Consider the following 113,207-nt stretch of genomic DNA (forward strand, 5'->3'; position numbering starts at 1 on the left):
GGCGGGCGGGGCGGGCGGGGCGGCCGGAGTGCCCGGCGCGGCCGACGCGGGCGGAATGCCCGGAGCAGCCGGAGTGCCCGGCACGGCCGACGCAGCCCGAGGGCCCGGCGCGGCCGGAGTGCCCGGAACGGCCGACGCAGCCCGAGGGCCCGGAGCCGCCGACACGGCCGGAGCAGCCGACGCGGCCCGAGGGCCCGGAGCCGCCGACACGGCCGGAGCGGCCGGCGCGACCCCGTGGGCCGTGAGCCAGTCCGGGTCGCCGGCCGGCAGGAGGCCCCCGTCGAGCTGGTCCCACGACGCCAGGCAGCCGGAGCCCAGGAAGTGGTGGTTGCCGAGCGCCTCGCGGATGCCGAGGTCGGTCAGGACGGCGGTGGGGATGCCCCGGTGCAGGGACTCCAGGGCGGCGGTGGAGGACACGGTGACCAGCAGGTCGGTGCCGTCCAGTACCTCGCCCATGTTCCCGTACACCAGGCGGCAGTTGGGCGGCAGCCCGCCCGGAAGGCGCTCGGCCAGGCGCTGGTAGGGGTGTTCCTCCAGGTGCGTGGTGTGCTCTCCCGGCCGGCTGCGCAGTTTGACGAGCACCTCCCGGCCCGGGTGCAGCCGGGCGTGCCGGGCGGCGCGCTCCAGGAGGTAGGCGCGGTCGGCGCGGCCCTCCGGGACGGAGGGCTGCACCGCGAAGACCACCCGGTGGGCGCGGTCGCCCGCGCCCTCGTACGCCGCACCCTCCAGGAAGGGCAGGGCGGTCTCGACGACGGCCGCCGGATCGGCGCCCGCCCCCTCGTACACGGCGCGGAAGCGGTCGGCGTCGTGGCGGGAGTTGGCGAGCACCAGGTCGGCGCCGTGCCGCAGCAGGAGCCCGTCGGCGAGCTTCTCGTAGACGACGCCGACGTAGCCGGTGACGAGGACGGGGCGGGCGGCCGGGGCGGGCCACCGGGCGCGCACCCCGTGCAGGACGGCCTGGACGGCGCCGCCGACGAGGGCGAGGACGACCACGTCGTAGTGCCGGCGGCCGAGTTCGGCGAGGAACTCGGCGCAGGTCACCTCCACCGGACCGGCGTCCGCCTCCCCGACGCCCGCCTCGCCGAGCTGGCGCGCGGTGGGGGTGGCCCGGCCGCGCAGTACGTACCCGGTGGGTGCGGGGGCGTCGGGGGCGAGGCGGCGGGCGGTGAGGGCGCCCCATTTCCAGCGCGTGTCGGAATCCGCGAGTACGGCGACGCGTTGATCGGATCGGCTGCTGCTGCGTGGCACTGGCACCCGGCAGAAGCTATTCCGCATTTCCGGTGATCGGCCCAACGAGCGCACAACGGCGGGTTAACAACCCGTCGACGAAATGCGAAAGCGTCCTGGTTAACGCGCCCGCCCCGCGTCGTTCACATGGAATCCGCATCCGGGCCATGGTGAATGCCGGGCCGCGTCCTAATGTCTCGCGGGTGCCCAAGCTCTCTGTTGTCGTGCCGTTCTACAACGTGCAGACGTACGCACCGGATGTCCTGAAGGGACTCGAACTCAACGCGCGTGCGGATTTCGAGTTCCTGCTGGTCGACGACCGCTCCACGGACGGGACGCCCGAGCTCCTGGAGCGCGCGGCGGCGGGCGGACTGCCCGGGGCGGTGCACCTCAGACGGGACCGCAACGGCGGGCTGGCGGCGGCCCGCAACACCGGACTGGACGCGGCGCGCGGCGAGTACATCGCCTTCCTGGACGGCGACGACTGGCCGGCGCCGGGCCACCTGGCCCGTACGCTGGCCGCCATCGAGGCTCTGAACTGCGATTTCGTCCGTACCGACCATGTACAGGTGACGGGTCGGGAGCGGATCGTGCAGCGGGTGCCGTACGGGCCGCAGGGAGTGGTGGGCGATCCGCGCGCGGGGATCCTGCCGACCTCGCGGGCCACGGCGGTGGACTATCCGTACGCCTGGGCGGGGATGTACCACCGGCGGCTGCTGGACCAGGGGCTGCTGCACTTCACGGACGGGCTGCGGACGGCGGAGGACCGGCCGTGGATCTGGCGGCTGCACCGTACGGCGCGGTCCTTCGCGGCGATCGGCGAGGCCGGAATCTTCTACCGGCGCGGCATTTCCACCTCGCTCACCCAGATCGGGGACGAGCGTCAGCTCGATTTCATTCGAGCATTTGATCAAGTACTCGCGGACACCGCCGCGGACCGGGAATCCGAACTCCTGCTCCCCAAGGCCGTCCGAACGTATTGCGCGATTATCGCGCACCATATCGGCAACATCGAAAGGTTCGAACCGGCCGTGGCGAAAAAGCTCCGTGTGATGAGCGCGGAAGCGCTCGGGCGCATGCCGCGGCCCCTGTTGGAACAGGCGCTCGGCTCGATGGACGCCGACCGCTCCGCGCTGCTGCGCAGGCTGCGCCGCCGCACGCCGGCCACCGCTGCTCCCGGGGCCGCCGCGTGAACGGCGAGCACTACGTACACCGCGAGCACCGTGTGAACGGCGAGCACCGCGTGCGCGGCGAGCGCGTCACCCAGGTCTTCCTCGCCTCCACCCTCTACGGGACGGCCACCCTCGCCGCAGCCCTCGACGCGGGCGCCTTCCCGGCTGCCGCCCGCCGGATCCTGCTGACCAGCAACCACTCCCTCACCCCCGAGGTCACCCCCGGCATCGACGCCATGCCGGGCTTCGAGGCGCTGCGGACCCGCTTCGACGAGGTGCGCGACTGGAACGCCTTCCTCGCCCCGCAGCACCCGAGCACCTGGGCCCCGCGCCCGGACGACGTCCCGCTGTGGGAGCGGCAGCTGCGCGCCCTGTGGGGGCTCGGCGGGGACCGGGTCGAGCTGGTGGTGGAGTCCCTCCAGGTGCCGCCCGCGCAGAGCCTGTGCCGGCTGTTCCCGGGCGCGGCGATCGACGTGTACGCGGACGGGCTGATGTCCTACGGCCCCACCCGCTTCCGCCTCGACCCGCAGATCGGCATGCGGGTCCGGCGGGTGCTCCACCTGGACCTGGTCCCCGGCCTGGAGCCGCTGCTGCTGACGGAGTTCGGGGTGCCCCCGGAGCCGGTCCCGGCGCCCGCCTTCCTCAAGGTCATGGCGGAGCTGGCCGGACTGCCCGACGACAGCGGCTACGAGCCCGGCGAGCCCTGCGCCCTCCTGCTGGGCCAGTACCTCTCCGCACTGGACCTGATGTCCCCGGCGCAGGAGGAGGAACTTCACGTCGCGATGGTGCGCGGGGCCTGGGAGCGGGGCCACCGGGAACTGGTCTTCAAACCGCACCCCTCCGCCCCGGCGGCCTACTCCCGGCGGGCGGAGGCGGAGGCCGAACGCCTCGGGGCGCGGCTGACGGTGCTGGACGCGCCCGTACTGGCGGAGACCCTGTACGAGCGGCTGCGCCCCGCGCTGGTGGCGGGCTGCTTCTCCACGGGGCTGCTCACGGCGCGGGCCCTGTACGGGATCCCGGTCGCGCGCACCGGGACCGGCCCGCTGCTGGCCCGCCTGGCCCCGTACCAGAACAGCAACCGGATCCCGCTGACGCTGGTGGACGCGCTGGTCCCGGACCTGGCGGCGGCGCCGGGCGACGGGCCCGGCGCCCCGGAGGACCTGCCCGGTCTGGTCACCGCCGTCGGCTTCGCCATGCAGCCGCGGGTCCTCGCCGACCGGCGGGAGCGGGCCGAGGCCCATCTGGCCCGGTACCTGGGCGGGCGGACCCGGCACTACTTCAACCGGCGCCGGCTCACCACGCTGGGCCTGCCGGGCGGGATCCCCGCGCAGCTGTCCTTCCTGCCCCGCAGCCCCGCCGTGCGCCGGGTCGTGCACCGACTGCGGCGGGGTCTGCGCCGGGTCAGCTGACGGCGAGCTTCGCGGCGAAGCCCAGGAAGATCACGCCGGCCGCCGAGGTGGCCCCGGCAGCGAGCCGCTTGCGGCGGCGGAAGGCTGCGGAGAGGCGGGTGCCGGTGAATATCAGGGTGGACAGGTACAGGAAGCTGACCAGCTGGGAGACGGTCCCCAGCAGCAGGAAGGACAGTGCGGGGTAGGAGTAGTGGGGGTCCACGAACTGCACGAAGAAGGACAGCAGGAAGAGGATCGCCTTCGGGTTGAGCAGGCTCACCACCAGCGCCCGCCGGAACGGCCGCTCGGCGGCGGCGCCGGCGGCCTCCTCCCCGGCCGGGGCCTCCTCGTCGCGCGAGCGGCGGCTGCGCCACATGGCCAGGGCGCCTCGCAGCATGCCCACGGCCAGCCATCCGAGGTACCCGGCGCCGAGCACCTTGACCGCGGTGAACAGCACGGGGCTGGTCTGGAGCAGCGCGCCCGCGCCGACGGCGGCCAGCACCATCAGCACGGTGTCTCCGGTGAACACCCCGGAGGCGGCCTTGTAGCCCTCCTTCACCCCGCGCCGCGAGGCCACGGAGAGCACGTAGAGGGAGTTCGGTCCCGGCAGCAGCACGATCAGCACGACGGCGGCGAGATACGTAGGAAGATCTGTCACACCCAGCATGTGCAGGAGTGTCCCATGGGGACGCACCTGTCGCGCCAGTGAATTCCGTCGCATCCGCCGGCTCGTACGCCGGCCCGTCCGTCGGCCCGTCCGTCAGCTCGGCTCGTACGCCCCCCAGACCTCCCGCAGCACCCCGCACACCTCCCCCACCGTGGCCCGCGCCCGCAGCGCCTCCTTCATCGGGGGGAGCACGTTCTCGGTCCCGGCCGCCGCCCGGCGCAGCGCGGCCAGCGTCCGGTCCACCGCCGCCCCGTCCCGCCCGGCCCGCAGCCGTGCGAGCGCCGCGCACTGGCGGGCCTCGATCGCCGGGTCCACCCGCAGCGGCTCGTAGGGCTCCTCCCGGTCGAGGGCGAACCGGTTGACCCCGACGACCACCCGCTCCCCGGCCTCCTGCTCCCGCACGATCCGGTACGCGTTGGCCTCGATCTCCCCCTTCTGGAAGCCGGCCTCGATCGCCGCGACCGCCCCGCCCAGCTCCTCGATCCTGCGCATCAGGGCGAGCGCGGCCGCCTCCACCTCGTCGGTCATCCGCTCGACCGCGTACGAACCGGCGAAGGGGTCGGCGGTGTGCGGGACGTCGGTCTCGTACGCGAGCACCTGCTGGGTGCGCAGCGCGAGGCGGGCCGACTTCTCCGTGGGCAGGGCGATGGCCTCGTCGAAGGAGTTGGTGTGCAGGGACTGCGTGCCCCCCAGTACGGCGGCCAGCGCCTGCACGGCCACCCGTACGAGGTTCAGCTCCGGCTGCTGCGCCGTCAGCTGGACCCCGGCGGTCTGGGTGTGGAAGCGCAGCATCAGCGACTTGGGGTCGCGCGCGCCGAACTCCTCGCGCATCAGGCGGGCCCAGATCCGCCGGGCCGCCCGGAATTTGGCGACCTCCTCCAGCAGGGTGGTGCGGGCGACGAAGAAGAACGACAGCCGGGGCGCGAACGCGTCGACCTCCATGCCGGCCGCCAGCGCGGCACGGACGTACGCGACGGCGTCGGCGAGGGTGAAGGCGATCTCCTGTACGGGCGAGGCCCCGGCCTCGGCCATGTGGTAGCCGGAGACGGAGATGGTGTTCCACTTCGGGATCTCGGCGCGGCAGTAGCGGAAGGTGTCGGCGGTCAGCCGCAGGGAGGGGCCGGGCGGGAAGATGTACGTCCCGCGCGCGATGTACTCCTTGAGGATGTCGTTCTGTACGGTCCCGGTCAGCAGCGCGGGATCGATGCCCCGCTCCTCGGCGACGAGCTGGTACATGAGCAGCAGCAGGGCGGCCGGGGCGTTGATGGTCATCGAGGTGGAGATCCGGTCCAGGGGGATCCCCTCGAAGAGCGTGCGCATGTCCTCGACGGAGTCCACGGCCACCCCGACCTTGCCGACCTCGCCGCGGGCGAGCGGGGCGTCGGAGTCGTGCCCCATCTGGGTGGGCAGGTCGAAGGCCACGGACAGCCCGGTCCCGCCGCCCTCGATGAGCCGGCGGTAGCGGGCGTTGGACTCGGCGGCCGTGCCGAACCCGGCGTACTGGCGCATCGTCCAGGGGCGCCCGGTGTACATGGTGGGGTGGATCCCCCGGGTGTACGGGTACGCCCCCGGCTCCCCCAGGCTCACCGCCGGGTCCCAGCCCGCCAGGTCCCCGGGCCCGTAGACGGGTTCGATCGGGATGCCACTCTCGCTGCGTGGTGCGGGACGGACCATGACGCGATTCCTCCGTGTCCGTGCTGCCGGCCGGCCGGGGGCTGGTACAACCGTGCCCGCGGCGGCCGCTGGTCACAATGGGGCAACAACGCGTGAACGTCCGCAACTTTCCACGCCAGCGAAGCATCACCCAGATACACGACGTCGAAATCGGGGGACCGCGATGCACCGCCAGAGAGTCATGATCCGTACGCTCGGCCTGGCCGCGGCCGTCGCGCTCGCCGCGACCGGCTGCGGCCCCCAGAAGTCAGGCGCCGGACCGGCGTCGCCCTCCTCGCCGGTGGCGGGTGCTTCGCCCGCGGCCTCCCCCTCCACGCCGGACGACGGCAAGGCGGGGGCGTCCTCGCCCGCGGCGTCCCCGTCGCAGCCGTCCTCCTCCCCGTCGGCCTCCGCGTCGTCCTCCTCCCCCGGGGTGAAGCCGATCATGGCGAACGGGGACGAGAGCGAGCAGATCCGCGAGCTCCAGGCGCGGCTGCGCCAGCTCAAGCTGGTCTCGACGGCGCCCACCGGCTTCTACGGCTCCAAGACGACCGCCGCGGTCAAGAGCTTCCAGTCCCAGCACGGGCTGGGCGCCACCGGTTCGGTGGACGAGGCCACCTGGCAGAAGGTCCAGGGCCTCACCAAGAAGCCGACGGAGGACGAGCTGCGTCCGCCGACGACCAACGAGGTCGACGCCCCGGACCCGCGCTGCATGCAGGGCCGGGTCATGTGCATCAGCAAGGAGAGCCGCACCCTCGCCTGGATGATCGACGGCAAGGTGGTCTCCACCATGGACGTGCGCTTCGGTTCGGAGAACACCCCGACCCGCGAGGGCGAGTTCCAGGTGGGGTGGAAGGCCAAGGAGTGGACGTCGACGATCTACCACACGTCGATGCCGTACTCGATGTTCTTCAGCGAGGGCCAGGCGGTCCACTACTCGTCGGACTTCGCGGCCCGCGGCTACGCCGGCGCCTCGCACGGCTGCGTGAACGTCCGCGACAAGGCCAAGCTGTCGGCGCTGTTCGACCAGGTGAAGGTGGGCGACAAGGTCGTCGTCTACTGGTGAACCCGGTAGCGGATTGAGGGCGCGGGCAGGGCCGGGGGAACGTGCCCCGCCCGCGCCGGTTGCGCAGAGCCCAGGGGTACGGGGGGAACCCCGGCTCATGCGCGGCCGATGACCAGTCGGCTCAATATGTACTGCGCCGGGGGTGCGGAAAGTGTTACTGCCCTCCGTGCGGGGCGTTGCCCTGACGTTTCGGCGGCCGGAGCGGACCCCCGATCCGGGCCGGAAACTACGGCGATTTTCAGCCAGGCGGCAGCACGGAGCCACGCGGCAGCGCGGAGCCGCGGCGGAGCCAGTGGGGAACCGACGGGTCCGGGATCAGCGGGTGCGGAAGCCGAGCGCGCCGCCCGCCTTCGGCGTCTGCGTCGGGAGCAGGGCGCTGCCCGGGTCGACGGTGCCGCTCTGCGGCAGGCCGTCGCGGACCCCGTCCAGCAGGGCCTCGCAGAAGCGCGCGATCTTCGCCGGGGTGCCGGCGAGCCTGGAGAGGCGCTCGCGGCGGTCGTCGTCCATCCGGCCCGAGCGGTAGGCCTGGCACAGGTCGGCGGGCTTGACCTGGGTGTCCGGCTCGCGGTCCTTGCCGCCGGTCTGCTTGTCGGTGACCTTGTCGCGACCGCCGTCCGTACCGGTCCCCGCACCGAATCCCGCACCCGTGCCCGTGGTGCCGGGCGGCAGCGACAGGCTGCCCGAGGGGGCGCCGGGGGGCGTACGGGTCTCCGTACCGGGCATCCGGGAGGCGCCCTGACCGGCGGGCGGCACGCTCTCGCCGCTGCGCGGCGGGGTGGGGCGCGGCTGCGGGACGAGGTCGGGGCCGGCGGTGTCCGCGGCGGGCGCCGGATCGGGACCGGCGCTGATCGAGACGGCGGGAGCGGGGCCCGCGGTGTGATGCGTCACACCGTCCAGCAGGCCACCGGCCGCGGCGGCGGCGATCCCGCCGACGGCGACGCCCGCCAGCGCGGCGGCCAGCCCGAAGCGCACGGGGGCTCCGCCGCGCCGCTGCGCGGGGATCCGTACGCGGGGGAACGGAGCCAGGTCGACCAGCGGTTCGCCGTCGTCGCCCGCGCCCCGCGCGCCGGGCCGGACGGCCTCGGGCGCCGCGGCGCGCGCGGCGCGGAAGGCGGCCACGGCGGCGGCCTCGCCGGGCAGCTCGCCCGCACCGGGACGGGAGGGGGTCAGGGCGTCGAGGGCGGCGCGCAGCCGGGCGGCCTCGGCCCTGGAGCGCGGGTCGGCGCCGGAGGCGACGGGGCCGGTCCCCGGGCACAGCAGCTCGTCCGCCGCGGCCTTGTCCAGCCACGCGTTGTGCTCGTCGGCCATCACATGTCCTTCTGCGTCCGCCAACGTGAATGCGTCACACCGGTTGGTTCCGCCAGGCCCGCATTCCGCGCGCGCTGCGCGGGCACGGCGTCGAGGTCGCGCTCCCGGGCCTGGTCACCGGCATTATGGCCGACCCTGCGGACGGGATCCGCGCCGCGTTCCGCTTCCCCGTCCACGGGACCCGCGGACCCGAACTCGGCGGTCAGCAGTTCGGCGAGCTTCTTGAGCCCCCGGTGCGCGGCCGTGCGGACGGCGCCGGGCCGCTTGCCGAGGGTCTCGGCCGCGCTCTTGGCGTCCAGGCCGACGACCACGCGCAGGACGACGGCCTCCGCCTGGTCCTGCGGGAGCTGCGCGATCAGCGCCATGGTGCGGCCGGTGGACAGGGCCTCCATCGCCTCGCCGGCCGTGTCGCAGTCGGCGGCGCGTCCGCTGAGCTCGGTCTCGTCGCCGCCGATGGCGGGGCGCCGGCCGCGCATGCGGATGTGGTCGAGGGCCCGGTTGCGGGCGATCCGGGCGGCCCAGCCGCGGAAGCGGTCGGCGTCACCGGTGAAGGAGTCGAGGTCGCGGGCGATCTGCAGCCATGCCTCGGAGGTCACGTCCTCGGCGTCGCCGTCACCGACGAGCGTGCGCACGTATCCGAGCAGGCGCGGGTGCACGGCGCGGTACACAGTCCGGAACGCGCTTTCGTCGCCGTCCTGTGCCGCGAGCACCGCGGCGGTCAGCTCCGCGTCGTCCCCCAGCAAAGTCCCCAACCCGTTCGACGTCCTGTACGTGTGGCGCAAATCCGCACGTTACGGCTTTCACGCACCTCTCGTCCACGAGTTGTACAACCAGCAACCAACCCTGCGCGGAGCGGGGTGTGACACAAAACGCACTCCGGACGCTGACAGGGGTACGGGCTTGTCGCACGAGTCCGTGACGGACGGCGACCGGGGCCTCTCCTGTGGGGGGTGGCGGCCTCGGTCGCCCTCCCCTGCTTCCGGCCCGTTCACACCCCTACCGGTGTCATCCTTTCGGCTCACTTACGGGTGAAATCCCCCTATCGGCGGGACACTCCCCCTCAGAGATCGCTAGCGTGGCGGCACACCCACGCCACGCCCCGAGGAGAACTCCGCTGTCCAGCCACCTTCCGGCACAGGTCCGCGGCCCGGTCTCCGCCCCCGGCACCGGGCTGGCGCACTTCAACTCGCTGCCCCCCGACGCCGCCCGGACGGCCCTGACGCACTGCTGCGGCAGCCCGCGGTGGGCGCAGCGGATGGCCGCCCACCGCCCGTACCCGGACACCGCGTCGCTGCTGGCGGCGGCCGACGAGGCCTCGTACGACATGTCCCAGGGCGACCTGACGGAGGCGCTGGCGCGGGAGTCCTCGGCCGAGCTGGGCCGCGGGGCCCCGTACGCGGCGCTCCTCGCGCTCGACGCGGCGCGGGCGCAGTACGAGCGGACCTTCGGCCACGCCTTCGTGATCTGCCTGGACGGGCACCCGCCGGAGGAGCGGGTGGACCAGCTGCTGGCCGCGATCCGCCGCAGGCTCGCCCACGAGGTGGACGAGGAACGCTCCCTCGCGGCGGACGAGCTGCGCATGGTCGCCCGCTCCCGGCTGGCCCGACTGCTGACCCGGCTGGCGGCCCCTGCCGGACAGGACCCCGACGATGGGCTGTCCGAGGCCGATTCCGGGCTATTCGCCCCCGTGGGATAGCCCGTCCGTGCCTGTTTGATCACACCGATGGACCCGGCGCAAGGGAACCGACAAAGCGTCGCTACGATGTCCGGGGCCGGTGGACCGTACCCGGCCGGGCCCGACCGACAAAGAAGCCGGCTGGCCCCCGCCCCGCTTCCGGAGGGTTTTCCGTGCCGGCTGGAACGTTGTACCGCGGCCGGGAAGGAATGTGGTCCTGGGTGGCTCATCGAGTCACCGGCGTCCTCATTTTCTTCTTCCTGTTCGTACACGTCCTCGACACCGCTCTCGTCCGCGTCTCCCCTGAGGCGTACGACGATGTCGTGGCTACCTACAAGACTCCGATCGTCGCGCTGCTGGAGTACGGCCTCGTCGCCGCCATCCTGTTCCACGCGCTCAACGGTCTCCGTGTCATCGCAGTGGACTTCTGGTCCAAGGGACCGCGCTACCAGAAGCAGATGCTCTGGTCCGTCGTCACCGTCTGGATCATCCTGATGATCGGGGCCCTCTACCCCGTCCTCGGCCACGCCTACCGCGTTCTGTTCGGGGAGTGACACGCATGTCTTCTGACACTTCTTCCGCCCGGGCGATCGGTGACGTCGAAGGCGTCTCCCTCTACGACGTCGAGAACCCGGCGCCGTACATCGAGGCCCCGCGCAAGCGCACCGGCAAGACGCCCCGCTCGACCCGCGGCAACTTCGAGATGGCCGCGTGGCTCTTCATGCGCCTCTCGGGCATCGTCCTGGTCGTGCTGGTCATCGGCCACCTGGTCATCCAGCTGGTGCTGGACGGCGGCGTCTCCAAGATCGGCTTCGCCTTCGTCGCCGGCCGCTGGGCATCCCCGTTCTGGCAGGTCTGGGACCTGCTGATGCTGTGGCTGGCCATGCTGCACGGCGCCAACGGTCTGCGTACCGTCATCAACGACTACGCGGAGCGCGCCAACACGCGGCTGTGGCTGAAGGGCCTGCTCTACACCGCCACGGTGTTCACCATCCTTCTGGGCACGCTGGTGATCTTCACCTTCGACCCGAACATCCGCTAGGCAACGGGGCTGAGGCGAATCCCATGAAGATCCACAAGTACGACACCGTCATCGTCGGCGCCGGTGGCGCGGGCATGCGCGCCGCCATCGAGGCGACGAAGCGCAGCCGCACCGCCGTGCTGACGAAGCTGTACCCCACCCGCTCCCACACGGGCGCCGCGCAGGGCGGCATGGCCGCCGCGCTGGCCAACGTGGAGGACGACAACTGGGAGTGGCACACCTTCGACACGGTCAAGGGCGGTGACTACCTGGTCGACCAGGACGCCGCCGAGATCCTGGCGAAGGAGGCCATCGACGCGGTCCTCGACCTCGAGAAGATGGGCCTGCCGTTCAACCGCACCCCGGACGGCACCATCGACCAGCGCCGCTTCGGCGGTCACTCCCGCAACCACGGCGAGGCGCCGGTCCGCCGGTCCTGCTACGCCGCGGACCGCACGGGCCACATGATCCTCCAGACGCTGTACCAGAACTGCGTCAAGGAGGGCGTGGAGTTCTTCAACGAGTTCTACGTCCTGGACCAGCTGCTGGTCGAGGTCGACGGCGTGACGAAGTCCGCCGGTGTGGTCGCGTACGAGCTGGCCACCGGCGAGATCCACATCTTCCAGGCGAAGGCCGTCATCTACGCCTCCGGCGGCACCGGCAAGTTCTTCAAGGTGACCTCCAACGCGCACACCCTCACGGGTGACGGCCAGGCGGCCTGCTACCGCCGCGGCCTGCCCCTGGAGGACATGGAGTTCTTCCAGTTCCACCCGACGGGCATCTGGCGCATGGGCATCCTGCTGACGGAGGGCGCCCGCGGTGAGGGCGGCATCCTCCGCAACAAGGACGGCGAGCGCTTCATGGAGAAGTACGCGCCGGTCATGAAGGACCTCGCGTCCCGTGACGTCGTCTCGCGCTCCATCTACACGGAGATCCGCGAGGGCCGCGGCTGCGGTCCCGCCGGCGACCACGTGTACCTGGACCTGACGCACCTCCCGCCGGAGCAGCTGGACGCGAAGCTCCCGGACATCACGGAGTTCGCGCGCACCTACCTGGGCATCGAGCCGTACACGGACCCGATCCCGATCCAGCCCACCGCGCACTACGCCATGGGCGGCATCCCGACCAACGTCGAGGGTGAGGTCCTGGCGGACAACACCACCGTCGTCCCCGGCCTGTACGCGGCCGGCGAGGTCGCGTGCGTGTCGGTGCACGGCGCCAACCGCCTGGGCACCAACTCGCTGCTGGACATCAACGTCTTCGGCAAGCGGTCCGGCATCGCGGCGGCGAAGTACTCGGCCGAGAACGACTTCGTCGAGCTGCCGGAGAACCCGGCGCAGCAGGTCGCCGACCTGGTCGAGCACCTGCGCAACTCCACGGGCAAGGAGCGGGTCGCCGACCTGCGCCTGGAGCTCCAGGAGACGATGGACGCGTGCGTGATGGTGTTCCGCACGGAGCAGACCATCAAGACCGCGGTCGAGAAGATCGCGGAACTGCGCGAGCGCTACAAGAACGTGTCCGTCCAGGACAAGGGCAAGCGCTTCAACACGGACCTGCTGGAGGCCATCGAGCTGGGCAACCTGCTCGACCTGGCCGAGGTCATGGCCGTGTCCGCGCTGGCGCGCAAGGAGTCCCGCGGCGGTCACTACCGCGAGGACTACCCGAACCGCGACGACGTCAACTTCATGCGCCACACCATGGCGTACCGCGAGGTCGGCGCCGACGGCAAGGACTCCGTCCGGCTGGACTACAAGCCCGTCGTCGTCACCCGCTACCAGCCGATGGAGCGTAAGTACTGATGGCCACCCCCACCCTGGACAAGATGGAGGCGGCGGCCGCCGCCTCGCCGTTCATCACGGTCACGTTCCGGATCCGCCGGTTCAACCCGGAGGTCTCGGACGAGTCGACCTGGCAGGACTTCCAGGTCGAGATCGACCCGAAGGAGCGCGTGCTCGACGGTCTCCACAAGATCAAGTGGGACCTCGACGGCACGCTGACCTTCCGCCGCTCGTGCGCGCACGGCATCTGCGGCTCCGACGCGATGCGGATCAACGGCAAGAACAGGCTCGCCTGCAAGACGCTGATCAAGGACATCAACCCGGAGAAGCCGATCACCGTCGAGGCCATCAAGGGCCTCACGGTGATGAAGGACCTCGTGGTCGACATGGAGCCCTTCTTCCAGGCGTACCGCGACGTCATGCCGTTCCTGGTCACCAAGGGCAACGAGCCGACGCGCGAGCGCCTGCAGTCCGCCGAGGACCGCGAGCGCTTCGACGACACCACCAAGTGCATCCTGTGCGCCGCGTGCACGTCCTCGTGCCCGGTGTTCTGGAACGACGGCCAGTACTTCGGCCCGGCGGCGATCGTCAACGCCCACCGCTTCATCTTCGACTCGCGCGACGAGGCCGGCGAGCAGCGGCTGGAGATCCTGAACGACAAGGACGGCGTGTGGCGCTGCCGCACGACCTTCAACTGCACCGACGCGTGCCCGCGTGGCATCGAGGTCACGAAGGCCATCCAGGAAGTCAAGCGCGCCCTCATCACGCGCCGCTTCTGACCTTCCCGGTCGTAGTCCCACGTACGAGGCCCCGCTCCCCGGAACATGTCCGGGGAGCGGGGCCTCGTCGCGTCCGTTCACTCCGGGGGGGTGAAGGGGCAAGCGGAAGAACCTTTCATCGGACGAGCGGCACCACGTACGGCGGTACGGTCACCGGCGTCGCTTGAACCGGAGCGCCGTCCGCACCCACACTGAGAGAAGGAGGTGCTTTCCATGTCCGCTCTCGCCCACGAGGCGCCGTGCGACCCAGGTCTCGACGAAGTCCTCTGGCAGGCCTGGAAGGCGATGGACCTTCCGGAGGGCTACCGGGCCGAGATCATCGAAGGGGCCATCGAGGTGTCTCCCACCGGCCGTCGCCGTCACGGCGTACTCACCAACCGCCTCCGCTGGCTCTTGGAAGCCCACCTCGGGGATACCGGTCTCAGGGTGTTCCAGGACGTCAACGTCATCCGTGGGCGCAAGGTCTGCGTTCCCGACCTCTTCGTGGGCCCGGAGGACCTGGACGAGATCCCCGACGAGGAGGGGCTCGGAGTGGACGCCACCCGTGTCCCCCTCGTCGCCGAGGTCGTCTCCCCCGGCACGGACGCCCACCGTCGGGACCACATCCGCAAGCAGCGCTGGTACGCCCAGGCCGGGATCCCCGTCTACCTCGTCATCGACGACTTCGACGAGCAGGGCACGGTGACCGTGTTCAGTGGGCCGGACCCGGAGAGGGCCACGTACGCCACGAAGACCTCCGTCGCGTACGGGACCCCCGTCACCGTCCCCGACGGGGGTCCCGTCAAGGGACTGGAGATCACCGAGGCCCTGACGCGCCCCTAGGTGCGGGAGCAGGGGCCGCTCAGGGGTGGTTCAGGGATGGGCCCGGTGGTTCGGGGGGCTGCTGCGGTACAGAGTTGCGGGCATGACGAACCCCGTGAACTCCCGCCCCTGCACAGCCCGTTGGACCGGACTCGCCGCCGCCGGCGCGGTTCTCGTGGCGGTCTGCGCCACCACTCTGCCGGCCTCCGCCGCGACCGCCGGACCGCGGCCGTCCGCGGTGGGTTCCACCCTGCGCGGACCGGCACCGGTCGACCGTCGGGCCCTCGCGCGGCTGATGACGCCGGACGACGTGGCGAACGGCACCATGGTCCGGATCACCGGGCCGGGCGTGCACCTGACCGAGACGACCGGACGGCTCTCGCGGGACCCGGCCGCGTACTTCCGCATCGGCAGCATCACCAAGCTGTTCACCTCCGCGGTGGTCCTCCAGCTCGTGGGCGAAGGCAGGTTCACGATGGACACCCCCGTCCAGGAGATCCTCCCCGGAACCCTCCCCGCCGGGTGGGCGCCGATCACCGTGCGCCAGCTGCTGAGCCACACCAGCGGTCTCGGGAAGCCGTGCGTGGCCCCCGAGAACCCCGGCTCGCCCACCCCGGACGCCGTGGTCGCGGCCCTCACCGACCCCAGGTGCCCCGCCGCCCAGTCCCCCGTCACCGTCCAGCAGTACAACGGCCTGAACTACTTCCTGCTCGGCCTGGTCGTCGAGAAGACCACCGGCCACCCGTACGCCGAAGAGGTGCAGCGCCGCATCGCCCGGCCGCTCGGGCTGCGCCACACCTACCTCCCCCGGCCCGGCGACACCTCGATCCCCGCGCCCTCGCTGGCCGAACCCGTCGCCGACGACCCCTGGGCCTGGGCCGAGGGCGGCATGATCTCCAATGCCCCGGACCTGGAGCGCTTCCTGCGGGCCCTGCTGGGCGGCCGGCTGCTGGCCCCCGCGCAGCAGGCCGAGCTGTTCCGGATGCCGGCCCTCTCGGCGACCGCGGACGTTCCGTTCAGCATGGGCGGCCTGGCGCGGGGCGAACTGGACGACGGCACCCCCGCCTGGGGCAAGACCGGCTCCAAGGCCGGGGGCGTCAACGGCCTGTTCGGCACCCAGGACGGCAAGCGCGTCCTGGTCTACTCGTACACGGCGGTCGGCGACGACGCGGACAAGCAGCGCAAGCGGGCCGAGGACCTCATCGAAGCCGCGTTCTGACCGCCGGCGCGGGCCGCCTGCCCGCCCCGGTCAGGCGCCGACGTAGGCCGCGAGGTGTTCGGCCGTGAGGGTGGAGCGGGCGGCGACCAGGTCGGCGGGGGTGCCCTCGAAGACGATCGTCCCGCCGTCGTGGCCGGCGCCGGGGCCGAGGTCGATGATCCAGTCGGCGTGCGCCATGACCGCCTGGTGGTGCTCCACGACGATGACCGACTTGCCGGAGTCGACCAGCCGGTCGAGCAGGCCGAGCAGTTGCTCGACGTCGGCGAGGTGCAGGCCCGCGGTCGGCTCGTCGAGGACGTAGACCCCGCCCTTCTCCCCCATGTGCGTGGCCAGCTTCAGCCGCTGCCGCTCGCCGCCGGACAGCGTGGTCAGCGGCTGGCCGAGGCTGAGGTAGCCGAGGCCGACGTCGGCGAGCCGGGTGAGGATGCGGTGCGCGGCCGGGGTACGGGCCTCGCCGTCGCCGAAGAACTCCTCGGCCTCGGTGACCGACATCGCCAGCACCTCGCTTATGTCACGTCCCCCGAAGCGGTGTTCCAGCACCGAGGCGTGGAACCGCTTCCCGTCGCACTCCTCGCAGGGGGCCGCCACGCCCGCCATCATCGCCAGGTCGGTGTAGACGACCCCGGCGCCGTTGCAGGTGGGGCAGGCGCCCTCGGAGTTGGCGCTGAACAGCGCCGGCTTCACGCCGTTGGCCTTGGCGAAGGCCTTGCGGATCGGGTCGAGGAGTCCCGTGTACGTCGCCGGGTTGCTCCGGCGGGAACCGCGGATCGGGCCCTGGTCGATCGAGACCACGCCCTCGACGGCGGATCCGGGGGTCAGTGACCCGTGCACGAGCGAGCTCTTGCCGGAGCCGGCGACGCCCGTGACGACGGTGAGCACCCCCAGCGGGACGTCGACGTCGACGTCCCGCAGGTTGTTCGTGCTCGCGCCGCGGATCTCCAGCGCCCCGGTGGGCGTGCGGACCTCCGCCTTGACCTTGGCCCGGTCGTCGAAGTGGCGGCCGGTGACGGTGCCCGCGTCCCGCAGCCCCTCGACGGTGCCCTCGAAGCAGACGGTGCCGCCGCCCGAGCCCGCGCCCGGACCGAGGTCGACGACGTGGTCGGCGATCGCGATGACCTCCGGCTTGTGCTCCACGACGAGGACGGTGTTGCCCTTGTCGCGCAGGCGCAGCAGCAGGCCGTTCATCCGCTGGATGTCGTGGGGGTGCAGGCCCGTGGTGGGCTCGTCGAAGACGTAGGTGGTGTCGGTGAGCGAGGAGCCGAGGTGGCGGATCATCTTGACGCGCTGCGCCTCGCCGCCCGAGAGCGTGCCGGCCGGCCGGGCGAGCGAGAGGTAGCCCAGCCCGATCTCCACGAAGGAGTCGAGGGTCTGGCACAGCGTGGCCAGGAGCGGGGCCACCGAGGGTTCGTCGAGGGCGCCGGCCCACGCGGCGAGGTCGCTGATCTGCATCGCGCAGGCGTCGGCGATGGAGATTCCGCCGATCTTCGAGGACCGGGCGCCCTCGCTGAGCCGGGTGCCGTCGCAGTCGGGGCAGACCGTGAAGGCGACCGCCCGCTCGACGAAGGCCCGGACGTGCGGCTGGAGGGCGTCGACGTCCTTCGCCAGCATCGACTTGCGGAGCTTGGGGATGAGGCCCTCGTAGGTCAGGTTGATCCCGTCGACCTTGATCTTGGTCGGCTCCTTGTGGAGCAGGTCCGCCAGCTCCCGCTTGGTGTACTTGCGGATCGGCTTGTCCGGGTCGAAGAAGCCGCAGCCCGCGAAGATGCGGCCGTACCAGCCGTCCATGCTGTAGCCGGGGATGGTGAGCGCGCCCTCGTTCAGGGACTTGGTGTCGTCGTAGAGCGCGGTGAGGTCGATGTCGCTGACGGAGCCCCGGCCCTCGCAGCGCGGGCACATGCCGCCGGTGATGCTGAAGCTGCGGCGCTCCTTGACGGTCTGCCCGCCGCGCTCCACGGTGACCGCGCCCGCGCCGCTGATCGAGGCGACGTTGAAGGAGAAGGCCTTGGGCGAGCCGATGTGCGGCTGTCCGAGGCGGCTGAAGAGGATGCGGAGCATGGCGTTGGCGTCGGTGGCGGTGCCGACCGTGGAGCGGGGGTCGGCGCCCATCCGCTGCTGGTCGACGATGATCGCGGTCGTCAGCCCTTCGAGCACGTCGACCTCGGGCCGGGCCAGGGTGGGCATGAAGCCCTGGACGAAGGCGCTGTAGGTCTCGTTGATCAGCCGCTGCGACTCGGCGGCGATGGTGCCGAAGACCAGGGAGCTCTTGCCGGAGCCGGAGACACCGGTGAACACCGTCAGGCGGCGCTTGGGGAGCTCGACGCTGACGTCCTTGAGGTTGTTCACGCGTGCGCCGTGCACCCGGATCAGATCGTGGCTGTCCGCCGCGTGCGGCGCCGGCGCCGGCGTGCCCGTCCTCGTGGCCCTGCTCATCGTGTGGTGTCTCCCTCTGGCTCTGGCTCTGGCTCTAGCTCTTGCGGGGCTGGGTGAAGCGGAGCATGTTGCCCGCCGGGTCGCGGAAGGCGCAGTCACGGACCCCGTACGGCTGGTCGATCGGCTCCTGGAGCACGTCCGCGCCGGCCGCCCGGAGGCGTTCGAAGGTGGCGTCGACGTCGTCGGTGGAGAAGATCACGCCGCGCAGCAGGCCCTTGGCCAGCAGTTCCGCCATCGCCTGGCGGTCGGCGGGCGAGGCGCCGGGGTCGGCGAGCGGGGGTTCGAGGACGATCTCCACGTCGGGCTGCTCGGGGGAGCCGACGGTCACCCAGCGCATGCCCTCGAAGCCGACGTCGTTGCGGACCTCCAGGCCGAGGACGTCGCGGTAGAAGGTGAGCGCCTTGTCGTGGTCGTCGACGGCGATGAAGCACTGCGAGAGGTTGATGGTCATGCCTCGACGCTACGAGGGGGCGGCCGATTTCGCTTCTCCGTTCCTGACCGGTCGCGTGGAGACCTTCGCGACGCAGGCCGGAACCGCGGCGCCGTCCTCGTGGGAGCGGGCCCGGTAGGCGCTGGGGCTCTCGCCGACGAGTTCGCTGAAGCGGGAGCTGAAGGAGCCGAGCGAGGTGCAGCCGACCGCGAAGCAGACGTCCGTCACGCTCATGTCGCCGCGGCGCAGCAGGGCCTTGGCCCGCTCGACGCGGCGGGTCATCAGGTAGCTGTAGGGGGTCTCCCCGTAGGCGGCGCGGAAGCTGCGGGAGAAGTGCCCGGGTGACATGAGGGCGACCTTGGCCAGAGCGGGGACGTCGAGCGGCTGCGCGTAGTCGCGGTCCATCGTGTCCCGGGCGCGGCGCAAGCGGACGAGGTCCTCCAGGTTCATGCCTCTCAGCATCGCACGGCGACTGCCGCGGAAGCCGGGCGAACAGAGAGCTTGAACCTGTTCAAAAAGAGGTCTAGAGTCATCGACGTCAGCAGTTGAACATGTTCAAAGGGGGCTGAGGGCAATGGACCTCACCGTGGTCGCGTACGTCATCTACCTGGTCATCAGCATCGGACTCACCATCTGGGTGGCCCGTACGCTCAGCCGCAACGGCCGCGTCTTCATCGGCGACGTGCTGCAAGGCAACGAGAAGCTCGCGGACGCCGTCAACCACCTCCTGGTGGTCGGGTTCTACCTGGTGAACATCGGCTTCGTGACCCTCTACCTGCGCTCGGGGGAGACGGTCCTCGAAGCGCGCGGCCTCTTCGAGGCCCTCTCGGTGAAGATCGGCGTCGTCCTGCTCGTCCTCGGCGTCATGCACCTGGGCAACGTGTGGGTGCTCAACAGGATGCGCCGCCGCGGGATCATGGAGCGCCGGCAGACCCCGCCGGTCACCCCGCAGGCCTGGACCGCTCCGGCCGGGGCCTGACCGGTGACGCGGACCGCACGGGGCGGCATGCGCCACCTGACCGTCCTCTACGACGCGAACTGCCCGGTGTGCGTGCACATCCGGCACTGGCTGCTCGGGCAGCGCCACCTCGTACCGCTCCTGTTCGTGCCCGCCACGTCCGCCGAGGCGTGGCGGCGGTTCCCCCGGCTCGACCACTCCGAGACCCTGCGGGAGATCACCGTGGTCGGGGACCAGGGGCAGGTGTGGACCGGGACGGACGCCTTCATCGTGTGTCTGTGGGCACTGGCCGAACACCGGCCGAAGGCGAACTGGCTGGCCACCCCGGCCGGCCGGCCCTTCGCCAAGGCCGCCATGTACACGGCCGCCGCCGTCCGGCACGCGGTACGTACCGATTCCGGGGCGGAACCCGGAGAACCGGCCTGTGACGACCAGTGCTCCGTCCCCCGATAGGGTCGGACACCGTGACAGATCAGAAGGCTCCCAAGAGCGAGCAGACCCGCACGCTCATCCTCGAAACCGCGCTCCGGCTCTTCCAGGAGCGCGGGTTCGACAAGACGACCATGCGGGGCATCGCCAAGGAGGCGGGGGTCTCGGTCGGCAACGCGTACTACTACTTCGAGTCGAAGGAACACCTGGTCCAGGGCTTCTACGACCGGATCGGCGCGGCGCACCAGAAGGCGGTCCGGCCGATCCTGGACCAGGAGACCGATCTCCAGAAGCGGCTCGCGGGCGTTCTGACGAGCTGGCTGGACATCGCGGCGCCGTACCACGAGTTCGCTTCGCAGTTCTTCAAGAACGCGGCGGACCCGGAGAGTCCGCTCAGCCCCTTCTCCCCCGAATCGGAACCGGCGCGCAACGCCGCGATCGACATGCACCGCGAGGTGCTGGCGGGGGCGAAGACCAAGGTGCCGGCCGAGCTGGCCGACGTCCTGCCCGAGCTGATGTGGCTCTCGCAGATGGGCCTGGTCCTGTACTGGGTCTTCGACCGCTCCCCCGACAGCGAGAAGACGCGGCGGCTGGCCGAGCGCGGCGCGCAGCTGACCACGCGGGGCATCGTCCTGGCCCGGTTCCGGGTGCTGCGGCCGCTGGTGCGGGAGGTGCACGAGCTGTTCGCGGACTTCCTGCCGGGCATGGCCCAGACGGCGGTCTCGCGCGGCAAGCGGGCCTCGGACCCGCACCCCGGGGAGGAGTGAGGATCCGGGACCCGCTCGCCCCCTCCCCGCTCACCCCCTCACCTCAGCCGCCCAGGACCAGCAGGGCGGCGACGGCCGGGCCGAAGGCACCGCCCAGCTGGTAGCAGAGGGTGAACAGGCCGATGGCGGACGGGCGCTGCGCCGGGTCGGGGGCGGCAGCCACCGCGTGGGTGGACAGGACGGCGTTGGCGGCGCTGGCGGTGAAGACCCCCGCCGCGGTGGCGACCAGCAGCAGCGGGCCCCAGGTGGCGAAGATCCCGGCGAGGGCGGCGAGGGCCCCGAGGGAGACCAGCACCGTACGGACGGCCGCGCGGCTCATGCGGGCCGAGGCGGCGGCGAGCAGCCAGGACAGCGCCGACCCGGTGAGCAGGGCGACCAGCTGTCCGGTCCCGGCGGAGGCGGTGTCCCAGCCGGCCCGGTCGGCGAGCAGCCGGGGCACCGAGAAGAGCAGGGTGAAGTAGGAAGCCGACAGGGCGAGCGCCAGCAGGGCCGAGACCACGAAGACGGGCCGGCGCAGCAGGGCGGCGGGCACGAACCCCTCGGGGTGGCGCCGGACGTGCAGGGCGAGCAGCGCGGCGGCGACCAGGGCCCCGCCGAGGGCGGCGAGCGGCGCGGTCGGCAGCAGGACAAGGGCGGTGGCGAGCCCGGTCAGCAGGGCGGCGCCCCGGCCGTCGAAGCGGCCGGGCGCGGGCGGGTTCGCCGCCCCGGCGCGGCGGCCGACGGCGGGCACGGCGAGCAGGGAGAGCGCCGAGACGGTGAGGGCGATCCGCCAGGACGCCCCGTCCGCGAGGGCCTTGCCGAGCAGCGGTCCGGCGGCGCCGAGCATCCCGAACCCGGCGCTGATGACGCCCATCCGGCGGGCGGTGCCGGCGAGGCTGATGGCCGCGGCCACCAGCCCGGCGCCGCCGGCGGCCTGGGCGCAGCGGCCGAACAGCGTGAGCGGGAGCCACGGGGAGGCGGCGACCAGCAGGGTGCCGGCCAGGACGAGCAGGGTGGACAGCCGCAGCACCGCGCGCAGGCCCCGGCGGCGCAGCAGCCCGGCGAGCAGCGGGGTGCCGACGGCCATGGCCCAGCCGAAGGCGGTGAGCAGCCAGGCGGCGGTGCCGGAGGGGACCCCGAGGGAGGCGGCCATCTCCGGGAGGATCAGCACCGGCGCGTTGGCCCCGGCGGCGATGGGGGTGGCCAGCAGGGCGAGCCACAGGACGGGGACGGGCGCCCCGGCGGGTGCGGGCCCGGCCGTCCCGGCGGCCTTCGCGGTGCCCGCCGTGGTGGTGGTGGTGACCGTCATGGATGACCCACTCCCCTTCACATCTCAACCTTGACAATCTCAACGTTGAAATAAAAACAGAGCCACTGCTTCAACGTCAAGTGTCTTAACGTTGAGGTATTCTGTGGGCATGGAGACGGAGAAGGACACGGTGGCCACGTTCATCGGCCAGTGGCAGACGGAGCGTCCCGACCTCGCGGAGGAGCTCTGGCCGATCGAGGTGCTCGCCCGCGTCCAGCGGATGACGCGGATCATCGACAAGCAGCTCAAGGCCTTCATGGCCGGACACGGCCTGGAGGTGGGCGAGTTCGACGTGCTCGCCAGCCTGCGCCGCTCGGGCCCCCCGTACGCGCTGACCGCCGGCGCGCTGGTGCCGGCCGCGATGGTGACCTCGGGCGCGATCACCAACCGGATCGACCGGCTGGAGGCCAAGGGCCTGGTCGAACGGGTCCGCGACGACGCCGACCGCCGCTCGGTGCGGATCCGGCTGACCGAGCCGGGCCGCGCGCTCTGCGAGAGCGTGATGGAGGAGCACCTGCGGCACTACGCGCAGCTGCTGGCCCCCCTGGACCGGGACACCTCACGGACGGTCGCCGAGGCCCTGCGCACCCTGCTGCTGGCGCACGGGGACACCGCCGCCGACCCGGTGGCTACAGCCAGTTGAGCTCCCACAGGCGCCACACGCCCGTGCCGTCGGAGAGGTACTGCGCGCCGGTGACGGCCTCGCGGGACATGACGTAGTCCTTCTTCTGCCAGATCGGCAGCATCGGGACCCGCTGGGAGACCAGCCGCTGGAGCTCCCGGAAGTCGCCGGCGGCCCCGCCGCGGTCCGAGAAGGACTGGGTGCGGGTGATCAGTTCGTCCACGGCCTTGTCGGAGAAGCCGTTGTTCATGCTGGAGCCCGCGCCGACCAGGGGCGCGAGGAAGTTGTCCGCGTCCGGGAAGTCCGCGATCCAGCCGATCGTGTAGGCGTCGAACTGCCCGGCCGCGTAGGCCTTCTGGAAGTCCGCCCAGACCTCGACCGGCTTGATCTTCACCTGGAACAGGTTCGTCGACTCCAGCTGCCGCTTGATCTCCTGCGCCTCGGCGAGGTTCACGCCGCGCGCGTTGACGCCGAGGGTCAGCGGGACGGGGGCGGTGATCAGGGCGTCCTTGAGGAGCTTGCGGGCGGCCAGGCCGTTGGGCGAGGGATAGGTGTCGAAGAAGGGCGTGCTGTGCGCCGCGATGCCCGCCGGGACCAGCGAGTACAGCGGGGTGACCGTGCCCTTGTAGACGTCCCCGGCGACCTTCGAGCGGTCCAGCACCGCGGCCACCGCCTGACGGACGGCGGGCTTCTCGGCCGCCGAGCCGGGGCGCACGTTGAAGACGATGCTCCGGGTCTCGGTACCGCCGGACGCCTGGTAACGGGTGTCCTTCATCCCGGGATTGAGACCGGCGAGGACGGCGGGCGGCATGTCCCGGTGCGCCACCTCGACCTGGTGGTCCCGCCAGGCCGCGTCGAGCTGCGCCGAGTCCTTGTAGTAGCGGACGGCGACGCTCGCCCGGGCCGGCTTGCCCTGGCCCCGGTAAGCCGGGTTGGGCCTGAGCTCGACGCTCGCGCCCGGCTTGTACGCGACCAGGGAGTACGGGCCGCAGCCGTCGGCCTTGCCGTCGACGCGGAGCTCCTTGGCCGGGTACGTGTCCTTGTCGACGATCGAGGCGGCGCCCGTCGCGATCTTGAAGGGGAAGGTGGCGTCGCGGGCGGAGAGGTTGAAGGTGACCGTGCGGCCTTCGGCCTCGACCGACTGCAGGGTGTTGAAGAGCGGGGCCGGCCCCTGGTCCGAGTTGATCTGCTTGATGCGGTCGAACGAGAACTTCACGTCGGCCGCGGTGACCGCGCGGCCGCTCGGGAAGGTCAGGTCGGGGCGCAGCTCGCACTGGTACGTCATCAGCTTCTGACCGATGAACCGGCAGGTGGACGCGGCGTCCGGGACGGGGGTGTCGGAGCCGGGCCCGATGGTCAGGAGCGACTGGTAGACGTTGCTGAACAGGGCCCAGGAACCGGCGTCGTAGGCCCCGGCGGGGTCGAGGGCGGAGACCACGTCGGTGGTCCCGACCCGGATCGCGCCCCGGCCGTCGTCGCCCTCGGGAAGCAGCTGCCAGGCGCCGGCGCCCGCGATTCCGAGGACCAGCCCGACCGCAATGATCTTCGCGCGGACAGACCGCATCCCTGAACCCCGCCATCCGAACTCGGTATCCGACTATCGGACATCCCATCACGGAAAACCGGCCACGGGAAGGTCCACGATGCCCGGTCGGAACGGGTCAGGCCTGGTATGAGGCGAGTTCCACCACCGTGATGTCGGACGGCGCTCCGACCCGGACGGGCGGGCCCCAGGCGCCGGCTCCGCGGGACACGTAGAGCTGGGTGTCGCCGTAGCGCTCCAGGCCCGCGACGGTCGGATTGGCCAGCTCCGCCAGGTAGTTGCCGGGCCACAGCTGGCCGCCGTGGGTGTGCCCCGAGAGCTGGAGGTCCACGCCGTGCCGGACGGCGTCGTGGATGACCACCGGCTGGTGGGCCAGGAGGACCGCGGTCCGGGAGCGGTCGCGGTCCCCGAGGGCCGCGCGGAAGTCGGGGCCGTGGCCCTCGCTCTCCCCCTGCACGTCGTTGACCCCGGCGAGGTCGAAGTGGGGCAGCTCGCGGCGGGCGTTCTCCAGGGGGACCAGGCCGAGCTCGCGGACGTGGTCGACCCACTGCTGGGCGCCGGAGAAGTACTCGTGGTTGCCGGTGACGAAGTACGAGCCGAGGCGCGAGCGGAGCAGGCGCAGCGGTTCGGCGGCGGGGCCGAGGTCGTGGACGTTGCCGTCGACGAGGTCGCCGACGACGGCGATCAGGTCGGGCTGGGTGCGGTTGACGGTGTCGACGATGCGCTGGGTGTGCGCCCGGCCGAGGACCGGTCCGAGGTGGACGTCGCTGACGACGGCGATCCGGAACCCGTGCGCCGCGCGGGGCAGCCGGGCGAGCGGGACCTGCACGCGCTTGACGCGCGGGCCGCGGAGCACCCCGTAGGTGCCCGTCCCGACGGTCGCGAGCGCGGCGGCGGCCGCCACTCCCCCGGTCACGCGCGCGACGAACACCCGCCGGCTGACGCAAACGCCTCCGGCACTCGCGGACTGCGCGACCTCGGGGGTCACCAGGTCCTCCGGGGCCCCGACGCCACCCGCGCCCACGGGCTGCGCGGTCCCGGCGCCGTGCGCGCCCGCGGGCCGCGGAGCCTGCGCCCCGACAGCCGTCGCGCCCTGCACGGTCCCGGCACCCCCCGCACCTGCGGGCTGCGGCTCCTGCACCCCCGCGGCCGTCGCGCCCGCGAGATCCGGACAATTGTCGGACGCCGTCGCGGGGCCTCCCGGGGTATGCGGTGCGCCGGGGCCGGGGGTCGCGGGAGCGGCCTCCGTACGGGCCGGGCGGCGCAGCCACAGGCGGCGGGCCGGTTCGGCCACGAGCATCGCCAGGGTCAGGTACAGCAGCACCGCCAGCCACATGTACCCCGGCCACGCCACCACCTGCTGGAGCCAGAAGGGCGCTCCGGCCCGTCCGGCGGTCAGGGCGGCCAGTGCCAGCAGCGGCAGCGCGAAGGCGAGCACGGTGCCCGTGCGGCGGGCCGCGCCGCCCGCCCGGGTCGTGTCACGGACCAACCGCACCCACAGCCACCGGTGCACCAGCGCCAGCAGGGCCAGTACGGCGGCGACCGCCACGACCACCACGACGACGGTCATCGTGATTCCCGCCGCAGGGCTCGGACGCCACGCAACCCGATCACACCAACGGCCGTCCCCAGGAGAAAGGACGTCACCGCGAGGAGAAGGTGGACCCAGAAGTACGCCGTAGGGTCGCCGGCCGTGTCGAAGGACAGGCCGCTGCCGTTCTTCCACAAGTTCCGGACGAAGGACACCCAGATGAACCAGCTCCACACTCCGAAGGCGAGCAGGAACCAGGAGGCGGCGCGGCTGAGTTTCATGTCCCCAGTATCGGATTCGTCCCCAGGACGGACGCGCCGGGGTGGGCCGTACCGGCGGTGGTTGTCCACGGATGGCCGGTCCGGGAGGGCGGACAGCCCATCGGGATGTACGTTCACCTGCGTGTCTGCCAAAAAGACCGCGTTGACGGTCCTTTCCGCCGCGCTGCTGGTCCCCGCGATGATCGTGTCGCCCGCGCACGCCGCGCCGGCGCCGCCGGCGGCGGGCGCGAAGGGTCGGCCCGCCAAGGCCCCGGCGGCCCCCGCGCCGCCCGCGTCGATGTCCACGGTCGGCGGGGCGCGGCTCGGCCAGCCGGGCACCCAGGTGAACCTGCTGCCCGGGGCGCCGGCCCTGCCGGCGAACCTCACCGGCCGGTCCTGGATCGTGGCCGACGCCGAGACGGGTGAGGTCCTCGCCGCGCACAACGCCCACTGGCGGCTGCCCCCGGCCTCCACCATGAAGATGCTGTTCGCGGACACGGTGCTGCCGAGCCTGCCCAAGGACCAGGTGCACCGGGTCTCCGAGCAGGAGATGTCGGGCGTCGGCTCGGGCAGCAGCCTGGTGGGGGTCAAGGAGGACGAGGAGTACACCGTCCACGACCTGTGGCTGGGCGTGTTCCTGCGGTCGGGCAACGACGCCGTGCACGTGCTCTCGGCCATGAACGGCGGGATCGACAAGACCGTCAAGGACATGCAGGCGCACGCCGAGGAGCTCCAGGCACTGGACACCCACGTGATCTCGCCGGACGGCTACGACGCCCCGGAGCAGGTGTCGAGCGCCTACGACCTCACCCTCATCGCCCGCTCCGGACTGCAGAAGCAGGACTTCCGCGAGTACTGCGGGACGGTGAGCGCACGGTTCCCGGGCAAGCAGGAGGCGGGCCGGGCGCGCGACTCCTTCGAGATCCAGAACACCAACCGGCTGATGACGGGCGCCGGCGGCATCACCCCGTACAAGGGCATCGCGGGCGTGAAGAACGGCAACACCACGATGGCCGGCTCCACCTTCACCGGCGCGGCGCAGCGCGGTGACAAGAAGCTGCTGGTCACGGTGATGAACCCGGACACGGGCGGGGTCAACTCGGTGTACGAGGAGACGGCCGAGCTCTTCGACTGGGGCTTCGCGGCGGCCGGGAAGGTGAAGCCGGTGGGCGAACTGGTGCCGCCGAAGAGCGCGGACACCACATCCCTCGGCTCGCCCGCCAAGTCCCACGAGAACAGTGCGTCGGCGAGCGGGGACGACTCCGGCAGCAGCGGCGTCGGTACGGCGGTCGGCATCGCCGGCGGGGTGCTGGCGGTCCTGGCGGGCGGGGCGTTCGTGGTCAACCGGCGCTGGCCGCGCGGCGGGCGCCGGGGCCAGCGGAGCTAGCTCCGCGCGGGCCGCGGATCTCCCTCGCCGACCGGGCCGCCCCGGCTGCCCTCGCCGTCGTGGCCGCCCTCGCCGTCGTCGCCGTCATCGCGGGCGGCCGTCCAGGCGGAGCAGAAGAGGAGCAGCTTCGCCGAGAAGTTGATCCACAGCAGCAGGGCGATCGGCACGCCGAAGGCCCCGTACATGCTCTTGCCGGCGACCCCCCGCATATAGCCGCTGAGCAGCAGTTTCAGCAGCTCGAAGCCCGCGGCGCCGATCAGGGCGGCCTGGATCAGGCGGCCGCGCGTGGGTTCGACGCCGGGCAGCAGGGTGAGCAGGTAGAGGAGCACCAGGAAGGCGGCCACCACACCGACGAGGAAGGCGCCTGCGCGCAACAGGGCGCCGCCCGCGCCCTCGCGCGGGACTCCGAGGGTCTCGCCGAACTTGCCGACCGCGCTGGCGCCGAGGATCGACGCGGCGGCCGAGGCGAGGCCCACGCCGCCGAGGCCGAACAGGACGAGGGCGTCCTTGCCCTTGCGCACGATGGGGTTGCCCTGGTCCTCGTCGTCCTTGTCCCAGACGGCGCGCAGGCAGTCCCGCATGGAGCCGACCCAGCCGATGCCGGTGAGCAGGAGCAGGGCGCCGGCGACGAGGCCGATGGTGCCCGCGTTGGCGGCGAGCCCGTCGAGGTCGAGCTGGTCGGAGATGCCGGGGACCTGCTCGGCGAGGTTCTTCTGGAGCTTGGCGAGCTGCTCGGGGCTCAGCAGCGCGGCGCCGACGGCGATGCCCACGGTGAACAGCGGGAAGAGCGCGAGGAAGCTGATGAAGGTGATCGCGGCGGCGAGCCGCGCCCAGTGGACGCGTTCGAGGCGCTCGTAGGAGTGCCAGGCGTGGGTCCTCATCGTGGCGGCCACCAGTGGCCCGATCACCGGGAGTTTCTTCAGCCAGTCCATGGGGGTCACCGTAAATGAGCTACCGGAAATAGCCAGGATTGCCGGTTTCTGGGACTACGGTCGTCGATTGTGACTTTTCGCGAAGCGCGCCCGCCGGCCCGCCCGATCCACGCCCTGGTCCTGCGCAGGCTCCGTTTCCGCGCCCTGCTGGCCCTGCGGCCACTGCGGCCCCTGCGTCAGGAGTGGCGCGCGGCCGCGCCGGCGGCGGGCGCCGACTGCGGCGGGACGGGAACCGGGCCGGTGCCGAACGGGTACTCGCGCAGCTTGCGCCAGACCCCGTCGGAGCCCTGCTCGTACAGCGCGAAGCCCTCGCACGGCCAGCCGGCGGCGTAGTCCGCGAGCTCGGCGTACGCCCGGTCCATCGCCTCCTCGGAGATCCCGTGGGCGACCGTGACGTGCGGGTGGTACGGGAACGCCAGCTCCCGGTCGACCGGCCCCCGGGGGTCGCGGACCCGGCCCTGGAGGCGGGTGCAGTCCGGGGCGCCCTCGACGAGCCGGACGTAGACGACCGGCGAGAGGGGACGGAAGGTTCCCGTCCCTTCCAGCCGCATCGGGAAGGACCGGAAGGCCCCGGCGACCTCGGCCAGGTGGGCGCGGATCGCGGGCAGCCGGTCCGCCTCCACCTCGGTGGGCGGTACGAGGGTGACGTGCGTGGGGATGCCGTGCGCGGCGGCGTCCCCGAAGCCGGCGCGCAGCTCCTGGAGCTGGCTGCCGTACGGCTCCGGGACCGCGATCGAAACGCCGAGCGTTACGGTCCCCACGTGTGTCTCCTCCGTCTGTGTGCGGGATGCTGCCGCCTCAGTGTGGCGCCAGCACCCCCCCGACCGCCAGGGGCGCCGGTCCGTCAGTGCTTCGCGGGCAGGAAACCGAGGCGGTCGTAGGTCTGCGCCAGGGTCTCGGCGGCGACCGCCCTGGCCTTCTCCGCGCCCTTGGCCAGCAAGGAGTCCAGGGTCTCCGGGTCGTCCAGGTACTCCTGGGTCCGCTGCTTGAACGGTGTGACGAAATCGACCATCACGCCCGCGAGGTCCGTCTTGAGCGCTCCGTAACCCTTGCCCTCGTACGCGGCTTCCAGGGCGGGGATGCTCTCGCCCGTGAGGGTGGAGTAGATCGTGAGCAGGTTGCTGACGCCGGGCTTGTTCTCCGTGTCGAAACGGATCACGGCCTCGGTGTCGGTGACCGCGCTCTTGATCTTCTTCTCGGTGACCTTCGGCTCGTCGAGGAGGTTGATCAGGCCCTTGGGCGAGGACGCCGACTTCGACATCTTGATCGCCGGGTCCTGGAGGTCGTAGATCTTCGCGACCTCCTTGACGATGTGCGCCGCGGGGAGGGTGAAGGTGTCGCCGAAGCGCTGGTTGAAGCGCTCGGCGAGGTCGCGGGTCAGCTCGATGTGCTGGCGCTGGTCCTCACCGACCGGGACGGAGTCGGCCTGGTAGAGGAGGATGTCGGCGACCTGGAGGATCGGGTACGTGAACAGGCCGACGGTGGCGTTGTTGGCACCCGACTTGGCGGACTTGTCCTTGAACTGGGTCATCCGGCTGGCCTCGCCGAAGCCGGTGATGCAGTTCATGACCCAGCCGAGCTGGGCGTGCTCCGGCACGTGGCTCTGGATGAAGAGCGTGCAGCGGTCCGGGTCCAGGCCGGCCGCGAGGAGCTGTGCCGCGGAGAGGCGGGTGTTCGCCCGCAGGTCCTTGGGATCCTGCGGCATGGTGATCGCGTGCAGGTCGACCACCATGTAGAAGGCGTCGTGCGTCTCCTGCAGGGCGACGTACTGGCGGATGGCTCCGAGGTAGTTCCCGAGGTGGAACGAACCGGAGGTGGGCTGGATGCCGGAGAGCGCGCGAGGACGATCAGAAGCCATGGCCTCATTCTCTCAGGTGCGGGGGCGCACTCCGGCCCCGCGCTGGCCGGAACCCTGCCGCCGTCGTGGCGCGGCGCGACCGGGTCCGGACCCGCTCCCCCGGTCCCGCCCGGCCCCTGCCCACGTACCGGGCGGTAGCGGGGCGGCCGGATCCCGCCCCGGCCGAGCGACCGATTCGCGGGGGTGGCCGGATGCCGCCGCCGGGCCGGGTGCGGGTCCCGGCGGCGGCACGGCGGCTACAGCGGGAGTCCGGGCGCCGGGAATGCGGCCATCAGGTCGCCGACCTCGGAGCGGATCGCGGCGAGGGCCGGCTCGTCGCCCTTGGCCGCCGCGTCCACCGACCGCGAGATCCAGTCGGCGACGACGGGCATGTGCTCCGCGGTCAGGCCCCGGGACGTCAGCGACGGGGTGCCGATCCGGATGCCCGACGGGTCGAACGGCTTGCGCGGGTCGAACGGCACGGTGTTGTAGTTCACGACGATGCCAGCCCGGTCCAGGGCCTTCGCCGCGACCTTGCCCGCCACCCCGCGCGAGGTGAGGTCCATCAGGATCAGGTGGTTGTCGGTGCCGCCCGAGACGAGGTCGAAGCCCCGCTCCAGCAGCGCGGCGGCCAGCGCCTTCGCGTTGGCCACGACCGCGTGGGCGTACGCCGTGAACGCCGGCTGCGCCGCCTCGTGCAGGGCGACCGCGATGCCCGCGGTCGTCTGGTTGTGGGGACCGCCCTGCAGACCCGGGAAGACCGCCTTGTCGATGGCCTTCGCGTGCTCCTCCTTGCACATCAGCATCGCGCCGCGCGGCCCGCGCAGGGTCTTGTGGGTGGTCGTGGAGACCACGTCCACGTGCCCGACCGGGGACGGGTGGGCGCCGCCCGCGATCAGGCCCGCGATGTGGGCCACGTCCGCGACGAGGACCGAGCCCGCCTCCTCGGCGATCGAGGCGAAGGCCGCGAAGTCGATGGTCCGCGGCAGGGCCGTGCCGCCACAGAAGATGATCTTCGGTCGTTCGGCGAGGGCCAGTTCGCGCACCGCGTCGTAGTCGATCCGGCCGTCCTGCGGGCGCACGCCGTACTGGACCCCGCGGAACCAGGAGCCCGTCGCGGAGACCCCCCAGCCGTGCGTGAGGTGCCCGCCCATCGGCAGGGCCATGCCCATCACCGTGTCGCCGGGCTTGGCGAAGGCCAGGTAGACGGCGAGGTTCGCGGGGGAACCGGAGTACGGCTGGACGTTCGCGTGGTCCACCCCGAACAGGCCCTTGGCCCGCTCGACGGCGAGGGCCTCGACCCGGTCGATGTTCTGCTGGCCCTCGTAGTAGCGGCGGCCCGGGTAACCCTCGCTGTACTTGTTCTGGAGCACCGTGCCGGAGGCCTCCAGCACGGCGGCGGAGACGTAGTTCTCACTGGGGATCAGGCGCAGGGTCTCCGCCTGGAGGCCCTCCTCGGCGGCGACGAAGGCCGCCAGCTCGGGGTCGGTCGCGAGCAGTGCGGGGTGACGGTGGTTCGCGCTCATGGCGGCTCCTCCGGGGTCGATGTCGTCTCTCGTCCCCGCGAGGCCCAGGCGAGCGGCCCTGTGTGCGGTCGTGCGCGCACGACTCCCCCGGAGTCGGTTCTCCGTGCGCCAGTCGCCGTGCGTACCGGACACCTTAGCGGGCGCGCCGGAAAGAAGGTTTCTCCGTCCGCGATCCGAGCGACGATAGAAAGGACGCCACCCACGTCACCGGCCAGACGGACGATCGGAGACCCCGTGTCGAGAACTGCTGATGCCATCCGCTCCGCCGACGAACACAGCGCGCACAACTACCACCCCCTGCCCGTCGTCGTCGCCTCGGCGGAGGGCGCGTGGATGACGGACGTGGAGGGCCGCCGGTACCTCGACATGCTCGCCGGGTACTCGGCGCTCAACTTCGGCCACGGCAACCGCCGTCTGATCGACGCCGCCCGCGACCAGCTGGAGCGGGTCACCCTCACCTCCCGCGCCTTCTTCCACGACCGCTTCGCGGACTTCTGCACGCAGCTCGCCGAGTTGTGCGGCAAGGAGATGGTGCTGCCCATGAACACGGGCGCGGAGGCCGTGGAGACGGCGGTGAAGACGGCCCGCAAGTGGGGGTACGAGGTCAAGGGCGTCCCCGACGGGCAGGCCAAGATCGTGGTGGCCGCCGACAACTTCCACGGCCGCACCACCACCATCGTGTCCTTCTCCACGGACCACGAGGCGCGCGACCACTTCGGTCCCTACACGCCCGGCTTCGAGATCGTCCCGTACGGGGACCTCACCGCGCTCTCCCACGCCGTCACCGCGAACACCGTGGCGGTGCTGCTGGAACCGATCCAGGGCGAGGCCGGGGTGCTCGTGCCGCCCGCCGGGTACCTGGCCGGCGTACGGGAGCTGACGCGCGAGCGGAACGTGCTCTTCATGGCCGACGAGATCCAGTCGGGCCTGGGCCGGACCGGGAAGACCTTCGCCTGCGAGCACGAGGGCGTCGTCCCCGACGTGTACGTCCTCGGCAAGGCGCTGGGCGGCGGGGTGGTCCCCGTCTCCGCCGTGGTCGCCGACCGGGACGTGCTCGGGGTGTTCCGGCCGGGCGAGCACGGGTCCACCTTCGGCGGCAACCCGCTGGCCTGCGCCGTGGCCCTGGAGGTGATCGCGATGCTGCGCTCCGGCGAGTACCAGCAGCGCGCCGCCGAACTCGGCGACCACCTGCACCACGAGCTGAACCTGCTGGTCGGCGGGGGTGCGGTGACCGCCGTCCGTGGCCGCGGACTGTGGGCGGGGGTCGACATCGACCCCTCCCGCGGCACGGGCCGGCAGATCTCCGAGAAGCTGATGGAGCTCGGGGTGCTGGTCAAGGACACCCACGGGTCGACGATCCGCATCGCACCGCCGCTGGTGATCAGCAAGGAGGACCTGGACTGGGGCCTGGACCGGCTGCGCTCGGTCCTGGCCTAGTCCCCGTCCGCGTACCCGTCCGCCGTCAGAGGATGACGTGGGGCAGGAAGCGGGCGTACTCGTCCGTGACCGGCCCCGCCGATTCCCTGATCCCCAGGCCCGCCGCCTCCTCCTCGACCACCCACGCGCCGAGGACGACCCGGTTGCCGTCGAAGTCGGGCAGCGGCGCCAGCGCCTGGAAGACGTACGTCTCCCCCTCGGCCGGGACGAACGGCCCGCCCTCCCCGCCCGGTCCGTGGAGGGTGACCCCGGCGCCCTCGCGGCCCAGCAGGGGCTTGGCCGCGTAGCCGGCCGCGTCGGCCCCGGCGAGTTCGCGCGGGCCGTCGAGGTAGGCGGGCAGCAGGTTGGGGTGCTCCGGGAAGAGCTCCCACAGGACCGCCAGCAGCGCCTTGTTCGCCAGCAGCATCTTCCACAGGGGCTCGATCCAGGCGGTGGTGCCGGAGCCGCCCCCGTGGTCGTAGGTGTCCAGGACCTGCGGGCCGAAGGTGTCCTCGGCCAGCCACTCCCACGGGTAGAGCTTGAAGCAGCCGCGGATGAAGCGGAGCTTCTCGTCGACGAACCGGCCCGAGAGGCTGTCCCAGCCGATCTGTTCGACCGACAGGGCGTGGGTCTCCAGGCCGGCCTGTTCGGCGGTCTCCTGGAGGTAGGCCACCGTCATCAGGTCCTCGCCGAGCTCGTCGGTCTCGGAGTGCGCGAAGTGCAGCGGACCGGGCGGCAGCAGCTCCGCCTGGCGGCGCCAGGCCTCGACGAGCCGCTCGTGGAGGGAGTTCCACTGGTCGGCGCCGGGGAAGCGCTCCTCCATCCAGAACCACTGCGGGCTCGCCGCCTCCACCAGGGAGGTGGGGGTGTCGGCGTTGTACTCCAGCAGCTTGGCCGGCCCGTCGCCGTCGTAGCGCAGGTCGAACCGGCCGTAGAGGGACGGCTGTTCGGCGCGGCGGTGCCAGGACTCGGCGATCAGGCCGGCCAGCTTCGGATCGGTGATGCCGAGGTCCGCGAAGCGGTCGTGCTCGACGATGTGCGCCGCCGCGGCCAGGCACATGGCGTGCAGTTCCTCGACGACCTCCTCCAGCGCCTCGACCTCCGGGAGGGAGAAGGAGTAGTACGCGCTCTCGTCCCAGTAGGGGCGCAGGGAGTCGTCGGGGTAGCGGGTGAGGGGGTAGATCAGGCCCTGCTCCTCGACGGTCTTCTGCCAGTCGGGGCGGGGTTCGATGGTGTGCCGCCGCATGGTGCGCTCAGCCGCCGGAGGAGCCGGTGTGGCTGCCGCCGCCGATGCCGCCGCGGGCGACGGACGGCTTGTCGAAGCTGCCGCCGGAGACCTTGCCCTTGGTGACGGAGCCGCCGTAGTAGTAGGCGCCGCGGCCGCCGCTGCCGCACTCCTTCATGTTCAGGTGGTCCAGGGAGGAACGGGAGGCACAGCGCTTGTCCGGCTCGTCGCTGCTGCCGCACGCCACCAGGGTGGCGGCGAGCAGGCCCATGCCGCCGAGGGCGACCGCGCCGGAGCGCATGCGGCGTCGCGCGACGGTGCGGCCTGTGGTGCCGGTGCTTTCGGTACTGCCGGTACTGCCGGTACTGCGGGTCGGGCTGCTGTCCATGGCCGACAGACTAGATCGGGGCGCGGGGGGATGGAATCCGGCCGTCGTCACGCCCTTGTCACGGGTGGACGCCCAGGTCAGGGCCTAGAGTCGGTTCGTGCTGATTGGGATGCTTTGCGCGCTGGGCGCGGCCGTCTGCTTCGGTACGGCGTCGGTGCTCCAGGCCGTCGCGGCGCGGGCCGCGGAGCCGGGAACGGGCTCGGGGGTGGACACCGCGCTGTTCCTGCGGGCCGTGCGGCAGTGGCGGTACGTGGCCGGGCTCGGCCTGGACGCGGTCGGCTTCGTGCTCCAGATCATCGCGCTGCGGCACATCCCGATCTACGCGGTGGGCGCGGCGCTCGCCTCCAGTCTGGCCGTCACGGCGGTGGTCTCGGCGCGGCTGCTGCGGGTGCGGCTGTCGGGGCTGGAGTGGAGTGCGGTGGGGGTGGTGTGCGCGGGGCTGCTGATGCTGGGGCTGGCGTCCGGCGAGGAGGGCTCCGAGACCGGGTCGTTCGCGCTGAAGCTGGGGCTGTTGGGGGTGGCGGGGCTGGTGCTGCTGGTGGGCGCGGCGGCGGGCCGTCTGCCGGACGGCCCGCGGGCGCTGGTGCTGGGCCTGGCGGCGGGGACGGGCTTCGGGGTGGTGGAGGTGTCCGTCCGGCTCGTCGACACCCTCTCGTGGCAGGAGCTGCGCAACCCGGCCCTGTACGCCCTGCTGCTGGGCGGCGCGGCGGGCTTCCTGCTCCTCACCTCCGCCCTGCAGCGCGGCTCGGTGACGGCGGCGACCGCCGGCCTGGTCCTGGGCGAGACGATCGGCCCGGCGGTGGTCGGCGTGGCCTGGCTCGGCGACACCACCCGCGAGGGCTACACCTGGCTCGCGGTCCTCGGCTTCGCGGTGGCGGTGGCGGGAGCCCTCGCCCTGTCCCGCTTCGGCGAACCGGAGGCCTAGCCGGCCCGGCCCGGACCGAGGGCCGGGGCCGGGGGCCGGGGCCGGGGCCGGGGCCGGGGCCGGGGCCGAAGCTGTCCCGCCGATGCCGCGCCCGCGCCCCCGCCGGAGGCCGGGAGCGACGCCGCCCGGCGGCAGGGCCGCGCCCTCGCCGGGCCGGGCGCGCGGTCTCCGATCGGCGGCGCCGGAGGCCGGGGCAGCGCCGCCGAGGCGGATCCGGGCGCGAAGCCGCCCGGCGGCAGGTTCATGGCGCCGGCCGCCGCCACCTGGGTTGCCGAGACCTCCCGCATCGACGACTTTCTCGCCCGGCGCCCGTGACGGCCGACGCCAGGAGACCCGCCATGACACCAACGATGCCCCGTCGCTGGCGCAGCGTTCTCCTCACCCGGGGCAAGGGGCGTGAGCCGGAGGCCCCCAGGCGATCGTGAAGGTCACCCGCGCTCCAGGCCGAGCCGGGCGCGGGCGTCATCGTGCGGGACGGCCGCGGCGGCGCCGGTGGACTGCCGCTCCCGGTAGAGGGCCGGGGCGAGCGCGTCCTCGAGGTCGGCGAGCTCCTGGGGGTTGATGAGCACGGCGGCGGGCCGGCCGTGGTCGGTGATGGTGATCCGCTCCCGGGCGTGGGACGCGCGGCGGACCAGCGAGCCGAACTTCGCTCGCGCTTCGGCGATCGGCAGAGTGTCACTCATGTACAGAACTGTGCACTTCCCGCGCCCCGGGAGACCGGAGAATGCGGCGGTGGGCCCGGCACGCCCTGGTCGAGCGGATCGAGCAGACCGGCGGTAGCGCCGGGGCACGGGGTGCGGGGCAGCGCCGCACGTGCGGGGCGTGCGCCGGGTCGTGGTGCCGGCCCGGCGGCCGGGGTGGGCCGCCGGGGTGGAGGGCGGCAGCCGGGGTGGAGGGCGGCCGGGACGCACCGGCCGGGCTCGCCCCCGGACCGCGCCGGACGGCGTCACGGCAAGGAGGCGACCAGGGCCGCCAGGGTCGGGGCGAAGGCGCTGTCGGACGGGGTGCCGTAGCCGACGACCAGGGCCTCGCGCGGGGGCATCGCCGAGTCGGGGTGGCGGTAGGTGCCCAGGCCCTCCAGCGCCAGGTCCTGCCAGGCGGCGGACCGCAGCAGGGCCCGCTCCGTGCCGGGCGGGAGGTCCAGTACGGCGTGCAGCCCGGCGGCGACCCCGGAGACGGGGACCCGTCCCGCCACCGCCGCGACCAGCGCGTCCCGGCGGCGCCGGTAGCGCAGCCGCATGCCGCGCACGTGGCGGTCGTAGGCCCCGGAGGTGATGAACTCCGCCAGGGTGAGCTGGTCGATGGCGCTCGAACTCCAGTCGATCCGGCCCTTGGCCTCCAGCACCTCCTCCAGCAGGTCCGGCGGTACCACCATCCACCCCATCCGCAGCCCCGGCGCCAGGGACTTGCTGGCGGTGCCGAGGTAGACCACCCGGTCCGGGTCCAGGCCCTGGAGGGCGCCGACGGACTGGCGGTCGTAGCGGAACTCCCCGTCGTAGTCGTCCTCCAGGATGAACCCGCCGCTGGTCCGCGCCCAGTCCACCGCCGCCGCCCGCCGCTCGGGGGTGAGGGCGGCGCCGGTGGGGAACTGGTGCGCCGGGGTCAGCAGCACCGCGCCGGTGCGGGGGCCGAACCCCGCCAGATCGGGGGTGCGGGCCCCTGCCCCGTCGACCCACAGCGGGCGGGTGCGCAGACCGGCCCCGGCCAGCAGGTCCCGGTGGATGTCGAGGCTGTACCCCTCCACCGCCACCTCCCGCACCCGGCGCGCCCGCAGCACCGCGCCGAGCAGCCGCAGCCCGTGCGAGAACCCGGAGCACAGCACGATCCGGTCCGGGTCGGCGTACACCCCGCGGGCCCTGGCCAGGTACCCGGCGAGGGCCTCGCGCAGCACCGCCCGGCCGCGTACGTCGAGCCCGTAGCCGAGGGCGTCGTTGGGGGCGTCGGTGAGGGCCCGCCGGGCGGCTGCCAGCCAGCCGGCCCGCGGGAAGCCCCCGAGGTCGGGGGAACCGGGGATCAGGCTGTACGAGGGCCCCCCGCGCGCGGGGTGGCGGACCCGCGCGGCACCCGCGGGGCGGCGCGGCCGGGCCCGTTCGGCGACCCGGGTGCCGGAGCCCTGGCGGGCGGTCAGCCAGCCCTCGGCGACGAGGTCCCCGTACGCCTCGGCCACCGTGTTGCGGGCGATCCCGAGGTCGGCGGCGAAGGTCCGGGAGGACGGCAGCCGGGTGCCCGGTGCCAGCCGGCCGCTGCGCGCGGCCTCCCGCAGCTCCTCCGTGAGCGCGGCCCGCAGCCCGCGCCCGCCCCGTACCGCGGCCGACAGGTCCAGATGGAGGTCGGCCCCTAAAGTGGCCCAAGATCCGGTCATGGATATGGACCATATCCGCGGGCCGCCCGCTCCGTACGGTGGTGCCATGACCAACGAGACGAAGACCACCGAACTGGCCGCCGAGCACACCCCCCGCATGCAGCTCTTCAAGCAGGCCCCCGAGTTCTACAAGGCCGTCCTCGGCATGGAGATGGCCGCCGTCAAGGGTCTGGACGAGGCCCTGGTGGAGCTGGTCAAGATCCGTGCCTCGCAGATCAACCACTGCGCGTTCTGCCTGGACATGCACACCAAGGACGCGCTCGCGCAGGGCGAGACCGTCGAGCGGATCGTGCAGCTCTCCGCGTGGGAGGAGTCGCGGCACTTCTACACGGAGAAGGAGCTGGCGGCGATCGAGCTGACCGAGGCCGTCACCGTCCTGACGGACGGTTTCGTCCCCGACGAGGTGTACGCGAAGGCCGCGGCGCACTTCGAGGAGGCGGAACTGGCCCAGCTGATCGCCGTGATCGTGACGATCAACACCTGGAACCGCATCGCCGTCACCACCCGCAGCGTCCCGGGCCACTACACGGTGGGCATGTACAAGTAGCCGCGCCGCACGTGCCCCGGCCGTCCTGCGGCCGGGGCACGCCCGTAACGCGGTCCGTCACTCCGGCCGGAAGGAGTCCAGGGCCGCCGTCAGGTGCGCGCGCACCGTCGGGGAGTCCGTGGCCGGTCCGGCCGCCAGCAGGGCCCACCGCTTTCCGTCGGTGGCGGTGATGATCCGCTCCATGCCCCGGCGACGGCCGTGGGACTCGGCGCTGTCGTACTCGTAGACCAGTTCGCAGGCGTCGCCCGCGACCGGGTCGAGGGAGACCTGGCGGTAGGCGGGGGTGCCGTCGTCCAGGCGCTGCGAGGACATCCGCAGCAGCTCGCACGAGCCGGTGGCGGAGTCCTCGGTGACCCGGAAGATCTGGAGCAGGGCGCTGCGGTCGCCGGGCGGGCGGTAGAAGGAGCCGCTGCCGGTCTCGTCGTGGCTGGGCTGCCAGCCGGTGGGAACGGCGACCGAGAAGCCGCTCTCGTTGCGCACCACGGTGTACCCCGCTCCGGCGCTCGCCGAGGCGGAGGCGGAGGCCGAGGCGCTCGCGCCCGTGCCCGGCGGGGAGCTACGGGGGCCCGTGGGCTCCGTCCGCCCCTGCGAGGGCGCGCTCGTGGCGGGCGGACCGGGGGCCGCGGACGGCTCGCCCTTCCCGCCCAGCAGCATCCACGCCGCGACCGCCGACCCGCCCGCGACGGCCGCCACGAGCCCCACCAGCAACGGGGTCCGCCACTGCCCGGCCCCGCCACCGCCGCCGCTGCCGCCCGGCGGGTTCATCGGGGGCGGCGGTGGCGGCGGTGGCGCGACCGGGGGGAGCGGCGGGAGCGGCGGCGGGGGCTGCAGGGTCGAGGACGGCTGCGCGGGCCAGAACCCGTACCCGGGCGGCGGCGCGGCCGGCAGGGTCGAGGGCTCGGCGGCGGGCGGCCCGTCGGCCTCCGGTCCGGCGGCCGGTCCCGGCTGCGCGCCCCACTCCCACCGCTGCGACTGCGAGTTCCACCAGGGGGCGCCGGAGGCGCCGTCGGGCGAGGACACCGGTCAGCCCCCCAGCGAGACGAGCAGTTCGCCCAGGGCGGTGGCCGCGCTCACCGACTCGACCAGCGGAGCCCAGCGCGTCAGCGCCCCGCGCAGCCGTGCGGCCATGCCGGGCCGGACCTCCCCGGCCTCCTCCAGCTCCCCGGCGACCTCGTCGAGTTCCGCGTCGAGCCCGGTGCGGTCCTCGCCCCGGGGCAGCCGCACGAGGGCGGACCGCAGTTCGAGGACGGCCTCGAGCAGCTCCGCGGCGCCGGGCGCCGCCGCTCCCGTACCGCCGTGGTGCACGGTGTTGGTGTGCCCGCTGCCGCCGATGCTGAAGGCGCTGCCGCTGATCCCGCCGATCCGGACCGAGGGCCCTTCACCGTCATTTGCCACCGCTGCTCCCCTTTCCGCCGGTACCGCCGCCACCGGCGGTGTTGTGGTGTCCGGTGCCGCCGACGCTGAAGGCGCTGCCGTTCACCGACTGGATGAACACGCCGCCCTCGGCGACGTGGACCGCACGCTGGGCGAATTCCGCCGTGTGCCAGCCCGCTTCGTGCAGAGCGACGGTAACCCCGCTCACCACCCGGTCCTGAATCGTTTTCAGATACCGGTCCAGGTCCATGAGGTGGAAGAGGGAGCCGTCCTCCTGCGCCGCGATCTCCCGCACCGACAGCTCCGGCCCCTCGGGGCGGGCCCCGCCGTGGCCGCCGGTCGCGATCCGCCACCAGCTGGCGATGCCCCGGCCGAGGGTGGCGAGGGCGCCGGTGAAGGAACGGGGGGTGGCGGCGAGCGCCGCGACGGCCTTGCCGAACCAGGTGTTGTGCAGGAGCCGGTGGGCCTCCGCGTCGGCCCGCTGGAACCGGGTGCGTACGGGGAGCAGCACGTGCGGGGCCACTTCCAGCATCAGCATGCGGCCCTGGGTGTGGACCCGGACGAAGACGGTCACGACGAGGTTCTCGTCCCAGCCGCCGACCCGGACGCGCAGGAAGTGCCTGCGCCGCTCCCCGCCCTCCTCGATGGCGCCGGAACGGTGTTCGGCGAACTGCTGCGGGCTCAGTGGGGCCGCGTCCCGGTGCGGCAGGCCGCCGGCGGGGAGGAAGACGCACTCGTCGACGACCAGTTCGCGCAGCCGGTCCAGGACGGCGGCCTCGGCCCGGAGGGAGCCGTGCGGGGACGGCACGCGCAGGGCGTGCAGGAGCGGCACGATGCGGCCGACGATCTGGGCGTTGGTGACGGGCCGCGGCGTGTGGTCGGGGCCGAGGTCCTCCCGGGGGCGCAGTTCGACGGACAGCTGCCAGGGCCGGAAGGCGTCCCCGGCTCCGGTGAAGGGGCCGTTGATGTCGTACATGACGAGCGGGGCGTGCTGTTCGGCCCGGATCCGGTCGCGGACGCGGGCGTAGCGCACGCCCGGCGAGGCCTCGGCGGGATCGCCTGCCTGGTCGGCGTAGCGGGCCGGGGACAGCTCGGTGGCGACGATGCGCGCGGCGTGTCCGCGCTGGAGCCCGACGACGGCCACGACGGCGGCGAAGACGACGGGGGCCAGCCACAGCGCGGCGGGCACGCCGTCGTCGTACGGGTGGCCGCCGTCGTAGTAGCCGTGGGAGGTGCCGGGGGTGACGAGGTCGCCGACACCGGGGAAGAGGAAGCCGGCGAAGTCGCCCAGGGAGCCGTACAGGGAGATCCAGACACCGGCCAGCACGGCGGCGAACGACCACCAGGCGTAGATCCGGACCAGTACGGACAGGAAGCGCAGCAGGACGTTGGTCCGGGCGCGGAGCCAGCGGGCGAGGCTCAGCAGCACGAAGGGGAACAGCAGCAGGGCGAGCAGGCCGCCGGTCAGCAGCGAGCCGACGAACCAGGCGCCGAGGACGCCGGCGGCCCAGGCGAGTTCGATGCGGCGGGCGCGGAGCGCGTGGGCCAGGACCCGGGCAGCGTCGAATCCGTAGGACGGAGCGGCGATGCGCTCCTCGTGCACGAAGAGTTCGTCGATCACCCGGTCGCGGTACGCCGCGTCGAGGTAGGTGCCCGCGCACAGCAGGCGGCCGGCCTCGCTGACGGCCGGGTGCACGGGCGGACGGCCGGCCCGCTGGTCCGCGCGGGGGTCACCGCCGGGCTGAGGGGGAATCAGGTGCTCGGTCACCGGCTGACCTTATTTTCCGCCTACACGCACCCGACAGGTGAAAACACGCCAAAGCGCCCCGGTCGGGTTTGACCGGGGCGCAAGGACGTTCGTACAGGTCAGACGATCAGATCAAACGATCGGACCGGCCGTCCCGCCGGGTGTGGCTCAGATGAGGCCGAGCTCGCGGACCGCGTCGCGCTCCTCGACGAGCTCCGCCACGGACGCGTCGATGCGCGCACGGGAGAACTCGTTGATGTCCAGGCCCTGGACGATCTCGTACTTGCCGTCCTTGGTGGTGACGGGGAAGGAGGAGATGATGCCCTCCGGGACGCCGTAGGAGCCGTCCGACGGGATGCCCATCGAGGTCCAGTCGCCCGCGGCGGTGCCGTTGACCCAGGTGTGCACGTGGTCGATGGCGGCGTTGGCGGCCGAGGCGGCCGAGGACGCGCCACGGGCGTCGATGATCGCGGCGCCACGCTTGGCGACGGTCGGGATGAAGGTGTCGGCGAGCCACAGCTCGTCGCTGACGACCTCGGCGGCGTTCTTGCCGGCGATCTCCGCGTGGAAGATGTCGGGGTACTGGGTCGCCGAGTGGTTGCCCCAGATGGTCAGGCGCTTGATGTCGGTGACGTCGGCGCCGGTCTTCTTCGCGAGCTGCGAGATCGCGCGGTTGTGGTCCAGGCGGGTCATCGCGGTGAAGCGCTCGGCCGGGACGTCCGGGGCGGCGGCCTGCGCGATGAGCGCGTTGGTGTTGGCCGGGTTGCCCACGACCAGGACCTTGATGTCGTCCGCGGCGTGCGCGTTGATCGCGGCGCCCTGCGGCTTGAAGATGCCGCCGTTGGCGGCGAGCAGGTCGCCGCGCTCCATGCCCGCGGTGCGCGGACGGGCGCCGACGAGCAGCGCGACGTTGGCGCCCTCGAAGCCCTTGTTCGGGTCGTCGAAGATGTCGATGCCCTTGAGCAGCGGGAAGGCGCAGTCGTCGAGCTCCATGGCGGTGCCCTCGGCGGCCTTCATGCCCTGCGGGATCTCCAGCAGGCGGAGCTTGACCGGCACGTCCGCGCCGAGCAGGTGGCCGGAGGCGATGCGGAAGAGCAGCGCGTAGCCGATCTGGCCGGCGGCGCCGGTCACGGTGACATTCACGGGAGTGCGGGTCATGGCCTTCTCCGTTAGACAGCTGGCGGTGGGGCGTCCCTGCCCCATGTGCTGGGCCCCAAGTTCTGGGAGGACGCCGCTTCCCTGTCCTTACGAATCTTGACGTGAAGAGACATCCGCGGTCAGGCTATCCGACCCGCGGGGCCCCCAACCCCCGGGTCCCTGTGGTCCACGGCACACGGACCCGCCGGATCGAAGGTCCGGCCCGGTCCGGGCCCCGCTCTCCGCCCGCCCGCGGGCACTACTCCACCCGGAAGATCTCCCCCGTCCGGTGCCCCTCTACCGATTTGACGTAGGCGTTCGCCGCGCGGGCGACCGGCACCGGATCGAATCCGGCGAAGGTGTCCCCGTAGACGCCGAGGGACTCGGTGAACACGGTCGGGCTGACGGCGTTGACGCGCTGACGGCCCGGCAGTTCGATCGCGGCGGCCCGTACGAAGGCCTCGACCGCGCCGTTGGCGAGGGAGGCGACCGAACCGGAGAGCAGGGGCTCCCGGGCCAGGATGCCGGTGATCAGGGTGAACGAGGCGTGCGCGGGCAGTCGGGCGGCGCCCTGGCGGACCAGCTCGATCTGGCTGACGGCCTTGCCCTCCAGACCGGCCCGCACGTCGGCGGTGGTGAGCTCGCCCAGCGGGCGCCACGGGACGGAACCGGCCGCACAGGCCACCGCGTCGACGGGCCCGACCTCCTCGTACATCGCCCGGACTGAGTCGGAGTCGGTGATGTCGACGCGGACGTCCGCGCCCTTTCGGGAGGCGGTGACCACCTCGTGGCCGCGCTCGCGCAGGGCCGTGTGGACCGCGCGGCCGAGCGTGCCGCCGGCGCCGATCAGGAGCACCTTCAAGGGATTCATGGCACGAGCATCACCCTCGCCCCAATGTGAAGTCCAGCTACCTTCACTACAGCAATCATTAAGATGAACTCATGCTCGACGTGAAGCGGATGGTCATCCTGCGGGACCTGGCGGAACACGGGAAGGTGACCGCGGTCGCCGACCTGCACCGCGTCACCCCCTCCGCCGTCTCCCAGCAACTGCGGGCCCTGGAGGCCGAGGCCGGGGCCGTCCTCGTCGAACGGGACGGGCGCGGGCTGCGCCTCACCCCCGCGGGCGCCGCCCTGGCCGCCGCCTGCGACCCGGTGCTGGCCGCGCTGGAACGCGCCGAGGGGGCGGTACGGGCCCTCGACGCCGGGCCGGTCGGGGAGCTGCACGTCGGCTGCGCCCCGAGCGCGCTGGCGACGGTCGCCGCCCCGCTGGTCGCCGCCCTCGCCGCACGCCATCCGGGACTGCGGCCGCGGATCGCGCAGGCCGATCCGGAAGACGCCCTGCCGCTGCTGCGCGGGCGCCGCCTGGACCTGGCGGTGACCTACGCCTACCCGCTGCTCGGCGCCCCGCCCGCGAGCGGCACCACCGCCGTCCCGCTGTTCGACGACCCGCTCTGCCTGGCGCTGCCCGAGGCCCTGCTCCCGGCCTACGGGCGGGACGGGCTGGCGGCGCTGCGGGAGGCCGACTGGGTCTCGGCGCCCGCACCGAGCAGCTGCCGGGAGATGCTCGTGCACGCCTGCCGCAACGCCGGGTTCACCCCGCGGATCGCGCACGAGTGCGGGGACCTGCGGGCCGGGCTGTGGCTGGTGGCGACCGGCCGGGCCGCGTCGATCCTGCCGAAACTGCTGTGCGACGCACCGCCGCCCGGCACGGCGGTGGTGGAACTGCCGGGCCGGGGGCGGGTCCTGGAGGCGCTGGTCCGTGCGGGCACCGAGACCCGGCCGGCCATCGCGGCCGCGCTGGCCGCGCTGACCGCGCTCCCGGTCACCGGACGGTGACGCGGACCGCGCTCTCCAGGAAGGGGACGTCCAGCCACGGCTTGGGCTCCATGACCACCGCGAGCAGCGTGATCGCCACGCCGAGCAACCCGTACGTGATCATGTCCGTGAAGCGGGAACGCACCGCGAGCATCCCCACCGAGGGCAGGAACCGGCGCATCGCGGCGGCCGCGATCAGGGCGATGCCGATCATCAGGCAGCCGACCCGCGGATGCCCCGTCGCCGTGGTCAGCAGCCCGGCGGCGGTGGCCGCCAGGACGCTGAGCATCGGCCACTGACGGGCGGGCGTGGACACCGCCCCGGGGACGGCGCGCCCGCTGCCCTCGGGACGTACGGTGCCCTCGGTGACGGAGGGGAACCGCCGCGACTTCGCGGCCCCCGCCCGCGCCCGCTCCGCCTGCCCGGGGGCCGGCTCCGGCTCGGACTCCGGTCCGCGCTCCGGCCCGGACTCCAGTCCGCGCTGCGGCTCGGAGCCCGGACCGCGCTCCGGCCCCCGCTGTGGCTCGGACCCCGGCCCGCGCTCCGGCTCCCGTACCGACTCCCGTGCCCGCTCGCGCTGCGGTTCCCGCTCCGGCTCCACCGGCCGCCCGGCCGCGCCGGGCTCGTCGTGCTCAGCCCGCACTGGGGGTCCGCTCCGCCGCCTCGACCACGTTCACCAGCAGCTGCGCGCGGGTCATCGGACCGACCCCGCCCGGGTTCGGGGAGATCCAGCCCGCCACCTCGGCCACGCCCGGGTGCACGTCCCCGACGATCTTGCCGTTCTCGTCGCGGCTGACGCCGACGTCGAGCACGGCCGCGCCCGGCTTCACGTCCTCCGGCTTCACCAGGTGCGGGACCCCGGCCGCCGCGACGATGACGTCCGCCTGGCGCAGCAGCCCGGACAGGTCGCGCGTGCCGGTGTGGCAGAGGGTGACCGTCGAGTTCTCGGACTTGCGGGTCAGCAGCAGGCCGATGGACCGGCCCACGGTGATGCCGCGCCCGAGGACGACGACGTGCGCGCCGGCGAGCTCGACGCCGTGGTGGCGCAGCAGCTCGACGATGCCGTACGGCGTGCAGGGCAGCGGGCCGGGCTCGTTGAGGACCAGCCGGCCCAGCGACATGGGGTGCAGGCCGTCGGCGTCCTTGAGCGGATCCATCAGTTCGAGGACGCGGTTGGTGTCGATGCCCTTGGGGAGCGGCAGTTGGACGATGTATCCGGTGCAGGCCGGGTTGGCGTTCAGCTCCCGCACGACCTCCTCGATGTCCTCCTGGGAGGCCGTCGCGGGCAGTTCGCGCTGGATGGAGGCGATGCCGACCTCGGCGCAGTCCTTGTGCTTTCCGTTGACGTACCAGCGGCTGCCCGGGTCGTCGCCGACCAGCAGGGTGCCGAGGCCGGGGGTGATGCCCCGCTCCTTCAGCGCCGCCACTCGGGCGGTCAGTTCGGACTTGATCGCGGCTGCGGTGGCCTTGCCATCGAGAATCTGGGCGGTCATACCGCCATCCTCCCGGATGTGGTGGCCCTGGTTCCAGTCGGCGGCGGCCGGAATGCGCTCTTCATTGCACTTGCACAACAAGTGGGGCCCTCCGTGACAACCGGCTGGACAAGGCCGGTACGGGCCCACCACGATGACGGTCGGCAAGACGATCGAAAGAGTGCCGCGGGCAGTGCCGGGGGGCGTACCGCAGAAGCAGATGTCCTCCGTGCGTGCCGTGCGTCCCCGCACTTCACGGAGGAAAGACCCAGATGAGCTTCGGCGACCCGAACAACCCGTACGGGCAGCAGCAGCCGCCGGCCCCGCAGGGCCAGCCCGGCTACGGCTACCCGCAGCAGGCCCCGCAGGGCGTGCCGCCGCAGGGCGGCTACGGCTACCCGCAGCAGGGCCAGCAGCCGTACGGCGGCATGCCGCCGCAGGCGCCGGGCACGATCCAGGCGAACAACGGCTACATCAACGTCGCGGGTCTTGGCACCGTCCAGGTCGCGACGATGGGCCGCCGCTTCGGCGCCCGCCTGATCGACGGCGTCGCCGTCTCCGTCATCGTGTGGATCCTCATGGCGATCGGCTTCGCCGGAGCACTGGGCCTCGCGGACACGGTCAAGGACTGCGGCACGGACTACGCGTCGGCCACGTACCAGCAGTGCGTCAACGACCAGGCCCAGGCGGCCGGCGGCATGATCGCCGCGCTGTTCGGCATGATCGCCCTCATCGGTATCGCCACCATGCTCTACGAGTGGCTGATGATCGCCTTCGTCGGCGCGACGCTCGGCAAGATGGCGCTGGGCCTGAAGGTCGTCAAGGAGAACACGGGCCAGGCCCCGGGCCTCGGCGGCGGCTTCATCCGCTGGATCATCCCGATCGTCGGCGTCTTCCTCTGCTACATCGGCGCCGTCCTGGTCTACCTGTCCCCGTTCTTCGACAACTCGGGCAAGCTCCAGGGCTGGCACGACCGCGCCGCGGGCACCATCGTCGTCAAGACGAAGTAACCCGCTCGCACACGGCGAAGGCCGCCACCCGCTGGTGCGGGTGGCGGCCTTCGCCGTATCCGTGCCTCAGTGGAAGAAGTGGCGGGTGCCGGTGAAGTACATCGTCACCCCGGCCTTCTTCGCGGCCTCGACGACCTGCTCGTCCCGGACCGAACCGCCCGGCTGGACCACGGCCTTGATGCCCGCGGCGGTGAGGATCTCCAGCCCGTCCGGGAAGGGGAAGAAGGCGTCCGACGCGGCGTACGAGCCCTGCGCGCGCTCGGCGCCCGCCCGCTCGACGGCGAGCTTCGCCGAGTCGACGCGGTTGACCTGGCCCATGCCGACGCCGACCGAGGCACCGTCCTTGGCCAGCAGGATCGCGTTGGACTTGACGGCGCGGCAGGCCTTCCACGCGAAGGCGAGCTCGGCCAGCTCCTCGGCGGACAGCGCGTCGCCGGTGGCCAGCGTCCAGTTCGCCGGGTCGTCGCCCTCGGCCTGGAAGAGGTCGCTCTGCTGGAGCAGCGCGCCGCCCGAGACCGGCTTCAGGTCGCCCGGCTGGTGCGGGGTGCCGTCCACCTTCAGGACGCGGATGTTCTTCTTCTTGGCCAGGATCTCGACCGCGCCGTCCTCGTAGGCCGGGGCGGCGATGACCTCGGTGAAGATCTCGGCGACCTGCTCGGCGAGCTCGACGGTCACCGGGCGGTTGACGGCGATGACACCGCCGAAGGCCGACAGCGGGTCGCAGGCGTGCGCCTTGCGGTGGGCCGCGGCGACGTCCGTGGCGTCCACGGCGATCCCGCACGGGTTGGCGTGCTTGATGATCGCGACGCAGGGACCGTCGTGGTCGTAGGCGGCCCGGCGGGCGGCCTCGGTGTCCACGTAGTTGTTGAAGGACATCTCCTTGCCGTGCAGCTGCTCGGCGTTGGCGATGCCGCCCGGCCGGCCGTCCGTGTAGAGCGCGGCGGCCTGGTGCGGGTTCTCGCCGTAGCGCAGGGTCGACTTGCGCTCCCACGCGCCCGCGAGGAACTCGGGCAGCGCCACCTCGGGGGACTCCGGGGCGTAGACGTCGGTGAACCAGGACGCGACGGCCACGTCGTAGGCGGCGGTGTGCTGGAACGCCTCGGCCGCGAGCCGCTTGCGGGCGGTCAGGTCGAAACCGCCGCCCTGGGCGGCCGCGAGGACGTCGGCGTAGCGGGCGGGGCTGGTGACGACGGCGACCGACGGGTGGTTCTTGGCGGCGGCGCGGACCATCGACGGGCCGCCGATGTCGATCTGCTCGACGCACTCGTCGGGGGTGGCGCCGGAGGCGACGGTCTCCCGGAACGGGTAGAGGTTGACGATCACCAGGTCGAAGGGCTCGACGCCCAGCTCGGCGAGCTGGTTGCGGTGGTCCTCCAGGCGCAGGTCGGCGAGGATGCCGGCGTGCACGCGCGGGTGGAGGGTCTTGACTCGGCCGTCGAGGCACTCGGGGAAGCCGGTCAGCTCCTCGACCTTGGTGACGGGCACCCCGGCGGCGGCGATCTTCGACGCGGTGGAGCCGGTGGAGACGAGCGAGACGCCCGCCTCGTGCAGGCCGCGGGCCAGCTCTTCCAGTCCCGTCTTGTCGTAGACGCTGACGAGCGCACGCCGGATCGGCCGCTGGGTGGTGGTCGGGTCGTTGCTCTGTGCGGAGTCTGCGGCGGTCACTGGATTGTTACCTTTCGTCCCTCAATGCGGTAGCCGTGCCGGGCCAGGCGCCCCACGACGTCGACGAGCAGCTGGCGCTCGACTTCCTTGATGCGCTCATGGAGAGCGGCTTCGTCCTCGCCGTCCCGGATCTCGACGACACCCTGGGCGATGATCGGACCGGTGTCCACGCCGGAGTCCACGAAGTGGACGGTGCAGCCGGTGACCTTCGCCCCGTAGGCGAGGGCGTCCCGTACGCCGTGCGCGCCGGGGAAGGCCGGGAGGAGGGCGGGGTGGGTGTTGACGAACCGGCCGCCGAAGCGGTCGATGAAGTTCTTGCCGACGATCTTCATGAACCCGGCGGAGACCACGAGGTCCGGCGCGTGCGCGTCCGTCGCCTCGGTCAGGGCCGCGTCCCACTCCTCGCGGCTGCCGTAGTCCTTGACCGGGCACACGAAAGTGGGGATCCCGGCCTTCTCGGCCCGTTCGAGGCCTGCGATGTTCGCGCGGTCGGCCCCCACGGCGACGACCTCGGCGCCGAATCCCTCGGCTCCGCCGGGGTGCGCGTCGATGGCATCGAGCAGGGCCTGGAGGTTGGTGCCGGAGCCGGAGACCAGCACGACCAGCCGGGAGGCGGGCATGGGAGGCCCTTTCTTACGGGATTGCCGTCGTTCGTCTTGTGTGGTCATACGAAACTTCGGGGTACCGATATACGGGGAACCATACGAAGCCACCGACCGCCTGCAACGATACCGGCACACGGGACCGCCCCCGAGGGACGGGGGGACGGGCGAGCGGTAGCGTCTGGCGTACACCGCACGCCGGGCGCGCGCCCGGCCCACGACACAGGGGAAGTAACGCACTCGATGCCGGACCGCCGTCAGCCCGACCCCTCGACCGACGACAACCCCTTCGCGGCGCCCCCGGAGGGCCGGCCCGACCAGCCGTGGCAGCCCCGGCAGCCGCAACAGCCCGGCGACGGCGGCGGCTCCGGCGGCGGCCCGTCCGAGCCCGGCGGTCCCGGGGGCCCGGCCCGCTGGGACCCCATGGACCCGCTCCAGCGGCGCGCGCGGTACGCCCTGCTGGCGGGCATGTGGGGGTTCTTCTTCGGGATCTTCGGGATCCCCTCGGTGGGGCTGCTGCTCGGCGCGCTCGCGATGTACTGGGGCATCAGCGCCCTGCGCGGCCGCCCGGAGACCAAGGCCGACCCCACGACGGGCACCCCGGCCAGGCCGGGAGGCCTGGACTCCCTGGGCCCGGCGGCCCGGCCGCAGCGCGCGGCGGCGGTCGGCGGCCTGGTGACGGCGTCCATGGCCCTGATGCTGGCTGCGAGCTCGTACGCGCTGCAGCTGGCATACAAGGACTTCTTCGTCTGCCGCGACGACGCCCTGACCCGCACGGCGGAACTCCAGTGCAACAACCTGCTCCCGGACAACGTCCTGGGCGACGTCCTGAAGGTCCAACGCTGACAGAACCGAGGCTGGCGGGACCGAGCCCGGTCCAAGCCTTGGGGCGCGGGGCGCGGGACGCGGGGCGCGGGGCGCGGGCCCGGGACGCGGGACGCGGGCCCGGAACGCCGGACGCGGGACGCCGGGCGCGGGACGCGAGCCCGGGACGCGGGGCACGGGACACAGGCCCGGAACACAGGGCGCAGGCCCGGGACACGGGACACGGGACACGGGGCGTGGGCCGGAACACGGGACGGGGCACGGGGCGTGAGCCCAGTGCCTCACCCGCATCACCCGCACCGCCCCAAACAAGCCCCCGCCGGCGACGCCTCGGCCCCGGGTCTCGGGCACGGGCCCAGTGCCGCACCCGCACCACCCACACCGGCACGGACAAGCCCCGCCGGCGATTGAGGCGCGGGGTCCGGGGCAGAGACCCGTAGGCGCCCGGGACCGCCGCCGAAGCCTCAGCCCCCGAGTCCGGGACGCGGGCCCCCACCACACCCACACCGGCACAGACAAACCTCGCCAGCGACGCCTCGGCCCCGGGTCTCGGGCACGGGCCCAGTGCCGCACCGGCATCACCCACACCGGCACGGACAAGCCCCGCCGACGATTGAGGCGCGGGGTCCGGGGCGGAGCCCCGTGGGCGCCCGGGACCGGATGCGCGGACCGTCATGGCGGAGGACGTCGCCGGGCCAGCACCCGCACCCCGACCACCGGCGGCAGCAACGGCTCCGCGGGCACCACCACCAGCGGTGCCTCGGGAGCATCCGGAGCCGTCCCGGCCGGCGAGGCCACCGGCTCGGGCGGAGCCACCGGGGCCACCACGACCGGCGGAGCCACCGGCTCGGGCGGAGCGACCACCCCCACCGGAACCGGCGGAGCCAGGGGTCGGGTCGCCTCCCGCAGCGCCGCCCACCGCAGCTCCCGCACCCCGGAGTCGTGCCACGCGCCCTCCCCGCCCCCGCCGGAGGCACCCCGCACCGGCCGGGTCCGCCACACGTGCACCCCCACCGCCAACGGCACCGCCAGCAGCAGCGTCCACCCCGCGGTCGCGCCGCCCACCGCCCACCACACGGGCCCGAAGCCGGCCAGTGCCCGCGACCCGAGCGGCCCGGCCGAAGCCGCCGCCAGGCCCGCCATCGCCAGCCCGCACACCACCGCGCCCAGCGCCGCCGTCAGCGCGGTCTCCCAGGAGGAGACGTCCCGCGCCCGGCGCACCGCGAACCACCCCACGACCAGCCCGGCCGCCACCGGCACCCCGGCCGCCGCCCAGGTGACGGGCGTTCCCGGTCCCTCCGGCGGCAGCGCCGCGAGCAGCGGGAACCTCGGCAGGGCCGGCGCCCCCGTGAAGCCGAGCGGGGTGGCCGTCACCCCGGCCCCCACCACGAACCCGGGCCCCAGCCCGTACGCCGCGCCCCACACCATGGCGTTGGGGATCAGGGCCAGCGCGAGCAGCAGCACCGCGAACCGCCCGGACCACACCCCGGTCAGCGTCAGGAAGGAGGACTGCGTCTCCGCCCCGTGCCACGCCAGCGACGCGCCGACGAGCAGGGCGCCGCCGCCCAGCAGGACGAGGGCCCCGGCCGCGCCCGATCGCAGCGCCAGCGCGTATCGGGGGCGCGCGACGGCCTTCCGTACGCCCCCTGGAATCCAGCCCGGCAGCGGCCCGAGCGGCCTCCCCTTCGCCGACCACACTCCGGCAGCGGCGGCGAGCACCGCCACCAGCGGGACGTGCCAGGCCGCGCTGAGCGGGTCGGCGGGCATCGGCCCCCCGGCGGCGTAGACGGTGGCCAGCGCCCCGACGCACAGGTAGCCGCAGGTGACGGCGGAGAAGACGACACCGGCGGGCAGCACCTCGTCGGCCTCATCGCCCTCGCCGTCCCCTGACGCGCTGCCGAGCCGGGCCGCCCGCCGCATCAGCAGCACCGGCAGCGCCACCAGCATCAGCGGCGTCAGGCCGACGGGTGCGGGCACCCCGGAGAGGGTCTCGTAGCGGACGAGTTCCGTCCCGTGCGCCATCAGCCACAGCCCCGCGGCGAGGTGCAGGGCGCCGCCCGGACCGCTGTCCGGGTAGGGGGAACTGATCCACAGGACGATCACGAGCACGGCCAGGAAGCCGAGCCCCAGTCCGGCGGCCACGGCGCCGCCCAGCACACAGGCCGCGGCGGCCGGCGAACGCCGCCGCACGCCCGCCCTCGGGACCGTCGGCAACGAGGTCCCGTGTTCGGTCACTTGGGTCACCCCGCCATGGTGCCAACGACACGCGCTATGGGCGGGTAACAGGCGAATGCCCGTGGTGTCGCTCAATATACGTTTATGTACTTTTTCGCGCAGGACTGTCGGGTCGCGGGGAGTGTGGCATGACACAAGGCGTCGAGACGACCTCCGACGCGGAGCTGGGCCTGCCGTCCCCCAAGGAACGCCGCAGGCTGCGTGAAGCGGGCCGGCTGACCCACGAGGAGGTCGCGGCGACGGCGGGCGTCACCGCGACGACCGTCCGCTCCTGGGAGACGGGCCGCACCGAACCGCGCGGACGCAAACGCGAGGTCTACGCCGCGCTGCTGACCCGCCTCGCGGAGGCGGAAGCGGAGGAGGCGGAGGCCAATGCCCCGGCGGCGGAGGCGGACCCGCCCGCCGTACGGGCCGCCACCACCACCGCCACCACCCCGCCCGAACCGCCCGGCCCTCCCGAACCGCCCACCCCGGAAGCCGTGGACGCTCCCGCCGGGCCCGCCGCCGGCGCAGCCCCCCGGGCCGGCGCCGCGGGCGTACGGGCGTTCGCGGCGGGCGGTGTCCCCACGCGCGCGGGCGGACCCGGTACGCGCCCCCGCCCGGCCGGCAAGGGCGCCGCCAGGCCACCCGTCTCCCTGGCCCGCCACGACACGAAACACCCCGTCAGAACCGGGGCCGGCGGGGGCGGTCCCTCCCCCGCGCCGGCCGGCCCGACGGATCCGCGCACGGACCCCGCCCGACCCGACCCACGGGCCGGCGCTCCCGCACGCCCCGAACCCACCCAGCCCGACCCACGGGCCGCCGACCCCACCCGTCCCGGCCCCGCACGCCCCGAACCCACACGGCCCGACCCCACCCCGCCCGACCCGCAGGCCACCGACCCCGCCCGGCCCGACCCCGCGCCGCCCGGGGAGTCCGCGCAGCCGCCCCCGACGGAATCCGCACGGGCCTTCGACGCCCTCTACCTCTGCGCCGCCCCCGCGCTCGTCCGCCAGACCTACCTGCTCACCGGCCGTCGCGCCCTCGCCCGGCAGTCCGTCGAGCACGCCTTCCGGCAGGCCTGGGGCCGCTGGCCCGAGGTGGCCACCGACCCGGATCCCGTCGGCTGGGTCCGGGCCATCGCGTACGAGTACGCCCTCTCGCCCTGGCGCCGGTTCCGCCGCGCGTACCGCAACCCCGACCCGGGCCCGGTCGAACCCGTCGACCGGATGCTGCTCGACGCCCTGCTCGACCTGCCGCCCGCGCACCGCAGGACCGTGCTGCTCTACGACGGCATCGGCCTCGACCTGCCCGACACCGCCGCCGAGACCGAGGCCAGCACCCCCGCCGCCGGGAACCGGCTGCTGCGCGCCCACGTCACCCTCGCCGCACGGGTTCCCGGGCTGGCCGACGTACCGCCGGAAAGGCAGTCCGCCGTGCTGCGCGAGCTGCTCGGCGGCCTCCGGCCCGCCGTGCCGCTGGAACCCCGCAGCGCCCCGGCCGGCATCCGCGCCCTCACCGAGCGCACGGCCCGGCGGTGGTCGCGGGCGGCGATCTGCCTCACCGCGGCGATCGCCGTGGCGACCGGGTACACCGCCGTCACCGCGCCGGACCGGTACGTGGCCCCGGTCGCGCCGGGCAGCAGCGTCTCCGGGGTCCCTCCGCACAGCGGCCCGCAGCGGCTCACCGACCAGAGCCGCGAGCTCCGGGAAAAGCTCCGGGGCGACCCGGCCGCCGGCCCCGCCCGGATCTCCCCGGCCCTGGAATGAGGAACGGGCGTGGCCCGCACCCCCTGAGGGGTGCGGGCCACGCCCGTACACGTGCGGAAGACGAGAACGACTACTTGGCGTTCAGGATCTCGCGCGCCAGCTTGGCGGTCTCGGTCGGCGTCTTGCCGACCTTGACGCCGGCGGCCTCGAGGGCTTCCTTCTTGGCCTGTGCGGTGCCGGAAGAACCGGAGACGATGGCGCCGGCGTGGCCCATGGTCTTGCCCTCGGGGGCGGTGAAGCCCGCGACGTAACCGACGACCGGCTTGGTGACGTTCTTCGCGATGAAGTCCGCCGCACGCTCCTCGGCGTCGCCGCCGATCTCGCCGATCATGACGATGAGCTCGGTGTCCGGGTCGGCCTCGAAGGCCTCCAGGGCGTCGATGTGCGTGGTGCCGATGACCGGGTCGCCACCGATGCCGACGGCGGAGGTGAAGCCGATGTCACGGAGCTCGTACATCATCTGGTAGGTCAGCGTGCCGGACTTGGACACGAGACCGATCTTGCCGGGCTTGGTGATGTCGCCCGGGATGATGCCGGCGTTGGACTGGCCGGGGGTGATCAGGCCCGGGCAGTTCGGGCCGATGATCCGGGTCTTGTTGCCCTTGGCGGTCGCGTACGCCCAGAAGGCGGCGGAGTCGTGCACCGCGATGCCCTCGGTGATGACGACGGCCAGCGGGATCTCGGCGTCGATGGCCTCGACGACGGCGGCCTTGGCGAAGGCCGGCGGGACGAAGAGGACGGAGACGTTGGCGCCCGTCTTCTCCATCGCCTCGGCGACGGAACCGAAGACCGGGACCTCGGTGCCGTCGAAGTCGACGGTGGTGCCGGCCTTGCGCGGGTTCACGCCGCCGACGATGTTGGTGCCGTCAGCCAGCATCAGCTTGGTGTGCTTCATGCCCGTGGCACCGGTCATGCCCTGGACGATGACCTTGCTGTCCTTGTTGAGGAAGATAGCCATGTGAGTCTGTGACCTCTGCCCTTACTTCGCAGCCGCGAGCTCGGCGGCCTTGTCGGCCGCGCCGTCCATGGTGTCCACGCGCTGCACCAGCGGGTGGTTGGCGTCCGAGAGGATCTTGCGACCCAGCTCGGCGTTGTTGCCGTCGAGGCGGACGACCAGCGGCTTGGTGACCGCCTCGCCCTTGTCCGCGAGCAGCTGCAGGGCCTGGACGATGCCGTTGGCGACCTCGTCACACGCGGTGATGCCACCGAAGACGTTGACGAACACGGACTTGACGTCCGGGTCGCCGAGGATGATCTCAAGACCGTTGGCCATGACGGCGGCGGAGGCGCCGCCACCGATGTCCAGGAAGTTGGCGGGCTTGACGCCACCGTGGTTCTCACCGGCGTACGCGACGACGTCGAGGGTGCTCATGACGAGACCCGCGCCGTTGCCGATGATGCCGACCTCACCGTCGAGCTTGACGTAGTTGAGGTTCTTCGCCTTGGCGGCGGCCTCCAGCGGGTTCGCGGCAGCGTGGTCCACGAACTCCTCGTGACCCGGCTGGCGGAACTCGGCGTTCTCGTCGAGCGAGACCTTGCCGTCGAGGGCGATGACGTCGCCGTTGGCGACCTTCGCGAGCGGGTTGACCTCGACGAGGAGCGCGTCCTCGGCGATGAAGGTCGCCCACAGGGTCACGAGGACCTCGGCGACCTTCTCGGCGACCTCGGCCGGGAACTTCGCCAGCGCGACGATCTCGCGGGCCTTCTCGATGGTCACGCCCTCGTTGGCGTTCACCGGGACCTTGGCGAGCTTCTCCGGGGTCTCCTCGGCGACCTGCTCGATGTCCATGCCGCCCGCGACCGAGGCCATGGCCAGGAAGGTGCGGTTGGTGCGGTCGAGGAGGTACGAGACGTAGTACTCCTCCAGGATCTCCGGAGCGGTCTCGGCGATCATCACCTTGTGGACCGTGTGGCCCTTGATGTCCATGCCGAGGATGTCCGTCGCGCGGGCGACGGCCTCGTCCGGGGTGGCGGCGAGCTTGACGCCGCCGGCCTTGCCGCGGCCGCCGACCTTCACCTGGGCCTTGACGACCGACTTGCCGCCCAGCTTCTCGGTGGCCTCGCGAGCCGCCTCAGGCGTGTCGATGACTTCACCGGCCAGCACCGGTACACCGTGCTTGGCGAAGAGGTCCCTCGCCTGGTACTCGAACAGGTCCACGCGCGTCCGTCCCTTGTCTTCAAAGATTCGCAGTGATTCGCGGTTGTCTGCTATCTGCGTGGGCGTGCCGCGAAGGGCAACGTGACGGCGCTGTCACAGGGGAGGCGCACACGGTGACCGTGGACGCGGCATGTCCGTCTCGCAGGTTATCCCCGTGGGCCGTAGGTCCCTAAATCGCAGATCACACCTGCGCGGTGATACCTGTCACAGATCGCCTCACGGTTGAACTGCAACTTCGTGTGATCTGCCGATTTGCGTCAGCGTCCTCACGTGCTGGGCAGGGGCCGCTTCTCCAGTGCCGCCGCCATCACCTCCGGGAACAGGTCGGGGGTGCAGGCGAAGGCTGGCGCGCCGAGTGCGGCGAGCGCCGCCGCGTGTTCGTGATCGTAGGCGGGGGCGCCCTCGTCGGACAGTGCCAGGAGGGTCACGAATTCCACTCCGTCGGCCTTCATCGCCGCGACCTGTTTGATCATCTCGTCGCGTATGCCGCCCTCGTGGAGATCGCTGATCAGGACCACGACCGTGTCGGCGGGGCGGGTGATCCGGGACCGGCAGTAGGCGAGGGCGCGGTTGATGTCGGTGCCGCCGCCGAGCTGGGTGCCGAAGAGGACGTCGACGGGGTCGTCGAGCCGGTCGGTCAGGTCGACGACGGCCGTGTCGAAGACGACCAGGCGGGTCGCGATCGAGCGCATCGAGGCCAGGACCGCCCCGAAGACGGAGGCGTAGACGACGGAGGCCGCCATCGAACCCGACTGGTCGACGCAGAGGACGACCTCCTTGCGGACCCCCCGCGCGGACCGGCCGTGGCCGACGAGGCGCTCCGGCACGACCGTCCGGTGCTCGGGCAGGTAGTTCTTCAGGTTCGCCCGGATGGTCCGGTCCCAGTCGATGTCGCGGTGGCGGGGGCGGGCGGTCCGCGCCGACCGGTCGAGCGCGCCCGTCACCGTGGCCCGCGTACGGGAGGCCAGACGCCGCTCCAGTTCCTCCACCACCTTGCGGACCACGGCCCGCGCGGTCTCCCTGGTGGTGTCCGGCATCGCCTTGTTCAGCGACAGCAGGGTGGCGACCAGGTGGACGTCCGGCTCGACGGCCTCCAGCATCTCCGGCTCCAGCAGCAGCGTGGCCAGGCCGAGCCGGTCGATGGCGTCCCGCTGCATGACCTGGACCACCGTGGCGGGGAAGTACGTACGGATGTCCCCGAGCCAGCGCGCCACCCGCGGCGCGGAGCCCCCGAGCCCGGCGGACCGCTCCCCCGCGGGCCGTCCGCTCCCGCCCCCGTACAGCGCTTCGAGGGCGGCGTCCATCGCGGCGTCCCGCCCGGCCGGCGCGTACCCCGTGCCGTCGGCCTCGCCGCCGCCGAGCACCATCCGCCAGCGCCGCAGCCGCTCGTCCCCCGCGACGACGTCCGCCGCCGCCGTCTCGTCCGCCGCGACGGCGTCCGCCGTCATCTCCTCGGCCGCCGTCCGGTCCGCCGCCGTCTCGTCGGCCGCCGTCTCCTCGGCCGCCGTCCGGTCCGCCGCCGTCTCGTCGGCCGTCGTCTCGTAGGCCGCCGTCGGCCGGTCCCGCTCCGTCATCTGTCCGTCCCCCTCCGCTCGTTCCCTTCTCTTGCGGCACCGCCCCGCCGCCCCTCCGTACCGGCGCTCACCCCGCCGCGGCCAGCAGCAGGCGGGCGACGGCCTCCGCCGCGTCCGCGCGGGCCGGGTCGAGGTCGGGGGCGAAGCCCTCGGGGGCGGCGCGGGAGGCGGAGCGTCCCCGCCCGGCGCCGGGGCCCCGGCGCACCAGCTCGCCCAGGCTCCGCTTCACCCCGGGCTCGTACGCCCCGAACGTCCGCCGCAGCAGCGGCAGTACGTCGACGAAGGCGTCCGGCGGCACCGACACCAGCCAGGTGTCGATCAGGCCCAGCAGCCGCTCGTCGTGCACCAGCAGGGTGCCGCCGCCCGCGTTCCCCCCGGCGAAGCCCTCGATCCAGCCCGCCGCGTCGGCCGGGGCCGCCGCCGGGGACAGCGCGAGCCCCATCAGCCGCGCCGTCTCCCCGGCCGGGAGCCCGCCGCCGTCCAGCAGCAGCCGGGCGGCCCGGCCGCGGATCACCCCGGGCACGGCGTCCCGCCCGGCCAGCGTCCGCAGCACCCCCGACCAGCGCTCGCGCAGCCCCGGGTCGGCGTCCGCCAGCAGGGCGACCGCCGCGTGCACCCCGTCCACGTGCCCGCGCAGCGCCGCCGCCCCGTCGGCGTCCGGCCCGGCCGCGCAGGCCGCGGGCAGCGCCACGCAGATCCGCTCCGCCAGCCCCGCCGCGACCGTGCCCAGGGCCGAGGCGTCGGTCCCCCGCACGTCCCCGTAGCGCAGCGAACGGGCCAGCGCGGGGAGCGCCCCGGCGAGCCGGGCCACGTCCGTGTCGAGCGCCGCCCGGTCGGCGAGGGCCCGCAGCACGGCGGGCAGCGCCCCGGACAGTCCGGCCAGCAGGCACCGCTCGGCCAGCGCCGTGATCTCGCCGAGCTCCCCGGCGCGCCGGGCTTCGGCCTCCGCCCTGGCGGTGGCGGCCCCCTGCACGGTGGTGCCCCATATCCCGGCCTCGGCCACCCGCACCGACAACTCGGGCTCCCAGCACAGCCGCCAGGTCTCGCGGAAGGTGCCCGTACCGCCGCGCGAGGCGGTCGGCACGCCCCAGTCGACGCCGAGCAGCCGCAGCCGGTGCAGCAGCAGGGACCTGGCCGTATCGGTGTCCTTGCGCAGGTCGAGCTCCAGGTCACGGCTCTGCGCCTCGGCCTTGAGGCGCAGGCCGCGCATCCGGCGGGTGAGGTCCCGCTGGAGCGGAACGGCGGGCGCGGTCGCGGGGACCTCGCCGAGCACGTCGCCGACGACGAGCCGGTCCTCGATCAGCGCGAGCGGTACGTCGGAGCCGTCGCACATGACCGCCCGGACGGCCTCCAGCGTCTCGGTGAGACCGGGCAGCGGGCGGCCCCGCAGGGCGGCCAGGGTGCCGGCGAGGCGGACCGTCTCGATGACGTGCGCCGGGGAGACCTGCCGGTCCTCCTCGCGCAGCAGGCCCGCGACCTTGGTCAGCCACCGCTCGACGGGCCGGTCCCGGGCCGCGAAGAGGTGGGCGTACCAGCCGGGCGAGGTGATGCCCGCGCCGTATCCGCCGGCCCTGGCGAGCCTGCGGTGGGTCCACGGCACCCAGGTGGTCTCCACCTTGGTCTTCGGGAGTCCGGTGAGCAGGGCCCGGTCGGCCGCCGCCGTGGTCCGGGCGCGGAGCGCCGGTACGTGCCAGGCCCCGCACACCACGGCGTAGTCCGCGCCGAACTCCCGGCGGGCGGCCCGCATCCGCTGGCGCATGTGCGCCTCGCGGACCAGGTCGTGGGGCCGGCCGCCGTCCCCGTAGGTCTCGCGCAGGGCTCCCATCGCCTCGGCGAGCGCCGCGAAGGGGGCCAGCGGATCGCGTGCGGCGCCCGCGTCCCGGTGTTCGACCACGTCCTCCCACCAGCGCTCCGGATCGTCGTACCCGGCGGCCCCGGCGAGCGCCGCGAGCGGGTCCACCGGTACGGAGCCGGCTTCGCCCTCGTCCTCGTCCCGCCCGGGGCCGGCGGCCAGGGTGTGCGCGGCGGGCAGGTCGATGAAGCGCACCGGCAGGTCCCGGGCCTGGGCCCAGCGCAGGGCCACCCACTCCGGGGAGAAGGAGGCGAGCGGCCAGAACGCGGCCCGGCCCGGATCGTCCGCCGCGTGGGCGAGCAGGGCGACGGGCGGGCGCATGCCCGGTTCGGCGGCCAGTGCCAGCAGGGCGTCCCCTTCGGGCGGCCCCTCGATCAGCACGGCCCGCGGCTGCGCCGCGTCGAGCGCGGCCCGTACCGAGCGGGCGGATCCCGGGCCGTGGTGGCGCACCCCGAGCAGCAGTGGCTGCGCGGCCCCCGGGCTCATGCCGTCACCTCCCGGCAGGCGCGGTAGAAGTCCTTCCAGCCGTCCCGCTCGCGGACGACCGCCTCCAGGTACTCCTGCCAGACGAGCCGGTCGGCGGCCGGGTCGCGCACGACGGCGCCGAGGATGCCGGCGGCCACGTCGCTTGGGCGCAGCACGCCGTCGCCGAAGTGGGCGGCCAGCGCCAGCCCGCCGGTGACCACGGAGATGGCCTCGGCGGTGGAGAGGGTGCCGCTGGGCGACTTCACCTTGGTGCGGCCGTCGCCGGTGACGCCCTCGCGCAGCTCCCGGAAGACGGTGACGACCCGGCGGATCTCCTCCAACCCCTCGGGGGCGGCGGGCAGGTCCAGGGAGCGGCCCAGCTGGTCGACGCGGCGGGCGACGATGTCGACCTCGGCGTCGGCGGTGGCGGGCAGCGGGAGCACGACGGTGTTGAAGCGGCGGCGCAGCGCGCTGGAGAGCTCGTTGACCCCCCGGTCCCGGTCGTTGGCGGTGGCGATGAGGTTGAACCCGCGTACGGCCTGCACCTCCTGGCCGAGCTCCGGTATCGGGAGCGTCTTCTCGGACAGGACGGTGATGAGGGTGTCCTGGACGTCGGCGGGGATACGGGTGAGCTCCTCGACGCGGGCGGTCGAGCCCTCGGCCATGGCCCGCATGACGGGGCTGGGGACGAGGGCTTCGCGGCTGGGGCCGTGGGCGAGGAGGCGGGCGTAGTTCCAGCCGTAGCGGATGGCTTCCTCGGGGGTGCCGGCGGTGCCCTGGACCAGGAGGGTGGAATCACCGCTGACGGCGGCCGCGAGGTGTTCGGACACCCAGGTCTTGGCGGTGCCGGGGACGCCGAGGAGGAGCAGGGCGCGGTCGGTGGCGAGGGTGGCGACGGCGACCTCGACGATCCTGCGCGGGCCGACGTACTTGGGTGTGACGACGGTGCCGTCGGCGAGCGTGCCGCCGAGCAGGTAGGTGGCCACGGCCTGCGGGGAGAGTTTCCAGCGGGCCGGGCGGGGCCGGTCGTCGGCCGCTTCCAGGGCTTTCAGTTCGTGCGCGAAGGCGTCTTCGGCGTGCGGTCGCAGTGCTTCGCCGGCGGTGTCGGTCCCGGGCATGGTCATGGTCCCCCTCCAGTGCTCGACAGCCGTTCCCGACTGCTGTGTCCACCGTGCACCATGCCACTGACAACACCCCCTGATCGCAGCGTTGTTGCAGGTCAGAGCGATTGTCAGTGGGGGTCTCTACGGTGGTTCACATGACTGGGCAGCAGGTCCGCCTGACGGCGGAACAGGTACTGGCTCTGGCACCTGACGATGCGTCACGCAAGGCGGGAGGGAAGCTTGGAGGGGAGGGTTCGTGGTCGCAGACCGGAGGTTCCGCTTCCGGTGCCGTGTGGGGGTTGTGCAAGGGCAGCGGAAGTACGCCGTACCGGACGGTCGTGGACCTCACCGGACCGGCGTACAAGTGCTCCTGCCCGAGCCGGAAGTTCCCGTGCAAGCACGCGCTGGGACTGCTGCTGCTCCGGGCGGGCCCGGGGGTGGGGGATCCGGTCGCGGCTCCGGAGTGGGCCGGGGAGTGGCTCGCGGGGCGGGCGGCCCGGGCGGAGCGCCGGACGGCCGGCCCGGTGGACGCCGAGGCGGCCCGCAAGCGGGCCGAGCGCCGGGCCGGGCGCGTCGGGGCGGGGGTCGCCGAGCTGGAGCGGAGGCTGGCGGACGTGGTGGGCGAGGGGCTCGCCGGACAGGAGCGGACGGGCTACGCGGGCTGGGAGGAGACCGCGGCCCGGATGGTCGACGCCCAGGCGCCGGGACTCGCCTCCCGGGTGCGGGAGTTGGGGGCAATACCCGGTTGCGGCGCCGGCTGGCCCGCCCGGATGCTTGAGGAGTTCGCGCTGCTGCACCTGTTGGACCGGGCCTGGCTGGGGGTCTCGGGACTGCCGGAGCCGCTGGCCGCGACCGTCCGCAGCCGGGTGGGGCTGCCGCAGCCGGCGGAGGGGGAGGCCGTCGGAGACCACTGGCTCGTACTGGCCCAGTACGACTCGGTGTCCGCGGACGGCCGGCTCACCACCCGCCGGACATGGCTGTGGGGGCTGGGGAGCGGGCGCCCGGCCCTGGTGCTGGACTTCGGCCCGCCCGGGCGGCCGCCGGAGCTGGCACTGCCCGTCGGACTGGCACTGGAGGCGGAAGTCCGCTTCCGGCCCGGCTCGGCGGGGCTCCGGGGGGACCTGGGGGACCGCACCGTCACGGCGGCGGCTCCCGGGGTGCCCGCGGGGGTGAGCACCGGCGAGGCCCTGGAGGCCTACGGGGCCGCGCTGCGGGAGGACCCGTGGCTGGAGTCCTGGCCGGTGGTGCTGGGCCCGGTGATCCCGATACCGGGGGAAGCGGGTGACGGGACCTGGCAGATCGCGGACGTGGAGGGGACGTCCGCGCTGCCGGTGAACCTCGCCCCGGGCCGCTCGCGGTCCGGACTGTGGCAGCTCGCCGCCCTCTCGGGCGGTGGCCCCGTCACGGTCTTCGGCGAGTGCGGCCACCGCGGCTTCACCCCGCTGACGGCCTGGGATCCACACACCGAGGAGCCGGTCGCCCTGGGGTGACCGGGGCCCGGGGGGGGCCGTGCGGAAGAGGGGAACGGCGGATCGGGGCCGGAAGGGCCGGTACCGGAAGGGACCGGAACGACCGGGATCCGCCCTGCACGTCGAGTACCCGGAACGGGGCGCGGGGGCGCCGCCGTACGGGATGAGAAAGCCGGGGGGCTTTGTGATGAACGACAACCACGCCAGCTGACGCATGCCCCGGTCCCGCACAGGGGGCGGGACCGGGGCCCGGACACACACGCACACACACGGACACGGACACGCGAGAAGACGAGGGAGGGGGGTCCGGTGAACGACATCGACCAGGCCGGCGCCACGACGGCGACGGACGGGGACAGGGACGGGGACGGGGAGCGGGACTGGGAGGACCTGGTCGCGAGCGCGCTGCTGGGCACCGGGCGGCGGGGCGGCTCGCCGCGGGCGCTGCTCGGCGCGGCGGCCGTACGGACGGTGCGCCGCCGCGCCGGGCTGCGGCCCGCCGAGGCGGCGCACCGACCGCGGCCCGCACCGCGGGACCCGCGCCCGGCTCCGCCGCGGGCCGCCCGGCAGCGGCTCGCCCAGCTGCTGGCGGGCCGCACTGCCGCGGCCGGCGGCAGCGGGCGGCGCGGGGCCGCCCCGGATCTGACGGAGCTGCTCCCGCAGTGGCTGGCCGCGGCCGGCCGGCACGGCTACCGCGCTCCGGAGGCACTGCTCCCGGCGCTGCTGGACGCGGCGCGGGCCCGGACCGACCTGCGCCCACAGGCCCTGGCCCTGGCCGGGGTCCGGGGGCTGTGGCTGGCCCGGATGAATCCGGACTGGCGGTTCGCACTGCGCGGGGCGGCGGGCGGCGGCGGGGGCCTGCCCGACCCGGCGGACGGCCCGGCGGTGGAACGGCTCTGGGAGGAGGGACTGTTCGCGGAACGGGTCGCCCTGCTCGGCATCGTCCGGGCGCACGAGGCGGCGGCCGCGACCCGGCTGCTGACCACGACCTGGCCCACCGAACGGGCGGAGGACCGGCTGATGTTCCTCGACTCGCTCAGGACCGGGCTCTCCGGGGCGGACGAGCCGTTCCTGGAAGCGGCACTGGCCGACCGCAGCCGCAACGTCCGGGCGACCGCCGCCGAACTGCTCTCCGCCCTGCCGGGTTCGTCGCTCGCCGCGCGGATGGCCGAACGGGCGCTGGCCTGCGTCGGCCCGGGCGCCGTCGAACCGCCCGCCGCGTGCGATGCGGGGATGCTGCGCGACGGGGTGGTCAAGCGGCCGCCCGCGGGACGCGGGGAACGGGCGTGGTGGCTGGGCCAGCTGGTGGAGGCGGCTCCCCTGTCCTGCTGGCCGGAGCGGTTCGAGGGGCTCGACCCGGCCGGGATCGTGGCGCTGCCGGTGCCGGGGGGCTGGGCGGAGGAGCTGCATGCGGCCTGGTGCCGGGCGGCGGTGCGCCAGCGGGATCCGCAGTGGTCGAAGGCCCTGCTCGGCCCGGCGTCGGCACCACCCGCGGCGGGCCCGGGGACCGCCTCGCTGGCAGAGCGGGCGAAGCTGCTGGAGACCCTGCCCGAGGGGGAACGCGCAGACTGGGTCGCGGAGTTCGTACGGGCGCACGGTCTGTCGGAGGCCTTCCAGCTGCTCGGCGTCTGCCGGGTCCCCTGGGCCGGGGCGCTGGGCCGGGCGGTGGTCGACGCCCTGGACGCGGCCCGCGAGGCGGGCAGCTACCCGTGGAGCTTCAGCGGGGTGATGGGCCTGGCGGAACGCTGCCTCGATCCCGCCGAGGCGCCCCGCCTGGAAGCCCTGACCGCCGTCGGGGAGGATCCGCAGGACGCCTCCCCGGGCGCCGCCGCGTACTGGTCGGAAGCCTTCCAGCGCCTGGTGGCCACCCTCCGCCTGCGCGCGGCGATGCTCGCAGAACTGGCCCCGCCGCCCGCCTGATGTCGCTTCTTCCCGGGGGGAGTTAGGTTGCGCGCATGGTGGCATACGAGGAACTGAGCACGGCCGAACGCCTGGTGTGGGACGCGTTCCCCGAGGGACGACCCGTCGACCTGCGGCTGCCCGGTCCGGGCGGTGATGTTCCGGAGCCGGCCGTGCGGGCTTCCGTACTGAAGACCCTGCTGCTGGGCGAGGCTCCCAGGCCACCGGGGTCGGTACCCGCCGTGCGGCTGTCGGGGGCCCGGATCACCGGCCCGCTCGACCTGAGCGGCGCGGACCTCGTCCACGCCCTGCGGCTGGAGGACTGCCGGCTGGACGGGGAGTTCAGCCTCTACGGGGCCACCACCCGTACGGTCTCCCTGCTCGGGTGCACGCTGGCGGGCGGCATCGACGCCTGTATGGCCCGGGTCGAAGGCCGGCTCGAGCTGAAGCGCTCGCGCCTCGCCGGGGCGCTGCTCCTGCGCAACGCCCGGATATCCGGCGAACTGTTCCTGGAGCGCGCGGAGATCACGGCGGACGGCGGCTGGGCACTCGACGCGGGCGGCCTCGACATGGGCGGCGGCCTCTGGGCCTGCAAGGGGTTCACGGCGCACGGAGGCGTCTGCCTGCCGGGGGCCGTGCTGTCCGGGGGCCTGTTCCTGTCCGGGGCCCGCCTGTACCCCCACCCCTCGGGTACCGCCCTGCGCGCGGAGAACGCCACCGCCTCCACCCTGGTCCTCTCGGACGGGTTCACCGCGCACGGCACCGTGAACCTGCGGGGCGCGCAGGTGAGCGGCTCGGTGACCTTCGAGGGCGCCGTCCTGGAGGATACGGACACCGCTGTGGACGGCTCCCGGATGCGCGCGGCCGTCCTCGACTTCACTCCGGCCGAGCCGCCGTCCGGGGCGGTGGACCTGCGGGACGCCCGGGTCGAGGCGCTGCGCGACCGGCCCGGAAGCTGGCCCGCGACGGTACTGCTCCAGGGGTTCGCCTACGGATCCCTCCCGTCGGGCGGCGGCGACCGGCACGAGGTGGGGCGGCGCGTGGAGTGGATACGCCGCGAACCGGGCTACGCCCCGCAGCCGTACGAGCAGCTGGCCGCCTGGTACCGGAAGGTGGGGCACGACGACGACGCCCGCCGGGTCCTGCTGTTCAAGCAGCGCCACCGGCGGCGGGCGATGAACCCGGCCGCCCGCCTCTGGAGCCACGTCCTGGACGTCACCGTCGGCTTCGGGTACCGCCCGTGGCTGGCCGGGGTCTGGCTGGCAGCCCTCACGGCGCTCGGCACCGCGGTGTTCGGCAGTGCGACGCCGACCCCCGTCCAGAGCGGGCAGGGGCCCCGGTTCAGCGCGCTCGTCTACTCCCTCGACCTGCTCGTGCCCATCGGCAACCTGGGTCAGCGCTCGGCCTGGTACTGGACGGCCCCGGCCGTCCAATGGGTGGCGTACGCGCTGATCGCGGCGGGCTGGCTGCTGACGACGGCGGCCGTCGCGGGAGTGACCCGGACGCTCAGCAAGAACTGAGCGGACGGATTACGCCTGGCGGACGTTCGCGTTGACCCAGTCCACGATGGCGGTGGTCGTGGCACCCGGGGTGAAGATCTCCGCCACGCCCTTGGCCTTGAGCGGGGCGATGTCGTCCTCGGGGATGATCCCGCCGCCGAAGACCTTGATGTCCTCGGCGTCGCGCTCCTTGAGGAGTTCGAGCACGCGCACGAACAGCGTGTTGTGCGCCCCGGAGAGGATCGAGAGGCCGATGGCGTCCGCGTCCTCCTGGATCGCGGTGTCCACGATCTGCTCGGGAGTCTGGTGGAGGCCGGTGTAGATGACCTCCATGCCGGCGTCCCGCAGCGCCCGCGCGATCACCTTGGCGCCGCGGTCGTGGCCGTCGAGACCCGGCTTGGCCACCACCACACGGATCGGACCGGTCACACCCATCGCACTGCCTCCCGAGTGAACGAACGTTAAGTACAGCATTGCGCACGCCGCCGTTTCACGGTCAACCACGAGGGGGAAATCACACGTGGGACGCCGCTGATTCACCACCGCCCGGTCGCCCCGTCACCGTGCCGACAGCCGCGCGGCACGGTGACGGGGCCGTGTCGGCGGCACGGCCCCGCACCCAAGAGGTCCAGGGGAGGCCGTCCATGGGGCTGATGACCGCGCCGCCGCCCGTACCGCGAACGGGTGCCGCACTGCGGGCCGCGCTGCTGGAGGCGGTGGTGCTCGCCGGGCACCTGCTCCTCTACCCCACCGGGGTGCGGTCGGAGGACCCGCCGGCCGAGGGCCCCGCGGCGCTCCCGCCCGTGCTGCTCCTGCACGGCTTCACCGACAACCGCTCCGTGTTCGTCCTGCTGCGCCGCGCCCTCGGCGCGGGCGGCCGGCGCCGCGTGGAGACGTACAACTACTCCCCCTTCACCCGCGATCTGCGCGTCACCGCCCGCCACCTGGCCCGCCGCGTGGAGGAGCTGTGCGAGCGCAGCGGGCAGGAGCGGGTGGACCTCGTCGGCCACAGTCTCGGCGGACTGGTCGGCCGGTACTACGTCCAGCGGCTCGGCGGGGACGCGCGCGTGCGCACCCTGGTCACCCTGGGCACCCCGCACGAGGGGACCCGCGTGGCCCCCTTCATGGACGCGCACCCGCTGGTCCGCCAGATGCGTCCGGATTCCGAGGTGATGGCGGAGCTGCGCGCGCCCGTGCCCGGCTGCCGGACCCGCTGCGTGGCGTTCTGGAGCGAGTTCGACGCGCTGATGGCGCCCACCGGCACGGCTCGGATCGAGCACCCGGACCTGGACGCGACGAACATCCAGGTCACGGGTATCGGGCACCTCGCGCTGCCGGTCCACCCGGCCGTCATCACCGCCGTCCGCCGCGCGCTCGACGGCCCGGTCCGCGCCACCGACGGCGCCGTCCGCCCCACCGAAAACCTCCGCCCCACGGGAACCGACGGGGAGAGCCGGGCCATCTGAGCCTCCGAGGGGTCCGCACACCGGGGAGGACGCATGGGCACCGACAGCGCGCCGCGCCGCGGACTGTGGGCGGCGGGTCTGGCGAACCTGGCGCTCGGCGTGCCCGCGATCGTCCCCTTCCACCTCCTGTGGTGGGTGGTGACCGAGTACCTGCCCATGGACTGCCACAGCACGGACGACCTCGCCGATCCGAACCTGCGCAACTGCGACTACACCACCCTCGACCAGTCCACGGCCGTTCTGTTCCTGCTGGTCGTGACCGGTGTGCTGCTGATCGGCGCGGTCCTCGTCATCGACGCCGTCCTGCCCCCGAAGGAGCGGCGGCGGGTCTGGCTGGGGTCGGCCGCGCTCATACCCGTGCCGTTCGCCCTGCTCCTGGCGCTGGCCTCGTCCGACACCGCCTGACGGACGAACGGAACTCGAACGGATTTCGAACTCAAGGCCAAGGCTCGGCGATCCGGCGACCGAAAGGCCGCCGAATGCCCGGTTCCCCCGAGACCGGAACCCGCTGAAGATTGTCGTGGCGAGTAACCGCCGGGTACAGTCACGCCACTGCTCTCCTCCGGTGAACTTCGAGTTCCCGGCCACCCAGGCCCCCCACTGCCGAGGCGAAAGAGAAGTTGGTGAACGACCGCCCGACGTCGGGCCAGTATCCCGAAATGGGATACGACGGCCTTTCCACCACCACTTTCGCTGGTGACCAGGCATACGTTTCCTACGAAACGCAGGGTCAGGGCTACCAGTACGTCACGGACTACGGCATCGGCGGCGCCTACGACGCGTCCGCGAACACCGGCTCCTACGACACCTCCGCCTGGGCCCCGCAGGAGGACCACCTCGTCGGCGTCCCCTCCCAGGGCGTCCCCGGGGACACGACCGGAACCGGCGGCTGGGCAGCGGACACCGGCGCCTGGAGCGCACCGGCCACCGACTACGCGTCGACGCCCGCGCCCTTCGCCTACGACCCCACCGGCGTGGACCAGAGCGGACATTGGACCCTCCCGGGCTACGGGCAGGACACCGGCACCTACGACGCCACCGCCTGGAACGGCGGCGGCACGGACCCGGCCGCCGCCGACGCCTACGCCGGCTACGACGCCACGACCGTCGTCCCGGCCGTCCCCGCACACGACGCCGGAACCGGAACGGATCCTTACGACGGGACCGACCCCTACGGCGATCACTACGCCGACGACGAGACCTCCGTCTTCGAGCCCCTCGCCTTCACGGTCGAGGAGGAGGAGCCCGAGTTCACGGACGTCGTGCACGACCTGCCCACGCAGGCCATGCCCGTCACCCCCGCCGAACCGCGCGCGGCGCGCCGCGCCACCGGCAGGAACGCCGCCAAGAACAACGCCAAGAGCGCCAAGAACGGCAGGGGCAAGGCCAAGGGCGGTGACGGGGAAGCGCACGCCGGCAACCGCCGCCGCTCGCCCGCCAAGCGGTCCGCGCTGCTGACCGTGGCCGTCCCCTCCGTCTGTGTGATGGGGGTCGCGGGAGTCGCCGCCGCCTCCGTCGGCGGACTCACCGGCGCCGACAAGCCGGCCCAGGAACCGACCACCATGGCCGCCGCCGACCCCGCGTCGGTGAAGCCGGTCGCGGCGAACAACAAGCTCGACACGCAGCTGGTCGCACTCAGCGCCGACGCGGGCGACTTCGCGGACCGCGCGAGCCGCACCCAGGAGCGCATCGACCTCAAGCAGCGCCAGGAAGACGAGAAGAAGAAGCGGGCCGAGGAGGCGGCGGCCAAGGAGGCGGCCCGCCCCAAGTTCGCGATCCCGGTCTCCCAGCACGGCCTGAGCGCCGGGTTCGGACAGGCCGGCGGCATGTGGATGTCGGTGCACACCGGCATCGACTTCCCGGTCTCCTACGGAACCCCGGTCATGGCCGCCACCGACGGCACCGTGCGCACCCAGTGGAACAGCGCCTACGGGAACATGGCCATAGTGACCTCGCCCGACGGCACCGAGACCTGGTACTGCCACCTCAGCAGCACCAAGATCCGGTCCGGCAAGGTGCAGGCCGGTGATGTCATCGCGTACTCCGGCAACTCGGGCAACTCCACCGGCCCGCACCTCCACTTCGAGGTACGGCCCGGCGCAGGCGCCGCGATCGACCCCACGTCGTGGCTGCGCAGCCACGGCCTGGACCCGACGTAACGTCACGCCGGACCCGGCCGGGCCGAACGGCCGCCCCCGCTACAGCTTCTGGACCGGCGCGTAGCGCAGCAGCAGCCGCTTCGGCTTGGCGTCCCCGAAGTCGATGGTGGCCTGCGCGTCCGCGCCGGCTCCCCTGACCTCCATGACGGTGCCCAGCCCGAACTGGTCGTGCGTGACCCGGTCCCCGACGGCCAGCGCGATGACCGGCTTGTCGGCGGCGCGGCGCGTGGCGAATCCGGACGGGCCCGACTTCGTACGCGACGAGGACAGGAACGCCTCGGGCGAGGTCCCGAACGAGGACCTGCCGCCGGACGACGAGGACCCGGACGAGCCGTACCCGGAGCCGCGCACCGGTCCCGCCGGCTTCTGCGAGGCACCCGTCCGCTTCCACTGGAGGTACTCGGCCGGGATCTCCTCCAGGAACCGCGAGGGCGGGTTGTACGAGGGGGTGCCCCAGGCGCTGCGCATGCTGGAGCGGGTCAGGTACAGCCGCTCGCGGGCACGGGTGATGCCGACGTAGGCGAGGCGGCGCTCCTCCTCCAGTTCCTTGGTCTGCCCGAGCGCGCGCATGTGCGGGAAGACCCCGTCCTCCATGCCCGTCAGGAAGACCACCGGGAACTCCAGGCCCTTGGCGGTGTGCAGGGTCATCAGCGTGATGACGCCACTGCCGTCCTCGTCCTCGTCGGGGATCTGGTCGGAGTCGGCGACGAGCGCGACCTGTTCCAGGAACTCGGCGAGGGTCCCCGGGTTGGACTCGTCCCGGGCCTGCTCGAACTCCAGGGCCACGGCGGCGAGTTCCTGGAGGTTCTCGATGCGCGTCTCGTCCTGCGGGTCGGTCGAGGCCTGGAGTTCGGCGAGGTACCCCGTGCGCTCCAGGACCGCCTCCAGCACCACGGCCGGGCCGGCGCCGGAGTCGACGATGGTCCGCAGCTCCTCCATCAGCACGTTGAACCGCTTGACGGCGTTGGTGGAGCGGGCGGCCATGCCGAAGGCCTCGTCCACGCGGCGCAGGGCCTGCGGGAAGGTGATCTTCTCGCGCAGCGCGAGCGCGTCGACCATCGCCTCGGCGCGCTCGCCGATGCCGCGCTTGGGCACGTTCAGGATGCGCCGGAGCGGGACGTTGTCCTCGGGGTTCGCCAGGACGCGCAGGTAGGCCAGGACGTCCCGGACCTCCTTGCGCTCGTAGAAGCGGACGCCGCCGACGACCTTGTAGGGCAGTCCGACCCGGATGAAGATCTCCTCGAACACGCGCGACTGCGCGTTGGTCCGGTAGAAGATCGCCACGTCGCCGGCCTTGGCGTCGCCGGCGTCGGTGAGCCGGTCGATCTCGTCGGCGACGAACTGGGCCTCGTCGTGCTCGGTGTCCGCGACGTAGCCGGTGATCACCGAGCCGGAGCCGGCCTGGGTCCACAGGTTCTTCGCGCGGCGGTTCTCGTTGCGCTCGATGACCGCGTTGGCGGCGGACAGGATCGTCTGCGTGGAGCGGTAGTTCTGCTCCAGCAGGATCGTGGTCGCGTCCTTGTAGTCCTCCTCGAACTGGAGGATGTTGCGGATCGTCGCGCCGCGGAAGGCGTAGATCGACTGGTCGGCGTCGCCCACCACGCACAGTTCGGCGGGCGGCAGGTCCGGGTAGCCGGGGCCGACGAGCTCGCGCACGAGGGTGTACTGGGCGTGGTTGGTGTCCTGGTACTCGTCGACCAGCACGTGGCGGAAGCGGCGCCGGTAGTGCTCGGCGACGTCCGGGAAGGCCTGGAGCAGGTGGACGGTGGTCATGATGATGTCGTCGAAGTCGAGGGCGTTGGCCTCGCGCAGCCGGCCCTGGTACATCGCGTACGCCTGGGCCAGGGTCTTCTCGAAGCCGTCGGCCGCCTGCGCCGCGAAGGCGTCCTCGTCGATCAGCTCGTTCTTGAGGTTCGAGATCTTGGCGTTGAAGGACTTCGGCGGGAACTTCTTCGGGTCCAGGTCCAGGTCGCGGCAGACGAGCGCCATCAGGCGCTTCGAGTCGGCCGCGTCGTAGATCGAGAACGAGGAGGTGAAGCCGAGCCGCTTCGACTCGCGGCGCAGGATCCGCACGCACGCGCTGTGGAAGGTCGAGACCCACATGGCGTTGGCGCGCGGGCCGACGAGGCCCTCGACGCGCTCCTTCATCTCGCCGGCGGCCTTGTTGGTGAAGGTGATCGCCAGGATCTGGCCGGGGTGGACGTTCCGCGCGGACAGCAGGTGGCCGATGCGGTGGGTCAGCACCCGGGTCTTGCCGGAACCGGCGCCGGCCACGATGAGCAGCGGCGAGCCCGCGTGCACCACGGCGGCGGCCTGCTCGGTGTTCAGCCCGTCCAGGAGCGTCGCCGGGTCGATGACGGGCCGGGGGGCGCCGTCCCGGTAGTACGCGTCCCCGCTCATGGGCAGGTCGAACCGGCCCCCGAAGAGATCGTCCGCGCCCGGCTCCGGGGCGGGGTGGTCCTCGGGCGGGGGCGGCACCTCGTCGGAGGGGCTGAGGTCCGCCAGGAAACTGTCGTCAAAGAGGCTGCTCATCGCCTTCCGAGTTTAGAGGCCGGGACCGACAGCCGGTCCCGCCCCCGGAAAATCGGTCGGAATCCGTACGGGAGCGCGACGGCTCCGCCGGGCCGGAGGGCGCCCGTGCGCGCCTTCGGCCACCCGGGTGCACGGGTACTTCCCCGCGCGGCGTGGCGGGTGCGCCGTACGGGCGGGAGGTGATCGGGGGCGTTAGTCCGCCGCGGGTCGCCGGGGACCACTGCGAGGTCCCCGCCCTTCCCGCCTTCCCGAAGGAGATCCACCGTGAACGCAGCACGCCGATCCGCCGGCCGTGTCCCCCTCGCCGCCCGTGCGCTCCTGCCCGCCCTCGGCGCCGCCGCGCTCGTCGGCACGGTCGTCGCCCCCGCCAGCGCCGCCCCGATCCCGGTCGCCTGCAGCGAGGCGGCCCTGAACAGCGCGATCACCACGGCCAACAGCGGCGGGGGCACCCTCGTCCTGTTCCCGGGCTGTACGTACACCCTGACCGCGCCGCTGCCCACGATCAGCGCGAACGTCGTCATCGACGGCCGCGTCGCCACGATCACCCGGTCCGCCACGGCGCCCGACTTCGGGATCCTGCGGGTGAACAACACCGGGAACCTCGACATCCGCAACATCATCATCAGCAACGGCGCCGCCACCGCGAGCGGCGACTTCGGCGGCGGCATCCGCAACGACGGCACCCTCCGGGTGAGCCAGTCGATCATCAAGAACAACCGCGCGCAGTTCTCCGGCGGCATCGGCAACAACAGCGGTGCCACGACGACGGTCGTGGGCAGCCTCATCACGAAGAACACCGCGCTCCACAACGGCGGCGGCCTCGCCAACGACGGGACCATGGTCATCAACCAGAGCACCATCAGCGACAACACCGCCGCGGAGCGGGGTGGCGGGGTGGCCAACGACGGCACGCTCCAGATCACCCAGAGCGTACTGAACGGCAACGCCGCCAACGGCCCGACCGGCATCGGCGGCGGCATCGCGAACTTCGGCTCGGCTGCGGCGTCCACCACCCTCACCCGCACCATCGTCACCGGGAACCGGGCCACCACGACCGCCGGCGGCGTCTACAACAACACCGGCACGGTCACCTCGACCGCGAGCGTCATCGCGCACAACACCCCGAACAACTGCGTCACCAGCTCGCCCGCAGTACCGCAGTGCCTGAACTGACGGCCACCCCGCACGACCGCACGACCGCCCGCCCGGGACCCCGGCACCGGCCGGGGGCCCCGGGAGCGGCTAGCCGGCCCGCAGTACGACGTCCAGCAGGCCGGGGAAGCGCGCGTCGAGGTCCGTGCGGCGCAGGGCGAGCAGGTGCTTGCGCCCGCGCGGGTGCTGGAGGATCACGCCGCTCTCGCGCAGGGTCCTGATGTGGTGGGTGACGCTGGAGCGCGGCAGGTCGGGGACCACGTCCCCGCAGCAGGACTCCTCGCCGGCGGCCAGCCTGCGGACGATCTCCAGCCGGGCGGGGTGGCCCAGCGCCGCGAGGACCGCGGCCAGCTCGATCCGGTCGGCGGCGGGATGGGTCGGCTCGGCGGCGGGGGCGGGCGGCATGGGACCACCCTACGCAGGTCCGCCACGGGACCGGCCCCGCCCGGACACCGCCGCCACGGGCCCCCGGTCGTCGCCCGAACACCGCCGTCGGGGGCTCCGGGGCCGCCCCGTACGCTCGTCGGCATGACTGTCCTCACCAACGCCTTCGTCGGCCTGCACATCATCGGCATCGCCTCCCTCCTCGGTGGTTTCCTCACCCAGATGAAGGCCATGGGCGCCGGCACCGCCCGCTTCGTGCCCGCGATGCTGCACGGCGCGCTGACCATGCTCATAACCGGCGTCCTGTTGGTGGGCTTCCGCGAGATGGGCGACGGCGCCCCCCTGAACCACGTCAAGATCGGCGTGAAGCTCGCGGTCCTCTTCGTGATCCTGGCGATCGTCTACGTCAAGCGCGACGAGGAGCGCGCGGAGAAGGGCCTCTTCGCCGCGGTCGGCGGACTGACCGTCGCCAACATCTTTATCGCCGTCCTCTGGCACTGACCCGCCCCTTCCCGGTCATCCGCGGTCGGAGACGGCCAGTTCGGGGCAACTCGTCATCGCCCCGTGACCTCCGGGTTTAGCGTCCTCCCCCAAGACCGACGGAAGGACGTGAGGCCCCCGTGGCCAGTCATCGAAAGCCCCGGCAGCGCCCGCTCTCCGGCGGCACCGTACGGACCGCCGCCACCCTCGCCCTCGCGGGCGCTGCCACCGCCACCGCCTTCGAAGGCACCTCGCACGCCGACCCCCGGCCCACCCCCGCCCAGGTCAAGGCGGAGGTCGACCGGCTCTACGGGGACGCCGAGGCGGCGACGGAGCGGTACAACGGGGCGAAGGTGAAGGCCGACGAGGCCGAGCGCGCGCTGACCGGCCTGCGCGACGAGGCCGCCCGCAAGGAGGACCGGCTCAACACCGCCCGTCGCTCGCTCGGCGCGGTGGCCGCGACCCAGTACCGCAGCGGCGGCCTCGGCCCGGCCCTCCAGCTGGCGATGGCCACCGACCCGCAGGACTACCTGGAGCGGGCCTCCCTCCTGACCCGCGCCGGCGACCGCACCGCCGCCGACGTGGCCTCCGTACGGCGCGGCCTCGACGAGGCCGGGCGGCTGCGCGACAAGGCCTCCGGGCAGCTCGCGGACCTGCGGGCCCGGCAGGCCGAGCTGGCCGGGCAGAAGGCCCTCATCGAGGACAGGCTCGCCACCGCGCAGCGCCTCCTGGCCCGGCTCACCGCCGAGGAACGGGCCGCCTACGAAGCCCTGTCCGGGGGCGGCGCCGCCCCCGCGCCGGCCGGCGTCCCCGGCGCCCGGACCCCCGCCCCGCCGGCCCCCTCCGACGGCTCGCGCGCCGCACGGGCGGTGGCCTTCGCGTACGCGGCGATCGGCAAGCCGTACGTGTGGGGCGCGACCGGACCCGGCTCCTACGACTGCTCGGGCCTGACCCAGGCGGCCTGGAAGTCGGCCGGGGTCTCCCTGCCCCGGACCACCTACACCCAGATCAACGCCGGACAGCGCGTCACCCGGGACCAGCTCGCCCCCGGTGACCTGGTCTTCTTCTACTCCGGCGTCACCCACGTCGGCATGTACGTCGGCAACGGCCAGATGGTCCACGCCCCGCGCCCCGGCTCGACGGTCCGCCTCGCCCCGGTGGACTCGATGCCGTGGGCGGGCGCCTCCCGCCCGGCGTAGCGGGTACGGCTACGGCTCCGGCTCCGGCTCCGGCTACGGCGCCTTGACCGTCTTGCTCAGCCAGTCGAAGGTCTGCGGGATCTGCTTCGACCAGGACTCCAGGTTGTGGCCGCCGGTCACCTTCTCCGCGTGCACCGTGGTCGGGCTCTTCGCGAGCCCCTTGAGGTCCATGCCGGACAGGTAGCCGTCCTGTTCGGCCCCCGACATCCACAGCGCGACCGCCGGCGGTGCGGGCTGCGCCTTGAGCAGTTCCTTCAGGTTGTGGGTGCGGCGCAGCTCGGGATCCTTCGCGACCAGCGAAGAGGGCTCCTGGCCGGGGTCGTTGTACCCGGAGAGGGACACGGCCGCGCTGTAGCGGTCGGGGTGCAGCACCGCCAGCTTGGCCGCGCAGTACGCGCCGGCCGAGTACCCGGCCACGCCCCACGTGCGGGCCTCGTCGGAGGCGCGGAAGTTGTCGGTGACCATCTTGCGGACGTCGACGCTGAACCAGCTGTCGGCGTTGACCTTGCCGGGGAGGTTGGCGCAGCCGGTGTCGGCGTTGCCCAGCAGCATGGCGCGCGGGGAGACGAGGATGAAGGGCTGCACCTTGCCCTCCTTCATCAGCGGCTCCAGCACCTCGTGCGCCTTGAGCCCCTGGAACCAGGACTTGCCCGTGCCGGGGATGCCGGGGATGAGCTCGACCACCGGGAACTTCTTGTCCTTGTAGGCCGGTTCGTCGTACTGCGGGGGCAGCCACACCATGACGTCGCCCTTGACCCCGGAGATCCCGCCGTCGAGTTCGGTCTTCTGCACGCGCCCGCCGAGGCCCTCGACCGGCTCGAACTTCTGCCGCACCTTCGGCTCGGCCTTGACCTCCTCGGCCTTCTTGCCGCCGAGACCGTCGGGGCCGAGGTCGGGGGCGGCGGTGACGTACTTGCCGGTGCCGAACAGGTCGCCCCAGCTGGCGTAGAAGTTCATGTCGCGGTTGATGGCGACGAACACCAGTGCCACGGCCGTGGTCTGGGCGAAGAGCACCATCGTGCCGCGCGCGGCGAGGCGTGCCACGGCGGGGCCGCGCACCTTGCTCCACACGGCCAGCGGCAGGACGACGGCGATCACGGTCAGGGCGACCACCGCCGCGAAGAGGGGGGTCCCCGTCAGGCTCATCACGCCACCCAAGACCCGCCGGGCGCCCGCACGGTTGCCCCCGGCCCCTGCGGTGTGGATCACATCGCGGGGGCCGGGCGGGCGGGCTCAGACCAGGCGGCGGGCGGTGGCCCAGCGGGTCAGTTCGTGCCGGTTGGAGAGCTGGAGCTTGCGGAGCACCGCGGAGACGTGCGACTCGACGGTCTTGACCGAGATGAACAGCTGCTTGGCGATCTCCTTGTACGCGTACCCGCGCGCGATCAGCCGCAGCACCTCGCGCTCGCGCTGGGTGAGCCGGTCCAGGTCCTCGTCGACCGGCGGCGCGTCCGTGGAGGCGAAGGCGTCCAGCACGAAGCCGGCCAGCCGCGGGGAGAACACGGCGTCGCCGTCCTGGACCCGGTAGACGGAGTGCACCAGGTCGGTGCCGGTGATGGTCTTGGTGACGTAGCCGCGGGCACCGCCGCGGATGACGCCGATGACGTCCTCGGCGGCGTCGGACACCGACAGGGCCAGGAAGCGCACCGGGTTCTCGGCCGCCGCCATCAGCGGGGCGCAGCGCCGCAGCACCTCGACCCCGCCGCCGCCGGGCAGGTGGACGTCGAGGAGCACCACCTCGGGTCGGGTGGCGGTGATGACGGTGACGGCCTGGTCCACGTCGGCCGCCTCGCCGACGACCTCCACCCCGGTCCGCGCGGTCTCCCCGATCTCCGCCTGGACCCCGGCGCGGAACATCCGGTGGTCGTCGACGAGCACGACCCGCACCCGCCTGGTCTCGGTCCCGCTCACAGCGCTGTCCTCGGTGGTCATGCCGCCCTCTCCATCTCCAGCTCGACTTCCGTGCCGCCGTCGGGCGCGGACCGCAGCCGGGCGGTCCCGCCGTTGCGCTGCATCCGGCCGATGATCGATTCTCGTACGCCCATGCGGTCGTCCGGTACCGCGTCGATGTCGAAGCCCGGACCGCGGTCCCGTACGGACACGAACACGGTGCGGCCCTCGACCTCCGCGTACACCTGCACCGGGCCCCCGTCGCCACCGTACTTGGCGGCGTTGACCATCGCCTCGCGCGCGGCCTGGATCTGGGCGGCCAGCTTCTCGTCCAGCGGGCAGTCCCCGACGACGACCACCTCGATGGGGACGCCGTGGTGGTCCTCGACCTCGGCGGCCGCCTTCTTCACGGCCTCCGCGAGGGTGGCCGGTTCCTCGGCCTCGTCCTTGCCGGTGCCCTCGGGCTTGTAGAGCCAGTTGCGCAGCTCGCGTTCCTGGGCGCGGGCGAGGCGGCGGACCTCGCCGACGTCCTCGGCGTTGCGCTGGATCAGGGTGAGGGTGTGCAGCACGGAGTCGTGGACGTGGGCGGCGACCTCGGCGCGCTCCTGGGCGCGGATGCGCATCAGGCGTTCCTCGGAGAGGTCCTGGGTCATCCGGATCAGCCAGGGGCCGGCGAGCAGGGCGACGCCGACGAGGACGGCGAGGGTGGCGGTGAGGACGTTGCCGAGCTGGGCCGCGGAGCCGCGTACGACGATGAACACGGTCAGGCCCATGCCGACGAGGACCACCCCGGCCAGCGCTCGGGCGCCCTGGAGCAGGCGCCCGTGGCGTCCGGCGGCGGCGCTCCAGTGGGCGCGGCGGGCGTTGTCGGCCTGCCGCCAGACGAGGACCACGCCGGCCCCGACGAGCAGCGTCGGCCAGATGTAGCGGCCGTTGGCGCCGCCGACGCTGAGCTGGGAGAAGAAGATGCCCGCGCCGACGGCCAGCGCGACCAGTCCGGACACCGCTCCCTTGTCGGGCTTGCGCAGGCGCCGGGTGCCGTCGGGCAGGACCTCGAAGAAGGAGTGGTGGCCGGTGCTGCCGCCCACGCCGAGCGGGACGAACACCCAGAACGCCGCGTACAGCAGCACTCCCAGCCCGTCCCCGAACATGAACATGCCGAGGAAGGCGAGCCGGACCCAGATCACCGGCAGCCCGAGGTGGCCGGCGAGGCCGCGGGCGACACCGCCGAGCATCCGGCCGTCGGCGCTGCGGTAGAGCCTGCGCTGGGGGACGTCCTCGCTGTCGGGCGCGTGCGGGGGTCTGGGTACGGCGGCTACGGGCATGACATCAAGGGTCACACGCGCGGGCGGGACCCGGCATCAGGGCGGTCCCCCAGTTCTTCCGGGGGGATATCAGGGTTGCGCCAGGGTCGGACCCGGTGCCGCGGCGCCGGGCGGCCCGTCACCATGGACCCATGACCGACGCACACGACGCTCCGCACGGGGGTCCCCCCGGACGCACTCCGGGAGGGGCTCCCGGGGCACCCGCCCCGGCCGACCGCCCTCCCCTGCGCCGCAGCAGGCACGACAAGGTCCTCGCGGGTGTGTGCGGAGGTCTCGGCCGGTACTTCGGGCTGGACCCGGTGGTGTTCCGGATCGTGCTGGGCGTGCTCGCCGTCACCGGCGGCGTCGGCCTGATCTTCTACGGGTTCGCGTGGCTGCTGCTCCCGCAGGAGGGCGAGGACGACAGCGAGGGCAAGAAGCTGCTGACCGGCCGGGTGGAGGGGGCCACCCTGGCGGCGGTGTTCAGCGCCCTGGTCGGCTGCGCCCTGTTCCTGTCGCTGATGGACAACGGGGTGCTGGGGGCCTTCTCGGTCCTGGTCATGCTGGCGCTCGGCGCGGCCTCGTACTGGTCGCAGCGCCACCGGCAGGCCCCCGAGGCGGAGGCGGAGACCCCCGCCCCGCACCGGCCCGCGCCGCACCGGCCCGCGCCGCCGGAGACGCAGGCGCCGCCCGTGCCCGGCAGCCCGTCCTGGTGGCGGGACCCGCTGGTCAAGGACGGCACCACCGGCCCGGTCGGCACGACCGGCTACCTGTGGGGACCGGACGACGAGGACGAGCGGACGCGGCCGGGCGCCGCCCCGGCGAAGCCGCGCGCGAACGGCGCCGCGCGGTGGTCGCGCGGCGGCATCGGGGGACGGGTGTTCGTACTGGCCCTGCTGGCCGGGGGCGGCGCCACCGCCTCGGTGTGGCACGGCAGCACGCTCGGGCACGCCCTCCAGGTGGGGCTCGCCGCGGCGCTGGCCGTCTTCGGGCTGGGGCTGGCCGTCAGCTCCGTCAAGGGGCGCACCGGCTTCGGCACGGTCCTGCTGGGCATGATCACCGCCGGGCTCCTCGCGGTGTCGGTCGCACTGCCGCGCGAGATCGGCACCGACTGGCACAACGCCGACTGGCGCCCGGCCGCGGTGGCCGACGTCCGGCCCGAGTACCGCTCGGGCACGGGGCTGGCCACCTTGGACCTGAGCCGTCTGGACGTGCCGAAGGGCACCACCGTCTCCGTCCGCGCGGCCATCGACGCGGGCCGGCTGAAGGTCGTCGTGCCCCGGGAGGTCACGGCGCGGGCCGACGTGTCGATCCGGCTCGGCGACATCCAGTTCCCCGGGGAGGGCGGCCCCGACGTCCGCATCAAGAGCGGCGGAGAGACCCGGCGGGCGACCCTGCCCCCCGCCGTCGGCACCGAGGCCGGCGGGACGATCGAGCTGCACCTGGACGCGGGTGTGGGACAGGTGGAGGTGGCCCGTGCGGCGTCATGAGTTCCAGCCGGGAAGGCTGCTGGCGGGGCTGGTGCTGACCGCCGTCGGCGGGCTGTACCTGCTCGACGCGGCCGGTGAGACCGACCTGCCGTGGTACCTGGTCGTCCCGATGGCCGCCGGCGGCCTCACGCTCGCCGCGCTGGTCGGGACGGTCACCTACGCGGTGCGCCGGGATCAGCGCGACCGGCGCAGGGAATCCAGCGACAGGTAGGGCGCCCCGGCCATGACCAGCGGGATCCAGGCCATCAGGTAGATCAGGTCGTTGCCGTAGTAGTACGGGGTGACCGCCCAGGACACCGTGAGCCACAGGCTGAGGGAGATCAACGCCCCGCCGGCGGCCGCGATCCGGGTCAGCAGTCCGGCGAGGACGCCGAGGCCGACGAGGATCTCACCGATCGCGATGGCGATGCCGAAGCCGACGGGCGCCTTCAGCGCCAGGTCCACCAGGGCCGGGACGGCGGCGGTGTCGCGGACCCCGCGCATGATCTCGCCGATGGAGCCGGTACCGGTCGCGGAGAGGAAGGCGGGGTCGGTGAGCTTGTCGAGCCCCGCGTACACGAAGGTCACGCCGAGGAAGATCCGCAGGGGCAGGAGCGCGTGGCGGGAGGCCGTCTCCCGGAGGACGGAGATCCGTCTCCCGGAGGTCCACTGCCCGGAAGGCACGTCAGTTCGGGTCACGTCCCATGTCTACCCCGTTCACTCGGCCACGTCGATGGCGTAGCGGTTGGATTCCACTCCTGCGGCGGTCACCACCTGGACCTCGGTGCGCCCCGGTTCCACTTCCGCCGGCACCGGAACGGTCAGCACCGCGTCCGACGGATTGGTGAATCCGCCCGCCACCGGAACCAGCGGCACGTGGACGTGGACGGCCCCGATCCGCACCACCAGCCGGGCGAGCATCTCCGGGGTCTGCGCCCCGGGCGGTACGAAGCCCACGCCCCGGATCTCGATGTCGTCCCCGGGGCGGACGGCGGCGTCCAGGTCCCCGGGCTCCCGTCTGCGCACCACCGACAGCACGAGCGGACGGCTCCCCTCGGCGTACTTGGCCGCCAGGTAGACCACCGCCGACAGCGCCACGAGCATCGCCAGCGACCACGGCAGCCGCGGCAGCCGGTCCGGGAAGCGGGCCAGCGACACCGCCGCGTAGGCCAGCACCACCGTGGAGACCAGCACGTACTGGGCGTCGGTGAAGCTCCCCCGGCCCGCGTCGTCGGTGAGCAGGTCGGCCCCCGAGGGGCGGTTCGCCGGCAGCTTCTGGAGCCGCTGCCCCATGATCCGTACGGAGACCACCCGGCGCACCAGCACCGCCACCCCGGAGGTCAGGCCGAGGACCGCGAGCAGGGGCAGCGCCCGGCCCAGCGAGAGCCCGGCGTAGAGGGCGTCCCGCTCGGGGCCGGGCGAGGAGGCCGCCAGGCGCAGCGCGGGCAGCAGCGCGGCGAAGGAGGTCAGCACCAGCCAGGCCGCCGGGACCGCCTTGGAGGTGGACAGCCGGTTGTCCTCGCCGACCAGCGGGGCCAGCAGCCCGCCGCGCAGCGACTGGGCCCGCGCGGCCAGGGTGAGCAGCCCGGCGAGCACCACGGCGGCGAGGAGCCCGGCGGTGCGGGCGGTGGACCAGCCGGTGCCGAGGGCGGTGCCGACCTGCACCACCAGCAGGATCCCGGCGGCGATCCACAGGACGAGGACGGCCCGCCGGGAGAGCAGGTACAGCCAGGAGTGCCCGGCCTCCCGGCCCCGGTCGGCGACCGTGCGGGCGGACAGGGCCAGTTCGTCGGACACCCACTGGCGGGAGGCTCCGAGGGAGTGGGCCACGGCCGCCGGGACCCCGTGTCCGGCGGCGAACTCGTCGCGCTTCTCCAGGAAGGCGGCCACCGCCCGGCGGTGGCCCTCCCGGGCTCCGTGGGGGCAGTCGTCGCAGGTGCAGCCGCCACCGTGGGTGCTTCGGGGGATCTCTTGGACAGCCACGTGCGTGCCGCCTCTCTGAACTCCGGTGCAATGCCAGCGAATTGTGCACCACTGCGGCAGTGCTCCGGATTGCGCACGATGTCAGAGCAGGTGATTAACCGTTCATGATGTTGACGCCACCCCTCCGGGCGCCTCCCGCAGCGGCTGGTAGCTCACCCACGCGGCCAGGTCCGAGCCGAAGCGCCCGCGCGTGGCCACGGCACTGCGGTGGTCGATGGGCACCGGCTTCCCGGCCGCCCGCGCGATCAGCTGCACCTGCGCGGCCCGCTCCGCCGCGAGGAACCACCACAGCGCCGCCTCCACCGAGTCCCCGACCGTCAGCAGTCCGCGGTTGCGCAGGACCAGCGCCTTGTACGGGCCGAGCGCGCGCCCGATCCGCGCCGGGTCCTCCGCGCCCGCGAACTCGTCGAGCAGCGCGTGGTCCTCGTAGAAGGCACAGGCCTCCTCGGTGATCGGGGCCAGCAGTTCCCCGAGGCAGGCCAGCGCCCTGCCGTACGGGCCCTGCGTGCGCACGACGGCCACCACCTGCGGCCGTTCCCGGTGGACGGCGGCGTGCACGGCGAAGGCCAGCTGGTTCACGCGCCGCTCCCCGCGCAGCACCCGCCCCTCCCCGTCGACCAGCAGCAGGTCGTCGGGGGTGAGGGCGCCGAAAGCCCGCCCGAAGGGGTTCACCCAATAACAATCCTCGAACTCCGGGTCCCGTACGGAAACCTGGCCGGCCACCCCGTCCTCGTACCCGAGCCGCCCCAGCAGCCGCAACCCCTCGGCGAGCCGGGCCTTGCGGTGGGCGCGGGTCTCCCCGGCGGTGGCGAAGACCGGCGGCATCGCGAAGCCGAGCCGCTCGACGGGCACGGGTACGGGCCGCTCGGCCATGTCGGTTCCTCCAGACTCCCACGGTCGCGGCGCAAGGTACCGGCGCCCGCCCGAAGAGGCCATACACGCGGCGAAGCCGCCGCTCCCGGAAGGGGAACGGCGGCTTCGTCACGCGGTCGGGCTACCGGCCACGGGTGGGGACTACTCCCACTCGATGGTGCCCGGGGGCTTGCTCGTGCAGTCCAGGACCACGCGGTTCACGTCCGGCACCTCGTTGGTGATCCGGGTGGAGATCTTGGCGAGGACCTCGTACGGCATGCGCGTCCAGTCGGCCGTCATGGCGTCCTCGGAAGAGACGGGGCGCAGCACGATCGGGTGGCCGTAGGTACGGCCGTCGCCCTGGACGCCCACGCTGCGGACGTCGGCGAGCAGGACGACCGGGCACTGCCAGATCTCCCGGTCCAGGCCGGCCGCGGTCAGCTCGTGGCGGGCGATGGCGTCGGCCTCGCGCAGCAGGTCCAGGCGCTCCTTGGTGACCTCGCCGACGATGCGGATGCCGAGGCCGGGGCCGGGGAAGGGCTGGCGCTGGACGATCTCCTCGGGCAGGCCGAGCTCCTGGCCGACCATCCGGACCTCGTCCTTGAACAGCTGGCGCAGCGGCTCGACGAGCTCGAACTCGATGTCGTCGGGCAGGCCGCCCACGTTGTGGTGGGACTTGATGTTGGCGGTACCGGTGCCGCCGCCGGACTCGACGACGTCCGGGTACAGGGTGCCCTGCACGAGGAAGGCCACCGCCGGGCCGTCCTCCTGGAGGATCTCCAGCTGCGCCTGCTCGAAGACGCGGATGAACTCACGGCCGATGATCTTGCGCTTGGTCTCCGGGTCGGAGACTCCGGCGAGCGCGGTCAGGAAGCGCTCCTGGGCGTCGACGACCTTCAGCTGGACGCCGGTGGCGGCCACGAAGTCCTTCTCGACCTGCTCGGTCTCACCCTTGCGCATCAGACCGTGGTCGACGTAGACGCAGGTCAGCTGCGAGCCGATGGCCTTCTGCACGAGGGCCGCGGCCACGGCCGAGTCCACGCCGCCGGAGAGGCCGCAGATGGCGCGCTTGTCGCCGACCTGCTCGCGGATGGCCGCGATCTGCTCCTCGACGATGTTGCCGGTGGTCCAGGTCGGGGACAGGCCCGCGCCCCGGTAGAGGAAGTGCTCCAGCACCTGCTGGCCGTGCGTGGAGTGCATGACCTCGGGGTGGTACTGGACCCCGTACAGCCGCTTCTCGTCGTTCTCGAAGGCCGCGACCGGCACGACGTCGGTCGACGCGGTGACGGAGAAGCCCTCGGGGGCGGCGGAGCAGGCGTCGCCGTGGGACATCCACACCGACTGGCTCTCGGGGGTGCCCTCGAAGAGGGTCGAGCCGGACTTGGAGACGGCCAGCGGGGTACGGCCGTACTCGCGCGCACCGGAGTTGTCGACGGTGCCGCCGAGGGTGGTCGCCATCAGCTGGAAGCCGTAGCACATGCCGAAGACGGGGACGCCGGCCTCGAAGAGGGCCCGGGCGTCGTCCAGGCGCGGGGCACCCTCCTCGTACACGGAGGACGGACCGCCGGAGAGGATGATCGCCTTGGGGTCCTTGGCGAGCATCTCGGCCACGGGCATCGTGCTGGGCACGATCTCGCTGTAGACCCGTGCCTCGCGGACGCGGCGGGCGATGAGCTGGGCGTACTGGGCGCCGAAGTCGACGACGAGAACCGTGTCCGGGGCGCTGTCGTGGGCGGCGGAGGGTGCTTCTGGCACGGGGCAGGCCTTCCGGCGGAAGAGGGTGGCTGTTTTGTCGATTCTACCGGTGGCGGCACCCGCCGTTTTGTCGCACCATCCGAGTCCCCCCGGCCGGTGACGCCCCGCGACGACCCCCTCACAGCACCCGGCGCGCCCGCCCGATCACTTCCTGCGCCGCGGCGCCGTACACGGCGGACTCGCGGAGCGTGTCCCAGACCCGGAGGTGGGTGGCGACGCTGTCGGCGTCGTCCAGCCACAGCTCGGCGTGCCAGGTCTCCACGACCACCTGCCGGTCGTCGTAGACCCAGAAGCCGCTGCCGGGTGGCAGCTTCAGCGGGGCCTCATACGGAACGCGTGTCGGACTGCAACGTGGAGATCGTGGCGCACCGCGGGCGGGACCGGTGCTGAGGCACGTGCCCGAGGACGGGGTGACCCACGAGGCGTTCTGCCGGGCGTACTGCTGCCCGGCCGGGTCCGGGCCGCGGGACGAGGAGGGCGACGCCGAGGACTGGGCACTGGGGCACGCCCGCCGGACCGGGCACGAGCTGTTCCGGCGGGTCCGCACCGACCACGCGCGGGTCGTCTCACGATGCGGGCCCGGTTGACCGGGGGGCGGTGCGGAGGGTAATAATCCGTTCCATGCGCAAGCAGCTGAGCTTCCTCTTTACCTATGGCACCGGCCGGTCCGGTCGCCATGGGTCATCGTGATGCTCGCTTGAGCCGCTGACTTCCAAGAGCGCCCCGGTCCGACAGGACCGGGGCGCTCTTGCGTTCTCCGGGACTGGCGGACCTCCCCCGATCGTCCGTGCACCGTCCATGAGGAGAGAACGACATGTCCGTCATCACCACCGCCGCCACCCCCGAAGAGCTCATCGCCGACAGCCGTGAGCGGATCGACGCCATCGACGACCGCATCATCGGGCTGATCCAGGAGCGGACGGCCGTCTCCACGGTCATCCAGGAGGCCCGGATCGCCGCCGGGGGCCGCCGCGTGCACCTCTCGCGCGAGATGGAGGTGCTCGCGCACTGGAGCGACGCCCTCGGCAAGCCCGGCACCGCGCTCGCGATGACCCTGCTGGAGCTGTGCCGGGGCCGCGTCTGACGGGTGTTCGTCACCCGTCCGGACCGTGACCGGCCCCACCGGACCTCGTTCTCGGTGTAGTCCGCGCCAGCCAGGCGCGGGTCCGCAGCACCACGCGTGGCTCCACGGGAGCGATGAGACGTGACGCCCGACGGCGCGCGTCGTGGGACCTCGCTCCCTCGCGTGACCGGACGGCAGGGGACAGCAGCCCGGTCACCCCATGAGGACGGCCGGCCCGGGGGACGCCCCGGGTCGGCCGTTCCGCGTGTCCGGCTCCGCTACGCGCGGCCCGCCGCTCGGCGACGAAAGGCCAGGAACAGCGCGCCCCCGGCGGCCACCAGTGCGGCCCCCGCGAGGCCGACCACGCCCGCCGTGCTGCCGGTGGAGGCCAGCGGACCGCCGCCCGAGGAGGTCTTCGGCGACGAGGTCCCGGAGCTCGGGGTGGCCGACGGCGAGGCGGACGCCGACGCCGAGGCGGTCGGCTTCGGGCTCGCCGTCGCGGAGGGGCTGGGCGCCGGGCCGGTGGGGTTCACCGTGATGGTGGCCAGGTTGTTGGCCAGGACCGGGTCGAAGGGGTGCCGCTGGGGTTCGCCCCCGGGGCCGGGCCGGCCGACCGTGATGGCGCCCCGGGCGTCCGGGACGGCCTTGTCGATCCGCAGCTCGAAGGGGAACTCCGCCTTCTCCGACTCCAGCAGCGACGAGCCGGTGGCGCAGAGGTAGCGGGGCACCGCCTCGGTGCCGGCGGAGCGGCAGGCCGCGGGGGCCGTGAGCACCTTCACGCCCGGCGGGACCACCACGTCCACGACGGCCGCCGGGGCGGTGGAGCGGGGCTCGAAGACCCAGGCCGGGCCCTGGTTGCGCACGGCGACCGCGGTCTTGACGGTGGTGCCGGCCTTGCCCTTGACGACGAGGGGCTCGGCCACGAGGTCGGCGGTGTTCGGGACGGCGAACTCGAACTCGCGCCGGTTGTCGGCCGGGTTGAGGTCGGGGCCCCGCAGCGCCGGGGCGAGGGTCGCGGCCCGCTTCTTGGCGGTGAGCTTGCGCCCGCCGGTGCCGCCGGTGCCGCCGGTGCCGCCGGGGGTCTTGCCCGCGGGGTCCTTCGCGGACTGGTCACCGGGCTTGGGCTTCGCGTCCGCGCCCGTCTGCGTCTGCTCCGTCTTCACCGGGGCCGCGGCCGGGTAGATCCCGTAGCCGAGCAGCTCGGCGCGGGCGTGTCCGGTGGCCTTCAGGTGCAGGGGGCTGTCGCCGGCCAGCTCGTAGCTCGCGTCGGCCTCGAACTCCCCGTCGACCGTGCAGATCGCGGTGGTGGAGGTGCGCGTGGTGCGGTACTCGCAGTTGTCGTACCGCTCGGCCAGCTCCATCCCGCGGCTGGCCTCCAGCTCCAGGACCACGCCCCGCGCGGACTGCGTGCCCCGGTTGGAGAAGGCCAGGGGCAGCGGCTGGCTCTCGCCCGGCTTCGGGTCCCGCTTGAGCGCCATCTCCCCCATGACCAGGTCGGGACCGCCGACCGTGACGGCCGTGACGGCGGACCGCACGGTGGCCCCGGACACCGCGCCGGTGACCCGGATCTCGCCGGAGTCCTTGTTCTTGGCGTCCTTCGCGGCGGTGACCTCCAGGCCGACGCCGGGGCGGGAGCCGGGGCGCACCCCCTGCTCGGTGCAGACGAGGGTGCTCGCGACGGTCTTGCACTTGGCGGCCCGGCCGGTCCCGGCGGCCGCCTCCCGGACCGAGGCCACGCCCGCGAGCTTGGTCAGGTCGACGGTGAAGGTGACCTCGGTGCCGAGGCCCTCGGCGGTGCCCGGGTAGTCCAGGCGCACGTCCAGGGCGACCGGCTTCGGGGAGCCCGAGGCCGGGTGGAGCGGGAGGGCGAGTGCGGCCGGGGCCGTCAGCGTGAGGACGGGTTCCGCGGCGTACGCGGGGGTGATGGCGGTGGCCAGCCCCGCGGCGACCAGGCCGCAGGCGGCCGGCAGGGAGATGCGCTGTCTCATGCCCCCTGTGACCGCCGGGGCCCGGCGACAGTTGCACTCCTGGGCATGTGACCGACACCACACCCCCGGCGGAAGGATTCCGGTACAACCTTCTCCGGCAACCGCCTGTCCACTCTTGTACCGCGGTGAGTACCGCGCTCGGAGGGGGAGCGCGGTACTCATCGCGGTCAGTGCTCCGGTTCCGGTTGCCTCGGCGGCACCGCGGGGACCGCGAGGAACGGCAGCCGCAACGCGCCGAAGGCCTCCTTCGGGACGGCCGGCCGGACCGGTTCCACCGCCGCGAGACGCACGTACGCCGCGCCCTGCTCGGGCCGCGGGTCCTCCTCGCCGTTGTTCGGCCAGTACGACATCGCCCGCTCGGCCTGCGCCGTGATCGTCAGGGACGGATTGACCCCGAGGTTCGCGGAGACCGCCGCACCGTCGACCACCGAGATGCCCGGGTACCCGTAGAGCCGGTGGTACGGGTCCACCACGCCCTCCTCGGGCGAGGCGCCGATCGGGCAGCCGCCGAGGAAGTGCGCGGTGAGCGGGGTGCCCATCAGCTCGCCGACGTTGCTGCCCGGGAAGCCGTTGATCTCCTCGGCCAGCAGGGTCGCGGCCCGGGTGGCCTCCTCGATCTGCACCGGGTTGGGGGCGCCGTGCCCCTGGCGGGCCGTCAGCAGGCCCTTGCCGATGCCGCCGGGCTTGCGGTAGGTCGTCAGCGAGTTGTCGAGGGACTGCATCACCAGACCGATGATGGTCCGCTCCGACCAGCGCCGGTTGGACAGCGAACGGGCCAGCTGTACGGGGTGCTTCGCGGTGCGGGCGAACCAGGCCCGGACCCGGTGGCGGCCGTAGGGCACCTGGAGGATGGTCAGGAACCCCATGGCGTTGGAGCCCTTGCCGTAGCGGACGGGCTCGATGTGGGTGTCGGCGTCGGGGTGCACCGAGGAGGTGATGGCCACCCCCCGGGTGAAGTCCGCCGTCCGGTCGGCCCCGTGTCGCCTGCGGTAGCGGCGGTCGTCGGTCTGGGCGCCGACCAGACCCTCGGAGTTGGTACGGGTCAGGTCGCCGAGCCGGTCCGACAGCCGGGGCAGCTCACCCCGGTCCTTCATGGTGTGCAGCAGGGTCTGGGTTCCGTAGGTGCCCGCCGCGACGACGACGCGGCGGGCCCGGAGCACCTTGGCCCGGCCGGTGCGGCGGTGGTCGGTGGGGACGGTGCGGACCCGGTAGCCGCCGTCCGGGTGCTCGGCGAGCGCGGTGACGGTGGTCATGGGGTGGATGACGGCCCCCGCCCGCTCGGCCAGGTGCAGGTAGTTCTCGTTCAGGGTGTTCTTGGCCCCGTGCCGGCAGCCCGTCATGCACTCCCCGCACTCGGTGCAGGAGGTGCGGGAGGGGCCGGCGCCGCCGAAGTAGGGGTCGGGCACCCGCTCCCCGGGCCGCACCCGCGCCGCGCCGTCGGCGTCCCGGCCGTCGCCGAAGAACACCCCGACCGGCGCCATGTGGAAGGAGTCCCCCACGCCCATCTTCTCGGCGGCGGCCTTGAGGTGGACGTCGGAGGGGGTGAGCGTCGGGTTGAGGCGCACGCCGAGCATCCGCTTGGCCTGCTCGTAGTACGGGGCGAGTTCCTCGCGCCAGTCGGTGATGGACGCCCACTGCCGGTCCTCGAAGAAGGCCGTGGGCGGCACGTACAGGGTGTTGGCGTAGTTGAGCGAGCCGCCGCCCACCCCGGCGCCGGCGAGCACCATCACGTTGCCGAGGAGGTGGATGCGCTGGATCCCGTACAGCCCGAGGGCCGGCGCCCACAGGTAGTTGCGCAGGTCCCAGCTGTTGCGGGGCAGGCTCTCGCGGGTGAAGCGGCGCCCGGCCTCCAGGATGCCGACCCGGTAGCCCTTCTCGGTGAGCCGCAGCGCCGAGACCGACCCTCCGAAGCCCGATCCGATGACGATGACGTCGTAGTCGTACGACACTGCGTGTGCCTCCCGGGTGCTCGGGTCTGGATCGGAGGGTCGGGCGCGTCAGCGGGCCGGGTCTAGCGGAAGCGGAGGGCCTTCATCACCTTGAGGCTGCGGGTCATGAACTCCGCGTACTTCGCGTCGTCCATGCCCAGCGAGGGCGCCATCGGCAGCAGCCGCTGGTGGGCCACGGTCTGGGCCTCGGTGTACTTGAGGATCCCCTCGGAGCCGTGGCGGCGGCCGAGGCCGGACTCCTTCATGCCGCCCATGGGGGACTGGGCGCTGCCGTAGGCGGGGGCGTAGCCGTCGTTGATGTTGACGGTGCCGGTGCGCAGGCGGGCGGCGACGGCGTGGCCGCGCCGGGCGTCCTTGGTCCAGACGCTGGAGTTGAGGCCGTAGGGGGTGGCGTTGGCCTGGGCGACGACCTCGTCCTCGTCGGTGAACCGGTAGATCGAGACGACCGGGCCGAAGGTCTCCTCGGCGCAGACCGCCATCGGGGCCTCGACCCCGTCGAGGATGGTGGGTTCGTAGAAGAGGGGGCCGATGTCGGGGCGGGCGGTGCCGCCGGCCACGAGGGTGGCGCCCTTGGCGACGGCCTCGTCCACGTGCCGCTGCACGGTCTCCAGCTGACGCGTCCCGACGAGGGATCCCATGTCGGCCCCGTACGCGAGGGCGTGCCCGAGCCGCATGGCCTTGGTGCGGGCGGCGAAGCGCTCGACGAACGCGTCGGCGATCGAGGCGTGGACGTAGAGCCGCTCGATGGAGATGCAGAGCTGGCCGGCGGAGGAGAAGCAGGCGCGGACGGCGCCCGCGGCGGCCTTCTCCACGTCGGCGTCGGCCAGGACGAGCATGGCGTTCTTGCCGCCGAGCTCCAGGGAGACCCCGACCAGGCGGGCGGCCGCGCCCTGGGCGACCTCGCGGCCGGTACGGGTGGAGCCGGTGAAGGAGACGTAGTCGGCGTGCCGGACCACCTCGGGGCCGACGACCGGGCCCTCGCCGAGGACGACCTGGAAGACCTCGGCGGGCAGTCCGGCCTCGATCAGCAGGTCACGGGCCCACAGGGCGGTCAGCGCGGTCTCGGTGTCGGGCTTCATGACGACGGCGTTGCCCGAGACGAAGGCGGGCAGGGCGTCGCCGACGGACAGTTCGAGGGGGTAGTTCCAGGGGGCTATCTGCCCGACGACCCCGCGCGGCTGGCGCAGCTCGGTGACCTTGGTGAGGGTCGGCATGGCGCCCGTGTGGCCCTTGGGGCGCAGGTAGGCGGGCGCCTTGCGGCCGTAGTGGCGGGCGGCGACGGCGACGGCCTGGACCTCCTCGTGGGCGTGCAGGCGCGCCTTGCCGGTCTCCAGCTGGATGAGGTCGAGGACCTCGCTCTGGCGGGCGAGGACCAGGTCGTGGAAGCGCAGCAGCACGGCCGCCCGCCGGCGGACGGGCACCGCCGCCCAGGCGCTCTGGGCGGCGCGGGCCTTCGCGAAGGCGGTGGCCACGTCCTCGGGGGTGGCTTCGGGAAGGTCCGCCAGCTTGTCCCCGGTGAAAGGGGTGTGGTTGGCGGTCCGCCCGGAGCCGATCACTCCGCGGGTCAGCCGGGTGACCAGTTCGGGGGTCACCACGTCGGCGGCGGTACGCGCGCCGGCCGGGACCGGGGCGACCGGGTTCGTGGGCTGCGGTGCGGGGCGGAGGGGGGCGGCGGGGGCCTGCGAGTCCGTCATGGCGGTGAGCGTATGCCGCCCGCGAGGCTTTGGGTACCCGTCGGTAACCGTATTTTGCCAAACCTGCCAGTGATCGCTGGCGCGATCGGCGGGATGTGGCGCGATCACCGCCCCGGGCGGCCGGGCGGGCGGTCCGCCGCGCGGCGGACCGCCCTCCGCCGTACCCTTCGCCGCGCAGCGGTCGCGCCCTTCGCGGACAACCCCGTCCGGCCCGCCTCAGCCCTTCTTCGCCGCGGGCTGCCAACCGGTGAGCACCGTGTCGAACTGCTGGCGGATCTTGGACCACTCGTTCGCCGGACCGGACATGTACACCGCGTACTCGGTGTTCTCCGGGCTGATGTACATCTGCTCGATGGCCCGGCGCGGGCCCGCGTGGGGCGCCTTCTCGGTCCAGGAGAAGTCCCACAGCCCGGCCCGGGTGGTGTCACGGAAGCTGTTCTGGTCCAGCACCTCGCGCTTGTAGTCCATGCGCTCCTTGAGCTCCTTCTCCATGCCGAGGAGGTGCGTGTACGGGTTCGGGTAGTCCGGGGTGGTGTCGATGGCGATCCGGATGAGGTGACGGCCGTTGTCGGGGGTGTAGTCGATCTGGTTGCCGTCCATCTGGCGCTTCCAGCCCACCGGGACGAACAGCGAGAAGCCCGCCGGGTCCTCCACCTTGACGAAACCGGCCGGCGGGGTCGCCGCCGCGGCGCCGTCCTTGGCGTCGTCGCCCGATCCCGAGCGGTCCGGGGCGCTCGCCCCCTTGTCGGCGGAGCCTTCGTCCTGGACCCCGTCGCCCTGGCCGTCGAGGTACTTGAGCACGCCGAACACGCCACCGCCGCCGAGCAGCGCCGCCACCAGGGCCACGGCGGCGGCCCGCTTGAGCCGCCCGGGCGGACGCCCGGCGGGGGCCGCCGGGGACTCCCGGAGCCCGGTGGCCGGGGCGGGCGCGGGCGCGGGGCCGGGGGCGGGGGCCGGGACGGCCGGCTCCGGCCGCGCGGGCTCCGCGGACCGGACCGGCGGCAGCTCCTCGGCCGTGACCGCGCGCGTGGGCACGTACGCCTGCGCCGCCTTCGGCTCGCGGCCCTCCATCGCCTCGATCAGCATCCGCTCGGCCTCGGCGGCCGAGGGCCGCTGGCCCGGGTCCTTGCGCAGCAGCGCGGTGATGACCGGGCTGAGGGCGCCGGACTGGCGCGGGACGGGCGGCTCGTCGTTCACGACGGCCTGGAGGCTGGAGATGGGCGAGGTCCGCCGGAACGGCGAGCGCGCCTCGACCGCCGTGTACAGGGTCGCGCCCAGCGACCACAGGTCGGAGGAGGGGTCGGGGGCACCGCCGGTGACCCGCTCCGGAGCCAGGTAGTCGATGGAGCCGACGAGCTCACCCGTCCGCGTGATCGACGAGTCGCCCTCGATCGCGGCGATCCCGAAGTCGGTGAGCAGCACCCGGCCGTCCTTGGCCAGCAGCACGTTGCCCGGCTTCACGTCGCGGTGCAGCACGCCGACCGCGTGCGCGGCGCGCAGGGCGCCCAGCACGTGCAGACCGATCCGGGCCGCCTCGCGGGGCTCGATGCGCCCGGCCGCCTTGGCGGCCTCCGCGAGGGACGGGCCGTCGATGTACTCCATGACGATCCACGGCCGGTCGTCGTGTTCCAGCACGTCGTGGACGGTGACGACCGCCGGGTGCTGGATCCGGGCCGCGGCCCGGGCCTCCTTCTGCGTGCGGGCGTGCAGGACCTCCCGATCGGCCTGGGCCACGTACAGGCCCGCCGTCAGTTCCTTGACCGCCACGGTCCTGTGCAGCAGCTCGTCGTGCGCGCGCCACACCTTGCCCATGCCGCCGCGGCCGATGGGATCGACGAGCCTGTACCGGCCCGCGAGCACCGCACCCGCGCCTGTCTGCTGTTCCACGAATTCCCGCCGCTCTGTACTCTCCGGGCCAGATTACGGATCCTGTGGGCGCTGCCGGAACCGCGCGGGGCCGGTGAGACAGCACTGTGACGCAATCGGCGTACTGACATCCAGTCAGCCGCCCGCCTGGTAACTCGCCGTGGCCTTCTCGAAGACGTCCGTGACCTTGTCCTCCTCGTCCTTGGGGCCGGTCACCATGACGACGTGGTAGCTCCCGCCGAGGGCGACGACGAAGTTGCGGGCCAGGACGGACCGGCCCGTCGAGTCGATCCAGGTGTAGCGGCCGGTGACGCGCAACTGACCGGCGACCGTGGTGCTCTTGACGTCCCCCGACTCCGCCCAGGTGGAGTTGCGGTACGGGGACAGCTCCGGCTCCTTGTCCTGCTGGTAGGCCTTCGGGTCCGGGTTGCCCTCGACCCGGTCCCGGCCCGGGACCACGACCAGGGTGAACGCGCCCTGCGTGTAGCGCACCTGGCCGGCCTCGTTGATGCTCCGGCGGGTCCAGCCCTGGGGAACGGCGACCGTGAAGTGCTCCGGATCCCGCTCCAGGGTGTAGCCCTCGGGGGCGTTCGGCTGCTGGGCGGGCTTGGACTGCGGGGTTCCGCCGGGGGTCCCGGAGGAACCGCCGCCGGGGGTCGCCGGGCCGGGGGCGGAGCCGGACGGGCTCGGGCGGGCGGGGCTCTGCGCGGCGGTGGGCTGCTGGGCCCGCTGCTCACCGGGGCCGGCGGAACGCGGCATGAACAACAGCGCGTAGGCGACGGCGGCGGCCATCAGGGCCAGTACGCCGACCAGCAGGGTCCGGCCGAGGGAACGCGGCCCCCGCGGGGCGGCGGGGTTGCGGTGGCGGCCGTGCAGCTCGCCGCGCCGGCGGACGACGGGCAGCCGGGCGGGGTCCGGCTCCGGCGGCGGCAGCAGCAGGGCCGGGTCCCCGTCGGGCTCCGGGGCGGAGCGCACCAGGGAGCGCAGCCAGCCGCGCAGCTCCTCGAAGTCGGGGCGTTCGGTGGGGTCCTGGCGCAGCAGCGACTCCACGACGGGGCGCAGCGGGCCGCACTCCTCGGCGAAGGCGGGCGGCTCCGCGCAGACCATCTCGACCAGCTCGGCGACGCTGTCCTCGGGGTACGGGGCGTGTCCCTGGACCGCGCGGTAGAGCAGGGCGCCGAGGGCCCACAGGTCTGTGGCGGGGCCGACGGGCGCGGCGAGCTGCCAGTGGCCGTGGACGGGGCCGGCCTGCTCCGGCGCCCAGCGCTCGGTGACGGGGCCGACGACGGCCATCCGGGTCTGGCGGGCCCGCTCGGCGTCGAGTCCGGTGCGCGGGCCGCCGCCCCAGGCACCGCCCCTACCCCCGGCCGATCCGGCCAGGGGCCGGTTCGGGGTGAGGGGCTGCCGGCCTGGGACGGCGGACTGCCGGTCCGGGACGGCGGACTGCCGATCCGGGGTGACGGACTGCCGGTCCGGGACGGCGGACTGCCGATCCGGAGTGACGGACTGCCGGTCCGGGACGGCGGACTGCCGATCCGGAGTGACGGACTGCCTGCCCGGGACAGCGGAATGCCGGTCCGGGACGGCGGGGGGCGGGCCCGGGACTGCCGGGGACGAGCCCGGGAAGGCCTGCGGCCGGTCCGGGGCGGCGCCCGGCGGGGCGGGGGCGTCGGCCTGGCGGTAGCCCTGCGGAAGGGCGAGCCGGGCGGGCAGCCCGGACGGCGCCCCGGACTCCCCGCCACGCCCCCCGGACCACCGCTCCACCTCCGGCCGGTACGGCTCCTCCGCGTCCGGCCCCTGCCGGCCGGGGTCGGGTGCGGGCGGAGCCTGCCGGTACGGCTGCTGCGCGTAACCGCCTGCGCCGTCCGGGCCCTGCCGGTACGGGTGCTCCGTGTACGCGCCCTCGCCGTCCGCCGCCTCCGCGTCCGGCCCCTGCCGGCCGGAGTCCGGCGCGGGCGGAGCCTGCCGGTACGGCTGCTGCGCGTACTCCCCCTCACCGTCCGGCTCCTGCCGGTCCGGCTCCGGTTCGGCGGGGCGGCGGGGGGTGGCGCCGTGCCAGGGCGGCGGGGCGGCGGTGTCCGGCCCGCCGTACGGGTACGCGTACTCCTGCGGCAGGTTGGCCCCGGTCGGCGGCAGCTGCGGCACCACCACCGGCCCGCGCTCGCCGCGGTCCCGCGCCACCTTGGCGGCGGCGGCCCGGGTCCCGGCCCGGTAGGCCGCGACGGTGCCGGCCCGGGCGCTGGCCTCCGCGGCGGCCCGGTCCTGCGGGGGCCGCGCGGGCTCCGGGACGATGTGGTCGGAGTAGCGCGGCCCGGTGTCGTACCCGGGCGCCACGAGGGGCGCGTACACCGGCTCCTCGGCCGGGGGCGCGGCGGGCGGTGGCTCGGGGGCCGGCGGGGGCGGTAAGGGCGGCGGGGCTCCGCCCCATCCGGAGCCGGACCCGGCGTCCCCGGCGTCCGGTTCGGACTCGGGCACCGGGACCGGGTCGTACCCGCACAGGGCCTCCTCGGCCGCACCCGCCGCCAGACCCGTCAGGACGACCCGTCCGTCCTCGCATATCAGCACGGTCCGGACGGTGATGTTGCGGTGCGTCCAGCCGTGCGCGTGCAGCACGCGCAGCGCGGTCAGCACGTCGGAGGCCACTTCCGCCGCCCTGTAGGGACTCAGCGGTTCGTCGGCGATCAGCGCGGCGAGCGGCCTGGCGGGGACGAGCTCGCTCACTATCCACAGCGACTCGCCCTCCGCGAACACGTCGAAGACCTGGTCGAGCCGGGGGTGGTCCGGTACGGAGGCCGCGGCCTGGGCGGCGGCGATCGCCCTGCGCACCGCGGGGAGTTCCCCGGCCGCGCCCGCCGGGGCGGGGGTCCCGTCGAGCAGCTCCGCGTCGACGACCTCCGGCAACGGCACCTGGTGTACGAGGACTTCCTGACCGCTGCGCGTGTCGAAGGCGCGGGTCTCTATCAGTTCGTACTCGTCGGAGGGCGGCAGCGGCAGGCGGTAGCGCTCGGCCAGGATCCGGCCCGCGTACTCCTCCACATCGCCTCCCCCGAGTGCGGGGGCACCTCCCGGCGGCAGCCGGACGAGGGGTCCCCCGTGGCCCCGCTGAACACGATACGTCGCCCGGGGCGCCCGCGTCCCGGGCTTGCGCGGCCCGTCAGCCCAACGACTGGAAGGTCTGGAACGCCACGTTGCGCAGCTGCGTGCATTCCGGGCCGTCCCACTGGTCGGCGGCGCAGGTGATCATGATCGCGTAGCCGTGCTTCGCGTCCATCCGGAAACCCCGGTCGAGGACCCGGACCTTGACCCCCTTCTGCTCCCGCTCGAACTCCCAGTCGGCGACGGTCGGATAGCCCCGGTAGTCCACTGTCTCCAGGCGTACGAGGTGATAGCCCTTGCTGCTGCCGGACACGCCGGGGGCTATCTCCAGCCAGGCGGCGCGGGCGTCGGAGCCCGGGCTGTCGGTGTAGTCGACCTGGATGCGCGGGAACCCGCCGTCGCGGCTGTAGATCGCGCCGGAGTCCTGGCCCGCGGTGTCGGTCTGGTGGAAGCCCTCGGGCATCCCCATCGAGAAGTGGTACCGCAGGTCCGTCACCGTGCTGAACCCGGCCGGGAGGGCGCCGCCGGGGTTGCCGGGGCTGGCGCCCTGGCCCTGGCTGCTCTGCGTCTGGCCGGTGCCCTGGCCCTGGCCTTGGCCCTGGGACTGCCCCTGGCCGGGGTCACCGCTCGGGGCGGCGCCGGACGCGGCCGCGCTCGGGCCCGCGGACGGTGAGGAACCGGCCGAGGCGACGGGGGAGGCCGCGGGCGGGGCGGCGGGGGCCTGGGCGCCCGGGGACTTGGCCCCGGACGCGGCGGGGGTGGGCCCGCCCTTGCCCTCGTTCTTGCTGCCGGAGTCCTTGTCGCCGCCGCTGAGGAGGTAGCCGATCAGCGTGCCGAGCACGGCCAGGACGACCACCACGCCGGCTATCGCGAGGACGATGGTGCGGCGCGACATCACGTCGGTGAGCGGCGCCTTGACCGGTGCGGGCCTGGCCGGCGGGGCCGCGGCAGCGGCGGCGGCCGCCTTGCGGGCCGACTTCAGCGCGGCGCGGGTGCGTTCGCGCTGTTCGCGGTCCCGCCGCTCGCGTTCCTTCTTGGCCGCCTTCTCGGCGGCCTTCTCCGCCTCGACGTCCGCCTTGGTGAGGGATATCGGCCGGGTCTCCTCGACCGCCGGAACCGGCTCGGCCACCGGCTCGGGCTCGGGGTCGGGGGCGTTGAGCACCGCCGTGAGCATCGCCCTGGCGGCGTCGTCGTCCAGCCGCCCGGCCGGGTCCTTGACCAGCAGCCCGTAGATGATCTCGGTCAGCGGACCGGCGTTCTTCGGCGGGTCCACGGGCTCGGTCATCACCGCGGTGAGGGTGGCGAGCGCGGAGCCCTTGTCGTACGGGGGCACGCCCTCCACGGCCGCGTACAGGAGTCCGCCGAGGGACCACATGTCGGCGGGCGGGCCGGGCTTCTGGCCGCGGGCGCGTTCGGGGGAGATGTAGGAGGGGGCGCCGACGAGCATGCCGGTGGAGGTGATCGAGGGGTCGCCCTCGACCTGCGCGATGCCGAAGTCGGTGAGCACGACGCGGCCGCTCGCGGCGATGAGCACGTTGGACGGCTTCACGTCGCGGTGCAGGATGCCCTGGCCGTGCGCGGCCCGGAGCACGTCCAGGACCGCGAGGCCGACCTCTGCGGCGCGGCGCGGGGTCAGGGGGCCGTTCTCCCGGATGAACTCGGCGAGGGAGGCGCCCTCGACGAGCTCCATGACGATCCAGGGGCGGCCGTCCTCGTCGACGACGTCGAAGACGGTGACGGCGCCCTCGCTGCGGATCCGCGCGATCGCCTTGGCCTCGCGGAGGGTGCGCGTGATCAGGCGGCGCTTCTCGTCCTCGTCCACGCCGGTGCTGAAACGGAGTTCCTTGACGGCGACGGTGCGTCCGAGGATCTCGTCCTCGGCCCGCCACACGGTGCCCATGCCGCCCTTGCCGAGCACGGCCCCGAGCCGGTACCGGCGCGCGAGCAGCCGGCCCCGGTCCTTGCCGTCGTCGGCCTTGGCGGCCTCCGAGCCCTCGTCAGCGGCCTTGCCCACGGCTCCGGAAGCGTCCTTGCCAGCGTCGGCGGCGGGGGCCGCGCCGGAGGTGGCCTTCGGGCCCGCGGGCTTCGCCCCGCCGGGGGCAACGCCCTTCGCGGCCACGGACGTCGCGTCCGCCTTCACGGGCTGCGCACGGTCGTCGGCGGCGTCGGCGGCGTCGGCCGCGGGCTCCTCGGCGGCGGGGGCGGGGGCGTCGGCCTTCGCGTCGGCCGCCCCGGAACCGGACGTCACGGCTGAGGCCTTCACAGGGGAGGCCTCCTCGGGAGAGGCCTTCACCGGCGAGGCCTTCACGGGAGAGGCCTTCACAGGGGAGGCCTCCTCGGGAGAGGCCTTCACCAGCGAGGCCTTCACGGGAGAGGCCTTCTCGGGAGAGGCCTTCGCCCCGTCCTCCTCGGCATCCGCCGGCCCGGCATCGGCAGCGGGCTTCGTCTCCGCCGCACCGCCGGGGCCGGATCCGGCCTTGACCTCGGCCGCGGCGGAGGCGGCGTCGGCGGCGGGGGTCTCGTCCGCGCCGCGATTCGATCCGTCAGCGGTGCTGCGCAGCGGGCGGGAAGCGGCCGGCTCGGCCCCGCCGTCGGCGGGAGCAGCCGCCTCCCCGGGCCCGTCCGCCGCACCGGCGGCAGGCTTCGCGGCAACGGGCTTCCCGGCAGCGGAGGTCCCGGAGGTCCCGCCGGCGGAACGTGCCTTCGGCACCTTCACGGACCCGGCGCCGGCGTCCCCGGACGCGGTCGCCGCGTCACCGTCCAGCTCCGCCGCAGGCGGCCCGGCTGGCGCCCCGGCAGGCGATTCGGTGTGCTCCGGCTTCGACATGCGTCCCCTCTGCGTTCGTGCAGCCTGCCCCGGCTGCCCCGGCAGCCGCCGGGGGGCACGGTAACCCACCCCGGCAGAAACCTCATTGTTGCTCACTCCGCATCGGACGGAAGCCCCGGGTCCGACGGTTCCCCCCGCCGCGTCGCGGAGTTACAACGGAACGATGTCCGGCGCCCCCAGCCGCGCCGCGTCCGCCGTCTGGTCGTCCGGCTGGCGCTGGGATTCGCGCTCCGCCTGGACCCTCTTCTCGTAGTGTTCGACCTCCTTCTCGATCTGGTGCTTGTCCCACCCCAGCACCGGAGCCATCAATTCCGCGCACTCGCGGGCCGATCGGGTCCCCCGGTCGAAGGTCTCGATCGAGATCCGGGTCCGGCGCGTCAGGACGTCGTCCAGGTGCCGGGCCCCCTCGTGCGAGGCGGCGTAGACGACCTCGGCCCGCAGGTAGTCGTCCGCCCCGGTCAACGCCTCGCCCAGCGACGGGTCGGCCGCGATCAGTTCGAGGATCTCCTCCGTCAGGGATCCGTACCGGTTCAACAGGTGTTCCACCCGCACCACATGGAGCCCCGTTCGCGCCGCCGTCCCCGCGCGGGCGTTCCACAGGGCCCGGTAGCCCTCGGCCCCCACCAGGGGGACGTCCTCCGTGACGCACTCCGCCACCCGCCGGTCGAGGCCGTGCACCGCCTCGTCGACCGCGTCCTTGGCCATCACCCGGTACGTCGTGTACTTGCCGCCGGCCACCACCACCAGCCCCGGCACCGGATGGGCCACGGTGTGCTCGCGCGACAGCTTGCTCGTCGCGTCCGACTCCCCGGCCAGCAGCGGCCGCAGGCCCGCGTAGACCCCCTGGACGTCGTCCCGGGTCAGCGGCACCGCCAGCACCGAGTTCACGTGCTGCAGCAGGTAGTCGATGTCCGCGCTCGAAGCGGCCGGGTGGGCCTTGTCCAGGTCCCAGTCGGTGTCGGTGGTGCCCACGATCCAGTGGCGGCCCCACGGGATGACGAACAGCACCGACTTCTCCGTCCGCAGGATCAGCCCGGTGCTCGAATGGATCCGGTCCTTCGGGACGACCAGGTGGATCCCCTTCGACGCCCGCACGTGGAACTGCCCGCGCTCCCCGATGAGCGCCTGGGTGTCGTCGGTCCACACCCCGGTCGCGTTGACCACCTGCTGGGCGCGGATCTCGTACTCCCCGCCGCCCTCCACGTCCCGGACCCGGACCCCCACCACCCGTTCGCCCTCGCGCAGGAAGGCGACCACCCTCGCCCGGTTGGCGCAGTGCGCCCCGTACGCGGCGGCCGTCCGCACGAGGGTGGCGACGTAGCGGGCGTCGTCCATCTGGGCGTCGTAGTACTGCAGGGCGCCCACGAGCGCGTCCTTGCGCAGGGCCGGCGCGATCCGCAGCGCCCTGCGGCGCGAGAGGTGCCGGTGGGTGGGCAGGCCGCGCCCGTGCCCGCTGGAGAACGACATGGCGTCGTAGAGGGCCACGCCCGAACCTGCGTAGAAGCGCTCCCAGGCCTTGTGCTGGAGCGGGTACAGGAACGGCACCGGCTTCACCAGGTGCGGGGCGAGGCGCTCCAGCAGCAGGCCGCGCTCCTTCAATGCCTCCCGTACGAGCGCGAAGTCGAGCATCTCCAGGTACCTGAGCCCGCCGTGGATGAGCTTGCTCGACCGGCTCGACGTGCCGGACGCCCAGTCCCGGGCCTCCACCAGACCCGTCGAGAGGCCCCGGGTGACCGCGTCCAGCGCCGTGCCGGCGCCGACCACCCCCGCGCCGACGACCAGCACGTCCAGTTCCCGTTCGGCCATCCGGGCGAGCGCCTCCGCCCGCTGCGCCGGCCCCAGTGTCGCTGTCCTCACGGCTGCCTCCCGTTGGTGCGGGCCGAACCCCGCTCGATGCGGGTGATCCCGCTCACATCTCCCGTTTCACGATTCTGACCGGCCGCACCGACATCGGCCACCGGCTGTGGACAACACAACGGTAGCCACCACCCCGCAATGCGACATATCTGTCATATATACGCCTAGTCTGACATTGCGCCAGCTCTCGGCGGCCTCCGGACCCGTCCGGACCCCCCTCCCGGGGACGCGCGCGCACCGCCCCCTCATGCCAGGGAAGGGAAGGGACGGCCCCCCATGCCCGCAGATCTCGCCGTCATCGGACTCGGCCACCTCGGCCTCCCCCTCGCCCAGGCGGCCGTCGCCGCCGGGATCGAGACCATCGGCTACGACAGCGGCCCCGCCACGGACAGCAGCCTCACCGCGGCCGAGGTCCGCCGCATGTCGGCGGCCGGCTTCCGGGTCACCACCAACCCCGCCGACCTCGGCCGGGTCCGCACCGCCGTCGTCTGCGCCCCCACCCAGCTGGGCGCCGACCGGGCACTGGACCTCTCCGCCGTCGGCGAGGCGGGCCGCGCGCTGGCCGCCCGGCTGCGCCCGCACACCACGGTGATCCTCGAATCCGCCGTCCACCCGGGCGTCACCGAGGACTACCTGCGCCCCATCCTGGAGAGCGGCTCCGGACTGCGCGCCGGGCGCGACTTCCACCTGGCCTACTCCCCCGCCCGCCACGATCCCGGCAACCGCACCCACGGCATCGCCAACACCCCCAAGGTCATCGGCGGCCTCACCCCCGCCTGCACGGAATCCGCGCACGCCTTCTACGCCCGCCTCACCGAGAAGGTGGTGCGCGCCCGCGGCCTGCGCGAGGCCGAGACGGTCCAGCTCCTGGAGACCAACTACCGGCACGTGAACATCGCCCTCATGAACGAGATGGCGGTGCTCTGCCACGACCTCGGCGTCGACCTCTGGGACGTCGTCCGGTGCGCCGAGACGAAGCCGTACGGGTTCCAGGCCTTCCGTCCGGGCCCGGGCGTCGGCGGACACGGCGTCCCCCTCGACCCCAACTACCTCCCGCACACCACCCGCACCCCCGGGCACCCGCTGCGCATGGTCGGCCTGGCGCAGGAGATCAACAACCGGATGCCGCAGTACGTCATCCAGCGCTCGGCCACCCTGCTCAACGAGCACGGCAAATCCGCCCGCGGCGCCCGCGTCCTGCTGCTCGGCGTCACCTACAAGCAGGACCTCGCCGACCAGGAGGGCTCCCCGGCCCGCGAGATCGCCAGCCGGCTCCTCGACCTCGGGGCCCAGGTCAGCTACCACGACCCGTACGTCGCGGGCTGGCGGGTGCGCGACCGGCCCGTGCCCCGCGCCGATTCGCTCTACGAGGCCGCCGCCAACGCCGACCTGACGATCCTGCTCCAGCACCACCGCACGTACGACCTCCAGGGGCTCGCGGTGAAGGCCCAGCTGCTCCTCGACACCCGGGGCGCCAGCCCGGCCGGGGCGGCCCACCGCCTCTGACACCGGTCCGGTCCCACGCCCCGAAATACCCCGTCGGATGTCGGCGCCCCCTGCTAGCCTGCGGCGTCACTTATCTCGTACTTACGACTGACCACCGTACGTACGTGCGTGTTTACCGATCCCTGGGGGGGATTTCCGATGAGCCAGAACTTCCAGCCGCCCACGCCCGCGCCCTCGCCCTACGCCGAAGCCCCGGCTCCCGCGCCCGCGCCCGCCTACAGCAGCCCCGGCCTCGGCGTCCTCGCCGCCGTCGTCGCGGCGATCGCGGCCGCCGCCGTCTACGGCTGGATCATCAGCGCCACCGATCACCAGATCGGCTACGCGGCCGTCGGCGTCGGCGCCCTGGTCGGTTTCGCCGCGGGCAAGGCCGGCGGCCGCAGCCCCGCCCTGCCGCCCGTCGCCGCGCTGCTCGCACTGGCCGCCGTCTTCGCCGGCCAGCTGTTCGCCATCGTCCTGATCTTCGCCGGCAAACTCCAGGTCAGCGCCTTCGACATCCTCGGCCAGGGCGCCTCCCCCCTCATGGAGGTCTGGAAGGAAGCAGCGGACCCGCTGACGTTCGTCTTCCTCGCCATCGGCGGGTACGCCGCGTTCCAGATCTCCCGCAAGACCGCCACCTAGGCCGTCCGGACGCCGTCGCCGCGGGCCGCTCCGGCGGCCCGCCGCTCGTCCGCGTCGGCCAGCCAGAAGTACAGCGGCGGCAGGCCGAGCTCCAGCGCCGCCAACGGGATCTGGAACCAGTGCGGCCATCCGTGGACCGCCACGGACAGCACCCGCCCCACGCCGCCGAGCAGGAAGACCGCCGACAGCCACCGGACGGCACGCGCCGGGACCGGCGTACGGCGGGCGGTCTCGATCCAGGCCAGCCCGAACCCGACGAAGATCGCGTTGTAGAAGCGCTCCCGGCTGTCCACGGTCACCGCCGCCGGCCCCGCCCCCTCGGTGCCGGGCACCGAGGCGATGCCCAGCACCAGGTGGTAGAGCCCGATCGCCACGCAGGCCACGCCCATGGCCCAGGCGAGCCCCTTCAGAAGTCCGTGCCTGCTCACGACCCCACCCCGCTTAGTAGACACACGTCAACTTGGGGTGAGCGTAGGAGCGTAGTAGACACGCGTCAAGTAACTTGGGCGGATGACCACGCGCCGCCGCCTCTCCCCCGACGACCGCCGCGCCCAGCTGCGCGCCGTCGGAGCCGCCCTCTTCGCCGCGAAGCCGTACGAGGACGTCCTCATGGAGGAGGTCGCCGAGCGGGCCGGGGTCTCCCGCGCCCTGCTCTACCGCTACTTCCCGGGCAAGCGGGAGCTGTTCGCCGCCGTCTACCGGGAGGCCTCGGACCGCCTCCTGTCCTCGACCGCGCTCGACCCGGACGTCCCCGCCTCCGCCTGGCTCCGGGCCGGACTCGACACGCACATCGACTACTTCGCCGCGAACCGCAACACCGTCCTCGCCGCCAACCGCACGCTCGCCGGCGACCCGGTGGTGCAGGCGATCATCGACGACGAACTGGCCGGCCTGCGCGCCCACCTGCTGACCGTCACCGCCCCCGCCGAGGAGCAGTACGCCATGGTCTCGGCCGTGGTGACGAGCTGGCTGGTCTTCGTCCGCGCGCTGTGCGTGGACTGGCTCCTCGACGGCGCCTACTCCCGCACCGCGCTCGCCGACATCTGCGTCGGCGCCCTCACCGGCGCCCTCGCGACCGTCCCCGGGCTGCGCCCGCTGCCCGCCGCGGCAGGGCGCTGACCGGACGGAGTACGCCGGAGGGCCGGTACCCCACATGGGGGTACCGGCCCTCCGGCGTACGTACGGGAGCGACCCGGCAACCGGGTCAGCGGCGGTGCTGCGAGTCCGCGACCGTGACCTCGACCCGCTGGAACTCCTTGAGCTCGCTGTAGCCGGTGGTGGCCATCGAGCGGCGCAGCGCGCCGAAGATGTTCATCGAGCCGTCGGGGGTGTGCGAGGGACCGGTGAGGATCTCCTCGGTGGTGCCCACGGTGCCGAGGTCGACCTTCTTGCCGCGCGGCACGTCCTCGTGGACGGCCTCCATGCCCCAGTGGTTGCCCTTGCCGGGCGCGTCCGTGGCACGGGCCAGCGGGGAGCCCATCATCACGGCGTCGGCGCCGCAGGCGACGGCCTTCGGGATGTCGCCGGACCAGCCCACGCCGCCGTCGGCGATGACGTGCACGTAGCGGCCACCGGACTCGTCCATGTAGTCGCGGCGGGCCGCGGCCACGTCCGCGACGGCGGTGGCCATCGGGACCTGGATGCCCAGCACGTTGCGGGTGGTGTGCGCGGCGCCGCCGCCGAAGCCGACCAGCACGCCCGCCGCGCCGGTGCGCATCAGGTGCAGGGCGGCCGTGTAGGTGGCGCAGCCGCCCACGATGACGGGGACGTCGAGCTCGTAGATGAACTGCTTGAGGTTCAGCGGCTCGGCGGCGCCGGAGACGTGCTCCGCCGACACGGTGGTGCCGCGGATGACGAAGATGTCCACGCCCGCGTCCACGACGGCCTTGGAGAACTCGGCCGTGCGCTGCGGGGAGAGCGCGGCGGCGGTGACGACGCCGGAGTCGCGCACCTCCTTGATCCGCTGACGGATCAGGTCCGCCTGGATCGGCGCGGAGTAGATCTCCTGGAGACGGCGGGTCGCGGTCTCCTCGTCCAGCTCCGCGATCTCGTCGAGCAGCGGCTGCGGGTCCTCGTAGCGGGTCCACAGGCCTTCGAGGTTCAGCACGCCGAGGCCGCCGAGCTCACCGATGCGGATCGCGGTCTGCGGGGAGACCACCGAGTCCATGGGGGCGGCCAGGAAGGGAAGCTCGAAGCGGTACGCGTCGATCTGCCAGGCGATCGAGACCTCCTTCGGGTCCCGCGTACGCCGGCTGGGGACGATGGCGATGTCGTCGAAGGCGTACGCCCGGCGGCCGCGCTTGCCGCGCCCGATCTCGATCTCAGTCACGTGTGGTGGCCTTTCCTCTGGGTCTGCCCGTCCAGTATCCCCGACGGGCGGAGCCTTGCGTTTCGGTGACCGCTGTACGGACGTACGCGCGCACGGCGAAGGGGCGGACCCGGCACTTTCGCCGGGTCCGCCCCTCACCTCACGCGCTTCAGCCCTTGCGGCTGTAGTTCGGTGCCTCGACCGTCATCTGGATGTCGTGCGGGTGGCTCTCCTTGAGGCCCGCCGAGGTGATCCGGACGAAGCGGCCCCGGTCCTGGAGCTCGGGAACGGTGCGCCCGCCGACGTAGAACATCGACTGGCGCAGGCCCCCGACGAGCTGGTGCACGACCGCGGAGAGCGGGCCGCGGTAGGGGACCTGGCCCTCGATGCCCTCGGGGATCAGCTTGTCGTCACCGCCGACGCCCTCCTGGAAGTAGCGGTCCTTGGAGAAGGACTTCTGCTCCCCGCGGGACTGCATCGCGCCGAGCGAGCCCATGCCGCGGTACGACTTGAACTGCTTGCCGTTGATGAAGAGCAGCTCGCCCGGGGACTCCTCGCAGCCCGCGAGGAGCGAGCCGAGCATCACCGTGTCGGCGCCCGCGACCAGGGCCTTGGCGATGTCGCCGGAGTACTGCAGGCCGCCGTCGCCGATGACCGGGACGCCCGCGGCCTTGGCGGCCAGCGAGGCCTCGTAGATCGCGGTGACCTGCGGGACGCCGATGCCGGCGACGACGCGGGTGGTGCAGATGGAACCGGGGCCGACGCCGACCTTGATGCCGTCGCAGCCGGCGTCGATCAGCGCCTGCGCGCCGTCGCGGGTGGCGACGTTGCCGCCGATGACGTCCACGCCGGCGTTCGACTTGATCTTGGCGACCATGTCGCCGACCAGGCGGGAGTGGCCGTGGGCGGTGTCGACGACGATGAAGTCGGCGCCCGCCTCGATCAGCGCCTGGGCGCGCTCGTACGCGTCGCCCGCCACGCCGACGGCCGCGCCGACGAGCAGCCGGCCGTCCTTGTCCTTGGCGGCGTTCGGGTACTTCTCGGCCTTGACGAAGTCCTTGACCGTGATCAGGCCCTTGAGGATGCCCGCCTCGTCGACCAGCGGCAGCTTCTCGATCTTGTGGCGGCGCAGCAGCTCCATGGCGTCCACGCCGGAGATGCCGACCTTGCCCGTGACCAGCGGCATCGGGGTCATGACCTCGCGCACCTGGCGGCTGCGGTCCGACTCGAAGGCCATGTCGCGGTTGGTGACGATGCCGAGGAGCTTGCCGGCCGGGTCGGTCACCGGGACGCCGGAGATGCGGAACTTCGCGCACAGCTCGTCTGCCTCGCGCAGGGTCGCGTCCGGGTGCACCGTGATCGGGTCGGTGACCATGCCGGACTCGGAGCGCTTGACGAGGTCGACCTGGTTGGCCTGGTCGGCGATGGAGAGGTTGCGGTGCAGGACGCCGACGCCGCCCTGACGGGCCATCGCGATGGCCATGCGCGACTCGGTGACCTTGTCCATGGCGGCGGACAGCAGCGGAACGTTCACTCGGACGTTGCGCGAGATGAGGGAAGAGGTGTCGATCGCGTCAGGCGCCATGTCCGACGCGCCCGGCAGCAGCAGCACGTCGTCGTAGGTCAGTCCGAGCGTGGCGAACTTGTCGGGTACTCCGGTCGAACCGCTGTCGGTCATGACACCTTCCCAAATGGTCTTGCTCTGCGCGGATGTCCATGCTAACGGGATCCCGACGCGTCTCATTCCACGACCAAGGTCAAGCAGAAGATTCGTCGTTTCCTACGATGGATCGCGCGGCCCGGAGTCACACAGCGGGACCGCGCGACCCGTCACTGTTCCGCCAGGGCCCGCAGCCTGCTCAGCGCCCGGTGCTGCGCGACCCGCACCGCGCCCGGGGACATCCCGAGCATCTGGCCGGTCTCCTCCGCGGTCAGGCCGACGGCCACCCGCAGCACCAGCAGCTCGCGCTGGTTCTCCGGCAGGTTGGCCAGCAGCTTCTTGGCCCAGGCGGCGTCGCTGCTGAGCAGGGCCCGCTCCTCGGGGCCCAGCGAGTCGTCGGGCCGTTCCGGCATCTCGTCGGACGGCACGGCCGTGCTCCCCGGGTGCCGCATGGCGGCCCGCTGGAGGTCGGCGACCTTGTGCGCGGCGATGGCGAAGACGAAGGCCTCGAAGGGCCGGCCGGTGTCCCGGTAGCGCGGCAGCGCCATCAGGACGGCGACGCAGACCTCCTGCGCCAGGTCCTCCACGAAGTGACGGGCGTCACCGGGGAGCCGCGAGAGCCGGGTGCGGCAGTAGCGGATGGCCAGGGGGTGTACGAAGGCCAGCAGATCGTGCGTGGCCTGCTCGTCGCCCTCCACCGCACGGCGCACGAGCGCGCTGACGGCCCCGGCTCCGCCGCCCTTGGCGGCGCCGGTGGGTGCTGTGGCCGTGGGGGATCCCAGGGCCTCGTCGTCGCGCATCAATCCATGGTGCCTTGGCGCCGGAGCATTCGCGGCACCGTGGTCCGTGTTGTGCATCGAAGCGTTATGAGCGGGTGCGCCGGAACTCATCATGTGCGCCCTCCCCTCCGCTCGGCCCGAATCGTCGCCCCCGGGGCCCCGGGGACTCGACCTCTCCAAGAATGCGGCACACCACCAAGGATGCGGCATCGCGCCCGAAGCGACACGTCCCCCGGATTGTGCACCGCCAATCCCCGGCGGGTCACCGGGTACGACGCGACGTACGGCGGTGTCCGCGCGGCGCCGCCGACGGGGCGGCGGGCACCTCCCCGCGGGGGCCGGGGCGCGTGCCGCCCCGTCCGCCGGCGGCGGACGGGACCGCTCGGGACGACCGGTCGGGGATCCCGCAGGTCAGCGGACGAGGCCCCAGCGGAAGCCGAGCGCCACGGCGTGCGCCCGGTCCGAGGCGCCGAGCTTCTTGAACAGCCTGCGGGCGTGGGTCTTTACCGTGTCCTCGGAGAGGAAGAGCTCGCGCCCGATCTCCGCGTTGGAACGGCCGTGGCTCATGCCTTCCAGCACCTGGATCTCGCGCGCGGTGAGCGTGGGCGCGGCGCCCATCTCGGCCGAGCGCAGCCGGCGCGGGGCCAGTCGCCAGGTCGGGTCGGCGAGGGCCTGGGTGACCGTGGCCCGCAGTTCGGCGCGCGAGGCGTCCTTGTGCAGGTAGCCGCGGGCGCCGGCGGCGACCGCGAGGGCCACCCCGTCCAGGTCCTCGGCGACCGTCAGCATGATGATGCGGGCGCCCGGGTCGGCGGACAGGAGCCGGCGGACCGTCTCGACACCGCCCAGCCCCGGCATGCGTACATCCATCAGAATCAGGTCGGAGCGGTCGGCACCCCAGCGGCGGAGGACTTCCTCGCCGTTGGCTGCCGTCGTCACACGCTCGACGCCGGGCACGGTGGCAACCGCGCGACGGAGCGCCTCTCGGGCAAGCGGGGAGTCGTCGCAGACGAGGACGGAAGTCATGACCGCCCTCCGCAGCTGCTGATGCGCGTCACCTTGAGCCTCCAGGCTGGTACGTATCGTCACCTGTGCGATCGATGCCCTCGGACACCTGTCCGGGAACTTCTCGGTTCAACCGCACTCGCTCTCTCAACGATGGTCACTCGAAAGAGTTACGGGTCGGACGGACACCTTCGGCACTCTACGTGAGGAAGCGATCACGACGCCGGAGCCACGAGCGAGCTGTCCTCCATCTGGAGCTATGCCCTATTTGGCGGCTTTTCTTCCGTTTGGCATGTGTCTGAGGCTAGATTCCCAATGAGTCATATTTACATCTACTACGACAGTAGGTGTGGAGACATGGACCGTATCCGCCTCAGTACCGGCACCAAGAGGGACTACCCATGGCAGATTTCTCCCGCCTCCCCGGACCGAACGCCGACCTCTGGGACTGGCAGCTGCTGGCTGCCTGCCGCGGGGTCGACAGCTCCCTGTTCTTCCACCCGGAGGGCGAGCGGGGTGCGGCCAGGAGTGCGCGCGAGGCCTCCGCTAAAGAGGTCTGCATGAGATGCCCGGTGCGTTCGGAATGCGCCGCGCACGCACTGGCCGTCCGCGAGCCCTACGGGGTGTGGGGCGGCCTCACCGAGGACGAACGCGAGGAGCTGATGGGCCGCGCGCGGCACCGCCTGATCCCCGCGTCGAGCACGATCGGCCCCATCGCCCCGCACTGACCGCCGAGCGGCGGCAGGAACCTCCGAAGGAACGTTTCGCCTGATCTCCCGCCCTCCCCGGCGCCGCGCCGGACGGGGCGGGGGTCAGCGCGCGGCGGCCCGCACCAGCTCACCCAGGGTCGCCGCCACCGCCGGTACGCGCGCCAGGTCGGGCAGCGTCAGCGCCACGACCTCCCGCTCCACCGCCGGCTCCACGGCCAGGGTGCTCACGCCCTTGGCCCGTACGGACTCCACCGCCAGCTCCGGCAGCACCGCGACCCCGAGCCCCGCCCCGACCAGCCCGACCACGGCGGGGTAGTCGTCGGTGGCGAAGTCGATGCGCGGGGTGAAGCCCGCACCCTCGCACACCTCCACCAGGTGGCGGCGGCAGCGCGGGCAGCCCGCGATCCAGGGCTCCTCGGCCAGTTCCGCCATGCCCACCCGCTCGGCGCCGGCCAGCCGGTGCCCTTCGGGAACCAGCCCGACGAGCCGGTCGGTGAGCAGCGGCGTGACCACCAGGTCCTCCCACTCGGCCGCCGCCCCCGCCGCCCCGCCCCCGTAGCGGAAGGCCAGGGCCAGGTCGCAGTCCCCCTCGCGCAGCATCTCCACCGACCGCGGAGGCTCCGCCTCGACCAGCGAGATGCGGGTGCCGGGGTGCGCGGCGCGCATCGCCGCGAGCGCGGTCGGCACCAGGGTGGAGCTCCCGCTCGGGAAGGAGACGAGCCGGACCCGGCCGGCGCGCAGCCCGGCGATGGCCGCGACCTCCTCCTCGGCCGCCGTCAGCCCGGCCAGGATCCCGGCCGCGTGGCGCACCAGGGCCTCGCCGGCCTGGGTCAGCCGCATTTCGCGGCCCGTGCGGATCAGCAGCGGGGTGCCGGCCGACTGTTCGAGGGCCTTCATCTGCTGGGAGACGGCGGGCTGGGTGCAGCCGAGCTCGCGGGCGGCGGCGGAGAAGGACCCGGTCCCGGCGACAGCGCGCAGGACCCGGAGATGGCGTGCCTCAATCACGGTTCGAGCATAAGCCCGGCTTTGACGTTGGCGCCAATGTCCGGCTTGACCCTTTGAGCTCGGGGCCGCTTCCGGTGACACCGCGGAGCCGGAAGATCACGACTGCGTACGCACCCGCCCGCACAGGCGCCCAGGCCGTGCGGGGCGGCTAGGTTGCGCACATGACGACTGCGTTGATTACGGGATCCACGGCGGGCATCGGCGCCGCCTTCGCCCGCCGCCTGGCCACCCAGGGGCACAACCTGGTGCTGGTGGCCCGCGACACCAAGCGGCTGGCCGAGCAGGCCACCGAGCTGCACGACCGGCACGGCATCGAGGCGGAGGTGCTGCCCGCGGACCTCTCCACGGAGCGGGGCATCGCGGCGGTCGAGACCCGTCTGGGGGACCGTACGCACCCGGTGGACCTGCTGGTCAACAACGCGGGATTCGGCAACAAGGGCCGCTACCTCGACGTGTCGATGGCCGACGAGCTGGCCATGATCAAGGTGCACGTCGAGGCGGTGCTGCGGCTGACCTCGGCGGCGACCGGGTCGATGCGCTCGCGCGGGCGCGGCGGGGTGGTGAACGTGGCCTCGGTGGCGGCCTTCGTACCGCGCGGCACCTACGGCGCGAGCAAGGCGTGGGTCGTGCAGTTCACCCAGGGGGCGGCACGGGACCTCGCGGGTTCGGGCGTGCGGCTGATGGCCCTGTGCCCGGGGTTCGTGCGGACCGAGTTCCACCAGCGGGCGGGCATGGGGACGGACAACATCCCGGGCTGGCTCTGGCTGGACGCCGACAAGCTGGTGGCGGCGGCCCTGGCGGACCTGGCGCGCGGCAAGACCGTGTCGATCCCCGACCCTCGGTACAAGGCGCTGATGGGCGTGGTGAAGCTGACGCCGCGCGGGATCCTCGGCGGCGTGTCCTCCCGCACCGGGCGCAAGTACGGCCCCCAGTAACCGGTGTGACCCACAGGTAAGCGCACCAAGTGGGTGAAATCTCCCTAAACTGGACGTGTCCCATCCACCGCAGGAGGCGACGCGATGACATTCGTACAGGTGATCGATTACGAGACGAAGCGGTTCGACGAGATGAACGCGCTCATCGACCGCTACGCGGAACAGACCAGCGGCAGGCGCACGGTCACCCACACCATGATCGGCCGGGACCGCGACGCGCAGACGCACTACGTGGACCTCGTCGAATTCCCGTCCTACGAGGAGGCCATGAGGAACTCTCACCTCCCCGAGACCGACCGGATGTTCCAGGAGATGGTGGCCCTCTGCGAGGGAATGCCGAAGTTCATGAACCTCGACGTCGTCCGGGACGAGTACCTCAACAAGCTGGTCGCGAACCGGGTCTTCGACGAGATCGCCGTGAAGGGCGACTTCGACGCCATCGAGGAGTGCGTCGCGGCCGACTACGTCACCCACGACATGATGGACACGCAGGGCCGCGGCAACGGCCGGGACGGGCTGCGGCGGACCATCGGCATGTGGCGGGACGCGTTCGACTTCACGTTCGACAAGACGCGCCAGATGGCCGAAGGGGACTGCGTCACCACGCTGTGGAACTGGAAGGGCACCCACAAGGGCGAGTTCATGGGAGTCGCGCCGACCGGCAAGGAAGTCAGCATGTCGGGATGCATGACCTGCCGGATCGAGAACGGCCAGATCGCGGAGGACTGGTGGTACTACGACGCCCCCGGTCTGATGCGGCAGCTGGGCATGATGCCCGGCTGACCGGACACCCGGACGCCCGGATGCCCGGACGGCGCGGGATACCCGTACGGCGCGGGAGGCGTCGACGGCGCGGACACGCAAGAGGCCCTGGTCACCCCCGCTCGGCAGCGGTGACCAGGGCCTTCTCACGCGTCAGGCGCCGTCGGCCTCAGTGGCCGTGGAGCCTCAGTGGCTGTGGCCGTGACCGTGGCCGTGACCGGCGTCGGCCTCTTCCTCGGCCGGCTTCTCGACGACCAGGGTCTCGGTCGTGAGCAGCAGGGAGGCGATGGACGCGGCGTTCTCCAGCGCGGAGCGGGTGACCTTGACCGGGTCGATGACGCCGGCCTTGACCAGGTCGCCGTACTCGCCGGTGGCGGCGTTGAAGCCCTGGCCCTTGTCGAGCTCGGCGACCTTGGAGGTGATGACGTAACCCTCCAGGCCGGCGTTCTCGGCGATCCAGCGCAGCGGCTCGACGGCGGCGCGGCGCACGACGGAGACGCCGGTGCCCTCGTCGCCGGTCAGGCCGAGGTTCTCGTCGAGGACCTTGACGGCGTGGACGAGCGCGGAGCCACCGCCGGAGACGATGCCCTCCTCGACCGCGGCGCGGGTCGCCGAGATGGCGTCCTCGAGACGGTGCTTCTTCTCCTTGAGCTCCACCTCGGTGGCGGCGCCGACCTTGATGACGCAGACGCCGCCGGCGAGCTTCGCCAGGCGCTCCTGCAGCTTCTCGCGGTCCCAGTCGGAGTCC

At 73.2% G+C, this 113,207-nt stretch carries 100 protein-coding genes and 1 pseudogene (1 of these 101 running past the window's edge); 41 read left to right on the forward strand and 60 right to left on the reverse strand.

Annotated elements, in window-relative coordinates; translation table 11 throughout:
• On the reverse strand, positions 1-1,275 hold a 1,275-nt coding region (locus tag ABZW32_RS13430; RefSeq protein WP_356214992.1), incomplete at its 3' end, for a DUF6716 putative glycosyltransferase.
• A 155-nt stretch (positions 1,276-1,430) separates the two neighbouring features.
• On the opposite strand from ABZW32_RS13430, the gene ABZW32_RS13435 reads away from it, so the two are divergent.
• Positions 1,431-2,420 (forward strand): glycosyltransferase, encoded by a 990-nt coding sequence (locus ABZW32_RS13435; protein ID WP_356214994.1) that lies wholly within the window; start codon positions 1,431-1,433, stop codon positions 2,418-2,420.
• Positions 2,421-2,470: 50 nt separating this feature from the next.
• Positions 2,471-3,808 (forward strand): polysialyltransferase family glycosyltransferase, encoded by a 1,338-nt coding sequence (locus tag ABZW32_RS13440; protein WP_356215158.1) that lies wholly within the window; start codon positions 2,471-2,473, stop codon positions 3,806-3,808.
• Here the strand turns inward: ABZW32_RS13440 and leuE are convergent.
• Together leuE and ABZW32_RS13450 are read right to left on the reverse strand one after the other, a co-directional pair.
• Complete coding sequence (gene leuE / locus ABZW32_RS13445) at positions 3,801-4,454, reverse strand: leucine efflux protein LeuE (protein WP_356214996.1); 654 nt, start codon at positions 4,452-4,454, stop codon at positions 3,801-3,803. The genes ABZW32_RS13440 and leuE overlap by 8 nt on opposite strands.
• 93 nt (positions 4,455-4,547) lie before the next feature.
• Complete coding sequence (locus ABZW32_RS13450) at positions 4,548-6,128, reverse strand: methylmalonyl-CoA mutase family protein (protein WP_356214998.1); 1,581 nt, start codon at positions 6,126-6,128, stop codon at positions 4,548-4,550.
• A gap of 181 nt (positions 6,129-6,309) precedes the next feature.
• Between ABZW32_RS13450 and ABZW32_RS13455 the strand changes: the two genes are divergently transcribed.
• Positions 6,310-7,173 (forward strand): L,D-transpeptidase family protein, encoded by an 864-nt coding sequence (locus ABZW32_RS13455; protein WP_356215000.1) that lies wholly within the window; start codon positions 6,310-6,312, stop codon positions 7,171-7,173.
• 315 nt (positions 7,174-7,488) lie between these two features.
• On the opposite strand, the gene ABZW32_RS13460 is transcribed toward ABZW32_RS13455, so the two are convergent.
• Both ABZW32_RS13460 and ABZW32_RS13465 read right to left on the reverse strand, forming a co-directional pair.
• A complete protein-coding gene (locus ABZW32_RS13460) occupies positions 7,489-8,481 on the reverse strand; it encodes a hypothetical protein (protein WP_356215002.1) in 993 nt (330 codons plus the stop codon).
• Entirely contained in the window at positions 8,481-9,224 is a 744-nt protein-coding gene (locus tag ABZW32_RS13465; protein WP_356215159.1) for an RNA polymerase sigma factor, read from the reverse strand. Before ABZW32_RS13465 ends, ABZW32_RS13460 begins: the two co-directional genes overlap by 1 nt.
• Before the next feature lie 332 nt (positions 9,225-9,556).
• Here ABZW32_RS13465 and ABZW32_RS13470 point away from each other — a divergent pair, with 332 nt between their 5' ends.
• The 7 genes from ABZW32_RS13470 (at position 9,557) to ABZW32_RS13500 (ending at position 15,754) form a co-directional block, all read left to right on the forward strand.
• Positions 9,557-10,177, forward strand: coding sequence for a 2-oxo-4-hydroxy-4-carboxy-5-ureidoimidazoline decarboxylase (locus ABZW32_RS13470; RefSeq protein WP_356215004.1), 621 nt, complete (start codon positions 9,557-9,559; stop codon positions 10,175-10,177).
• A 152-nt stretch (positions 10,178-10,329) separates the two neighbouring features.
• Positions 10,330-10,710 carry a succinate dehydrogenase, cytochrome b556 subunit gene (sdhC, locus tag ABZW32_RS13475; protein ID WP_356215006.1) on the forward strand — a complete coding sequence of 127 codons (381 nt, stop codon included), beginning with the start codon at positions 10,330-10,332 and terminating at the stop codon, positions 10,708-10,710.
• A gap of 5 nt (positions 10,711-10,715) precedes the next feature.
• Positions 10,716-11,198 carry a succinate dehydrogenase hydrophobic membrane anchor subunit gene (locus tag ABZW32_RS13480; RefSeq protein WP_030231015.1) on the forward strand — a complete coding sequence of 161 codons (483 nt, stop codon included), beginning with the start codon at positions 10,716-10,718 and terminating at the stop codon, positions 11,196-11,198.
• A 23-nt stretch (positions 11,199-11,221) separates the two neighbouring features.
• The gene (gene sdhA, locus ABZW32_RS13485) at positions 11,222-12,976 is read left to right on the forward strand and encodes a succinate dehydrogenase flavoprotein subunit (RefSeq protein ID WP_356215008.1); all 1,755 of its coding nucleotides are present in this window, start codon (positions 11,222-11,224) and stop codon (positions 12,974-12,976) included.
• Complete coding sequence (locus tag ABZW32_RS13490) at positions 12,976-13,734, forward strand: succinate dehydrogenase iron-sulfur subunit (protein WP_356215010.1); 759 nt, start codon at positions 12,976-12,978, stop codon at positions 13,732-13,734. Before sdhA ends, ABZW32_RS13490 begins: the two co-directional genes overlap by 1 nt.
• Positions 13,735-13,947: 213 nt before the next feature.
• A complete protein-coding gene (locus ABZW32_RS13495; protein ID WP_356215012.1) occupies positions 13,948-14,556 on the forward strand; it encodes a Uma2 family endonuclease in 609 nt (202 codons plus the stop codon).
• 82 nt (positions 14,557-14,638) lie between these two features.
• Entirely contained in the window at positions 14,639-15,754 is a 1,116-nt protein-coding gene (locus tag ABZW32_RS13500) for a serine hydrolase domain-containing protein (RefSeq protein ID WP_356215014.1), read from the forward strand.
• A gap of 30 nt (positions 15,755-15,784) precedes the next feature.
• Here the strand turns inward: ABZW32_RS13500 and ABZW32_RS13505 are convergent, their stop codons facing one another.
• Genes ABZW32_RS13505 through ABZW32_RS13515 form a run of 3 tightly spaced genes read right to left on the reverse strand, consistent with a single transcriptional unit; the run spans position 15,785 to position 19,064 of the window.
• The gene (locus ABZW32_RS13505; protein ID WP_356215016.1) at positions 15,785-18,184 is read right to left on the reverse strand and encodes an excinuclease ABC subunit UvrA; all 2,400 of its coding nucleotides are present in this window, start codon (positions 18,182-18,184) and stop codon (positions 15,785-15,787) included.
• A 34-nt stretch (positions 18,185-18,218) separates the two neighbouring features.
• Positions 18,219-18,635, reverse strand: a complete 417-nt coding sequence (locus ABZW32_RS13510; RefSeq protein WP_356215018.1) for a VOC family protein — start codon at positions 18,633-18,635, stop codon at positions 18,219-18,221.
• Positions 18,636-18,644: 9 nt separating this feature from the next.
• Positions 18,645-19,064: a helix-turn-helix transcriptional regulator gene (locus tag ABZW32_RS13515; RefSeq protein WP_356215020.1), complete on the reverse strand. Its 420-nt coding sequence runs from the start codon at positions 19,062-19,064 to the stop codon at positions 18,645-18,647.
• A 124-nt stretch (positions 19,065-19,188) separates the two neighbouring features.
• Here ABZW32_RS13515 and ABZW32_RS13520 point away from each other — a divergent pair, with 124 nt between their 5' ends.
• The 3 genes from ABZW32_RS13520 to ABZW32_RS13530 are packed head-to-tail and all read left to right on the forward strand — an operon-like array spanning position 19,189 to position 20,768.
• Positions 19,189-19,593, forward strand: a complete 405-nt coding sequence (locus tag ABZW32_RS13520; RefSeq protein ID WP_356215022.1) for a hypothetical protein — start codon at positions 19,189-19,191, stop codon at positions 19,591-19,593.
• 27 nt (positions 19,594-19,620) lie between these two features.
• Positions 19,621-20,025, forward strand: coding sequence for a DCC1-like thiol-disulfide oxidoreductase family protein (locus ABZW32_RS13525; protein ID WP_356215161.1), 405 nt, complete (start codon positions 19,621-19,623; stop codon positions 20,023-20,025).
• Between the two features lie 11 nt (positions 20,026-20,036).
• Complete coding sequence (locus ABZW32_RS13530; RefSeq protein ID WP_356215024.1) at positions 20,037-20,768, forward strand: TetR family transcriptional regulator; 732 nt, start codon at positions 20,037-20,039, stop codon at positions 20,766-20,768.
• Between the two features lie 43 nt (positions 20,769-20,811).
• On the opposite strand, the gene ABZW32_RS13535 is transcribed toward ABZW32_RS13530, so the two are convergent.
• Complete coding sequence (locus tag ABZW32_RS13535; protein WP_356215026.1) at positions 20,812-22,056, reverse strand: MFS transporter; 1,245 nt, start codon at positions 22,054-22,056, stop codon at positions 20,812-20,814.
• 109 nt (positions 22,057-22,165) lie between these two features.
• Between ABZW32_RS13535 and ABZW32_RS13540 the strand changes: the two genes are divergently transcribed.
• A complete protein-coding gene (locus ABZW32_RS13540; RefSeq protein ID WP_356215028.1) occupies positions 22,166-22,699 on the forward strand; it encodes a MarR family transcriptional regulator in 534 nt (177 codons plus the stop codon).
• Here the strand turns inward: ABZW32_RS13540 and ABZW32_RS13545 are convergent.
• From ABZW32_RS13545 to ABZW32_RS13555, 3 genes are all read right to left on the reverse strand, one after another.
• Positions 22,686-24,242: an ABC transporter substrate-binding protein gene (locus tag ABZW32_RS13545; RefSeq protein WP_356215030.1), complete on the reverse strand. Its 1,557-nt coding sequence runs from the start codon at positions 24,240-24,242 to the stop codon at positions 22,686-22,688. The two genes, ABZW32_RS13540 and ABZW32_RS13545, sit on opposite strands and share 14 nt — an antisense overlap.
• A 97-nt stretch (positions 24,243-24,339) precedes the next feature.
• Positions 24,340-25,791: a metallophosphoesterase gene (locus ABZW32_RS13550; protein WP_356215032.1), complete on the reverse strand. Its 1,452-nt coding sequence runs from the start codon at positions 25,789-25,791 to the stop codon at positions 24,340-24,342.
• Complete coding sequence (locus tag ABZW32_RS13555; protein ID WP_030230975.1) at positions 25,788-26,033, reverse strand: SCO4848 family membrane protein; 246 nt, start codon at positions 26,031-26,033, stop codon at positions 25,788-25,790. Before ABZW32_RS13555 ends, ABZW32_RS13550 begins: the two co-directional genes overlap by 4 nt.
• Positions 26,034-26,154: 121 nt before the next feature.
• On the opposite strand from ABZW32_RS13555, the gene ABZW32_RS13560 reads away from it, so the two are divergent.
• The gene (locus tag ABZW32_RS13560) at positions 26,155-27,399 is read left to right on the forward strand and encodes a D-alanyl-D-alanine carboxypeptidase (RefSeq protein ID WP_356215034.1); all 1,245 of its coding nucleotides are present in this window, start codon (positions 26,155-26,157) and stop codon (positions 27,397-27,399) included.
• On the opposite strand, the gene ABZW32_RS13565 is transcribed toward ABZW32_RS13560, so the two are convergent.
• The 4 genes from ABZW32_RS13565 to glyA all read right to left on the reverse strand — a co-directional run bounded on the left by ABZW32_RS13565 (position 27,396) and on the right by glyA (position 31,694).
• A complete protein-coding gene (locus ABZW32_RS13565) occupies positions 27,396-28,331 on the reverse strand; it encodes a YihY/virulence factor BrkB family protein (protein ID WP_356215036.1) in 936 nt (311 codons plus the stop codon). The genes ABZW32_RS13560 and ABZW32_RS13565 overlap by 4 nt on opposite strands.
• 176 nt (positions 28,332-28,507) lie before the next feature.
• The gene (locus ABZW32_RS13570) at positions 28,508-29,092 is read right to left on the reverse strand and encodes a 2'-5' RNA ligase family protein (RefSeq protein WP_356215038.1); all 585 of its coding nucleotides are present in this window, start codon (positions 29,090-29,092) and stop codon (positions 28,508-28,510) included.
• Between the two features lie 83 nt (positions 29,093-29,175).
• Positions 29,176-30,189 carry a tryptophan--tRNA ligase gene (trpS, locus tag ABZW32_RS13575; protein WP_356215040.1) on the reverse strand — a complete coding sequence of 338 codons (1,014 nt, stop codon included), beginning with the start codon at positions 30,187-30,189 and terminating at the stop codon, positions 29,176-29,178.
• Between the two features lie 236 nt (positions 30,190-30,425).
• Complete coding sequence (gene glyA, locus ABZW32_RS13580) at positions 30,426-31,694, reverse strand: serine hydroxymethyltransferase (RefSeq protein ID WP_356215042.1); 1,269 nt, start codon at positions 31,692-31,694, stop codon at positions 30,426-30,428.
• Positions 31,695-31,928: 234 nt separating this feature from the next.
• Here glyA and rocD point away from each other — a divergent pair, with 234 nt between their 5' ends.
• Positions 31,929-33,131 (forward strand): ornithine--oxo-acid transaminase, encoded by a 1,203-nt coding sequence (gene rocD / locus ABZW32_RS13585; RefSeq protein WP_356215044.1) that lies wholly within the window; start codon positions 31,929-31,931, stop codon positions 33,129-33,131.
• A 25-nt stretch (positions 33,132-33,156) separates the two neighbouring features.
• Here rocD and ABZW32_RS13590 read toward each other — a convergent pair whose 3' ends face one another.
• Together ABZW32_RS13590 and ABZW32_RS13595 are read right to left on the reverse strand one after the other, a co-directional pair.
• Positions 33,157-34,356: a glutathionylspermidine synthase family protein gene (locus tag ABZW32_RS13590; RefSeq protein WP_356215046.1), complete on the reverse strand. Its 1,200-nt coding sequence runs from the start codon at positions 34,354-34,356 to the stop codon at positions 33,157-33,159.
• A 7-nt stretch (positions 34,357-34,363) separates the two neighbouring features.
• A complete protein-coding gene (locus tag ABZW32_RS13595; protein WP_356215163.1) occupies positions 34,364-34,636 on the reverse strand; it encodes a hypothetical protein in 273 nt (90 codons plus the stop codon).
• A gap of 196 nt (positions 34,637-34,832) precedes the next feature.
• On the opposite strand from ABZW32_RS13595, the gene ABZW32_RS13600 reads away from it, so the two are divergent.
• Complete coding sequence (locus ABZW32_RS13600) at positions 34,833-35,648, forward strand: DMT family transporter (RefSeq protein ID WP_356215165.1); 816 nt, start codon at positions 34,833-34,835, stop codon at positions 35,646-35,648.
• A 428-nt stretch (positions 35,649-36,076) separates the two neighbouring features.
• On the opposite strand, the gene ABZW32_RS13605 is transcribed toward ABZW32_RS13600, so the two are convergent.
• Positions 36,077-36,331, reverse strand: coding sequence for a type II toxin-antitoxin system Phd/YefM family antitoxin (locus ABZW32_RS13605; protein ID WP_356215047.1), 255 nt, complete (start codon positions 36,329-36,331; stop codon positions 36,077-36,079).
• Positions 36,332-36,594: 263 nt separating this feature from the next.
• Positions 36,595-38,010, reverse strand: a complete 1,416-nt coding sequence (locus ABZW32_RS13610; RefSeq protein WP_356215049.1) for a PLP-dependent aminotransferase family protein — start codon at positions 38,008-38,010, stop codon at positions 36,595-36,597.
• Positions 38,011-38,056: 46 nt separating this feature from the next.
• Between ABZW32_RS13610 and ABZW32_RS13615 the strand changes: the two genes are divergently transcribed.
• The gene (locus ABZW32_RS13615; RefSeq protein ID WP_356215051.1) at positions 38,057-38,557 is read left to right on the forward strand and encodes a carboxymuconolactone decarboxylase family protein; all 501 of its coding nucleotides are present in this window, start codon (positions 38,057-38,059) and stop codon (positions 38,555-38,557) included.
• Positions 38,558-38,614: 57 nt separating this feature from the next.
• Here the strand turns inward: ABZW32_RS13615 and ABZW32_RS13620 are convergent, their stop codons facing one another.
• The 5 genes from ABZW32_RS13620 to ABZW32_RS13640 all read right to left on the reverse strand — a co-directional run bounded on the left by ABZW32_RS13620 (position 38,615) and on the right by ABZW32_RS13640 (position 43,677).
• The gene (locus tag ABZW32_RS13620) at positions 38,615-39,577 is read right to left on the reverse strand and encodes a hypothetical protein (protein WP_356215053.1); all 963 of its coding nucleotides are present in this window, start codon (positions 39,575-39,577) and stop codon (positions 38,615-38,617) included.
• A 3-nt stretch (positions 39,578-39,580) separates the two neighbouring features.
• Positions 39,581-39,952: a hypothetical protein gene (locus ABZW32_RS13625; protein WP_356215055.1), complete on the reverse strand. Its 372-nt coding sequence runs from the start codon at positions 39,950-39,952 to the stop codon at positions 39,581-39,583.
• The gene (locus ABZW32_RS13630) at positions 39,942-41,699 is read right to left on the reverse strand and encodes a hypothetical protein (RefSeq protein ID WP_356215057.1); all 1,758 of its coding nucleotides are present in this window, start codon (positions 41,697-41,699) and stop codon (positions 39,942-39,944) included. Before ABZW32_RS13630 ends, ABZW32_RS13625 begins: the two co-directional genes overlap by 11 nt.
• A gap of 147 nt (positions 41,700-41,846) precedes the next feature.
• Positions 41,847-42,836, reverse strand: coding sequence for a malate dehydrogenase (locus ABZW32_RS13635; protein WP_280917149.1), 990 nt, complete (start codon positions 42,834-42,836; stop codon positions 41,847-41,849).
• A 238-nt stretch (positions 42,837-43,074) separates the two neighbouring features.
• On the reverse strand, positions 43,075-43,677 hold the full coding sequence (locus tag ABZW32_RS13640; protein ID WP_356215167.1) for a short chain dehydrogenase: 603 nt from the start codon (positions 43,675-43,677) through the stop codon (positions 43,075-43,077).
• Between the two features lie 80 nt (positions 43,678-43,757).
• Here ABZW32_RS13640 and ABZW32_RS13645 point away from each other — a divergent pair, with 80 nt between their 5' ends.
• On the forward strand, positions 43,758-44,654 hold the full coding sequence (locus ABZW32_RS13645; protein ID WP_356215059.1) for a LysR family transcriptional regulator: 897 nt from the start codon (positions 43,758-43,760) through the stop codon (positions 44,652-44,654).
• Here the strand turns inward: ABZW32_RS13645 and ABZW32_RS13650 are convergent.
• Together ABZW32_RS13650 and ABZW32_RS13655 are read right to left on the reverse strand one after the other, a co-directional pair.
• A complete protein-coding gene (locus ABZW32_RS13650) occupies positions 44,641-45,276 on the reverse strand; it encodes a DUF3017 domain-containing protein (protein WP_356215061.1) in 636 nt (211 codons plus the stop codon). The genes ABZW32_RS13645 and ABZW32_RS13650 overlap by 14 nt on opposite strands.
• Positions 45,266-46,126, reverse strand: coding sequence for a bifunctional methylenetetrahydrofolate dehydrogenase/methenyltetrahydrofolate cyclohydrolase (locus tag ABZW32_RS13655; RefSeq protein ID WP_356215063.1), 861 nt, complete (start codon positions 46,124-46,126; stop codon positions 45,266-45,268). Before ABZW32_RS13655 ends, ABZW32_RS13650 begins: the two co-directional genes overlap by 11 nt.
• 251 nt (positions 46,127-46,377) lie before the next feature.
• On the opposite strand from ABZW32_RS13655, the gene ABZW32_RS13660 reads away from it, so the two are divergent.
• Complete coding sequence (locus ABZW32_RS13660) at positions 46,378-47,115, forward strand: RDD family protein (RefSeq protein ID WP_356215065.1); 738 nt, start codon at positions 46,378-46,380, stop codon at positions 47,113-47,115.
• Positions 47,116-47,181: 66 nt separating this feature from the next.
• Here ABZW32_RS13660 and purH read toward each other — a convergent pair whose 3' ends face one another.
• Both purH and purN read right to left on the reverse strand, forming a co-directional pair.
• On the reverse strand, positions 47,182-48,780 hold the full coding sequence (purH, locus tag ABZW32_RS13665) for a bifunctional phosphoribosylaminoimidazolecarboxamide formyltransferase/IMP cyclohydrolase (RefSeq protein ID WP_356215067.1): 1,599 nt from the start codon (positions 48,778-48,780) through the stop codon (positions 47,182-47,184).
• Entirely contained in the window at positions 48,777-49,400 is a 624-nt protein-coding gene (gene purN, locus ABZW32_RS13670; RefSeq protein WP_030230885.1) for a phosphoribosylglycinamide formyltransferase, read from the reverse strand. Before purN ends, purH begins: the two co-directional genes overlap by 4 nt.
• A gap of 225 nt (positions 49,401-49,625) precedes the next feature.
• On the opposite strand from purN, the gene ABZW32_RS13675 reads away from it, so the two are divergent.
• A complete protein-coding gene (locus tag ABZW32_RS13675) occupies positions 49,626-50,228 on the forward strand; it encodes a hypothetical protein (protein ID WP_356215069.1) in 603 nt (200 codons plus the stop codon).
• Between the two features lie 651 nt (positions 50,229-50,879).
• Here the strand turns inward: ABZW32_RS13675 and ABZW32_RS13680 are convergent.
• Positions 50,880-52,451: a DUF6350 family protein gene (locus ABZW32_RS13680; protein WP_356215071.1), complete on the reverse strand. Its 1,572-nt coding sequence runs from the start codon at positions 52,449-52,451 to the stop codon at positions 50,880-50,882.
• A gap of 119 nt (positions 52,452-52,570) precedes the next feature.
• On the opposite strand from ABZW32_RS13680, the gene ABZW32_RS13685 reads away from it, so the two are divergent.
• Positions 52,571-54,190, forward strand: a complete 1,620-nt coding sequence (locus ABZW32_RS13685; RefSeq protein ID WP_356215073.1) for a helix-turn-helix domain-containing protein — start codon at positions 52,571-52,573, stop codon at positions 54,188-54,190.
• 70 nt (positions 54,191-54,260) lie between these two features.
• On the opposite strand, the gene sucD is transcribed toward ABZW32_RS13685, so the two are convergent.
• From sucD to ABZW32_RS13710, 5 genes are all read right to left on the reverse strand, one after another.
• Entirely contained in the window at positions 54,261-55,148 is an 888-nt protein-coding gene (gene sucD, locus ABZW32_RS13690; protein WP_030230875.1) for a succinate--CoA ligase subunit alpha, read from the reverse strand.
• A gap of 21 nt (positions 55,149-55,169) precedes the next feature.
• A complete protein-coding gene (gene sucC / locus ABZW32_RS13695) occupies positions 55,170-56,348 on the reverse strand; it encodes an ADP-forming succinate--CoA ligase subunit beta (RefSeq protein ID WP_266841255.1) in 1,179 nt (392 codons plus the stop codon).
• Positions 56,349-56,614: 266 nt separating this feature from the next.
• A complete protein-coding gene (locus tag ABZW32_RS13700; protein WP_356215169.1) occupies positions 56,615-57,796 on the reverse strand; it encodes a VWA domain-containing protein in 1,182 nt (393 codons plus the stop codon).
• A 193-nt stretch (positions 57,797-57,989) separates the two neighbouring features.
• On the reverse strand, positions 57,990-60,260 hold the full coding sequence (locus ABZW32_RS13705; RefSeq protein WP_356215075.1) for a DUF5682 family protein: 2,271 nt from the start codon (positions 60,258-60,260) through the stop codon (positions 57,990-57,992).
• The gene (locus tag ABZW32_RS13710) at positions 60,257-61,363 is read right to left on the reverse strand and encodes an AAA family ATPase (RefSeq protein WP_356215077.1); all 1,107 of its coding nucleotides are present in this window, start codon (positions 61,361-61,363) and stop codon (positions 60,257-60,259) included. Before ABZW32_RS13710 ends, ABZW32_RS13705 begins: the two co-directional genes overlap by 4 nt.
• Positions 61,364-61,497: 134 nt before the next feature.
• Between ABZW32_RS13710 and ABZW32_RS13715 the strand changes: the two genes are divergently transcribed.
• The 3 genes from ABZW32_RS13715 to ABZW32_RS13725 all read left to right on the forward strand — a co-directional run bounded on the left by ABZW32_RS13715 (position 61,498) and on the right by ABZW32_RS13725 (position 66,230).
• Complete coding sequence (locus ABZW32_RS13715) at positions 61,498-62,832, forward strand: SWIM zinc finger family protein (RefSeq protein WP_356215079.1); 1,335 nt, start codon at positions 61,498-61,500, stop codon at positions 62,830-62,832.
• 369 nt (positions 62,833-63,201) lie between these two features.
• Positions 63,202-64,731 carry a DUF5691 domain-containing protein gene (locus tag ABZW32_RS13720; protein WP_356215171.1) on the forward strand — a complete coding sequence of 510 codons (1,530 nt, stop codon included), beginning with the start codon at positions 63,202-63,204 and terminating at the stop codon, positions 64,729-64,731.
• Between the two features lie 35 nt (positions 64,732-64,766).
• Positions 64,767-66,230 (forward strand): oxidoreductase, encoded by a 1,464-nt coding sequence (locus ABZW32_RS13725; RefSeq protein ID WP_356215081.1) that lies wholly within the window; start codon positions 64,767-64,769, stop codon positions 66,228-66,230.
• 9 nt (positions 66,231-66,239) lie between these two features.
• On the opposite strand, the gene ABZW32_RS13730 is transcribed toward ABZW32_RS13725, so the two are convergent.
• On the reverse strand, positions 66,240-66,644 hold the full coding sequence (locus tag ABZW32_RS13730; protein WP_266841249.1) for a cobalamin B12-binding domain-containing protein: 405 nt from the start codon (positions 66,642-66,644) through the stop codon (positions 66,240-66,242).
• 209 nt (positions 66,645-66,853) lie between these two features.
• Here ABZW32_RS13730 and ABZW32_RS13735 point away from each other — a divergent pair, with 209 nt between their 5' ends.
• The 3 genes from ABZW32_RS13735 (at position 66,854) to ABZW32_RS13745 (ending at position 69,834) form a co-directional block, all read left to right on the forward strand.
• Positions 66,854-67,675 carry an alpha/beta fold hydrolase gene (locus tag ABZW32_RS13735; protein ID WP_356215083.1) on the forward strand — a complete coding sequence of 274 codons (822 nt, stop codon included), beginning with the start codon at positions 66,854-66,856 and terminating at the stop codon, positions 67,673-67,675.
• A gap of 33 nt (positions 67,676-67,708) precedes the next feature.
• Complete coding sequence (locus tag ABZW32_RS13740; RefSeq protein WP_356215085.1) at positions 67,709-68,080, forward strand: hypothetical protein; 372 nt, start codon at positions 67,709-67,711, stop codon at positions 68,078-68,080.
• Positions 68,081-68,334: 254 nt separating this feature from the next.
• The gene (locus ABZW32_RS13745; RefSeq protein ID WP_356215087.1) at positions 68,335-69,834 is read left to right on the forward strand and encodes a M23 family metallopeptidase; all 1,500 of its coding nucleotides are present in this window, start codon (positions 68,335-68,337) and stop codon (positions 69,832-69,834) included.
• Between the two features lie 39 nt (positions 69,835-69,873).
• On the opposite strand, the gene pcrA is transcribed toward ABZW32_RS13745, so the two are convergent.
• Positions 69,874-72,366, reverse strand: a complete 2,493-nt coding sequence (gene pcrA, locus ABZW32_RS13750) for a DNA helicase PcrA (protein ID WP_356215089.1) — start codon at positions 72,364-72,366, stop codon at positions 69,874-69,876.
• Between the two features lie 264 nt (positions 72,367-72,630).
• On the opposite strand from pcrA, the gene ABZW32_RS13755 reads away from it, so the two are divergent.
• Positions 72,631-73,539, forward strand: a complete 909-nt coding sequence (locus ABZW32_RS13755) for a hypothetical protein (RefSeq protein ID WP_356215091.1) — start codon at positions 72,631-72,633, stop codon at positions 73,537-73,539.
• A gap of 69 nt (positions 73,540-73,608) precedes the next feature.
• Here ABZW32_RS13755 and ABZW32_RS13760 read toward each other — a convergent pair whose 3' ends face one another.
• Complete coding sequence (locus ABZW32_RS13760) at positions 73,609-73,923, reverse strand: helix-turn-helix domain-containing protein (protein ID WP_356215093.1); 315 nt, start codon at positions 73,921-73,923, stop codon at positions 73,609-73,611.
• 123 nt (positions 73,924-74,046) lie between these two features.
• Here ABZW32_RS13760 and ABZW32_RS13765 point away from each other — a divergent pair, with 123 nt between their 5' ends.
• Positions 74,047-74,403, forward strand: a complete 357-nt coding sequence (locus ABZW32_RS13765) for a hypothetical protein (protein ID WP_356215095.1) — start codon at positions 74,047-74,049, stop codon at positions 74,401-74,403.
• 119 nt (positions 74,404-74,522) lie between these two features.
• Positions 74,523-75,581: a C40 family peptidase gene (locus ABZW32_RS13770; protein ID WP_356215097.1), complete on the forward strand. Its 1,059-nt coding sequence runs from the start codon at positions 74,523-74,525 to the stop codon at positions 75,579-75,581.
• A 33-nt stretch (positions 75,582-75,614) separates the two neighbouring features.
• On the opposite strand, the gene ABZW32_RS13775 is transcribed toward ABZW32_RS13770, so the two are convergent.
• From ABZW32_RS13775 to ABZW32_RS13785, 3 genes are all read right to left on the reverse strand, one after another.
• A complete protein-coding gene (locus tag ABZW32_RS13775; RefSeq protein WP_356215099.1) occupies positions 75,615-76,727 on the reverse strand; it encodes an alpha/beta hydrolase-fold protein in 1,113 nt (370 codons plus the stop codon).
• 87 nt (positions 76,728-76,814) lie between these two features.
• Positions 76,815-77,513 (reverse strand): response regulator transcription factor, encoded by a 699-nt coding sequence (locus ABZW32_RS13780; RefSeq protein WP_356215101.1) that lies wholly within the window; start codon positions 77,511-77,513, stop codon positions 76,815-76,817.
• Positions 77,510-78,796 carry a PspC domain-containing protein gene (locus ABZW32_RS13785; protein ID WP_356215103.1) on the reverse strand — a complete coding sequence of 429 codons (1,287 nt, stop codon included), beginning with the start codon at positions 78,794-78,796 and terminating at the stop codon, positions 77,510-77,512. The genes ABZW32_RS13780 and ABZW32_RS13785 overlap by 4 nt, the downstream gene beginning before the upstream one ends.
• 131 nt (positions 78,797-78,927) lie before the next feature.
• Between ABZW32_RS13785 and ABZW32_RS13790 the strand changes: the two genes are divergently transcribed.
• Together ABZW32_RS13790 and ABZW32_RS13795 are read left to right on the forward strand one after the other, a co-directional pair.
• A complete protein-coding gene (locus ABZW32_RS13790) occupies positions 78,928-80,265 on the forward strand; it encodes a PspC domain-containing protein (RefSeq protein WP_356215104.1) in 1,338 nt (445 codons plus the stop codon).
• Complete coding sequence (locus ABZW32_RS13795; protein ID WP_356215106.1) at positions 80,252-80,476, forward strand: hypothetical protein; 225 nt, start codon at positions 80,252-80,254, stop codon at positions 80,474-80,476. Before ABZW32_RS13790 ends, ABZW32_RS13795 begins: the two co-directional genes overlap by 14 nt.
• Here the strand turns inward: ABZW32_RS13795 and ABZW32_RS13800 are convergent.
• From ABZW32_RS13800 to ABZW32_RS13820, 5 genes and pseudogenes are all read right to left on the reverse strand, one after another.
• Positions 80,440-80,943 carry a DoxX family protein gene (locus tag ABZW32_RS13800; RefSeq protein ID WP_356215108.1) on the reverse strand — a complete coding sequence of 168 codons (504 nt, stop codon included), beginning with the start codon at positions 80,941-80,943 and terminating at the stop codon, positions 80,440-80,442. The two genes, ABZW32_RS13795 and ABZW32_RS13800, sit on opposite strands and share 37 nt — an antisense overlap.
• A gap of 18 nt (positions 80,944-80,961) precedes the next feature.
• On the reverse strand, positions 80,962-82,227 hold the full coding sequence (locus ABZW32_RS13805; protein ID WP_356215110.1) for a hypothetical protein: 1,266 nt from the start codon (positions 82,225-82,227) through the stop codon (positions 80,962-80,964).
• 102 nt (positions 82,228-82,329) lie between these two features.
• Positions 82,330-83,100, reverse strand: a complete 771-nt coding sequence (locus ABZW32_RS13810) for a class II aldolase/adducin family protein (protein WP_356215112.1) — start codon at positions 83,098-83,100, stop codon at positions 82,330-82,332.
• A gap of 141 nt (positions 83,101-83,241) precedes the next feature.
• Positions 83,242-84,834: a glutamine-hydrolyzing GMP synthase gene (guaA, locus tag ABZW32_RS13815; RefSeq protein ID WP_356215114.1), complete on the reverse strand. Its 1,593-nt coding sequence runs from the start codon at positions 84,832-84,834 to the stop codon at positions 83,242-83,244.
• A 118-nt stretch (positions 84,835-84,952) separates the two neighbouring features.
• A pseudogene (locus tag ABZW32_RS13820) lies at positions 84,953-85,168 on the reverse strand (Scr1 family TA system antitoxin-like transcriptional regulator); the annotation flags it as partial.
• A gap of 49 nt (positions 85,169-85,217) precedes the next feature.
• On the opposite strand from ABZW32_RS13820, the gene ABZW32_RS13825 reads away from it, so the two are divergent.
• Together ABZW32_RS13825 and ABZW32_RS13830 are read left to right on the forward strand one after the other, a co-directional pair.
• The gene (locus ABZW32_RS13825; protein ID WP_356215173.1) at positions 85,218-85,421 is read left to right on the forward strand and encodes a hypothetical protein; all 204 of its coding nucleotides are present in this window, start codon (positions 85,218-85,220) and stop codon (positions 85,419-85,421) included.
• A 227-nt stretch (positions 85,422-85,648) separates the two neighbouring features.
• A complete protein-coding gene (locus tag ABZW32_RS13830; protein ID WP_280917124.1) occupies positions 85,649-85,918 on the forward strand; it encodes a chorismate mutase in 270 nt (89 codons plus the stop codon).
• Between the two features lie 257 nt (positions 85,919-86,175).
• Here ABZW32_RS13830 and ABZW32_RS13835 read toward each other — a convergent pair whose 3' ends face one another.
• From ABZW32_RS13835 to ABZW32_RS13865, 7 genes are all read right to left on the reverse strand, one after another.
• Positions 86,176-87,885 (reverse strand): LPXTG cell wall anchor domain-containing protein, encoded by a 1,710-nt coding sequence (locus ABZW32_RS13835; protein WP_356215116.1) that lies wholly within the window; start codon positions 87,883-87,885, stop codon positions 86,176-86,178.
• 167 nt (positions 87,886-88,052) lie between these two features.
• Positions 88,053-89,834, reverse strand: a complete 1,782-nt coding sequence (locus ABZW32_RS13840) for a GMC family oxidoreductase (protein WP_356215118.1) — start codon at positions 89,832-89,834, stop codon at positions 88,053-88,055.
• 62 nt (positions 89,835-89,896) lie between these two features.
• Entirely contained in the window at positions 89,897-91,528 is a 1,632-nt protein-coding gene (locus tag ABZW32_RS13845) for a succinic semialdehyde dehydrogenase (RefSeq protein ID WP_356215120.1), read from the reverse strand.
• A 216-nt stretch (positions 91,529-91,744) separates the two neighbouring features.
• Positions 91,745-93,415, reverse strand: a complete 1,671-nt coding sequence (locus ABZW32_RS13850) for a serine/threonine-protein kinase (RefSeq protein ID WP_356215122.1) — start codon at positions 93,413-93,415, stop codon at positions 91,745-91,747.
• A gap of 114 nt (positions 93,416-93,529) precedes the next feature.
• On the reverse strand, positions 93,530-96,430 hold the full coding sequence (locus ABZW32_RS13855) for a protein kinase (RefSeq protein ID WP_356215124.1): 2,901 nt from the start codon (positions 96,428-96,430) through the stop codon (positions 93,530-93,532).
• 118 nt (positions 96,431-96,548) lie between these two features.
• A complete protein-coding gene (locus ABZW32_RS13860) occupies positions 96,549-99,200 on the reverse strand; it encodes a protein kinase (RefSeq protein WP_356215126.1) in 2,652 nt (883 codons plus the stop codon).
• A 267-nt stretch (positions 99,201-99,467) separates the two neighbouring features.
• Entirely contained in the window at positions 99,468-101,174 is a 1,707-nt protein-coding gene (locus ABZW32_RS13865; protein ID WP_356215128.1) for a glycerol-3-phosphate dehydrogenase/oxidase, read from the reverse strand.
• Positions 101,175-101,450: 276 nt separating this feature from the next.
• On the opposite strand from ABZW32_RS13865, the gene ABZW32_RS13870 reads away from it, so the two are divergent.
• Together ABZW32_RS13870 and ABZW32_RS13875 are read left to right on the forward strand one after the other, a co-directional pair.
• Positions 101,451-102,680, forward strand: coding sequence for a nucleotide sugar dehydrogenase (locus ABZW32_RS13870; RefSeq protein ID WP_356215130.1), 1,230 nt, complete (start codon positions 101,451-101,453; stop codon positions 102,678-102,680).
• A gap of 138 nt (positions 102,681-102,818) precedes the next feature.
• On the forward strand, positions 102,819-103,298 hold the full coding sequence (locus ABZW32_RS13875) for a hypothetical protein (RefSeq protein WP_356215132.1): 480 nt from the start codon (positions 102,819-102,821) through the stop codon (positions 103,296-103,298).
• Here the strand turns inward: ABZW32_RS13875 and ABZW32_RS13880 are convergent.
• Positions 103,295-103,726: a DUF4345 domain-containing protein gene (locus tag ABZW32_RS13880; RefSeq protein ID WP_356215134.1), complete on the reverse strand. Its 432-nt coding sequence runs from the start codon at positions 103,724-103,726 to the stop codon at positions 103,295-103,297. The two genes, ABZW32_RS13875 and ABZW32_RS13880, sit on opposite strands and share 4 nt — an antisense overlap.
• Before the next feature lie 82 nt (positions 103,727-103,808).
• On the opposite strand from ABZW32_RS13880, the gene ABZW32_RS13885 reads away from it, so the two are divergent.
• Positions 103,809-104,417, forward strand: a complete 609-nt coding sequence (locus tag ABZW32_RS13885) for a helix-turn-helix domain-containing protein (protein WP_356215136.1) — start codon at positions 103,809-103,811, stop codon at positions 104,415-104,417.
• Positions 104,418-104,502: 85 nt separating this feature from the next.
• On the opposite strand, the gene ABZW32_RS13890 is transcribed toward ABZW32_RS13885, so the two are convergent.
• From ABZW32_RS13890 to ABZW32_RS13905, 4 genes are all read right to left on the reverse strand, one after another.
• Positions 104,503-105,627, reverse strand: a complete 1,125-nt coding sequence (locus ABZW32_RS13890) for a GuaB3 family IMP dehydrogenase-related protein (RefSeq protein WP_285535322.1) — start codon at positions 105,625-105,627, stop codon at positions 104,503-104,505.
• A 148-nt stretch (positions 105,628-105,775) separates the two neighbouring features.
• Positions 105,776-107,284, reverse strand: a complete 1,509-nt coding sequence (gene guaB, locus ABZW32_RS13895; RefSeq protein ID WP_356215138.1) for an IMP dehydrogenase — start codon at positions 107,282-107,284, stop codon at positions 105,776-105,778.
• Positions 107,285-107,436: 152 nt separating this feature from the next.
• On the reverse strand, positions 107,437-108,066 hold the full coding sequence (locus ABZW32_RS13900) for a sigma-70 family RNA polymerase sigma factor (RefSeq protein WP_356215140.1): 630 nt from the start codon (positions 108,064-108,066) through the stop codon (positions 107,437-107,439).
• 390 nt (positions 108,067-108,456) lie between these two features.
• Positions 108,457-109,068 carry a response regulator transcription factor gene (locus ABZW32_RS13905; RefSeq protein ID WP_003948568.1) on the reverse strand — a complete coding sequence of 204 codons (612 nt, stop codon included), beginning with the start codon at positions 109,066-109,068 and terminating at the stop codon, positions 108,457-108,459.
• Positions 109,069-109,448: 380 nt separating this feature from the next.
• On the opposite strand from ABZW32_RS13905, the gene ABZW32_RS13910 reads away from it, so the two are divergent.
• Positions 109,449-109,775 carry a WhiB family transcriptional regulator gene (locus tag ABZW32_RS13910; RefSeq protein WP_030230767.1) on the forward strand — a complete coding sequence of 109 codons (327 nt, stop codon included), beginning with the start codon at positions 109,449-109,451 and terminating at the stop codon, positions 109,773-109,775.
• An 84-nt stretch (positions 109,776-109,859) separates the two neighbouring features.
• Here ABZW32_RS13910 and ABZW32_RS13915 read toward each other — a convergent pair whose 3' ends face one another.
• Positions 109,860-110,762: a LysR family transcriptional regulator gene (locus ABZW32_RS13915; protein ID WP_030230765.1), complete on the reverse strand. Its 903-nt coding sequence runs from the start codon at positions 110,760-110,762 to the stop codon at positions 109,860-109,862.
• 161 nt (positions 110,763-110,923) lie between these two features.
• Here ABZW32_RS13915 and ABZW32_RS13920 point away from each other — a divergent pair, with 161 nt between their 5' ends.
• Together ABZW32_RS13920 and ABZW32_RS13925 are read left to right on the forward strand one after the other, a co-directional pair.
• The gene (locus tag ABZW32_RS13920) at positions 110,924-111,697 is read left to right on the forward strand and encodes an SDR family oxidoreductase (protein WP_356215142.1); all 774 of its coding nucleotides are present in this window, start codon (positions 110,924-110,926) and stop codon (positions 111,695-111,697) included.
• Positions 111,698-111,781: 84 nt separating this feature from the next.
• Positions 111,782-112,480 carry an ester cyclase gene (locus tag ABZW32_RS13925; protein WP_356215144.1) on the forward strand — a complete coding sequence of 233 codons (699 nt, stop codon included), beginning with the start codon at positions 111,782-111,784 and terminating at the stop codon, positions 112,478-112,480.
• A gap of 165 nt (positions 112,481-112,645) precedes the next feature.
• Here ABZW32_RS13925 and groL read toward each other — a convergent pair whose 3' ends face one another.
• Positions 112,646-113,207: the end of a chaperonin GroEL gene (gene groL, locus ABZW32_RS13930; RefSeq protein ID WP_356215146.1), read on the reverse strand. Its footprint extends 1,067 nt past the window's final position; the window shows 562 of its 1,629 coding nt (coding positions 1,068-1,629); the start codon falls outside the window, past its right edge — the gene reads right to left on this strand; the stop codon is at positions 112,646-112,648.

This window comes from Streptomyces sp. NPDC004667, from assembly GCF_040609475.1.
GTDB lineage: Bacteria > Actinomycetota > Actinomycetes > Streptomycetales > Streptomycetaceae > Streptomyces.

Excerpts from the sequence above, each read along its gene's own strand:
- ABZW32_RS13455 (WP_356215000.1), top strand. The coding sequence starts at position 6,310 with ATGATCCGTACGCTCGGCCTGGCCGCGGCCGTCGCGCTCGCCGCGACC.
- ABZW32_RS13495 (WP_356215012.1), top strand. The coding sequence starts at position 13,948 with ATGTCCGCTCTCGCCCACGAGGCGCCGTGCGACCCAGGTCTCGACGAA.
- ABZW32_RS13730 (WP_266841249.1), bottom strand. The coding sequence starts at position 66,644 with ATGGGTGTGACCGGTCCGATCCGTGTGGTGGTGGCCAAGCCGGGTCTC.
- ABZW32_RS13920 (WP_356215142.1), top strand. The coding sequence starts at position 110,924 with ATGACGACTGCGTTGATTACGGGATCCACGGCGGGCATCGGCGCCGCC.
- ABZW32_RS13615 (WP_356215051.1), top strand. The coding sequence starts at position 38,057 with ATGACCAACGAGACGAAGACCACCGAACTGGCCGCCGAGCACACCCCC.
- ABZW32_RS13550 (WP_356215032.1), bottom strand. The coding sequence starts at position 25,791 with ATGACCGTCGTCGTGGTGGTCGTGGCGGTCGCCGCCGTACTGGCCCTG.
- ABZW32_RS13605 (WP_356215047.1), bottom strand. The coding sequence starts at position 36,331 with ATGAGTGACACTCTGCCGATCGCCGAAGCGCGAGCGAAGTTCGGCTCG.
- ABZW32_RS13685 (WP_356215073.1), top strand. The coding sequence starts at position 52,571 with ATGACACAAGGCGTCGAGACGACCTCCGACGCGGAGCTGGGCCTGCCG.
- ABZW32_RS13700 (WP_356215169.1), bottom strand. The coding sequence starts at position 57,796 with ATGACGGCGGACGCCGTCGCGGCGGACGAGACGGCGGCGGCGGACGTC.
- ABZW32_RS13500 (WP_356215014.1), top strand. The coding sequence starts at position 14,639 with ATGACGAACCCCGTGAACTCCCGCCCCTGCACAGCCCGTTGGACCGGA.
- ABZW32_RS13535 (WP_356215026.1), bottom strand. The coding sequence starts at position 22,056 with ATGACGGTCACCACCACCACCACGGCGGGCACCGCGAAGGCCGCCGGG.
- leuE (WP_356214996.1), bottom strand. The coding sequence starts at position 4,454 with ATGCTGGGTGTGACAGATCTTCCTACGTATCTCGCCGCCGTCGTGCTG.
- ABZW32_RS13660 (WP_356215065.1), top strand. The coding sequence starts at position 46,378 with ATGAGCTTCGGCGACCCGAACAACCCGTACGGGCAGCAGCAGCCGCCG.
- ABZW32_RS13505 (WP_356215016.1), bottom strand. The coding sequence starts at position 18,184 with ATGAGCAGGGCCACGAGGACGGGCACGCCGGCGCCGGCGCCGCACGCG.
- ABZW32_RS13635 (WP_280917149.1), bottom strand. The coding sequence starts at position 42,836 with ATGACCCGCACTCCCGTGAATGTCACCGTGACCGGCGCCGCCGGCCAG.
- purN (WP_030230885.1), bottom strand. The coding sequence starts at position 49,400 with ATGCCCGCCTCCCGGCTGGTCGTGCTGGTCTCCGGCTCCGGCACCAAC.
- ABZW32_RS13790 (WP_356215104.1), top strand. The coding sequence starts at position 78,928 with ATGACCGACGCACACGACGCTCCGCACGGGGGTCCCCCCGGACGCACT.
- ABZW32_RS13775 (WP_356215099.1), bottom strand. The coding sequence starts at position 76,727 with ATGAGCCTGACGGGGACCCCCCTCTTCGCGGCGGTGGTCGCCCTGACC.
- ABZW32_RS13710 (WP_356215077.1), bottom strand. The coding sequence starts at position 61,363 with ATGACCATGCCCGGGACCGACACCGCCGGCGAAGCACTGCGACCGCAC.
- ABZW32_RS13515 (WP_356215020.1), bottom strand. The coding sequence starts at position 19,064 with ATGAACCTGGAGGACCTCGTCCGCTTGCGCCGCGCCCGGGACACGATG.
- ABZW32_RS13925 (WP_356215144.1), top strand. The coding sequence starts at position 111,782 with ATGACATTCGTACAGGTGATCGATTACGAGACGAAGCGGTTCGACGAG.
- ABZW32_RS13525 (WP_356215161.1), top strand. The coding sequence starts at position 19,621 with ATGCGCCACCTGACCGTCCTCTACGACGCGAACTGCCCGGTGTGCGTG.
- ABZW32_RS13740 (WP_356215085.1), top strand. The coding sequence starts at position 67,709 with ATGGGCACCGACAGCGCGCCGCGCCGCGGACTGTGGGCGGCGGGTCTG.
- guaB (WP_356215138.1), bottom strand. The coding sequence starts at position 107,284 with ATGACCGACAGCGGTTCGACCGGAGTACCCGACAAGTTCGCCACGCTC.
- ABZW32_RS13765 (WP_356215095.1), top strand. The coding sequence starts at position 74,047 with ATGACTGTCCTCACCAACGCCTTCGTCGGCCTGCACATCATCGGCATC.
- ABZW32_RS13490 (WP_356215010.1), top strand. The coding sequence starts at position 12,976 with ATGGCCACCCCCACCCTGGACAAGATGGAGGCGGCGGCCGCCGCCTCG.
- ABZW32_RS13600 (WP_356215165.1), top strand. The coding sequence starts at position 34,833 with ATGCTTTGCGCGCTGGGCGCGGCCGTCTGCTTCGGTACGGCGTCGGTG.
- ABZW32_RS13885 (WP_356215136.1), top strand. The coding sequence starts at position 103,809 with ATGACCACGCGCCGCCGCCTCTCCCCCGACGACCGCCGCGCCCAGCTG.
- ABZW32_RS13780 (WP_356215101.1), bottom strand. The coding sequence starts at position 77,513 with ATGACCACCGAGGACAGCGCTGTGAGCGGGACCGAGACCAGGCGGGTG.
- ABZW32_RS13590 (WP_356215046.1), bottom strand. The coding sequence starts at position 34,356 with ATGCGGCGGCACACCATCGAACCCCGCCCCGACTGGCAGAAGACCGTC.
- ABZW32_RS13810 (WP_356215112.1), bottom strand. The coding sequence starts at position 83,100 with ATGGCCGAGCGGCCCGTACCCGTGCCCGTCGAGCGGCTCGGCTTCGCG.
- sdhA (WP_356215008.1), top strand. The coding sequence starts at position 11,222 with ATGAAGATCCACAAGTACGACACCGTCATCGTCGGCGCCGGTGGCGCG.
- ABZW32_RS13845 (WP_356215120.1), bottom strand. The coding sequence starts at position 91,528 with ATGACGGACTCGCAGGCCCCCGCCGCCCCCCTCCGCCCCGCACCGCAG.
- ABZW32_RS13510 (WP_356215018.1), bottom strand. The coding sequence starts at position 18,635 with ATGACCATCAACCTCTCGCAGTGCTTCATCGCCGTCGACGACCACGAC.
- ABZW32_RS13480 (WP_030231015.1), top strand. The coding sequence starts at position 10,716 with ATGTCTTCTGACACTTCTTCCGCCCGGGCGATCGGTGACGTCGAAGGC.
- sucD (WP_030230875.1), bottom strand. The coding sequence starts at position 55,148 with ATGGCTATCTTCCTCAACAAGGACAGCAAGGTCATCGTCCAGGGCATG.
- ABZW32_RS13905 (WP_003948568.1), bottom strand. The coding sequence starts at position 109,068 with ATGACTTCCGTCCTCGTCTGCGACGACTCCCCGCTTGCCCGAGAGGCG.
- ABZW32_RS13595 (WP_356215163.1), bottom strand. The coding sequence starts at position 34,636 with ATGCGCTCCGGCGCGGTCGCCCTCGGCGGCATGGGCCTGCTCGCCGCC.
- glyA (WP_356215042.1), bottom strand. The coding sequence starts at position 31,694 with ATGAGCGCGAACCACCGTCACCCCGCACTGCTCGCGACCGACCCCGAG.
- ABZW32_RS13565 (WP_356215036.1), bottom strand. The coding sequence starts at position 28,331 with ATGGACTGGCTGAAGAAACTCCCGGTGATCGGGCCACTGGTGGCCGCC.
- ABZW32_RS13900 (WP_356215140.1), bottom strand. The coding sequence starts at position 108,066 with ATGCGCGACGACGAGGCCCTGGGATCCCCCACGGCCACAGCACCCACC.
- ABZW32_RS13745 (WP_356215087.1), top strand. The coding sequence starts at position 68,335 with ATGGGATACGACGGCCTTTCCACCACCACTTTCGCTGGTGACCAGGCA.
- ABZW32_RS13540 (WP_356215028.1), top strand. The coding sequence starts at position 22,166 with ATGGAGACGGAGAAGGACACGGTGGCCACGTTCATCGGCCAGTGGCAG.
- ABZW32_RS13910 (WP_030230767.1), top strand. The coding sequence starts at position 109,449 with ATGGCAGATTTCTCCCGCCTCCCCGGACCGAACGCCGACCTCTGGGAC.
- trpS (WP_356215040.1), bottom strand. The coding sequence starts at position 30,189 with ATGGCTTCTGATCGTCCTCGCGCGCTCTCCGGCATCCAGCCCACCTCC.
- ABZW32_RS13830 (WP_280917124.1), top strand. The coding sequence starts at position 85,649 with ATGTCCGTCATCACCACCGCCGCCACCCCCGAAGAGCTCATCGCCGAC.
- ABZW32_RS13785 (WP_356215103.1), bottom strand. The coding sequence starts at position 78,796 with ATGCCCGTAGCCGCCGTACCCAGACCCCCGCACGCGCCCGACAGCGAG.
- ABZW32_RS13875 (WP_356215132.1), top strand. The coding sequence starts at position 102,819 with ATGAGCCAGAACTTCCAGCCGCCCACGCCCGCGCCCTCGCCCTACGCC.
- ABZW32_RS13760 (WP_356215093.1), bottom strand. The coding sequence starts at position 73,923 with ATGCCGCCCGCCCCCGCCGCCGAGCCGACCCATCCCGCCGCCGACCGG.
- ABZW32_RS13460 (WP_356215002.1), bottom strand. The coding sequence starts at position 8,481 with ATGGCCGACGAGCACAACGCGTGGCTGGACAAGGCCGCGGCGGACGAG.
- ABZW32_RS13675 (WP_356215069.1), top strand. The coding sequence starts at position 49,626 with ATGCCGGACCGCCGTCAGCCCGACCCCTCGACCGACGACAACCCCTTC.
- ABZW32_RS13735 (WP_356215083.1), top strand. The coding sequence starts at position 66,854 with ATGGGGCTGATGACCGCGCCGCCGCCCGTACCGCGAACGGGTGCCGCA.
- ABZW32_RS13520 (WP_356215022.1), top strand. The coding sequence starts at position 19,189 with ATGGACCTCACCGTGGTCGCGTACGTCATCTACCTGGTCATCAGCATC.
- ABZW32_RS13655 (WP_356215063.1), bottom strand. The coding sequence starts at position 46,126 with ATGACCGCCCAGATTCTCGATGGCAAGGCCACCGCAGCCGCGATCAAG.
- ABZW32_RS13555 (WP_030230975.1), bottom strand. The coding sequence starts at position 26,033 with ATGAAACTCAGCCGCGCCGCCTCCTGGTTCCTGCTCGCCTTCGGAGTG.
- ABZW32_RS13725 (WP_356215081.1), top strand. The coding sequence starts at position 64,767 with ATGGTGGCATACGAGGAACTGAGCACGGCCGAACGCCTGGTGTGGGAC.
- ABZW32_RS13545 (WP_356215030.1), bottom strand. The coding sequence starts at position 24,242 with ATGCGGTCTGTCCGCGCGAAGATCATTGCGGTCGGGCTGGTCCTCGGA.
- ABZW32_RS13870 (WP_356215130.1), top strand. The coding sequence starts at position 101,451 with ATGCCCGCAGATCTCGCCGTCATCGGACTCGGCCACCTCGGCCTCCCC.
- ABZW32_RS13645 (WP_356215059.1), top strand. The coding sequence starts at position 43,758 with ATGCTCGACGTGAAGCGGATGGTCATCCTGCGGGACCTGGCGGAACAC.
- ABZW32_RS13705 (WP_356215075.1), bottom strand. The coding sequence starts at position 60,260 with ATGAGCCCGGGGGCCGCGCAGCCACTGCTGCTCGGGGTGCGCCACCAC.
- ABZW32_RS13610 (WP_356215049.1), bottom strand. The coding sequence starts at position 38,010 with ATGACCGGATCTTGGGCCACTTTAGGGGCCGACCTCCATCTGGACCTG.
- ABZW32_RS13835 (WP_356215116.1), bottom strand. The coding sequence starts at position 87,885 with ATGAGACAGCGCATCTCCCTGCCGGCCGCCTGCGGCCTGGTCGCCGCG.
- ABZW32_RS13715 (WP_356215079.1), top strand. The coding sequence starts at position 61,498 with ATGACTGGGCAGCAGGTCCGCCTGACGGCGGAACAGGTACTGGCTCTG.
- pcrA (WP_356215089.1), bottom strand. The coding sequence starts at position 72,366 with ATGAGCAGCCTCTTTGACGACAGTTTCCTGGCGGACCTCAGCCCCTCC.
- ABZW32_RS13450 (WP_356214998.1), bottom strand. The coding sequence starts at position 6,128 with ATGGTCCGTCCCGCACCACGCAGCGAGAGTGGCATCCCGATCGAACCC.